Source organism: Chloroflexota bacterium (assembly GCA_020161265.1).
Lineage (GTDB): Bacteria > Chloroflexota > Chloroflexia > Chloroflexales > Herpetosiphonaceae > Herpetosiphon.
In genome coordinates this window covers 115,344-200,341 of record JAIUOC010000012.1, presented here as the reverse complement: position 1 = coordinate 200,341, position 84,998 = coordinate 115,344, and the positions used below count along the sequence as shown (strand labels likewise).

Sequence of the window (84,998 nt, the reverse complement as noted above, 5' to 3'; positions counted from 1 at the left end):
CCTCATCCCTCATCCCTCATCCCTCATCCCTCATCCCTCATCCCTCATCCCTCATCCCTCATCCCTCATCCCTCATCCCTCATCCCTCATCCCTCATCCTTTATACTGTTGGCTTATCTTGTATAATGCTGATTGGCTTAAACTACTAGATACGATGAGGTAAAACGGCATGCGAGTACCGCTTTCGTGGTTACGCGAATTTGTTGATATAACGATTAGCCCAGAAGAATTGGCCGAGCGTCTCACGCGGGCGGGCTTGGAAGTTGCCAGCATTGATTATGTCGGGCTGCAAGCTCCTGCCGGCTCAGCGTGGGCACCCGATCTGAGCAGCACCACCCCACCAGATTATATTCCTTGGGATCGTGAGACGATTTTCGTGGGCCAGATTGTTGATGTGCAACCACACCCCAATGCTGAACGCCTAAAATTGCCGCGAATTGCCTACGGCGAAGGCCGCGAATTAACGGTGGTGACTGGCGCACCGAATATTGAATTTGGCATGAGCGGCCAAAAAGTGGTGCTAGCCACTAAAGGCGCTCGCTTGCTCGATGGCCATAGCGAAACTCGCCAATGGTTGACGCTCAAGCCAACCAAATTGCGCGGCGTACCATCCGAAGGCATGGTGTGCTCTGAGATGGAGTTGGCGCTCTCCGACGAACATGATGGCATTATCTTCTTGCCCGATGATGCGCCAGTTGGCACGCCCTTGGCCGATTATTGGGGCGATGCCGTTTTAGAAATTGAAACGACTCCTAACTATGCCCATACCCTGAGCATTCTGGGGGTAGCGCGGGAAGTGGCAGCCTTAACTGGGGCCGAATTGCGCATGCCCAGCTTCGATTTGCCAACCAATGGCCCAGCCATCGCCGATAAAATTCAGGTTGAGATTGTTGATTCGAGTATTTGCCCACGCTTTGTCGCTGGTTTGATCGAAGGGGTGAAGATTGCACCTTCGCCATGGTGGATGCAACGGCGCTTACGTTTGGCGGGCCAGCGTCCAATCAACAACATTGCTGATATTACCAATTATGTGATGTTGGAACTAGGCGAGCCAAGCCATGCCTTCGATGCAGATCAGGTGGCCCAAGGGCGCTTGATTATTCGACCAGCAGCGGCGGGCGAAAAGCTCGAAACTCTTGATCATAGTGTGCGCGAATTGCGGCCAATCGATACAGTTGTGGCCGATCCCAATGGCCCATCAAGTTTGGCTGGGGTTATGGGTGGTGCAGCCTCGGAAATTAGCGATAACACGGTCAATGTGTTATATGAAGCTGCTTTGTGGAATCCAATTGCGATTCGCCGCACGGCCCAACATTTCAAGCTTTTCTCCGAAGCATCAAAACGCTTTGAAAAAGGCGTTGACCCAACGCTGCCACCACGCACAACGATTCGCGGGTTGAACTTAATTCAACAATTAGCTGGCGGGACGATTGCTAATGGCTTGGTTGATGTTTGCCCCATGCCCTTCGCCCGCCGCGAAATTGAATTAGCCTTGGGCGAAGTTAAGCGCATCTTGGGGATCGATCTTGAGCAAGTCGAAGTTGCCAATTTGCTTGGGCGTTTGGGTTTTGAATGCGCGGTAGTTGAATCAAGCCGTGGCCCAGCTTTGCATGTGCTAGTGCCAGCCCATCGCACCGATGTTGAAATTGAAGCCGATTTGCTCGAAGACGTGGCCCGTATGTATGGCTATGATCGCATCCCCGAAGCCTTGATGGCCGATACCTTGCCCACCCAACGCGCCAATCCGTTGTTCGAGGCCACCGAACGCTTGCGCGATATGTTGGTAGCCGCAGGTTTAGATGAAGCAATTAGCTACTCGCTCAGCAATGATACCCTGCAAAATTCGGTGTATGTAGGCGAAAATGGGGCGACCGCTGAACAATTTGTGCGCTTGGAAAACCCATTAACTCCTGAGCGATCGGTGATGCGCCGCTCGATCTTGCCTGAATTGTTGAGCATTGTGGTCGGCGATTTGCGCGAACGCGAACGGGTAGCCCTATTTGAAATTGGCGCAGTGTTCCACCCTGTGGCGGGCCAATTGCTACCCGACGAGCCACGCAACTTGGCACTTATTTTGGCTGGCACGCGCCAACCAAGCACTTGGAGCCAACCAACTCCCGAAAGCTTCGATTTCTTCGACCTCAAAGGCGTGATTGAGGAAGTATTACGTCGCCACGGTTTGCGCGATCGCGCCAGCTTCCAAGTTGCCAGCGACGAGCGTTTACACCCAGGCCGTAGCGCTAAAATCGTGGTCGATGAAGTGGTTGTTGGGGTGTTTGGTGAGTTGCATCCTTTGGTGCGCGATCGCTTTGGCTTCAGCGTGCCACGAGTTTGTATCGCTGAACTAAGCGTTGATCAATTGCTCAAGGTCAGCCAACCGACCAAATATACCAGCATCTCGCGCTTCCCCGCCACGGTGCAAGATTTGGCTTTGGTTGCCAACGATGAGCTAGCCGCCGATCTGATTGCTAAAACCATCAAGCAGTATGGTGGCGAATTCTTAGAAGATGTGCGTTTGTTTGATGTCTACACTGGCTCACCGATTCCGGCTGGTCAGCGCAGTTTAGCCTTCCGCCTACGCTTCCGCGCCCCTGATCGCACCTTGGCCGACAAAGATTTACTCAAAACCCGCGAACGTTTGCTCAAGCAGCTTGAACGCGAGTTGGGCGTGCAAATTCGTAGCTAAACTATTTCAAGTGATGCAGGCATGCTGTACATTCGGCATGCCTGCATTTGCTATTTAAGCAATTTGCTGTTTTGCCAATTCCAAGGCTGCGGCTAAATCGTTGGCCTCAGCAATACCACCTTGGGCTTGTTGAGCGCTACCACCACCCTTGCCGCCAAATGCTGCCACGACCTGCCGCAAAATCGCCCCGCAATCCAAACCTTGGCCGGCAAAGATTAATTGGGGTTTGCTGGAGGCCACACCAAACAAGGCTACCCCCCCTGCTTGAGCCACCAAATTAGCCAGTTGGCGCACGGTTTGCGCTTCGCGCTGCCAAACTTGGGCGACAACCTTTAATTGACCAATCCGCTGAGCTTGCTCAACCAACGCTTTGGCTTCAAACTCCAATAGTTGTTGCTCGGCCTGTTGAAACTGTTTGCGTACTTGTTGTTCTTGCTCACGTAATCGCTCGACTGCTTGCTCGGCTTGAGGTTGAGCCACGCTAAAACCTGCGGCGATTCGGCCAAGCGCAGCATTCTTCCAACGCAAATCCTGCAATGCTCGTCCACCACACACAAATTCAATCCGCACACTCTCGCCACGCTTTTCGCTACGCCGAATATGAATCTGACCAACTGCGCCAGTGGCATTGGGGTGGGTTCCGCCACAAGCTGAATGATCAAAATCGCCAGCCGAAACCACGCGAATTGCTCCGGTTACGCTGGGAGCTTTGCGTAAGGCCAGCGTGGCGAGTTCTTCGGCGCTGACAAATCGCGCCAAAATCGGCAAATTTTGCCAAATTACTTGATTAGCGAGGGTTTCGGCCTCAGCAAGTTGCGCAGGGCTGGCTTCGCTGGTGGCCAAATCAATCGTGACATACTCGCTGCTAAGGTGAAAACCAACCGTGCGCCAATTGAATAGCTGATCAAATGCTGCCGAAAGTAAGTGTTGACCATGATGTTGCTGCATATGATCAAAGCGCCGTTGCCAATCCAGGCGACATTCGACAGTCTCAGCATCAATTGGCTCAGCGAGCGTATGCCACACCAAATCCTGCTCATCAGCCTGAACATCGACCACGACCACCCCGTTGACCCAGCCATGATCAGTGGGCTGACCACCACCTTCGGGATAAAAAGCGCTGCGATCAAGCGCCACCCGTTGCTGGTCGCGGGCCACAATCTGGGCTGACCATTCACGCAAATAGGCATCCTGCCAATAAAGTCGTTCAGTGCTCATCAACTGCTCCTGCAAAACAGAATATGCTATGATAGATCAATCTGTGTCAAGGAGGAACCTCAATGACGAGTAAGGCCGCCGAGTATTACGCCAAAGAAACTGAACGGGTTTGGACGATTGTGGCTGAGCAAACCGAGGCTAATTTGTATCAGCCAATTCGTGACGATGGCTGGAACGCTTGGCAAATTGTGGCCCATATTGCCCTGACCTCACGCCAAATTTTGCGTTTAGTGCAAAAACAACAGCAACAAGCCCAAACAGGCGATACCAGCCCAATTTTTGCCCCCGATTTTGATGTTGATCGCATGAATATTGAGCAAGTTGCGGCGTGGGAAGGCAAGAGCTTTGGCGAAATTCGCCAACATTGGGATAAAACTGGCGTGCAATTGGCTGAATATATTGCAACGTTGCAACCAGCCGATTTAGCACTACCCGTCGAATTTGTTAAAAAGCAACAGATGACCCTTGAGCAATTATTAAATCTGATTTCATTGCATATTCGCCTACATCGCAATGAAATCGAAACGGGCCTACGCTCGCTAGAATGAGGCTTCATGATTCTCGTTGATGCACACCTCGATTTGGCTTATAACGCAATTAATCTTGGCCGCGATTTGACCCAAACGGTTGATCATGGTCGCCAACGCGCCGCCGAACAAACTAGCGAATGGATTGCTGAGGCTGGTACATTGACCACCACCTTGGCTGAAATTGGCTTGCACACCCCAAGTATTGTGTGTGGCACAATTTTTATTTTGCCAGCAGATGCCCAAACGACGCTTGATGGCGTGGCCTATGCCACCCCCGACGAAGCCCACGATCAAGCATGGGAGCAACTGAATTGGTATAAACAGCAATGTGCCGCTGGTCATTTGCACTTTATCGACAATCAACCAGCACTCCAAGCGATTCAAGCTCGCAACGAGTCTGTGCCAGGGTTGGTCTTGTTGATGGAAGGAGCCGATGGCTTGCGCACGCCCGATGAGTTGATCGAGTGGTATGCGGCGGGTTTACGTTGGCTTGGCCCAGCGTGGCAGGCAACCCGCTATGCTGGTGGTACGGGCGCACCAGGCCCATTCACTAGCTTGGGCTTGGAATTATTGGAATTGATGCAAACGTTAGGGGTGGCGCTCGATGCCAGTCATTTGGCAGAGGAAAGTTTCTGGCAAGCGCTTGAACATTTTCAAGGGCCAATTTCGGCCTCGCACTCCAATTGTCGCAGCTTATTGGCTGGAGCCAGCCACCAAGATCGCTATTTAAGTGATGCGATGATCAAAGCAATTATTGAACGTGATGGCGTGATTGGAATTGCGCTTTACAATCGTATGCTGCGGGCCGATTGGGATGGCAGCAAAAATCATGTCACGTTAGAGCATGTGGTGGCGCAAATTGAACATATCTGTCAGCTTGCAGGTAATACGCAGCATGTGGCGCTTGGCTCCGACCTCGATGGTGGCTTTGGAGTTGAGATGATTCCGGCTGAAATTGATCGCTGGAGCGATTTACCCAAAATTGGCCAAGCCTTGGCCGAACGAGGCTGGCGCGAAAACGATATTGCCAATGTGCTCGGCCAAAACTGGTTACGCTGGTTCCAACGAATTGTCTAAGTTGCGGAGTTTGTGATCCACGAAGGATATGAAGGTTGCGGCTATGCTTGAAGGCGTTTGGCTATCGGAACATGTATTTATATTTCCAACCAATCCCCGATAGCCAAACGCCTACTCACTTCGTGTCTTTCGCATCCTTCGTGGTTAAATACGCTCTATGTTCTATGTTCTATGTTCTATGCTCTGATTTTACTCTTCTTCATCGAATACGCCGCTGAGTTTGCCGACGGCTCCACCATGCTCGCGGCGGCTGGATTCACCAAACTGCTCGCGGCGATAGACGATCTGGCCTTCCATCATGGTCAGCATCACTTGTCCACGCATCTCTTGGCCCATCAAAGGGCTGTTTTTGCCTTTCGAAGCCAAGGCTTCTGGGGTCACCTTCCAAATTGCTGCTGGATCAAAAATCGTCAAGGTAGCGGGGTCGTTTGGCCCCAACGAAATTGGCAGCACATCGATAATTGCCGCAGGGCCAATCGTCATCCGTGAAATTAATTCGACAATATCGATCTGCATGGTCTGGACTAAGGTCAACACCATGGGCAAGGCTAGTTCCAAGCCAGTGAAACCTGGGGCGGCAAAGCCATATTCACATTCTTTATCGACATGGGTATGCGGGGCATGGTCGGTAGCTACTGCGTCGATTGTGCCATCGCGTAGGCCTGCAATCAGCGCTGCCACATCTTCGCTGGTGCGCAAGGGTGGGCTGACGCGAGTACGGGTATCGTAAGGTGCTAATTGCGAAGGATCGTATGGGCCTTTGCCATCCCATGGCTCCATACTGCCCAGCACCCAGCGATCGGTCATGGTCAAATGGTGCGGCGTAACTTCGCCGGTCACGCGCACGCCACGAGCCTTAGCCGCCCGAATCAATTCCACGCCGCCAGCGGTGCTGACATGGCAGATGTGTAAACGCCCGCCTGTTTCCTCGGCCAAAGCAATATCACGGGCGATCATCACCTCTTCGCCAGCAGCAGGCCAACCACTCAAGCCCAAACGAGTGGCAACAGCACCTTCGTTCATTGGAGCGCCGCGCACGATGCTCAAATCTTCGCAGTGGTTCATTACCGGGCGGCCAGTCATTTTGCTATATAACAGGGCTTGACGCATGATGTGGGCATCCCACACGGGCGAGCCATCATCGCTAAAGCCATGTGCGCCAGCTTCGGCCAATTCGACCAAGGGAGCCAGTACCTTGCCCTCGCGACCAAGCGTAACTGCGCCGATTGGTAGCACATGAATTGGCCCATGGCGGGCAGCAATATCAAATTGTTGGCGAATCAGCGGAGCCGAATCCAGCGAAGGATTGGTGTTGGGCATCGGGCAAATCGTGGTATAGCCACCACGCACTGCCGCATCCATGCCGGTGGCAATGGTTTCCTTGCCTTCAAAACCTGGTTCGCGCAAGTGGGTATGAATATCAATGAAGCCAGGGGTCACAAAACAGCCCGAAGCATCGATAAATTCAACATCATCGCCATAAGAATCGGGAGCCATGGCCAACTCGATAACCTCGCGTACCCGATTATTTTCTAGCACCAAATCCCCGACGGTCGCAGTTTTGCGGGCTGGATCGATGATACAGCCGTTTTTGATCACAATCCGTGACATGTAGAACTCCACTGATTGGGCGTTTATTCGTTGGGCGTACCGCTGCCCATTTTATCGCGGGCTTCGTTACGGCTCAGAATTTCGCCACTTGATTCTTGTGATTGCTCGCCTAGCCAACCTAGCCAGACTAAGCCACCATTGAAGGCCGCCCCAAACAAGAGCATAAACCAACTTGGCAACGGGCCTACCGCCGCCCGATCATACACCTCACCAAACGATTGGGCAATTGTAGGATGAATGCCCACTTTGGTGACCCAGCTCAAAGCCAGCAGGGCAAAAATCCATACATAATTACGCCGTAAACGTCGGCTCATGGCTTCGAGTAGGCTAATATTAAAATGTGGCTCCATTAAATCTTGGGCCAAAAGTTCGCGCCAATGTGGCCCGCCAGTATCGCTATCTGGCTCTGGTGCAAGCATATCGGCGAAAAATTCGGTTTCCATCACCCGCACCCGCGTCCGCCACAAATCGTAAAAGCGATAGCGCCGCGCCTCGATAAACAAGAAAAACATAATCAACAACGAATTGAGCAGAATCATCACGGGGGTATTGCTGGGGCTGCTGAAGGCAAACGAAAGCGTCGCCCCAGTTGTTAGCACGGCCCAATTGGTTGTGCCATCGAGTCGTACCCGCCATGTGTTGGCGCGAGTCAATTCGCCACGATACAAATGCACCAAGGCGGTGTTAAATTCATTGGGAGTTAGCGGTCGAGTAATTGGCAGCGGCGCACGGGGCATTGGTGCGGCTGTGGTAACCCGTGGGCCACGCATGGTTGGTGGCTCAGTCGGGCTCGGCGGAATAAAGGTTGGGCGTTGCATAGCCAGTACCTTTGTGCATAAGAACATAGAACAAAGAGCATAGAACAACATTCAGCTATGCTCTTTTCGCTCGTCGGATCAATTAAGTCCTCATGATCGCTCTGTTCTATGTTCTATGCTCTTTGTTCTTTAGTAGCGATCAAGAATTTTGGAAAGTTCGTAGAGCTTGGCATCAAGCACTTTGGGATTCGCCAGCACTTCATCATAGGGCGTGACGGTTAATTTGCGTGATTGCATGCCAACCAAACCACCATTCTTGCCTGATAGCAACAACTCGACCGCGCCCGAACCAAGCCGGGTTGCCAACGTGCGATCAAAGGCCGAGGGCGAGCCGCCGCGCTGAATATGACCCAAAATTGTGGCCCGCGTGCGGAAGCTAAAGCTAAAGCCGCTTTCCTCGGCATCGATTTGGTTAATTTGGTCTTGGATGGTTTGGGCGTTCAAATGCGCCCCTTCGGCTGCCACAATCACGCAGTTGGTTTTACCCTTGCGAAACGAACGCTTGATCACTTCAACCACATCTTCAATCGTAGTATCAGGAATTTCGGGAATTAAAATTGCCTCAGCGCCGCCAGCCAAACCACCCATCAAGGCCAAATAGCCTGAGTGACGACCCATGGTTTCGATGATAAAGGCGCGTTGGTGCGATGAAGCCGTATCTTTAATTTTATCAATCGCTTCCAACACCGTGTTGAGCGCCGTATCAGCACCAATGCTCATATCAGTGCCGTACATATCGTTATCGATTGTGCCTGGCAGACAGATTGTGGGCAGGCCATGTTCAGCGGTCAGGGCCGCTGCCCCGCGCAACGAACCATCGCCGCCAATCACCACCAAGCCTTCGATGCCATGCCAGCGCAAATTCTCCATGGCTTTTTCACGGCCAGCGGGAGTCATAAATTCGGGCGAGCGGGCGGTGAGCAGCATTGTGCCACCCCGTTGAATAATGCCGCCAACATCTTTATATTCAAGCCGACGCATATCATTTTGAATGAGGCCAGCATAGCCTCGATATACGCCAAACACTTCACAACCTGCATGGAGCGCAGTCCGTGTGACTGCACGAATTGCGGGATTCATCCCTGGGGAGTCGCCACCACTGGTTAAAACGGCAATGCGATGCATGATCAAACCTCATTGAAGTTATTAATGCTTGAAGCGGCGACAGTGCCGTCGATGGCTCCCTTGCCATTGAGTTCAAAACACTTTTCGTAAGAGCCACCAGACCAAGATCACACTCGCCACCAGAAACCCCAGAAAACCAAACCCACTTACTGGAACGACAATGACGATTGAAGTTCGCCGGATTACCACCCACAAAACGATTGCGATTGCTACCCACAGGAGTAGCCGATTGGTTGACGATTTTCGCATATGTGCCTCGGCCTTGGTGCGCCCCATTATACCAAGAAGCGACTATTGCGTTGCTAATTCATTTCTTGCTTATCATGGCATTGTTCAATCCAAATAGCAAGCGTTTGCGTAGGGATGAAGGATGAATTATGAAGGATGAAATTTTCAACCACGAAGAGCACGCCGAACGAAACCACAAAGGACGCGAAGAGCGCAAAGGTTGCTTAATCCAAAGCCTACAACTTAGTGCCGACTGCTCTATGTTCTCAGTTCTTTTTCATCCCTCATCCTTCATCCTTACTATCAAAGGGGTTTTGTATGCAATCGTCGCTTGATCAGTCGCCGCCGCGTTCAGCCCAAACGGCGCTTTGGCTGGGAATTGTATTCAGTTTTGGCTTTACTGCGTTGATTTGGTGGGCTGGTCAGCGCTTACACGCGATCGAAAAGCTGCCCGATCAAGGCGCAAGTTGGTATTATTGGCAATTGCCTAACCCAACGCTTTGGTCGCGCGTAACCGCTTGGGGCGGCTATTTATTGCATCAACTAACAATTTGGGGCGCAATTTACTACGCTCAAACGCGAGTCAAAAAATATACCAAGGGCTTGCAAACGATCAATTGGGTAGCGCTTGGGGCAAATGCGCTCTTTATCATTTTGCACTTCATTCAGACCCATTTTTGGTACGACGGATTAGCCCAAGATGTGTCGATCTTCAGCTCACAAGGCTCCGTAATTGTCATGCTGGTCTGGATTTTGTTGATGGAAAATAGCCGCCGTGGTTTGTTTATGGGCAAGCGTGCACCAATCGGCAAGGAAATTGGCCGCGCAGCCCGTCAATATCATGGCTATGTTTTCTCATGGGCAGCTATTTATACTTTTTGGTATCACCCGATGGAAACCAGCAGCGGCCATTTGGTTGGTTTCATCTATATGTTCTTTTTGCTGCTTCAAGGGAGCCTATTTCTCACCCGCATCCACGTTAATCGCTGGTGGATGCTGACCCAAGAGGTGATGGTGCTCTTTCACGGCGCGATGGTGGCTTTCGTTCAGGCTGGGCCAACTGGCTTCTGGCCAATGTTCTTCTTTGGCTTTTTCGGCATTTTCGTTATCACCCAGATGCATGGCTTGGGCTTGAGTAAGGCTTGGCGCTGGGTACTAGGCGGCGGCTATCTCGCGCTGGTGATTGGCATTTACACATGGCGCGGATGGGATAAAATCGATGAAATTGTGCGCATCCCAGTGATTGAATATGCGCTAATCGCTGTGCTAGCTTTGTTGATTTGGCTGGTGCTGCAACTTGCCAAGCTGTTTACCCGACGCAAAGCCGTTTTGGTCAGCGATGAACAAAGAGCATGAGTGATCCACAAAGGACACGAAGGACGCAAAGGACAACCATTTATACATTCTTCGTGCTCTTCGTGCTCTTCGTGGATCATCATAAATTCAGTTTGGTATATTCTTTGCGATCACAACAAACTAATCGGATCAACGTCGATCGTCCAGCCTGAGGGGATTTTTAAGTCATGCAATAAATCAGTCGGGTCGGGCAGGCGCACCAGAATATGCCAACGATAGAGGTCGCGCACTTTTTGCAAAAAGGCTGGCGACGGTCCAATAATCGCCCAATCGCGGATGCGCCGCCGTTCTAGCTCCTCGCGCAGTTGGGTATCGAATTGGCGCACAACCCGCTCGACAGTTTTGTTCGATGGCGATTGTGTCATAAAGCGAATCAAGCGGCTGAATGGTGGATAGTGGGCGGTGCGGCGAAAGGCAATTTCTTCGCGATAAAATTGACGATAATCGTGCTGGGCGGCAGCCTGAATTGCATAATGTTCAGGATTATAGCTTTGGATAATCACCTGACCGCCGCCCGCCCGCCGTCCTGCCCGCCCCGCCACTTGCGCCAACAATTGAAATGTGCGCTCGCCCGAACGAAAATCGGGCAAATTCAGCGCAGTATCGGCGGTAATCACTCCAACCAAGGTCACCAACGGCAAATCAAAGCCCTTGGCAACCATCTGAGTTCCCACCAAAATATCGGCTTCGTGCTGGGTAAATTGATTCAGTAACGCTTCGTGTGAGCCTTTGCGCCCAGTCACATCGCGATCCCAGCGCATCACCCGCGCTTGAGGATAGAGCAATTTGACCTCTTCAACCACCCGCTGCGTACCGACCCCAAAATCACGAATGCGGGTGCTGAAACAGCTTGGGCAGTTGCGCGGAACCCAATCGACATGGCCACAATAATGGCAACGCAGGGTCGCAGGTGCAGCCGCGTCGCCCTCGGTTGCGTGCACCGCCAAGGCTACGGCACAACGGGGGCATTGAATCGTCGTGCCACAATCGCGACACATCACAAACGAGGCAATCCCACGCCGATTCAAAAATAAAATCGTTTGTTCGCGCTTATCGAGGGTGCGTTGAATCGCACTTTGCAACGGGCGACTAAACATCGAACGCACACCCGCCTTGAGTTCGCTGCGCATATCCACAATTTGCACTGGCGGCATGGGGATAGGATCAGCTTTGGTGACCCCTGCCACCGTTTTGCGCCCAACCCGTTCGTGCAATTCCAACACTTCATATTTGTTGATCTGCACGGCGTAGGCTGTTTCTAGCGAGGGCGTGGCACTGCCCAAAATCAACACAGCTCCAGCCAATTCGGCCAATTTTACTGCCAAATCACGGGCGTGATAATAGGGCGTGGCCTCGTGCTTGAAGGAATGTTCATGTTCTTCATCAACAATAATCAGCTGCAATTTGCCCATCGGCGACCAAATTGCTGAACGTGAGCCAATTGCCACCTGAGCATCGCCACGCCGCAAACGCCGCCATTCATCGTAGCGCTCACCAACGCTCAACTCGGAGTGCAGCACCGCCAATTGTTGCGGAAAGCGGGCAGCAAAACGGCGCACCAGCTGGGTTGTCAGGGCGATTTCAGGCACGAGCACTAAAGCTTGGCCGCCATTGCGCAAAGCTCGGCCAATTGCCCGTAGATACAGCTCGGTTTTGCCACTACCCGTCACGCCATGCAGCAACATTGGTTTAGCCTTGCCAGTTCGACTTGCTGTATCTTGGGCCGCAACAATTTGCCGCCAACCACGTTCTTGCTCAAGCGTCAGCTCGGGCGGAAACTCCAAGGGTGGGATGCGCCCCAGCAGCGGGTCGCGGCGCACCTCAATTTGCTCAAGCTGAATCAAATTGCGCAAGGCCAAACTACGCAAATGGTTCAAGGTTGCGCCAACATCACGCAACTCAGGCAACAGCACTGGCTCGCCATCCACTGCTTGTTCTAAAATCGCCTGAAAAATTGCGGCCAAGCGTGGCGCTTTGCTCAACTCAGCCAAGGCTTCGGCTGGATTGGCGCTGGTTGGCTGGGCACTCCATTCACGTTTGGGTTTGGCCGCAGGTCGTGAAACCAAACTACCCAAGGCAATCAAGCCACGTTCATGCAATTCGGTATAACTACGCCGCAGATCAGCGTCTGAGCCACGTAAATCAACGCGCAGCTGACGCTCGCTTTGCTCGCCAACCCGTCGTAAATGAAACAAAATCGCCCGTTCGCGCTCGTCAAGCGTGCCAAGTTCGATCTTCTGGCCATGCTCAGTTGGCCGCCAAGTGCGCTCAATTTCTTGCTTTACACCTGGTGGCATGGTCAATTGCACAGCATCCCACAGCCGCACGGCCTGAGTTTGGCTAAACCACTGCGCCAAGGCCAATTGGGCTGGGGCAGCGATCGCTTCGGGGTCGGCATGTTCTAAAATATCGCGCACCACAAAACCTTGGGGTCGTTGAGTGCTAAATTCTAAAACCACGCCCTGCACGCGACGTGGCCCAAGTGGAACCCACACCAATGCACCTACGCTCAAAGGCCGAAGATGCGGCGGTACGGCATAGGTCAAAATCGCATCGGGGTTATCGGGCAAATAGGCATTGAGCGCAACGTGGGCATACATAACGGCGAATGCATTTCCTTCACACAAAACAGCGCAGCTTCATCATAGCACATGCTTGCTAGCTTATTTTTAATATGAAGGATGAGGGATGAGGGATGAAAGTATCGGGTCGGGTAGAAGTCAGGATTAAATTTAACGCAGAGGCACAGAGATTTTTGGCTATAGGCTGATGGCTCTGGACTATCGGAGATGTGGTTGGTAAACTGAATAATCCCCTAAACCGATAGCCGATAGCCAATAGCTACATACCTCGTGGAGCAATGCTCAAAGAAATATCTATTACAACGACGATTAAGCATAGATAAAGCCTATGTTAAGCCAAGGGTCTCTCTAGTTGCAGGAACGGCAGGCGGCGAGTACCATAAGAGCTAGAACTAGAAACAAGCAATTGTTCTAGACCCAGCATGTCCTGATGCTTGGGATGACCCATTAGTGCCTAGAGAGGTTGCGATGACGCACAAACGCCAAGATGATTTTGGGGCCAAAGCCACGTTGACCGTCGGTGATCGGTCGTTGGTTTACTATCGGCTCAACAAACTCGAAGAAGATGGAATTGCCGCCGTCTCCAAATTGCCGTTCTCAATTAAGGTGTTGTTGGAAGCTATGCTGCGCAACAACGATGGTTTTGCCGTAACCAAACAAGATGTTGAGAATATGGCGCGTTGGAATGCCGCTAACCCCGAAAAAATCGAAGTTCCGTTTAAGCCAGCCCGCGTAATTTTGCAAGACTTCACGGGTGTTCCGGCAGTAGTTGACTTGGCTGCAATGCGGGCTGCAATGGCTCAGCAAGGTGGCGATCCCCAACGAATTAACCCATTGGTTCCGGTCGATTTGGTGATCGACCACTCGGTGCAAATCGATCAATTCGGCTCAAAAATGGCTTTGTTCTTCAATGCCGAGCGCGAATTTGAACGCAACGCCGAACGCTATGAGTTTTTGAAATGGGGCCAGCAAGCCTTCGATAACTTCAGCGTCGTGCCACCCGAAACCGGGATTGTGCACCAAGTCAACCTTGAATATTTGGCAAAAGTTGTTCAAGTATTCACTGAAGAAGGCGAATTGGTAGCCCTGCCCGATTCGTTGGTTGGGACTGACTCGCACACCACCATGATCAACGGCCTTGGCGTGGTTGGCTGGGGTGTTGGCGGGATCGAAGCCGAAGCCGTGATGCTTGGTCAGCCAATCTACATGCTCTTGCCTGAAGTTATTGGCTTCAAAGTAACTGGCCAATTGCCTGAAGGCGCTACCGCCACCGACTTAGCCTTGACCGTCACCGAATTGCTGCGCAAAAAAGGCGTGGTCGGCAAGTTTGTCGAATTCTATGGCCCAGGCGTGGCTAATATGGCGCTCTCAGATCGCGCAACGATTGCCAACATGGCTCCCGAATATGGCGCAACCATGGGCTTCTTCCCTGTCGATCAAGAAACCATTCACTTCTTGCGCAGCACTGGCCGCTCGGATGAATTGGCCGATTTGGTCGAAGCTTACAGCAAAGCCCAAGGCCTGTTCCTCGATGCCAACTCGCCCGAAGCTGAATACACCGACACTGTGCATTTAGATCTTTCGACGATTGTGCCAAGCGTTGCTGGCCCCAAACGCCCGCAAGATCGGGTTGAATTGCCCAGCACCAAAGCATCGTTCCAAAAATCGTTGACCGCTCCAATTGCTGAGCGTGGTTTTGCCTTGTCAACTGAGAAAGCCGAAAACACCGCCACCGTGCAAAATAACGGTCACTCGGCCACGATTGGTCATGGTGCAGTCGTGATTGCTTCGATCACCAGCTGTACCAACACCTCAAACCCATCGGTCATGTTGGGTGCAGGCTTGTTGGCCAAAAAAGCTGTCGAAAAAGGCTTGACTGTGGCTCCTTACGTCAAAACCAGTTTGGCACCAGGCTCACGGGTCGTTTCCAGCTACCTCGAACAAGCCGAATTGATCGAGCCACTCGAAGCGTTGGGCTTCCACATCGTTGGCTATGGCTGTACCACCTGTATCGGCAATAGCGGGCCACTGCCTGAGCCAGTCGCCGCCGCCGTGCAAGAAGGCGAATTGGTTGCCGCCGCTGTGTTGAGCGGTAACCGCAACTTCGAAGGCCGAATCAATCCATTGGTTAAGGCTGCCTACTTGGCCTCACCACCATTGGTTGTCGCCTATGCCTTGGCTGGTACAATCAATCTCGATTTGGCTACCGAGCCATTGGGCAACGATAAAGAAGGCAATCCGGTTTACTTGCGCGATATTTGGCCAAGCCAAAGCGAAATTCAAGAAACCGTGCGCAAAGCGATCAAGCCGGAAATGTTTACCCAACAATATGGCAATGTGTTTGCTGGCAGTGATGCTTGGAAGCGCGTGCAAGCGCCAACTGGCAACATCTATGCTTGGAACAACGACTCGACCTATATCCAACACCCGCCATTCTTCCAAGATTTGCAACCTGAGCCAGCGCCAATCGGCGATATCAAGGGCGCACGGGTTTTGGCCTTGTTGGGCGATTCGGTAACCACCGATCACATCTCGCCAGCAGGTTCAATCGCCAAAAATAGCCCAGCCGCCAAGTATCTAATCGATAACGGCGTTAATCCCCAAGATTTCAACTCGTATGGTGCACGTCGTGGCAACCACGAAGTGATGATGCGTGGCACATTTGCCAACATCCGCCTGAAAAACTTGTTGTTGAATGGAGTTGAAGGCGGCTATACGCTCTACTTCCCAACCGGCGAACAACAATCGATCTACGATGCCTCGATGGCCTATCAAGCCAGTGGCACGCCGTTGGTGATTTTGGCTGGCAAGGAATATGGCACTGGTAGCTCACGCGACTGGGCAGCCAAAGGCACCTATCTCTTAGGCGTAAAAGTCGTTATCGCCGAAAGTTACGAACGGATTCACCGCTCGAACTTGGTCGGGATGGGCGTGTTGCCATTGCAATATCGCGCTGGCGAATCGGCGGCTAGCCTTGGCTTGAAGGGCGACGAAAGCTTCTCAGTCGAAGGTATCAACGACGATTTACAAGCTCGCTCAGAATTGACCGTGCGGGCAGTGCGCCCCGATGGCAGCGAACTCAGTTTCCAAGCTGTCGTGCGGATCGACACCCCAGTTGAAGTTGAATACTACAAGAACGGTGGGATTCTCCACACTGTACTGCGCCAATTGGCCAAAACTGCCTAATTGCTAAAACTAACAATCCCCATGCTGTTTCCGAGCAGCATGGGGATTTTGTTATGCTAAGCAACTAGAAATATTGAAACCGCGAAGAACACGAAAGCCGCTAATATTGGATTGCCTGAATGCCTGAATTGCGTCGAAATGCTTTAGAACGACAAATTAAACCTTTGTGCTCTTCGTGTCCTTTGTGGGTTCAATAAGCATTCTCTATCTGCACCGCTACTTTTTTACTTCATGCTCTTTTGATTTTTGACTTCTGCCTTTTGAGGTTAATTTGGATCGGTATAGCGCGTCCAGCCGCCATCATTAGTCATCACCCAAATGCGGTCGGGACGACCTTCGAGGGCTGGCGAGAACACCATCATGCCATTGGGAAAATATTGCACCACGCCAGTAATTGGGTATTCGGGGCTATTGGCCCAACTTAATGCTGAGCGAATGGCACTAATCGTATGCCAGAGCGTGCCAAAACCACGAATTGGCTCCAATTTGCCAGCAGGCGCGGTTTCGCGCGGTTCATCATATGAGGGATCGTTGGGGTTGGCAAAACTTTGCCACGAGCCGCTAGCCGCCGCGCCATAGTAAACATAAATTTGATCACTATTGCCAACCCAATACATCATCCCGCCATCAAAATATTGAATTGAGGCAGTACTGGCGGCCTCGCCATTACTTGGGCAGCCCAACGCTTCAGCAATGTTGGGATTTGTGCGCCAAAGCGTGCCAAAACCACCTTGCAATGGTCCAATACAGGCCGCCAAAACCGTTGGAGTTGCCACGGTTGGGGTTGGCGGATTATTGGTTGGGGCAATTGTAGGGCTTGATGCTACTGGAACTCCTTGGGTTGCAACGGGTCGAGCGGTTGTTTGAGCAGCTTGGCTTGGTTGTGCAGCCTCAGCTGTAGGGCTAGGGACGCTCGCTTCAAGCGTGGCGGTGCTGCGAACAGGCATGGTTGCTGTTGCTGTTTGGTCGATTTGAGCGGCTAAAGCGGTTTGCGTTACCCCAATTTGGGCAACTTGGGTTTGATACTGACCGCGTTCGGCAGCCTCAGTTGCAAGGGTCTGTTTGGCCTCTTGGCGATTATCCAAAACGGTATCAGTGACAAACATCAGCACGCCGGTAATAATCGAGCCAATTAACAAGAGAATTGGCCATGTTGAAGGGCGTTTACGGCGAGTGATAGCTGATGTTTGGGTCGCCCCTTGAGCTTTGGCCACAATTTGCTCAGCGGCCACACTCGGAATCACCACTGCTTGCTTGGCTCCAGGTGGCGGAGTTGCGGCGATCCCAGTTGGCGAACCAATTGCTTCATTCAAAGCGCGGGCAAATAAGCCTGCCGATTTAGTCCGATCAGCAGGATTTTTGGCTAGCGCCGCGCTGAGCACTGCATCAATCGATGGCGGCACATGCGGGTTGCGCAACGAGGCCGCTTCGGGCACACGCGAAAGATGCGCCAGCAGAATATCAGTTGTCGAGCCATCGAATGGTCGTGCCCCAGTCAACATGCGATAGGCCATCACTGCCAGCGCGTAGATATCAGCTCGCGCATCAACTGGGCCAATTTTGCTATCGATCTGCTCAGGAGCCATATAATCGGGCGTGCCAACCATCACGCCAGTGGTAGTAAGGCCGGGGGCATCAAGCGATTTGGCAATTCCAAAATCAGTCAAAACAACTTGATTATCAGCATCGAGCATCACGTTGCCTGGCTTGATATCGCGATGCACCACCCCGCGACCATGGGCATAATCTAAGGCACTAGCAACTTGCCGCACAATTTCGCCAACTCGTTCTGGCGACAACGTGCTATCAATTAATAAACTATCTTGCAACGACTGCCCAGTTAGCAGCTTCATGGCGATATAGACCACGCCATCGGATTCGCCAACATCATAAATTGGCACGATATGCGCATGCTCCAAGCGAGCCGCCAAAATTGCTTCACGCCGAAACCGCTCAACCAGGTTGGCATCGGCCACATATTGGGCATACAACACCTTGAGCGCCACCAATCGACGCAAAATTGTATCCTCGGCCTCGAATACTGCGGCCATACCGCCGCGCCCAAGAATGCGGTTAATCTTATAGCGCCCAAGTTGCTTGCCGATTAAATCTTCGATGCGCATGCTTCCTCCACCCACCGTTGTTTAGAATGAGCCATGATGCCCAACCGTTGTTAGAACTGCTAAAGTTTGTTCAGCACAGCGCTGCCATGTCCATTGTTTGGCCCATGCTAGGCCGCGTTGAGCGAAATCGTGGCGTTGCTGTGAGTTTTGCCAAAGCTCAACAATCGCTGCGGCAATTGCAGCGGTTTGGGTCGGCTCGACCAACAAGGCTGCATCGCCAGCAACCTCAGGCAGGCTGCTGACATTGCTGGTAATCACTGCAACGCCGCTGGCCATCGCTTCCAAAACGGTCATGCCAAAGCCTTCGTAGAGCGATGGCAACAGATAGATTGTCGCACCACTGAGCAGCGTTGGTAAATCTTCATCGGCTACATAGCCTAAAAAGGCCACATGATCGCTGATTCCTAACTGTTGAGCTTGTTGGGTAATTTGTTCGGTTAGCCAGCCAGTTTTGCCGCCCAAGGCCAAAATCGGCAAATCAGGGCAGCGTTGGCGGGCTTGGGCATAGGCTTCGATCAAGCGTACCAAATTTTTGCGTGGCTGAATTGTGCTGATAAATAATAAATACTCGCCGTGTAAGCCATATTTGGCAGCAGTTGCTTTGGTTTGCTCACTTGAATGAGGATAAAAACGCTCGTGCACGCCGTGGTAGATCACGCTAATTTTTTCGGCGGCAATGCCTGTGTAGTGCAAAAGATCGCGCTTGGTGGCTTCGGAGATCGCAATAATCTGGCTGGCCATACGAGCGCTCCATAAGGTTGAGTAGCGCAAATACAGCCGTTGGCGAGCGGGGTGCGATTCAGGATGGTGCTCGTAGCCCAAATCGTGAATCGTCACAACGCTGCGACGTGGCGGCAAACTTGGCAAGACATGGGCTGGCACAAACGCCACATCTGGCCGATCGAGCTGCCAGGTTGGGCCAAGCCGCAAGTGCGTCCATAAACGCGGCGCAGGAATCGGCTTGATCCGCCAATTGCGGCCTAGTGGGGGCAACGCTGCGGGGAGTTGATTCACATATAAACAATAGTGGTTGGTACGGTCAGTTTGAGCCAGCGCTCGCACTAATTCAGTTGTATATGATTCGGTGCCAGTGCGCTGCCCAACCGCCAAACGACTAGCATCAATTGCAATCTGCATACAGCCCTATTTCTCGCCAAAACTAGCTTAGGCATTGTAGCATATCGCATTTGGGGTTGATTTGTTAAATGCAACTCCCTGCCCAGATATGAGCAGGGAGCGTTGCTTCGGCCAATTTAGGGATTTTTGACTGGTTGCAATTTGCCGCGAATATCACCATAGAAGGTTTGGCCTTTGGTGTGCAAATTGAAGTAAAGCTCACTTTGTTCAGCAATGTGCTGCATGCCTGAAATGGTTTGAACTTCGTCGGGCAAGCCTGGCACAATTGGACAACCAGCCGTGAATAAGCCCAATAAGCCCGAACCAGCTTCGCTTTCCTTTTCGATATCGGTGTTGGTTAGCTCGACCGAGAACGTCCCATCAGCCAAATTTTCTTGAATATTGCCCGAGAAGGCGAAGTCGATCAAGATTGGGCCAAGGATATCGGGCTTGCCACAGTGAATATGAAACATCACCACATCTTCGGGTTTGACGTTTTCGAGTTTAACATCAACATAGGCCTTGCTGAGATCTTTGGTAATTCGCAAGAAACCGTGGCCACGTGAAGTGCGATTGGCGCGGGGCTGCGATGGAGCGCTTGAAAGTAGCTCATTAGGCGTAAGCGCTGGAGCATCTTCCTCTTCGCCTGGCTCTTGGTGTGGGCTTAAAAATGCTTCATACACATAGCCAATTTCTTGCCCACGGCTGGGATCAAGCGCCGTATCAAGGGCTGGATTGTTGGCTGGCTGACTGGCGGTGGTGTTGCTGGTATGGGCCATTTGGGTGTGAGCCGCTGCTGGAGCCGTCGTTGCACTTGGTTGGGTCGATTCCGCCGATTGACACGCTGCTAATAATCCAATCAAGGTCAATCCTGCAATTCCACGAACCATCGCTTGCTTGATCATAAACACACTCCTATATGTTTGTTTTTTTGATTCAATCCTGCGCCGCATGACTGCTATTATCGCAAATGACACACTGTGTGTCAATACCCAAAATTAATTGAGCGATCAGAGGTTAGGGGTCAGGGATCAGCATTTTGAAACTATTGGAATTAAGCTATCTGACCCCCAATCCCCAGTTGCCGATCCCCAACTAAAACAAACCAGCGATTAAAGCTGGAGCAGCCTTAATCGCTGGAAGCGGTTGGATAAACCATATTCATCTCAGTTCTATAAGTGGCTATTGGCTATGGGATTTTGGCAATAGGAATATATTTCTTTGGTAGTTTTTGCCTTTTGCCCTTTGACTTCTGCCTTTAACTTAGCCACTACAGCGCATATTGACGTATTCGAGCCATTCACTAAGGCTCATGGGCTTGGGCAAATCAGCAGTTGAGAGCGCTTGACCTTGGGCATACAACTCGCCATAGCGATCGGTGATAAACCAACCGCCCTTGCCTTCGCCCAAAAATTGGGTAATGACCTTGGCTTCTGGGTCACGCAGCACGATTAAGCCTTCGGTTGGCGGCAAGGCCTCGGCTGAAATAACCACAGCTTTTTGTTCATGCGACCAGCGCTGAACGGCAGTGCTGAGATTAGCCAAATAGGTTGGATTTAAGCCATCGTAGGCGGGCAAAAACACAATGACGAGGGCTGCTTTGCCACGGAGATCGCTGCGGCTAAATCGTTCGCCCATTGCGGTTTGAAGGGTGAAATTCGGTACGATAGTGCCTGCTTGCAGAGTTTGCATCGCTCATTCCTCAACTGATCGTGGTTCGCTTATCAATTCATTGCAGAAAGTGTACCGCGTTTGAGTTGATTGCTGCGTGTTGATTTAATTTCTCTTTGTGAAAGATTTAACAACCTTTTTAGCACACAATTGAGTTCTAGGCAACTGTACCCAGCAAATTGGCCAACATTTCTTGTTCATTGGGGGTGGCTTGGCGTTCGAGGGCTTGCTTGATCAGGCGGCTTTTATTGGGGGCAGCATCTTTGCCCCAAAACAAGCGAGCCACGCCAGCATAACTACGCAAACGTTTGTATTCAATGCCGCAAGCATTGCGAAAAAGCTCAGCATCAAGCAATTGTTCAGGGCGATTGAGGTATTGCAACAAAAGTTGGGCCAAATCATAGCGATTGTAGCTTTGGCTGGGGGTTTGGGCGAGCGCAATCAAGGGTTGGTCGGTGGCAATCGGCAAACTAGCTGCTTTGGTTGGTGCAGCTTCGAGGGTTGGCAAGGCTTGTTGGCGGTCGGGCAAGAGGCTCAGCAATTGTTGGCGCTGGGTTTTATCGATAAAGCTCGTGCGCACCGTGACGGCATTGCGGCCTTGAACACAGCTAAATACGCCAGCGCCTGCGGGTGGACTAGGCAAACGCGACGGTGGCAAGGCACTACTGGGGAAGGCCTTAGTTGGCAGGGTGGTATTTGGCTCATCGGCATCATCACGCGGCTGATAGCCAGCGACTGCTAAGCTAATTTGCGAACGAAAACGCGTGCTCAAATTGCTAAATGTTTGGGTCGCAATAATGTAGCGAATGCCTGCGGCACGACCACTGGTCAACTCGCTATTGAGCCATTGCTCAAGTTGTTTGGCTCCGATCGCTTGTTCGAGTAAGGTCAATTCACTGATAAACACGACCAACAACGGCAGATCGTGGCCTTGATATTCTTCCCAGCGCTCGCATTCGGCGGCTTTGAGCAATTTTTGGCGCTGCAATCGCTGTTCAGTCAACCATGTCAAGGCGGGAGCTAATTCATGCTCAGCTTCGGCAAATAAACCAACGTGGGCTTTTTCGCGCCAGCCCAGCCACGACAAACCTGCTTTGCCATCGACCAAAGCCAATTGCAAGCGCTCAGCAGGATTGGTGAGACATAGATAGAGCAATGCGGTACGCACCCAGCCATCTTTGCCCGAACCAGTTGCTCCGCTGACTTGCACATGGGTAAAATCGTCGATCAACGAGCCATGCACCAACGAAACCACGCCCTGAACACTACGCCAGCCTAAAGCCAGCACAAAGCGTTTATTGGTTTGGCGCAATTCGTGGGCCAACACTCGTAGATCGTGCGGCGGATTGAGCAGGGCCGTGCCAGCTTCGGGCAAGGTACGTGGATCGAGGCTGGTCGCCAAGGGCTTAAATGGGCTGATGCTGGTTGGCTCAGGTTGAATCGCCCGTTGTTGGGCTTGCCACAGCCGAAATTCGCGCCAATCGCGGCCAAAGCGCTGACGAAACATCAAGGCCACCAAAGCCATAGCCAAAATCAATGCCCCAATTTGTAGTGCTTCAGCGTCCAAACCCAACCACCTTTATCCAGATGCAACCTCAAACATTGGCTCCATGATTATGCATAAACTACTTGTCAAAATAGAACTTTTGTGCTATTATACTCATGTTGATTGCTGAACCGACACGCCAACAATCAACGCAGCCTCCGATAGTTTTCCTGGTCTGGTCTCGAACAAAATCGCAAATACCCAGCGCTTTCTAGCATGGGTATTTGTGGTTTTTAATCATAGGCTGATGACAATAGCTTTTGGGTGATCACCACCCTTCGTAGACGTTACTGGGTTGCCAGCCCTCCCCAATATGCTGAAGGCCACGATGGCAATAGGCTTTGGGTGATCACCACCCTTCCGTCCCGCCTCAAGGCGGGAAACGCAGGGGGCTTTAATCCCCCTGAACCCCCTCAAGCGCAATCAGAGGTCATCATGCATCCATCGATGAACCATAGGATAGTTGATTCGGAACGTGATAACGATCTACTCTTGAGCTAACCCACTCACCCATAATTTGAAAATTTCCGATAGCTACCAGCCTCAACTACCGCCACAAACGACTTAATTCGCCAACTGCTGCTCGTGCTAGCCGTTCGGGCCAGAAGGCACATAAAGCGGCAATTGCGAGGCTTAAAATCCAGAGCCAGGCGGTTGAGAGTGGCAATTGTTGGTTGCTAAGCCAGCGCATACAACCAATCACACTGGTAATTAAATCCAAGCCACCAACCAAGGCAAACACCGCCAATACATGTTGATTGATCGCGCGGCGCGGCCAACAGGCCACTTCGATTGCTGTAATGACGATTGGGATAAACCATTGAGCCGTGCCAAGCAACGCCAAATTCAAGCCTAGCCCAGCCAAAAATGCCAAGGTAAACTGTGCCCCAATCCACCAAATCAAAATTGCCAAGCCGATAATGCTCAGATAGGCCAAGGTGCTCAACCAACGTTCGTACATTCCCATTGGCGCTGTACGGCGGGGCAGGTTAACAATCGGGCTGCTGGGCACAGGCTCATTCACCAGTTCCTGTAAGAAACTAGCGGTTGATCGGGGTGTGCTTGCAGTCGGCATCAGTGGCATCGACTTGGAATCTTTCATGCATCGCCTCGCAGCCTGAACACAGTTTTTAACATCGAGCGTAGCACATTCAGCACATTAAAAAAAGCCCGTTTTGCTGGCCTGCAAACGAGCTAAAATCATGCCTTTTTCTAGCTCAGGGCTGGGCTTCCACCCAAAACACATGCAAGCTTTTGCCGCGCAACATGCCAACCAGCGTGATTTGGCCATAACGAATGTTGCCTTGTTGATTGGGCAGTTGTTGCACAAGCGGCGATTGGCTGGGAATTTGCTCGACCGTAATTTGGGCGGCATTAGCGGTCGGCACGCCACCGCTGCCAACTTCTTCAACCAACAAGGCTGCTTGATCTTTGAGCAACAACGTACCATTGAGCCGCAAGACTTGATTATTGTAAACTGCCAAGTTTTGGTTAAGCTCGCCAAGGCTCATGATGGTTGGTTCAACCACTTTGACGGTGATTGGCTCGAATTCGGTGCTACTTTTAAGCACACCATTTACCCGCAAAACGCCATAGCTATTGGTTATTGCGAGGGTTTGGGCGGGAATTGCCAAGGTTGGTTGGTAGGCAATTGGCTGATCGTCCAATTCAATCGCTGAGGCTAAAATAGGCTTGGCTTGGCTCAATAACGCCGGAGCAAGCACAGTGATTGTGCTATTAGCTCCTACGCCATCCAGCTCGTTGAGCAACAAAATTTGATTTGGTTGGTTAGCGGCGATCGGTGGCAACGCTGGCGCAGTAGCTCCACAACTAACCAAACCACTGATTATCAAGATAAGCCATAATGGCCAAAAGCGCATGTCATCCTCCAAGCAATGGCGCTAAACTACTGGCGATTGTACCATTTAGCAGTGATTGATCCACGAAGCATGAAACCACGAAGGACATAGATAAGGCTATAGATGCTAGGCTTTGGTTTATAGGATTGTTGAATTATCGTCCTTAAAGCTAAAATCTCTTTTTTAGCCACGAATTGCCCGAATTTCACGAAAAATGTTCCGCTAGCCCATAGCCTATAGCCTTATCCATATGTTCTATGTTCTTTGCTCTATGTTCTAAACCTAGCCAATACTCACACTCCGGCCTGCCGAATGTCATGGGGTTGGGTTAGGAATAACGCACTATAGTTAATAGTAAGAAATTTCAGCATAATAATTTTAATGTTTTTTTGATCACTCGCGGAGGTGAAGTGGTGTTTGTGAATATTCAATTACCTTTTACATCGAAACTCAACCCTCACCTAGCAGCAGTGTATGCTGAACATAGCCAATGGTTGAGCCAATTGCCTCATAGCTCCAAACATCAATGGGGCTTTTATCAGCGTTTGCATCTACCACAACTGTTGGCGCGGGTTTACCCACATGCCTGTAGTGAGCGTTTGCGTTTGATTCTCGATTGGGGTGGCTGGCTGTTTTTTCAAGATCAATGGTTTCGTTCGTTGGCTGGGCAGCCCGAGTTGGTCGCGAGCCTTGCCAATGATCTGATTAATGTTTTTAATGGAGCGACCCCGTTGTATCCCCAAAAACCGTTGGTGGTGATGTTTGCCGATTGGAGCCAACGCATGGCTGGCTTGACATCGAACCAATGGCGTGAGCGCTTTGGCCAAATGCTGAGCACCTATCTGCACGATTGGGTTTACGATGTGTATTGCAATGCCTACCAACCGACCATCAACAACCAACTAGCGGTTGAATTACACCAACGCATCGGTGCAGCGACGAGTTCGCTCGATTTTGTCGATTTTGCTCAGGCTGAATTATTGCCACCCTCGGTCAAGCAAGATCCAACCTTTCAAAGTTTGGGCGAAATCACCAACAATGTGGTGTGTTGGATGCATGATATTGCTTCATTAGAGCGTGATCTAACCATTGCAGAGCCACAAAATATTGCTGTGTTGGTCAAGCAGCGAGAGCATTGCACTTGGAGTCGGGCGATCGAGCGGGTTGAGCAAATGTGCTATGGCGAAGTGGCAGCCTTTGAGCGGATTGTGGCCGAACGCCCGCACTACGGCGAATTCGAACTGGTGGTCAGCGACTATATCGAAAATCTGCGGGCTTGGATGCAAGGCACAATCGATTGGCTGCGGCTTGATTTAACGGTAGCCAGCGAGCCTGCAAATCTCTTGTTGGCCGCTTAAATTGCTGCTTAAGCACGATGGTTTTGATGTTGGTTTGCGCTATCCTCACTCAGCATACAGCTAGCTTAGTGAGGGTGATGTATGCGTGTCGAACAATATTCTTCAGTTGATACGTTTATCCATGAGCATCGTGAATTTCTGTTGCAGCACGAAGCGGAGAATAATCTGCCGCTTGGTCTGAGTATGCGTATTCAAAATGGTTGGCTCCCTGCCAATCCGCCATTTTTCGCCGCAATTCGCGATGAGCAAGGCGTGGTTGGGGTATCAGTCATGACCTCGCCGAATGCACTGACGATTTCGGCCTTGCGTGATGCTAGTTTAGCCGACCAAGCCACTGAAGCCTTAGCCGATTACTTGCTTAGTCAGAACATTGCCCCTAATGGGGTATTTAGTGCGACTGCAACGACTACTGCTTTCTGCAAGGCTTGGCAAGCTAAAACTGGTAGACAACCTCTGTTGAGTATGCATGAACGTGTTTATACGTTGACCGAAGTTATTCCACCAACCCCGGTTGCTGGGTCGCTCAAACAGGCTACCAATGCCGATGTTGAATGGTTGGCTGAGTGGCTGGCGGCGTTTCATGCCGAAGCCGTACCCAACGAGCCTGCTTGGGATAGTCGGGCAGTGGCCGAGCGCCAAATTGCTACGGGCAGCGCTTGGTATTGGCAAGTTGATGGTAAGCCGGTTTCCTCGCTTGGCTCCAGTCGCCCAACGGTGAATGGCATCTGTATTGGCGCAGTTTCTACCCCACGCCAATTTCGGGGTAAGGGTTACGCTAGCAATGCAGTGGCCGCATTAAGCCAACAGCTGTTGAACCAAGGCTTTGGTTTTTGTATGCTCTTTACCGATTTAAGTAACCCAACCTCGAATAAGATCTATCAAGCGATTGGCTTTCGGCCATTATGCGATGTTGATCAATATCGTTTTGAGGAGTGATGATGTATCAGGTGCCGCCAAGCTCGCCATATGTGCCATGCCCACGTTGCCAAAACCCACTACCCAACAAAGTAACGATGAGTTGGTGGGGCGGCATCGTTGGCCCAAAAATGGTTAATTTGGTCAAATGCCCGCAGTGCAAATTGCAATACAACGGCAAAACTGGGGCCAGCGTCAGCCAATTTATACGGAACGCCGCAGAACACCCCGCCCCAAGACCCACGTGGTGGGTTCCCCGCGTGGGATGCATGCGTGCCAGTTCTGACGAAGAGTAGTTAAAGAGAGAAATAGCAATCAAACGTGGTTCGGTTGTTTTGACTGCGTGGAACATAGTATATCTCATGCAGTCAAAAACAACGGCCATTATCGGCTATACTAGCCGTCGCTATGCCTTCCTTGGTTCGGTGGAGCCACGCCCTCGACCGTAGCAGCGGTGCGAGGGCATATCATTCTTCCGTCTCCCCAGTATCCTCGCCATTCCCGATCAGGTCTCGTGGATGAACTTTCAGTGCTGCTGCCAGTGTTGACAGGGTTTCCAGATCGGCGCGTTTGCTCTTGCCAGTCCAGATACCCCAAACCGTGTTATAAGCCAACCCTGTCGCTATAGCGAGTTTTCGGGCAGTCCATCGTTCTGGCTCCGCGATTTCCCGTAGGCGCCATCGTGCCATTCTGTTAACTCCTATCTAAGTTGAGAGAATGATAGCGAATATACTATATTTTCGCAATAGCTAGTTGACATTGTACATTGGGATATGCTATAATTATTATATAGCTAATTGATGGTGTTGCTGCTGCGACACCACATACTGAAAGGAACCAAGGCCATGACTACGTACAGCAAAGCAATCCGCTACGACCGTATTACCAAAGACGTTGCCTTGTAGCTGAACGGCAAATTGATCAGCTATGCCAGTTCCTCTAGCGAAGGCGAAAGCTACTTAACTGAAAAGCATTCTTGCTGTAGATGGGTTTCGCACGTTCCCAACGCTCAAGCGTCGCCATTTTTGGGGTAGTGGGCTTTGGACAGATGGGTGTCGGGAACCCGCTAGGTGATGGTTCGGCGGGAACAGTTTCCGCCCAAACTATCGCTATGTACATCGCTCATCAAAAGGAAGCTTGATCATGCGAACGGTGACCCGTTGTTACAAATATCGCCTGTATCCTACCGCTGACCAACAAAACACCTTGGTGCAGTGGGCAGGCTGTCGGCGCTTTGTCTGGAATTGGGCGTTGCACTGCAAACAAACCCAGTACCAAGCAACGGGTCAACGACTGAACTATCAACGGCTTGCAGCGATGCTGGTTGACCTGAAACGTCAGCCCAAAACGGCCTTTTTGCGTAATTGCCATTCGCAACCGTTGCAACAAGCGCTGATGGATTTAGAAACGGCCTTTACCAATTTTTTCGCCAAACGCGCCAAGTATCCGCATTTCAAAGCACGCAAAATCACGCCGCACAGCCTCCGCTTTCCACAAGGCGTGGTTGTGGTTAATGAACGCACCATCAGCGTGCCAAAAATCGGGCTGATGCAGGCGATCATTCATCGTCCGCTCATGGGAACAGCGAAGGGCGCAACGATCAAACAGGATGCCACCGGCGCATGGTGGGTGGTATTTGTTTGCCACATTGACCGCCCTGATGTTCAACCAACGGCTGATCGACCTGTGGGCATTGATGGAGGGCTTGAATCCTTCACCACGCTGTCAACGGGTGAAAAAACTGCACCACCGAAGTTCTACCGCCGCAGCCAGAAAAAACTAGCGCATGCTCAGCGGAAACTCTCTCGTACCCAAAAGGGCAGTAAGAATCGCTTAAAAGCACGTAAGCGCGTTGCCAAAGTCCATCAAAAAATTAGTAACCAACGCACCGATTGGCTCCATAAGCATGCGTTGGGGATGGTTCAACGATTCGACGTGGTGTGCATCGAAGACCTGAATATTAAAGGCCTTGTGAAAACCAAGCTGGCTAAATCATTCAGCGATGCCGCCCTCAGTACCTTCATGCAGATGTTGATAGATAAGGCAGAATGGCACGGACGGCGGGTGATTAAGGTTGGGCGGTTCTACGCCTCATCGAAAACTTGCCACCGATGCCAGACCAAAACCGCGTTGATGTTGGCGGATCGCGTGTGCACATGCCCCACCTGTGGCACGACTCATGATCGCGATGTCAACGCCGCAATCAATATTTTGCATGAAGGGCTACGCCTGCTTGCCGTTGGGACAACGGAAAGCCAAAACGCTGCTGGAGATGGTGTAAATCCAGCGAAACGCTGGTAGCTGTCGTTGAAGGCAGAAGCCACGCCCCTCGTGGGCGTGGTAGTTCACTGCGATCTATGCTGGGGCTTGGGTGTTGTTGTTTTTGATTGTGGTCGCGGTATTGTTTTTCACGCAAGGGTAAATGTTTCCATAACCCTTCTGTATCGCCTTCTGAATGGATGGCGCACCTGCTGAATCTGTACAAGCAGAACAGGTGCGCCATCACCGCGCTTAAACTTTGAAAGGCGAAAGGGATTAGGGCATTAACGCCGTTCAACCAGCAGCACTTGGGGCACGCGTACCAGCGAATCAAGCTTAAATGCACGGCTTTCGCTCTCAACAACTAAACCTGTTGAGGAGCCACCATCGAGGTTCAAGGCTGCATCAATTGCCAAATCTTGCTTGACCAACCATTGACTTAGCTCAGTCAGGGTAAAACTGGGCCAACTGCACACAATGATCAACAAACGCCCAGTTTGATCAAGCGCAATCACGCTACGCCGTGCTCGATCACCATCGTCGTTGGGCTGCTCGATCGCTGCACCATGCACCACCAACATCGGAGCCGATTGCAGGGCTTGATTTAACACTTCGCTACTATCATATGGTTGTTCGCGCAACGAACGTAGCGACCATGTATCTGCACTATCGACTGCCAACATCCCGCCAAAGCCATCGTAGGATGTACCATTGACGACCCCATCAAAAATTGTCAGCGCGGTTGCTCGGCCTTGCGGATCAAAATAACCACCATTGATGACGGCCACTGGTTTGAGCGCGGCGGCCCATTCGCTCACTCGGCCTGGGCTGGCCACATCGTAGCCAACTCGCAAGCGAAAATGAGCTGGATCAACCCGTAAAATCTGCACATTGGTAATATCATAGCCAATTTCGCGAAACTCCAAGCCTGGCTCTAAATTTTGCCACTGATTCTCGCTTGTGGCTGGCGCGGCGGTGTCGGGCGCGATAATCGGGGTGCTGGTAGCACTTGGCTTGATTACTTCTTGAATATCAGATTGAGAACAACTGGTTATACTCCAAGCGATCAAGGCTACGAGGCCATATTTATACAACAATCGCATTGCTATTCCTCACGCTAGAGCGCTCATCCTACCATATCCATTTAGAGTAAAGGATTAATACTTGATTGATCGGGGGTTGATGTTTGATTTTCACCTTCTGGATCGCAATTTGTCACAATAGTTTAGTAATTGCGAGTTATGGCGTGATACCAACGTGATAGTTGCGTGATAGTTAATCAATATCCTGCTTAGCGTAGTATGTGTCGCTAAGGAGGGTTCCATGCCACGGTTGGTGCTTCAACTCACTTTGCTCGCCGCACTTATCGTTCGTTTTAATCTCCCCGCCGCGCAAGCGCAACCTCAGGTTTTTGTCGCTCCTGAAGAAGTACAGGCTGTTGCCGATGATCAATTTTGGAATAATACCGGCTTGATCGCTGGGGCAAATAACACGATTCGCGCCATCAGTTCGCAATCGGGCGATTTATTTGTTGGTGGTTTGTTCGATCGGATCGCTGGCATCAGTGCTAATCGGGTGGCTTTTTGGGATGGCGATCATTGGAATACAATGGGCAGTGGCGTTAACGGCCCAGTTGATGATCTCGATGCCTCAACTGGCGGTTCGGTCTATGTGGTTGGCTCATTCAGCAGTGCTGGTGGGATTGTCGCCGATGGCATTGCTCGTTGGAATTCTGGCACAGGTCAATGGTCGGCCTTGGCAACCAACGTCAATGGAGCTGTTACTGCGGTTTTGGTGCAACAGGTCGCTGGCAGCGATGTGGTGTACGTTGGTGGAACGTTTAGCTCAATTGATGGGGTGAGCGCCAATCGCATCGCTAAATTCAGCAATGGCACATGGTCGGCATTAAGCAGCGGGATCAGCGGTGGTACAACTCCCCAAGTGCTCGATTTAGCCATCAATCCGGCCAATGTCAACCAACTTGTGGCTGGTGGCACGTTTAGCTCGGCTGGTGGCAGCACTGCTAACAACGTAGCGATCTGGACAGGCTCGGCTTGGCAGAGCCTTGGCACTGGCAGCAGCAATGGAGTCAACGGTGCTGTGCGTTTTATTGATTTCCGTGGCACAAATATGGTGGTCGTTGGTGGGAGTTTTAGCAATGCTGGCACTGTTACCAACGTTGGTGGTGCAGCAGTTTGGACTGGCGCTAATACTTGGGCCGCCATGGCTGGGCGTGGGGTGACTGGCGATGTACGTGGGATTGTCGAGAACGCCAATTTTACCTATGTGATGGGCAATTTTGGCAGCGGCATCAACCCCAACGGCAATAGCGTTTTCTCGCCCAACATCGCCCGTTGGGATGGTAATATCTGGTCGCCTGTACCGAATGCCACCAACGCATTTGGCACAAACGGGGCAATTTTACGCGCTGAACGCTTGGGTAGCGGCAGCGATACCTTCTTTATTGCTGGGGCGTTTGGCACAGCCCATGGCATGGAATTGAATTTTGTGGGTATGGTTGTGCCACAACAGGGCTTCTTGCCTGGCGCGATTGATCGCTTTTTCCCCTTGGCTGGTGGCCTCGAAGGCTCCAACGCCAAAGTTTTTGCCATTCAACCACGTTCTGGCGAAATTATTGCTGCTGGGCGCTTTGATCTAGGCAGCAATCGCTTGCTCAATAATATCGCTCGCTTTGATCCTGTCGATCGAGTTTGGTCACCGTTGACTGGCTCCAGTGATAGTGGAGTCAACGATGATGTGCGAGATCTTGCGTTGCGCAACACTGATTTGATTGTCGTGGGTGAGTTTACCAAGGCTGGCGGGATTGATGCCGCAGGCGTAGCTAGTTGGAATGGCACAACCTGGACTGCCCTCGCAACCAGTATCAATGGTCGGGTCAATGCGGTTGCGGTCAGCGGCAGCGATATTTACATCGGCGGCGAATTTACGCTAGTTGATGGTGTACCCGCCAATCGGATTGCCCGTTTAAGTGGCGGTTCATGGCAAGCTGTCGGCGCTGGCACTGATGGCCCTGTCAATAGTTTGTTGTTCAAATCGAACCAACTCTATGCTGGCGGTTTGTTTGCCAACGCTGGTGTTGTGCCTGCCAGCAATATCGCCCGCTGGAACGGCACAACCTGGCAAGCAATTGGCACTGGTACTGATGATGAGGTACTAGCTTTAACCGATGTCAACAGCACGACCATCGCTGTAGGTGGGCGGTTTACTAGTGCTGGTGGGGTTGCCAACACCCGCGCGATTGCCCTGCTTAACCACAGTAGTTTGGCATGGACGGCGCTTGGCACTGGCACCGATGGCTACGTTACTAGTCTCGCTGTGCGCGGTGACGATTTGTATGCTGGTGGTTTGTTCAGCCGCATGGATGGCTTGACGGTCAATCATGTGGCGCGTTGGAATGGCACAACTTGGAATGCGCTAGGTAGTGGGGTTGCGGCTGGCAACCTGCAAAATAGCGAAGTTGGAGCCTTAGCTGTCAATGGCGATAATTTGTATGTTGGCGGGCGTTTTGATCGGGCTGGCGATAAAGTGTCGCATCGCTTTGCTGAATGGCGACAACCCGAGGTTGATCTGAGCCTCAAACTGGGCGAATCGCCTGATCCAGTGACGATTGGCAATCCTATGAGCTATAAAGCCACCGTCAGCAATTTGGGCACGATCAGCGCCAGCAGCGTCGTGTACGAACAAACTTTTGCTAATACATTGGTTTTTGGTCAGGTTACAACCTCACAAGGCTCATGTAGTTTCCCCAATTCCACGACCTTGCGTTGTAATTTGGGTACGCTGGCGGCCAATGCTAGCGCCAATATCACAATTAATGCTACGCCCAGCCAAGTTGGCACAATTAGTAGCACGGGCACAGCTTCGTCGCCTGCGAATGAGGCCTTTCCAAGCAACAATAGCCGTAGCGTTACAACGCAGGTGATTGTGCCTGGCAATCCAGTGCCAACAATTAGCAACATCACGCCAAATCGCTTTATTCGCCAGCCGATTGGTTTCCCACCACCGCCAGCAGTGCGGATTACGGTCAATGGCACGGGCTTTGTGGCCAATTCCAAGGTCGTGGTCGCTGGGGTTGAGCGTACGACAACCTTCATTAACAGCAATCGGCTAGAATTTAGTATGGCCGCAACCACCAGCCAAGGTACATACTCGGTTTTGGTGCGCAACCCCACGCCAGGCGGCGGCGATTCCAACAGCGTAACCTTGGGCGTTTCGGTCGGGATCGTTGGCTTGAGCAGCATCACGCCCAACATTGGCGGCACTGATGTCGATTTACAAACAACCTTCAATGTAAGCTGGACGCATACCACCGATCCATGGCGAATTATCGAGCACCTCGATTTGCGCTTGGTTGATAGCGATGGCGTGGCTTTGTGGGCACGCTTTACCGAAGGCGTTTCGGGCACATTTAGCCTGCTCGATGCTAATGGCGATGTGCTTGGTTATGCCACGGCTGGCAGCAGCGATCCGTTGGAGAGCGATAGCGCTATTCTCGATTTGGCGGATAGCAACTTTGCTGGCAGTGGGCCAACAGGCTTTAGCATGCAAGTGAATTTTACAGTGCGCTTCAAGGCTAGCGCCGCTGGTCGTCGCTATAACATCGAGTTGTATGCCACCGATGATCATGGCGGGGTACAAGGGCCAGATGTGATGGGCACATTCACCGTCGGCATTCACGATGTGTATCTGCCAATGACCATTAAATAGTTTTTGATCTACGAAGGACACGAAGAGCACGAATAGTTAACCGTGAAGGCCGCGAAGAGTACGAATAGTTAACCGCGAATGCCGCGAAGAAACACTAAGTTGTGGTTGATTGGTACGCTGAAATATCTGGGATATTCAGGATTCCAACCCAGCTAAGTATTTGTGTTCTTCGCGGCATTCGCGGTTTCGTTGCCCTCGTCCCTGTTATCTCGTTACTTCGTTACTGCTGGCAAATAATTGAGTATCAGCGTTGGCGAGATGCTGACGACGGGATCAACCTCGAATTGCTGCACGATCACTGGCACACGGCTCACCACATCGCCTGGATTGTTGGCAATATCGCTGGTTCCATAGGTATCGATGCCATAGGTCGAGACTCGCAAGGTTTGGTCGGGCTGGCTAATTTCAAATTCAGTCCAGCCAAAATAGTGACCAGCAAAATAGCGTCCTTGCAAGAGCGTGGTGCGTTCAGCAAACGGTGCATCCTGCAAGCCCACGGGCGTGTAGCCAAACACATTTAATACGGTGTTGAGCCAACCTTCCGCCGCTGCATCCTGTTGATTATTGGGTAGTTGTAAATAATTATTGTACGTGGTTGGGGTAATAATTCCGGTTGATAAGGCTCCTGATGCTACTCGCATGCCAAATGGCGAGGTCGTGGCGACCGAACCAACCGAAATTTCCCAGGCACTGGTGGGGATTTGCGGCTGGCCTGCGGCGGTTTGGTAGCTTAAATTATTGACAACCGTACCATGAATATCGGCGGCAATAAACACCACGTTTTCAATTGCATGATCATTGATAAAGCTCAAAATGCGGCTGCGTTCGGCGGCATAGCCCTCAAAGCGATCGTTGGCCGCTGCCGTGCCAAGGTTTTGAATTGGCTCAGGCACGATCACAAATTTCCAAGTTATATTGGCTTTATGGGCTGCCAGAAGGTCGGTTTCGAGTTGGCTGAGTTGGGCTTGACCAAGCAAGGTGCGGGTTGGGCTAAATACGGCGGTCAAGAAGGCCACAATTTCTGAGGGCGTGTTGTTGGGCGCGGCAAGTTTTTGGTCGCGAAATGAACGGCCATCGAGTACAAAAAAGGCCGCCGTATTACCATAAGGTTGGTAGCGGTAGAGTTTGCGCTCATTGGCAGTCCGTGGATCGCCAGTCGCGCCATAAAACAGCGCATTAACTGGGTTATATTCGACGAAAGCTTGATAGCCTGCCTCAAAATAATCAGTATCGTTGATGTAGCTGGCATTGGTGGGCAAAAAGCGTGGATCACTGCTCGGCGAAGCTCCACCAGCGTGATCATTTGCAACTTCATGATCATCAGTTGTCGCTAGCCATGCGGTGGTCGCGCGTAAATCGGCCAGCGTGTTCAAATTCAGCCGCGTGCTATAACTTTCGGTCTGTTTCAAGCGAAATTCGGCTAAAGTTTTGGCGGTTGTGCCCAACACAGGCGAACCAATATCAGCATAAATTGAATCGCCAAGATGAATAAACAGATCAAGTTCGCGCTGATCGGCGTTAGCTAAAGCTGGAAACGGCGCGAGTGCCCCTTGTTGATCGCCGCTTGCACCAAAGCGTAAATTGCTATAGGTTCCGTTGGCGGGGGCAGTGCGAAATTTACCAGCAAATGATGCATTACTGAGCGTTGTAGCACGATAAAAATAACTAGTAGCAGGTTGTAAATTGCTAATGCTGGTTTTGGCTGGTTGCATCGTGTCGGTGATGCTAACTGTGGCCGAGCCAGCCACTGGATTAAAATTGGCGTTGAGACTATATTCAAAGCTAACCGAGCCAAGGCTGGCGGAACGTGCCCAAAGCACCGCGCTGCTAGCAGTTACATCGCCCACAGCCACGCCTTGCGGTAACTCAGCGGGAGGAAAGAGTTGATTTGTCCGGCCAACGCTTGAGCGGCTTGACCAACTTCCAGCTAGCAAGCAACATAAACAACATAGCCCAAATAAGCGGCGCATAGTTAGCTCCTTGTTGATAGTGGAAAAATCCCCCCTAGTCTAGTGGTGTTGTCAATCCACAAATTGGCTAAATAATGGTAGGATGCAGCAACAACATCTTGCACCCGAGGCAATTTATGGCAGAAACCACCGCCCCGCCCCGTCAGATTGAAGATATGCTGCAAACCTCGAATGAGCAACGGATTAAGTTGTTTAGTTTGGTTGAAGGTTTAGCGTTGTTGGCCGTTATGCTGATTTTGCTGGTTGCTGGCAACGGCCAACAAGTACAAATTGGCTTGAGCATTTGTGCGATTGTTGGCACAATGTTGGCTGTTACGTTTGCCTTGCGGCGTTCGCGCTATGTCGAATGGCTGATTTATATTAATCTAGCCTCAATTACTTTGATGCTTTCGTTAACTGGGCCAATTATTGGCGAAGTTGATGGCTCGGTCTGGGTTTTGTTTCAAGTTCCGCCATTAATTGCCACAATTGTATTAAATACCTCACGAGCAACCACCGTTATTTGTGTTGCATCATCAATTATTCTTTCGATTATTATTGGCGGCGAGTTGACTGGGCTTATTCCAATTAGATTTTTAGTGCCTAAATCGGCCTTATTGATTAATTTTTTCTGCCAATTGCTTGTGCTAGGAATTATTGCCACAACCGTGCATTTATTGGTTGGGCGGGCCAAACGGGCGTTTGCCGTAGTAGCCAAAACTGAGGCCAAGTTGGCTCAGCAATTAGCCAACGAGCGTGAATTGGCGCTGCAACGTGAGCAACTGAATGCTCAATTAAGCCAAAGCCTGGCCGAAATTAGCCAGCGCGATAGCCAAATTCAAGCCGAACAAGCCGCTCAGGCGGCTTTGCGCGACCAATTGCGCCAACTAAGCTTGCCCGTTATTCCGGTGCTTAAACAAACTGTAGTAATGCCATTAATTGGCGAGCAATTAGCCAACTCCAGCGAGGGCATTGAAGAAACTTTGCTGAATGGAATTAGCCAGCATCGCGCCAAAATTGCCATTTTAGATGTAACAGGGGTTCCAACAATTGATACCGAGCTTGGGCGGCGCTTAATCCAAGCCACGGCAGCGGCGCGTTTGCTGGGGGTTCGAACAATTATCGCCGGAATTCGGCCTGATGTTGCCCAAACTTTGGTGAGTTTGGGGATTGATTTTAGCACTGTAACCACTGTTGCCAGCTTGCAAGATGGAGTGACGATTGCCCTAAAATCACTTTATTAGTACGTTGGGATATTCTCATTTGCCAAATTTCTAGGAACCATCATGAGTGTCAGCAGATTTCATGGTGGTTTTGTTTGCTGGGCACATGTTCTATGTCTAACCAATCAACAGCGATTGCTAGGTTCTTTGGTTTCATGGTTAATTCAGGCTTTACTTTAAGAGTGTCGTTCAGTGGCCACACGGTTTGAGAAACTGGCGCTGAACGAGCGCGGATTTGTCCATCTGGTCATGATTCAACGATTGGTTCGTACCCTTGCCCCATCCATGCAGGCATCCTGAATTATCAGACAGAGCCTAATGCAAACAAAATTAAAATATTAAATCTTGAATTTGTTCCCCAAAAATTACCTTAAATCCATTACCCCCAGTAACTTTTGATCTCTGGGGGTAATAGATGTTTAACCTTATTTAGCTGACGGTTACTTTGGTCATGCTATCGCCTTGGCGAATTGCATTGACCACATCTTGGCCCTCGGTGACTTTGCCAAATACGGTATGGCGGCCATCGAGGTGGGGTTGTGGGCTATGGGTGATGAAGAATTGTGAGCCGTTGGTATTGGCTCCGGCGTTAGCCATCGAAAGCACACAGGTTTCGTGCTTGAGTGGATTGCCCTTGAATTCATCTTCGAAGCGATAGCCTGGGCCACCGGTGCCCGTACCAGTTGGATCGCCACCTTGAATCATAAAGTTTGAGATCACGCGGTGGAAGACGATGCCATCATAAAACCCTTCGTTGATCAAGAACACAAAGTTATTGACCGTTTTGGGTGCATACTCAGGATACAACTCAATTTTGATGGTGCCTTTGGTTGTTTCCATGGTGACGACATAGTGCTTGGTGGTGTCAATCGACATCGCTGGCGCTGACTTCCATTGTTTTGCGGCCACGTGAGACCCCTTTCGACTAAAGAATCGTGAAAACATTATCACCCTAGGGTTATAACACAAGAAAGCGACCGCAAGCAATTGGCGGTCGCTCAAAGCAACATCTGCTACGACGCGTGCTACTCAGGCTTGCCTTGGCGAACCAGCAGTTTCAAGCTATTACTGGCCGAAAAGCCAGGGGTTTTGGTAGCTTCGATTGTCATACGTTCGCGGGTTTTGGGGTTGACCCCTTGGCGAGCTTGGCGCTCGCGGACTTCAAAGGTACCAAACCCAGTCAAGACCACTTTTTCGCCAGCTTGCAAGCGCTCGCTGACCACATCCAACATAGCATCGACAACGCGGCGTGCCTCTTTTTTAGAAATGCCGGTGCGTTCAGCGACCTCAGCAATGAACTCGATTTTTTGCATTGCACGCTCCTTAATCCTAGCGAAGCTACAATCATTACCGTCGATTATACCATAAGGATTAAGCGCTGTGGAACATTTTAGCCCATTAGATAGGCCAATTTACTCATTATGGTTGCTTGCCCTGAATACCGCAGCATGCTATACTTGCGTACATTCATCGAAGCTACGATGACCGATTAAGCACCCGGAGGAAACCGTATGCCACAGACACGCATTGTCATCGCCGATGACGAATCGCTGATTCGCATGAATCTGCGTGAAACGTTAGTTGGCCTCGGCTATCTTGTCGTTGGGGAAGCTGGTGATGGCGTGAGCGTTATCAACCTTGCCCGCGAACTACGCCCCGACGTAGTGGTGATGGACATCAAAATGCCCAAACTGGATGGTATCCAGGCAGCCAAAGTGCTGACTGAAGAGAAAATTGCCCCGGTCTTGCTCTTGACCGCCCACAGCGACAAAGAGTTGGTCGAGCGCGCCCGCGACGCTGGTGTTGTGGGGTATCTCAGCAAGCCCTTTCGCGATAGCGATTTGATGCCAGCACTCGAAATTGCCCGCGCCCGTTTTGAAGAGTTCCTGACCCTCGAACAACAAGTCGGCGACCTGAAGGAAACGCTCGAAACTCGCAAGATTATCGAACGCGCCAAGGGTATGTTAATGGATTCTCAAGGGCTGAAGGAATCGGAAGCCTTCCGCAAGATTCAGCAGTTGAGCATGAATACCCGCAAGTCGATGCGCGAAGTTGCCTCGGCCTTGCTGTTGGCCAACCAGATGGAGCAACAAAAGTAAGTGATGCTACGTCGCCCCTCTCAGCAACAACTGGTCGCTGTGCTGCGGGCGACGTTGCCTTTATTGCTGGCCGCCTTTTTGGGCGGCTTGTTGGCTTTGGCCCTCCAACCTGACCCACCCACCCAAACCATCATCCAAGTAGTTACTCCAACTGTGCTCAAGGCTGCTGCCACCGAAGTGCTGCCCGCACCTGCGCCGACCCCGCTACCAGCCACACCCACGGTTATCGTCTTCCCCGAAGATACGATTTCGTTGGAGTTGGTGACGCTGCGCCGCGATTTGGAGTTTACGGTTGGCAGTTTGCACTTGTTGCGGGCCACCATCCGCATTCAAAATGCGCGGATCGCCCACCACGATTTGCAAACCAGTAATGTTGAAGCGCAACTCGATTTGGCCCAAGCTGATTTAGATGCAGCCTTCCCCTTAGTGAGCGATGAAGTTCGCGCTGCCATCCAAGGCCTCAACGAGCAAATTAACTACTTGCGCGACGACCTAGCGATTCGCCCCGAAACCATCGACTCACGGCTTGCCGATTTGACTGAGCAAGTGCTGGTGCTGGCTAATCGTGATTTACCCTGAGTAAGAGCATAGAGCATAGAGCATAGAACATAGGGAAAGATGGCTATTGGCTGAAGGCTTTTCGCTATCGGAATATGATTCGTGTAATTCGTGCAATTCGTGGCTAAAAAATGGTTATTGGCTTTGGGGTATCGGCGATAACTTGGAAACATTAAAACCTGTAGCCTATAGCCTTCAGCCAATAGACTCTCATTCGCTCTGCGTTAAAGCCTCGTCTTTTTGACTTTTGACTTCTGACTTTTGATCTTCCCTCATACTTCATACTTTATACTTTCCCCAACGGTTGGCGTGACCTGAATAAAGCGCTGCTGCACGTTCTTGCGGGTCAGGCCGATGCCAGCGATTGAGCAAATTAGGCTGATTAACACTAAAACCAGTACTAAGCGCAAAGCCCAAGGGTTGGGCGGGGTTTTGGGTTCGGAAGGTTGGCTGCGGTGAGGGGGAAACAAGATTTTTGGCGGAGCCAGCAAACGCAGTAATTCAACTCGTGCTACATCACCAAGCTCGCCTTCGGGGTCGGCAAACGAAACTTGGTCAAAATGCGCTTGGGCCTGCTCACGATCATTCAATTCGGCATATACGCGGCCACGCTCAACCAGCGCTGCCAGATTGGATTGGTCGGCGGCGAGCAGTTGGTTCAATATCTGCATAGCGCTCGCATAATCGCCACGCAAACGCGCATTTTGGGCAGTTTCAAGTGTCATTGTTTAAAAAAGGGCGCTGTGGCAAAAAACCACAGCGCTGCTTGCAACCAAACGATCAATTAGAAATCGATCAAGGTGCGTAAGGTATCGACTGAGCTGCGAACCAAGTCGGCTGATTTGGACATCAAGGCCTTTTCGTCGTCGCTCAATGGCAATTCGAGAATTCTTTCAACACCACCAGCGCCCAAGACGACTGGCACGCCGAAGTAGAGATCGTTGATGCCATATTCGCCTTCGAGGTAGGCGGCGGCTGGCAGAACGCGCTTCTTATCCTTCAAGATCGCTTCAACCATTTGGATGGTAGCAGCGGCTGGAGCATAGTAGGCTGAGCCAGTTTTGAGCAATGAAACGATTTCGCCGCCGCCCTTTTTGGTGCGTTCGACGATTTGGTTCAAGCGTTCGGCGCTGATAAATTCGGTTACGGGAATCCCAGAAACCGTGGTGAAGCGTGGCAATGGAACCATTTCATCGCCGTGACCGCCCATCAACATGGCTTGAATATCTTCAACTGAAACATTCAATTCTTGCGCCAAGAAAGTGCGATAGCGAGCTGCATCCAACACGCCACCTTGTCCCATCACGCGCTCTTTGGGGAAGCCAGAAGCCACGCGGGCGAGGTAGGTCATCGTGTCCATTGGATTATTGACCACAATGATACAAGCGTTGGGCGAGGTTTTGGCAACTTTTTCGATATTTGATTTGGTAATTTCAGCGTTGATTTTGAGCAAATCTTCGCGGGTCATGCCTGGTTTGCGTGGCGCACCTGAGGTCAAAATCACCACATCTGAATCGGTGGTTTCTTCATAGCTGTTGGTGCCGATCACGCTGACATCAAAGCCTTCAACTGGCCCTGATTGCAGTAAATCCAAGCCTTTGCCTTGAGGAATGCCCTCAACAATATCGACTAAAACAACATCGGCGAGTTCTTTGCTTGCCAACCAGTGTGCACAGGTTGAACCAACAAATCCAGCCCCGATGATGGTTACTTTCTTACGATTAGCCACACATGCCTCCAAAATATCAAGCTGTGGTTACGATTCAAGTGTCGGAGATGCGTCTACGACCCATCTCTCACGCTTGCGCCTTAACATTTTCATTTAACCACGAAGGACACGAAGAGCACGAATGTTTTTGAGAACCCAGTTGATCACATTAGATTATCTGGGTTCAATCTCCCGATCCCTAACCCCCGACTCCTGATCCCTATTCGTGTCCTTCGCGCTCTTCGCGGTTATCGTTGCTATGCTTCGAGCGTTGCTAGCACGCTGCCAGCCTCGATGCTTTTGCCAACCTCGGCATTGATTGTAGCAATTGTACCAGCCCGTGGCGTTGCGATTTCGTTCTCCATCTTCATTGCTTCGACGACAAACACCACTTGGCCAGCCTCAACTGCCGCGCCAACACTGGTTTTAATCGCCACAATTGTACCTTGAATTGGGCAAATCACCGCATTGGGATCTGTCGCAACTTCGCGCTTTTTGTTGGCAGTGCGACGAGTTGGCGCAGCCGCTTTGTTGCCAGCAATTGGCGCATTCAAGCCTTCGCCAGCAACCCGCACGGCAAAGCGTCGCCCATTAACTTCGACCATTAATTCGCGGCTAGGTTGCTCGGCGGCTGGCTCGGCAGTGCTCGGTGTGGCGCTTGGTAATTGCTTAAGTTTTGCTTCCAAATAGCGTGGAATAAAGCTCACCGTCACATCACCATGCTCAAAGGCTGGCTCAGCCAAAGCCAATTTATGGAAAGGAATCACCGTGGTAATGCCTTCGATCGTGTAATCGTTGAGTGCGCGGCGCATGCGCTGCAAGGCTTCGCCCCGGGTTGCGCCCCAAGTCACCAATTTGGCTAGCATTGAATCGTAGTATGGTGGGATGGTTGTGCCTTGCTCAACCCCAGCATCGACCCGCACACCATAGCCTTTGGGTTCGTTGTAAGCGCTGATCGTGCCAAGCGCTGGGCGAAAACCTGCCGCTGCATCCTCAGCATTGATTCGGCATTGAATTGCATGGCCGCGGAGCTGAATTTCCTCTTGGGTGAACCAAAGCTTTTCGCCTTGGGCGATGCGTAGTTGGGCTTGCACCAAATCGATGCCCGTAACCATTTCGGTCACAGTATGCTCAACTTGAATCCGCGTGTTCATTTCGAGAAAATAGAATTGACCATCGGGAGCTAGCAAAAACTCTAAAGTGCCAGCGCCAACATAACTCGTTTCGCGGCATAACCGCAAAGCACATTCGCCCATGGTGCGGCGCAATTCAGGCGAAACTGCTGGCGATGGAGTTTCTTCAATCAATTTTTGGTGGCGACGCTGCACCGAACAATCACGCTCGCCCAAATACACCACATTGCCATATTGATCAGCGAGAATCTGAATTTCAATGTGGCGTGGATCGAGCACATATTTTTCAACAAACAATTCGCCGTTTTTGAAAGCCGCTTCGGCCTCGCGACGAGCGCTTTCGAAGGCAAATTCAACTTCTTCAGGCTGGTAGGCCACCTTCAAACCACGGCCACCGCCGCCGGCACTGGCCTTGATCGCAATGGGGTAGCCATATTGTTCGCCAAGTTCGAGGGCTTCGGCGACACTTTCAACCGCCTCGGTTGTGCCTGGAACCAGCGGAACATGAGCACGTAAAGCCACTTGACGAGCGTGAATTTTACCACCCATCAAATCCATGGCATCAGCGGTTGGCCCAATAAAGGCAATGCCCGCCGCATCACAAGTGCGCACAAAATCGGTATTTTCCGAGAGGAAGCCGTAGCCAGGGTGAATCGCGCCAGCGCCACTGCGCCGCGCAACATCGAGGATTGTTTCAGTTTGCAAATAACTTTGGACTGCTGGAGGGGGACCGATCAAAAAAGCATCGTCGGCATAACGGACGTGGAGCGAATCGCGATCCGCTTCTGAGTAGACGGCGACGGTGCGTAAACCTAATTCCTTGCATGCCCGCATCACGCGCAGGGCAATCTCGCCACGGTTGGCGATCAGCACTGTATCGAAACTCATATGCCGTTGCAACTCCGTTGTGCTATGGCAAGTCTTACGTTAATCATTGCCGTATGCGAAATTAGAGTCCCGTAATGCCGTAAAAGCCGCCAGCTGCTCGTCGGCGTAAACGTTCGATGGTGGCCCAGCGTGGCCGGACACCAGTGCGGGCTGGCCGCAGCCCTTGGCGTGAAAGCTTGGCTGAGGCTTGCCAGGTATTGGGCGCGACCGTGATCGCTGGCTCGGCTACAACCTCGGCCAACACACTGACAACTGCCGCACTGAGTGCCGCTAGTTCTGCATCGCTAGGCATTGTTGCGCTTGTCACAATCATATTCATAGCGCTATTATACTCCACTCGGCGGGGGATGCCAATATCCATCCATTGGCCCGATCTTTGCGTTAAACCAATCAGAGCAAGCAGAATTTCAGTCAAATAAGGAGTCTCTGATGAACAGCAAGGTTTTGCGCTTTGCCAATGTGGCGGCGATTATCGCGACGATTGTAGTCAATGCCTTAGCCAATATTTTGCCGATTAACGGGCTTGATACTGGCACGATCTCCGATTCGTTTCCAGTGCGTTTCGTGCCAGCGGGCTATGTTTTCAGTATTTGGGGCTTGATTTATTTGGGCCTTAGCGCCTTCGCGGTTTATCAAGCATTGCCTAAGCAGGCCAATAATCCAGCGGTTGCCAAAATTGGCTGGTGGTTTGTGGCCTCATGTGGCTTCAATAGCGCTTGGATTTTCGCTTGGCACTATTTGCAATTCCCACTCACAATCGTGTTAATCGTTGGTTTGTTGGTTTCGCTGATTATGATTTATCGCCAGTTGAGCAGCGTTCGTGCTGAAGCTAGCACCGCTGATCGTTGGCTAATTCATACGCCGTTTTCCATTTACTTGGGTTGGGCTACGGTGGCAACCATCGCCAACGCTACAATTGCGCTCTACGATGCTGGTTGGCGCGGCGGCCCGCTCAGCGATTCAGTTTGGACAGTGATTTTGTTGGTAATTGGGGTTTGTTTGGCGGCCTTTATTACCTTACGCCAACGCGATATTGCCTACAATGGCGTGCTGTTGTGGGCCTTCATCGGCATTGCAGTTAAACAAGCAGCTTTTCCATTAGTGATGAATGCGGCAATTGTTGCGGCAGTTGCGATTGCCCTGTTGATTGGGCTGGCGCTCATTCGTAGCTTGCCAACGCAACGCCGCAAAGCGATGGCGTAGCTGAAACCACGAAGAGCACGAAGAAATCTTTGACATTGATTCTTCGTGCTCTTGGTGTTCTTAGCGGTTGCTAACTTTTTGGTAGATCCAAATCGCTGAGCCGCACGGTTTTGCGTGTGCCAAATTTGATGGTTTTTTGGCCAGCAGAGGTCATCTGACCATTGGTTTGCAGATTTTCGATCTCTTGTTGCATGGTTTGGGCTAGCTCGGTTTCGCCTTGGTTGAGCAAGCGGGTCACAGCACCTTGAAGCTTTTGGGTTGCCGCACCAATATTGCCCTCGGCCAAATCTTCTAAGGCGCGAGTTTGCAGCTTGTGGGCACTGACCTTTTCAACAATATTCATCACTTGGGGCACAACTCCGGTTGCCTGAGCCGGATCAGCCACAAAATTCAACATTACATCGTAGCGAGCTTTTTCGCCAACCACCTGCAATTGAGGAATATCGTAGTTGACCTCGATTTGGCCCAGCCGATATTGACCAGCCTGCTTGGGATCGACCAGCATTTCGATCAGCACCATCCGATGTTCGTCTTTGGAAATATCGCCAAGGCTCACGCCAACCGCCCGATCACTAATTGGGCGATAGGGCAATTGCTGAATTAATGGAGTTACTTGCCACAGGGCGCGTGGTTCAACGCCCTGCACAAAGCGCAAGGTCAAGGCTGAGTTTTGCACCACCGCCGATTGGGCTTGCTGCACCGCACCTTGGAAGAACGAGGCAATATCGTTGGGATTGCTGAAATATTCGGCAACGCCACCTGAACGATTAGCCATTTCGATCAACAGATCTTCGTTCCAGTCGTCACCAACGCCCAGTGCCGTCAATGGCACGCTAGCTTTGCCAATTTCTTCGGCCAAGCGCAAACAATCACGTTCGCCCTCGGTTTGGCCGTCGGTCAGCAAAATAATTCGGCTAATCGTGTTGGCATTTTGGCTACGGCGAATTTCATTCAAGGCGGCTTCCAGCGCGGGGGCGATTTTTGTACCGCCTGCATCTTTAATTTTGCCAACCTCAGATTGCAGCGCAGCAACATTGCGCACAGGCTGAGCACTGATGATCGTTTCGCGGCGATGGTCGAAAATCACCACCGAGACAATATCTTGCGGCCCCATCAAGCCCAAAGCGCGTTGAGTTGCTTCGCGCACACAACGCATTTTGTCGCCCTTCATCGAGCCACTATGATCGAGCACGAAGCTCACATTAACTGGCATTTGAACGTGAGCAACCGCTGGTGTTGCCGTAATATCCAGCAGCAAATAAACCACCTGCTGGGTTTGCAAGGCTGGCAACGCCGGACGAGCCAACGTACCAGTTAATTGAACTTCACCTGCCATTGGTGATCTCCTTAATAGAGAACATAGAACATAGAGCATAGAACATAGATTAATAAGCATTATGTTCTATGTTCTATGCTCTATGTTTTACAATTACTCTTCGAGTTTTTGGGTAAGTTTGCGGGTGGCGTAGCGCAGGGCTTTTTGATCAGCGGCTGCAATTTGACCACCAGCCTCAAGTTGTTGGGCACTTTGTTCCATGGTTTGGGCCAACTCGGTTTCGCCTAAATCGAGCAAACGGGTGGCAGCAGCACGTAATTTTTGGGTTGCACTGCCAATATTGCCCGCCTCGGCCTCAGAAAGTGCGCGAGTTTGCAATTTGAAGGCGGTCACTTTTTCGACTGTGTTCATAATTGGTGGATTAACCACGCTGGCCTTGGGATCGATATTAAAGCTCAAAGGAATATCGATTTTAATTTTGCCTTCTTTGATGCCAAGCACTGGCGCATCGTATTGCAATTCGGCTTGGGCGATGCGGAATGTGCCTGCTTCACGCTCTGGCAGCATCACATCGACCAAAACACTTGCGCCATCGCCAGCAATTTCGCCAATGCTAACCGTGACTTCGCGCTCGCCAATCGGCTTGTAGCCAAGATTGGCAATTGTTGGCTGAACGCGATAAACTGCCCGTGGCGTAACTCCAGGCAACAAACGCAACAGCAAACGGGCATTAACCACGGTGGTAGTTTGGGCGCTTTGCAAAGTTTGTTGAAAATATTTGCTAATTTGGCTAGGGTCGGCAATATAATCCGATTCGCCGTTGGATGCTGTAGCCAAATCATCGAGCAAGGCTTCGTTCCATTCAGTGCCCAAGCCCAGTGCTGTGATCGAAACGCCTAAATCGCCAATTTGTTTGGCTAAATCGCGGCAGGTATCTTCATCGCCCCAGGTTTGGCCGTCGGTCAAGAGCAGCACGCGGCCAACTCGATCGGCGGCCTGGAATTTTTGCAATTCGGCAAGGCCTGCTTGCAAGCCCAACGACATGGCCGTGCCACCTTGCTCGCCGATTGATTCGATCGCATTTTGCAAGGCTGGGAGATCGTCGGCCAAACGGGCTGGCACTAAAACTTCCAAGGTATCATCGAACAACACAATGCTTACTGCATCGATTGGGCGTAAATTGGCCACAATTTCGCGCACAGCTTCGCGCAAATGTTGAATTTTATCGCCAGCCATCGAGCCAGAGCGATCAAGCACCAAACAAAAGTTGAGTGCTGGAGCCGCTTGAACAGTCGGCACATGATGTGGTTTGGCCTGAATCAAGACATAATTAACTTGGCTGGTGCCGCTTGGCAAGGGTTCGCGGCTCCAAACTGCTGAAAGTGCTACAGGTTCAGTCATTATTCCATCCTCTTAGTGTTCAACTGTTGGAAGGGCATCAAAACGCACCACCACCACGCTGATGTTATCTTCGCCGCCGCCAGCATTACCAGCCTCAATCAAGGCATCGCAGAGATCGGCGGGGTTGGCATGTTCAGCGAAAAGTGTCGCCATTTTGGGGTCGCGCACCATTTCCCACATGCCGTCAGAGCAGAGAAATAGCGCATCGTTAGGCTGCAATTGCACCTCGAACGTGTCGGTGCCAGGGTCGCCGCTATCGCCAAGCGATTTAAGAATCGCGTTGCGTTGGGGGTGGGTGTAAATATCATCAGGATCAAGTTGGCCAATATCGATTAGGCGCTGGACTAACGAATGATCTTTGCTGATGCGTTGCAATTTGCCATCGCGATAAAGATAAGTACGGCTATCACCAACATTGCCTACAATCGCCCGATCGCCGATAACCACTGCCATAGTCAACGTTGTACCCATATCGTTTTTGCGGCGCACACTTTCTTCGTAAACCGCTTGATTGGCCTGAAATGCTGCTTGCTTGACCAATTCGGCGAGGTGCTTGCTCGAAACTGGCCCAGCATGTAATTCTGGATCAAGCAACATTGGCACGAGGGTTTGGGCAGTAGTCGTGATCGCCAAACCACTGGCGACCTCGCCACCTTCGTGACCACCCATGCCGTCAGCTACCACGTATAGGCCAACGTTGACTGGCTTGGCATCCCAGTTCAAGCGTAAATCCCAGGTCAGCACGCTATCTTCGTTGTGATCGCGAATCATGCCAACATCGGTAGCATAGCCAGTCCGTACTCGCAAACTGATCGGCGTAGCCTGTTCGGCCAGCAGGGTTTCGAGGGTTTGCGCTAAAATGCTAGCATCGTTGATGCGCTTGGCGCGGAGATCGCTCAAAATTGTGGCAAATGCACTATCGAGCGGCGAAGGATTATTCGCATCATCAAGGCGGCGGGTTTGGCGCTGAATCCCAGCCATTTTTTCAAGCACTAAACCCAATTGTTCAACATCATCAAGCTGATCTTCTTTGCCCAACGAGCGGCGAATCGCCCCAGCATCGGCCAGTTTAATTTCGCGCTTGTTGGTCAAAGCCAAATCAGCCAAGGTCAATTGACCGAGGGCCAAGCCATTGCGATGCAAATAAGCCAAAGCGCGGGCAACTTGAATCCCAATATCGACAGCATCAGTTTGATCAACAAACGTATTTGGTTCGCTCAGCAAGGTGTCGAATCGCACCAAGCTCGTGCCATCGGGCAACACCGCAAAACGCGAATCTTCGCCCACAAAAACCTCACGCACGGTAGGCAAGGCCGCGCGGGCGGGGTCATCGGGTAAATCATCAAGCAACGCTGCGCCAACTGGCTGCGCCGCCGGAGTTTCTTGTAACAGAGCAGTTTGTTCTTCGACCTGCGCCCCGCACTCTTCGCAAAACTGATCGCTCGCTTGTAAGGCTGCGCCACAACGAGCACAATGATCCCATGGCTCCAACAGCGCCACGCGATAGACGCGCAAGGTTGGAGTATCGGTCAGCAAGGCGGTTACCCGATAAATATCCTTCAACACAGTGCCAATCGCAAAGGGTTCGTGTTCCTCTGGCTGGTTGACGGGGTTGAGAGGTTGGGTTCCACCAGTCATCGGTTGAGTCGGCTCAGACACAGGTCAACTCCTCTGAATAGGTCTAGAACAACAAAAAATTCCTTGTTCTTGGACGAATAACATGACTTGAATGTTTCTGATTATCGTTCTTCTGTCAATCTTCTGGTTGCATAGCGCAAAGTTTTGGTTTGCTCAGGGTTAATTTGGCCAGTTTCTTGCAATGTTTGGTTGGCAGCAGCAGTTTGTTTGGCCAATTCATGCTCGCCCAAATCGACCAAGCGCGTGACTGCGGCCTGCAATTGGCGAGTTGCCCCAGCTTGATCGCCCTGAGCAGCTTGCTCCAGCGCTTTGTTTTGCAAGCGCCATGCCGTCACCCGTTCCAAAATCGCTACAAGCTCTGGGTTGAGCGCCTGATCAGCGTTCGGATGATATTCGACCACCACATCGCGGTTAATTGGCTCCAAACTTTGGCCTTGGGGATCGTCAGCTTGCAACGAAAGCCGCAACAAACGATAAATATTTGGTACATGATCAGGGATACGCAGTTCGAGCAACCACGCGGCTTTGGCCCGTTGTTCGATTGAGCCTAAGCTTAAACTGCCCGAACCAGCCTCAAATTCAGGGGTTGGCACTTCGCCCAAGGCTGGCCTGATGCGTAAAATTCGTTTGATTTGCACATCATGAGCAAGCCGCAAATCGAGCCGCGCTTTTTGAGCGATAATCGCATGGGCCTTGCCAAACTCCACATCAAGCAAATTGGGCAAGTCGCTAGGGTCGGTGATAAAGCTGGATTGACCACCGCTCTGATCAGCAAAGCTCATCAGCAATTGCTCTTGAAACTCAACCCCCAAGCCAATCGTCGAGACCGGAATTGAACGGGCGGCCAGATGGCGAGCATAGGCAAAGGCTTGTTGTTCATCTTCAACAAAGCCATCGGTTAGCACAACGATCCGTTGCGAAAAACCAGTGCTAGGCATGCTATCAAGCAGATCGATCGTGCTGCGCAAGCCTGGAGCCAGCCGCGTGCTGCGGCCAAGATCGCCGCGTTCAAGGATGGCAACTGAGCCTTCCAAGCGCACCACATCGGTTGGCGATTTGGCTTTGAGCACCGCATGAGCTTTTTCAGCAAAACCAATGATCGAAAGTTGATCATCGGCATTTAGGCGCTCAGCTGCGCCGCGCACGGCCTGCCCCAGCCAACGACTTGGGCTTTGAGCACGTCGCCGCACCTCATCCATTAAATCATCGCGAATTTTCCAGACTGGCACGCCATCGAGCATGACCTCGTGGGCAGCACCACGGCGCATTAATTCGCGAAACAAGGCCGCATCAGCAATTGGCACACGCATCGAAGGCGAACAATCGACCAACAACACACAATGCACCGGCGCACGCTGGTTGGTTTTGCCTTGGCCAACAACCTCAGCTAAAACATACAAAACTTGTTCGCCAGTGTTTGCGGGCACGCTGCTGCGTGAAAGGGTGAGCCTGAGATCTAAGCTCGTCATAGGCTTACTCGATTTCTAAACATTGCCGAATTTTAGCAAAATGGGCAGGATCGCCACTGGTGAGCCATTCGATGCTGCCTTGCGATGTTTGTAGGTTGAGCAAATTGGCTGCTGCCAGCAAGCGTTGGGTTTGGCGAGCGACCGCCGCACCAGTATCGAGCAAGGCGACGTTTGGCCCAGCAACATCGGCAATCAACGGGCGCAAAAATGGATAATGGGTGCAGCCCAACACAATCGTATCAGCACCTGCCTTGAGCAATGGTGCAACATAACGGGCCACAGCATCGCGGGTTGTTTCACTTTGCAACTCGCCCGCCTCGATTAATTCGACCAAACCTGGGCATGCTTGCGGCACAACCTGGACATCGCCTGCATAACGGGCAATCAAGCGCTGAAATCGTTCACCTGCAACGGTGGCTTGGGTCGCCATCACACCAACCACATCAGTTTTGGTTTGGGCAATCGCAGGCTTGATGCCTGGCTCCATCCCCACAAAACTAAGGCTGAAATGTTCGCGCAAATAATCAACGGCATGCAGCGTCGCAGTGTTGCAGGCTACGACAATCAATTTAACCCCGCGTTCGAGCAAAAGATGGGTGATGCGTTCAGATAAAGCCACAATTTCTTCGTGCGAACGCCCACCATACGGACAATTACCAGTATCGGCGTAGTAGATAATATTTTCGTGCGGCAAGAGCGCCCGCAGATCACGTAAGGTCGATAAGCCACCAACCCCCGAATCGAACATGCCAATTGGTTGGTCTTTCATGCCTGAATCGCCTCGTTGCGACATACTTTGGCAGCTTCAACAAAGGCCTTGAAAATCGCCTGCCAGCGTAAATCCTCGCCGCGCACCATTTCTTCGGGGTGACACTGCACGCCCACAACCCATGGCCGCTGCGGATCTTCGACCGCTTCGATCAGGCCATCATCCGACCAACCGACTGCCTGTAGCTCATTCCCCAGATCTTTGACCCCTTGATGATGCATGGTGTTGACGGCAAAGGGTGTTGTGCCCAGCAATTCAGCCAATTTGGAATCATTGGCGAGACGTAATCCGTGGGCCGGTAAATCGCGTTGTTGGCGGGTAAACGATTCATCGTGGTTGAGATTTGGCTGATACTGCGAGGGTAAATCTTGATAGAGCGTGCCGCCATAGGCCACATTTAACAACTGAAACCCACGGCAGATGGCAAAAACTGGCTTATGAAATTGCTTGGCCCAAGCCAACAGCTGCATCTCAACCCGATCTTGTTCGCGGTTGACCGAGCCAAGCGCCGGATGCGGCTCCTCGCTATAATAAGCTGGGTCGAGATCAACCCCGCCAGCGAATAACAACCCATCGACAGCCTGAAATGCCGCTAACAGCGTGGACTCGTGCTGCACCAAAGGAATTAAGAGCGGCACGCCACCTGCAACTTCAACTGCCCGAATATAGGTTTCGTTATTGCCATGAGCGAGAGGATAGGGATGTGGTCGGGCATAGGTTGCGCACGGTATCCCAATAATCGGCAAAGTTGATGGCATAGTACACTCCTTGGTTGTGTTGCTCTTGCCATTCTAGCACGACCACAAAAAACCTGACGATTATGGGACGCTGATAACCAGATTACGCCCAGAATTTTTGGCGCGATACAGCGCTTGATCAGCTTGATCGTGTAATGTGTGGGCATCCCAATTGTTGTTGAGGGTGGCAACGCCGACGCTAACCGTAATATGGCCTTGGCCAAAAAGATGTTCGGCAGTGCGAATTCGCAGCCGTTCGGCTAACAACACTGCACCTGCTTGATCAGTTTTGGGCAAAATGATCGTAAATTCTTCGCCACCGTTGCGCGAAACAATATCAACATCGCGCACATTTTCGCAAATGAGCCGGGCAAAATCGCGCAGCAGCACATTGCCAACTAAGTGGCCATAGTTATCATTATATTGCTTGAAATAATCAATATCCAACGCTAATAATGATAATGGGTAATTGTAGCGATAGGCCAAAGCCACTTCACGATCAAGCATCGTCATAAAATGGCGTTGATTGAACAAGCCAGTTAAGCCATCGGTAATGGCTAATTGTTGGGTAATTGTATATAAATGGGCGTTTTCAATTGCGATTGCTGCTTGAGTGGCAAAAATTTCTAGTACCTGCACCGATTCAAACGATGGTTTCCGCCGATCGCGAGGATCATCGACCGACAGAATACTAATTAAATTATTATCAGAATCGTACAATGGCACGAATAAGGCATCATCTTGATGCCATTCATGTGGGTGACGCTCACCTAAATCAGGCCGATATGTATCACTATTATTGCCCCAAATGGCAGTATAGCTGGTATGGCTATGTGGAATATAATACGAGCGGCTAATCCGAAATTCTTCACGCATCACGCTGCGATACCATTCAATTGGCACTAATTGATCACGTAATTCAAACCAACGTTCATCAGGCACACCAACCACCGCACGGCGGCGCATAAAGGTTGGGCGTTCTTGATCAACTAAACTTAGCAAGGCAATATTGAAACCCAAACTTGCTTGAATCGCTCGAACAATTTCTGGCAGCAGATCATTTAAATTAAGGTTGGCGCTTAATGCTTGGCTGATCCGTAGCACTTCATTGAGTTGCTGTGAACGTTGAGCCAACAATGCTTGTTGTTCAACTGCTTGCTGATGAATATGCGCATTATGAATTGAAAGCGCTGCATGATCAGCAATTTGGCTTACAAAGCGCGTCGTATCATCATTAAATGTGCCAACTCGATCACTTTCGAGAATCATTACGCCGAGAACTTTGCCACTATGTACAATTGGCACAGTCATTTGGCTCAATGTGGTTGGTCGCGAATTAACATAGTAACTCGAATTACGAATATCAGCAGTCCAATCAGGTTGGCCGGTACGAGCAACTAAGCCCGCGATGCCACGATCAATTGGCCAGCCCTCAAATTGGAAACGCCGAACTTCAGCTGGATAGCCCTGAATTGCGCGGATAAACAAGCGTTGCTGTTCGGCATCAAGCAAACACACCATCCCAGCATCAGCATGCATAATCGGCTGGATACGGTCAAGTAAACGATTAAGAATCGTATCAACATCGAGGGTTTCATTTAAATCGCGGATGGTTGCTTCGAGGGTTTCAAGTTGGGCGACGCGGGCTTGCAACTGTTGATCAACGGCGGCAAAGCGCTTGGCATGGGCAATCGCGACAGCGGCCTGATCGGCGATCATGGTCAAAATTTGTTCATCGTGGGCAGAATAGGCCTCGGTTCGTTCGACCGATTGAACACTCATAACCCCAAGAACCTGCTCACCAAGCACAATTGGAACCCCTAAAAATGATTGGACAGGCTGCCCAACGATAATCGGTGCAACCGCAGGATCAAGGTTATGGGCATTGATCCGCAGGGGGCGGCGATGTTGCAAAATCCATTCGGTTAAGCCATTGGCATAGGGGCGAGCGGGCCAAGAGACGCGCTGGCCATTTTCAACCGCCAAGGCAAACTCGATCAATTCTTGTTCAGGCGAGTATAACGCCAAGTAAAATTGGCGGGTATCCATTAATCGCGATGTTTGACTATAAATCTCCTCAAGCACCGTATCCAATTCCAAGGCTTGGTTAATCGCGTGGCGAATCTCGTGTAGCGCATGCAACTCGGTGATCATGCGTCGAATTCGCCAAGGATTGGCTTGAAAGTGAGTTCGTTGCCGCGAGGAGATCCGTAGCACGGATCGTCGCTTGGTCATGTCGCGTCCAGGTCGTTTTGTGCGATTAGTAAACACCGTTATGGCCTATTATAACAGGTTGATTTTCGGCTTGTCTATGCTATTCCAGCAGCGGGCATGCCCCTTCTCATGGCTGTATTGTAGCCTACCACGCAAGCGCAGATTGTGCTTGGTTGGACCAACAGAACTCGCTAAAGCAGACTTCATGCCACTGGTTCGGGCTTGAACATCGGCTTTAATCCAGTTTTGACAGCAATCATGACAACTATTATTTAATTGTTTTAATTACTATGGCCTATTGTACACTATGTCACGTAGTACATCCGCGTGCTTAAGACAGTACCAAAGTCATAACCCATCTGGGGTGCATGCTGGCTAAGCCAAGCAAGACTTGGAAGGTAATCAACCCATGGTATACTGCCGAGGTATGAGTATAGATGGTTCTACAACCAAAGATGACACAGAGCAAGCGGAATTACCTCTGATTGGCTAGACCAGTGAGCGGGAATTCCCGCTCGTTGTGTGTTTGCCACATGGAGGTGTCCGATGACCAAAATCCTCGATATTCGGCCAGCCTTAGACGACGTGCGGGCTGCGCTCGATGCTGGTTCGATTGACCAAGCAACCCAATTAGTAGCCAGCCTGCATCCAGCTGACGCTGCTGCCATCCTCGATGAACTCGAATCTGATGAACTGTATGAGGTGTTTGCTCGCCTCAACCTCGAACATGGCGCAGATGTTTTAATCGAGCTTGATACCGATTCGCAAGTAGAGCTAGCCGAAACCCTCACCAGCGATCAACTCTCCGATTTGCTTGAGCAGATGGAGCCAGACGATGCGGCTGATGTGTTGGTCGAGCTTGAGCCAGCGCAAATTGCCGCCACGCTTGCTGCCATGGACCCCGAAGATTCCGACGATGTACGCCAATTGATGGAACACGACGAGGAGAGCGCTGGTGGCTTGATGACCTCGCATGTTGTGACCTTGCGTGATCGATTAAGCGCCCAGCAAGCGATCGATTTATTGCGCGGTTTGCAGCCAGAAGACGAATCGGTCTACTATTTATATGTGGTCGATGCCAATGATGGCTTGGTTGGGGTGGTCAGTTTACGCTCGTTGGTAATGGCTCCAGCCCAAACCTTGCTTAGCGAGATTATGGATCGCAACGTCATTACCGCCAGCGTTGAAACCGACCAAGAAGAATGTGCGCGTTTGTTGGCGCGTTACGACTTGTTGGCCTTGCCAGTGGTTGATGCGCAACGGCGGATTGTTGGGGCAGTCACTGCCGATGATATTATCGACGTAATCGAGGAAGAAGCCACCGAGGATATGTATCGTTTAGCCAACTTACCGCAAGATGAAGATGTTGAAGATTCATTATTTCGTTCATCGCGGCGGCGTTTATTTTGGCTATTTATCAATTTGCCCACAGCAATTTTGGCAGCCTGGGTTGTGAGCCAATTTGATGGCACAGTCGAAAAAGTAACGGCATTAGTGCCATTTATGCCAATTATTGCTGGAATGGGTGGCAACGCGGGCATTCAAACCTTGACCTTGATTGTGCGTTCGATTGCCTTGGGCGAGGTGGCGACTGGCCAAGGCTTTCGCGCCTTAGGTCGCGAAGTCGGCATTGGAGCAATCAACGGGGTAGCATTTGGCAGTGCCATTGGTTTGTTGGGCTGGTTATGGCAAGGTAAACCAATGTTGGGGGTGGTTGCAGGCTGTGCGATGTTGCTGAATTTAGTATCGGCGGCAATTGCCGGAACCGTCGTACCGCTGACGCTCAAGCTCTTTCGGGTTGATCCAGCTTTGGCTTCCGGTGTGATTGTAACTACCGTAACCGATGTAACTGGCTATAGCTGCCTACTTGGTTTAGCCACAATCTTGATTCGTTATTTAATCTAGGAGCATGTATGTCTAACGATAACGACCCGCCAGACCAGTAGAACGGCACGAGTTGCAAGAATCAATTGCCTCGTGCCGTTCGTGTTTTTAGCACCAAATTTATTGAGCTGGCACCAAAAATTGAGCTGAACACCACCCCTCAATCTGCGTCTCGACCTCGCGAACCTGATACCACAGAATTCCATTGATATCTTGCTCGCTCAGTTTGGTTAGCTGGGTTCCTTCGGGCATGGTTTTAACGATATTGCCGCCTGGCTGATCACGCAAGAACAAGCCATCGCTGCCAGTACCAGTTACCGCAAAAATTGGGCCTTCGCTGGGGATTTGGGTATTATCGGTGGGAATCAAGCCCTCTGGAGTGGGGGATGGCCCAACGATAATTTCAGCAGTTGGTTGGTTGGGTAGATTCAATCCTGTATTATTGCCATTGGGATCATCAGTTTGACCAGGGCGATTGGAATACAAGATGAAAATGATCAGTACAATCACCACAACTGTGGCAATTACAACATAGCGATAGCCACCTTTACTGAGCCAAGAGGCAACCCCTTGGGTATTAAAGGTATCGATTGGACTAGTACGGCTGGTATTGACGCGGCGGCGATCCGAGCGCCAATCATTGTTGACCATACCTTGCCACGACTGATCATCTTTGCGTAACTCGGCTTGGTCGATCCGACGGGTAGGGGCGGTTGGGCTGGTTTCGTCATCTGGACGGTCATAGGGACGAAAGCGGTTTTGGCTCATCGCCGTCATCCTTTCATCGCTGCAACTACTCTAGGTCGCGTTACTAGTCCGTATTATCAATGAATTTTGTGGTTTGGGCAAGAAGCGCGTAGTGCGAAGGATGAATTATGAAGGATGAGGGATGAGGTTAAGGTCAAAAATCAAACGGCAGAAGGCAGAAATCTTAAAATTGAACCACGAAGTGATTAGGCTATGGTCTATTGGCTGAAGGCGATGGGATCTTTTGCTGTTTCAAAAGATCTTCAGATAGCCAAAACCTGATAGCTGATAGCCAGTTCATCTTCGTGGTTAAACTTACCTATCAAATCATTCGGCTAAGGCCAATTTGCCTGATTGAATCACCTGTTTCAGGCCTTCGATATGCGGGTACATCACGGTATCTTCAGCCAAAAATGGCACAACTTGGCGAATTGCTTGGTGGGCGGGCGCAGTGCCTTGACCAAGTTGCAAATGCTCGTGTTTGCGCCAACGTAAATCGATCGCTTGGGCGGCGCATAAGGCTTCGCAGGCCAAAATACCCACCACATTATCGAGCATCTCGGCTGCCTGACGGGCGGCAGTTGGCCCCATACTGACATGATCTTCTTGATTGCCCGAGGTAGGAATCGTATCAGCAGCGGCGGGATGCACAAGCACCTTATTTTCGCTCGCCAAGGCCACCGCAGTATATTGAATTAGCATCATACCTGAGTGCAGGCCACCTTGCTCAGTTAAAAACGGGGCTAATAAATTGCCATTTAGGCCTGCGTCAACCAAACGGGCGGTGCGGCGTTCGCTAATATTGCCCAATTCGCTCAACGCCACTTTCAGAAAATCCATCGCTAAAGCCAATGGCTCGCCATGAAAATTACCACCCGAAATTGCCTCATACTCGCCATGGGGTTGCTCAGGATCAACAGGTACAATCAAGGGGTTATCGGTGGCGCTGTTGAGTTCAATCTCGGTAGCCCAACGCCCATAACAAGCAGCATCGCGAATTGCCCCATGGACTTGCGGCACACAGCGCAACGAGTAGGCATCTTGGACTTTATGTGGCCCATACATCGCTGGATCAGCGGCTTGGCTGGGGTAAACAAAGCTACTACCTTGCAACAATTGACGAATGCTCCGCGCACTATCCATTTGACGTGGATGCGGACGAATTGCATGCAACCGTTGATCGAAGGCTGCTGGCAAAGCCGCCAAAGCTTCCATCGACAAGGCGGCAATAGTTTCGGCACTACGGCAAAGTTGCTCGGCATCGTAGATTGCCAAGGCAGCTAAGCCACTCAACAACGCCGTGCCATTGGTTAATGCTAAGCCTTCTTTAGCCTCTAAAACCAAAGGTTCTTGCTGCAAGTAGGCTAAGACTTCGGCTCCGCTCATCCGTTGGCCATGGATTGGCGATTGACCTGGAGCAACCGCCTCACCCAAGCCAAGCAAAATCAAGCAGGCATGGGCCAAAGGTGCCAAATCGCCGCTGGCTCCAAGTGAGCCTTGACAAGGAATAATTGGCAAAATATCGGCGTTGAGCAGATCAAGCAAGGCTTGCGCAACCAGCGGGCGAATTCCCGAAAAGCCTTTAGCCAAGGTATTGACTCGCACGATTAACATAGCGCGTACTTGGTCGCGGCGCAGCGGCGTGCCTGTACCAGTTGCGTGGCTCATAATAATATTGCGTTGCAACTCGCGCACATGGTCGCGATCGATTGTGCGATTTTGAAAATGGCCAAAGCCCGTGGTAATGCCATAGACCACGCGACCCTCGGCCACAAACCGCTCGACGGCAGCGCGAGAATAGTGCATTCGTTCAATTGCTTCGGGTGCTAATTCGACCTTAATTGCCGGATTACGAGCGGCAGCCACCAAACCATCAACTGTTAACTGCTCGCCATTGAGCACTAAACATTCCACAATGCTACCTCGCTAGCTTAATTCGCTTTCGGCGCTAGTATACCAGCCGCCAGCAAATGGTGGGGCTTGCGATGGATTTAATTATGGTTGGGCTAGAACGATTGCAGCCCTTGCGCCACTCTCTCCTCTCGGGAGATTCTGAGTAGGCGCAGGTTTTAGATTGCCAAAACGGTGTGGAAGTGGGCGCGATACGGCGCGTAGCTAGCTAACTCGCGCACATAATCGCAGATTTCACTGCGCAAAATGGGGTCGTTGTAGGTTTGAACTAACAATTCCAACGCATTAACCACATACGAACGCGGTTGATAATCGTAACACGACGATTTGCCTTCACCGGCGATGGAAAGAATGCCTGCCTCACTGAGTTCTTTGAGTGCTCGCTCAATACTCCATATATCGCGCCCTAGCTGGCGAGCGATGTGAGTAGCAGTGCCTTGATTAACTGTTCGTTGTGCAAATAGCATGACACAATGCAGTTTTTCGGGAGTATCGATCGCTTGCTCAAGCAACATATACACGCTTGAAGAGATCATGCTCGCCTCCTTGCAATCCTCTTTGACTGCGCGGAAAAGAGACCCCGCTATCTTGGCGGTTTACAGGCACCACGGCCTGTTGGTGTATCTTCCGTTCCTTCGCTTTCTGGGTCAATAGATCAGCCGACAGCGGACGGTGGTAGTGGTAGTTGGATGGGATTTTGAGGTAGAAAATTGCTGTTGTTATGTTATGTCTCCCCGATTATATCACAGTTTCCATGAATAGCTAGATTAATTTTGCCTAAAAAAGAGCGGATATAGGTATATAGGTAAACTTAGTTTAACCGCTAAAAACCCGTTGCATATCGGGTATGCAACGGGTTTTTAGCATTAATTTGCTTAAAAAGCTTAAGCTGTCAGGGTTACCGTGCCGGGGCTATCATTGGCATCCGAATCGTCGCTCTTGTCATCGACTGGGGGTTCAGCCGAAACTGCTGCGACCAAATCTTTCTTATCAAGATTGATGACGGTTACGCCTTGAGTTGTTCGCCCATACTTAGAAATCTTGTCGGCACGAGTACGCATCACGACCCCATTGCGGGTAATTGTGGTCACAATGTCGCTATCAGTCAACACCAATGCAGCGGCAATTTCATCGCCTGGCTTGAGCCGCATGGTAATCACGCCTTGGGTTGCCCGACCCTTGACTGGATAGTCTTCGAGGTCGGTGCGCTTACCCATGCCGTGGGAGGTAATCACGAGCAGTTGTGAATCTGGCCGCACCAAATCCATGCCGACCACTTGATCTTTGGCTGACATTTTGATGCCAATTACACCACTAGCTGGCCGACCCATCGGACGCACTTCGGCTTGACTGAAGCGGATGGTTTGGCCATGTTGGGTGGTCATCAAAATATCTTCGTCGCCATTGCTGGTTTTGACCCAGCGCAGTTCGTCGCCAGTATCAAGCCCAATCGCGATCAAGCCATTCGAGCGCACTGAGCTATATTCGCTCAACTTGGTACGCTTGATTCGGCCTTTGACCGTGGTCATCACCAAATATTCGCCATCGTCGAAATCGGGCACGGCGATCAATGATGTGACCAATTCGCCTGGTTCGAGCGAGATCAGGTTGACCAGCGGCAGACCTTTGGCGGTACGGCTCGCATCGGGAACTTCATGAACTTTGAGTTGATAGACTTTGCCACGGTTGGTAAAGAACAAAAGATCGTTCAGGGTGTTACACATCAAGAGATGTGCCACCACATCATCTTCTTTGGTGGTCATGCCCTTAATCCCACGCCCACCGCGATTTTGCACGCGATAGGTATCGCCAGGCAATTTCTTGATGTAGCCACGATCAGTCACCGTCACCAACACATTCATGTCGGGAATCAGATCTTCGGTGCTGATATCGCCAGTGGCATCGGCAATAATCCGTGAGCGCCGAACATCACCATATTTTTCTTTGAGTTCAGCCACATCGTCCTTGATAATTTTGAAAACCCGTTCAGGCTTGGACAAAATATCTTCAAGGTCGGCAATTGTCCCCAAGACTTCTTTATATTCATCCTCGATTTTTTTGCGTTCGAGGCCGGCCAAGCGCCGCAATTGCATTTCCAAAATCGCTTGTGATTGCAATTCGCTGAGCTTGAAGTTTTTCATCAAGTTGCTGCGAGCAGTTTCAGCGGTGCGGCTAGCGCGAATCGTGGCAATCACTTCATCAAGCTGATCGAGGGCAATTTTCAAGCCTTCGAGAATATGCGCCCGGGCTTTGGCTTTGGCCAGATCATGCTCGGTACGCCGCCGAATGACAATTTGGCGATGCTCGATATATTCTTGCAAGGCTTTTTTGAGCGAAAGCGTGCGTGGTTGCTTGCCATCTTCAACCAAGGCCAACATATTTGCGCCAAAGGTGGTTTGCATACTGGTGTATTTGAACAGATGATTCAGCACTTTCTTGGGCTGAGCATCTTGCTTCAAAATAATCACCATGCGAATCCCCGAACGGTCAGATTCATCGCGCACATCGCGAATCCCTTCGATCCGTTTATCTTTGACTAACTCGGCAATCCGTTCGATCAAACGGGCTTTGTTAACTTGATAGGGCAATTCGGTCACGACGATATGGAACGCACCACGAGCAGCTTCTTCGATGTGGGCTTTAGCGCGAATCAAAATCCGGCCACGGCCACTCGAATACGCGCTAATAATCCCTTCAGTACCCAGAATCGAGCCGCCCGTTGGGAAGTCGGGGCCAGGGATAAACTTGATCAAATCTTCAACGGTCGCATCAGGATTATCAACCAAGTAGCCGATGCCATCGCACAGCTCACCAAGGTTATGCGGCGGAATGTTGGTGGCCATACCAACCGCAATCCCGGCTGAGCCGTTGAGCAGCAAGTTGGGCAAACGGGCTGGCAACACCAATGGCTCTTGATAGCCGCCATCGAAGTTGGGGCCGAAATTCACCGTATCGCGGTCGATATCGCGCAACAATTCCTCGGCAATTTCTTTGAGCCGCGCTTCAGTGTATCGATAGGCCGCCGCTGCGTCGCCGTCAACACTGCCAAAATTCCCTTGGCCATCGACGAGCGGATAGCGCATATTCCATGGTTGGGCGAGGCGAACGAGGGCATCATAAACCGAAGCATCGCCGTGAGGGTGATACTTCTTGAGCACTTCGCCGACAACACCAGCGCATTTGGAATAGCGCACGTTGTGCAATAGCCCTTCGCGGAACATTGCATATAAAATCCGCCGCTGCACAGGTTTGAGACCATCGCGAGCATCAGGTAAGGCCCGCGATACAATCACACTCATTGCATAATCGAGATAGGCGGTACGCATCTCGTCAACAATCGCAACAGGCTTGACAATCCCTATTTCCATGAATTTTATCCCTTGCGTAAGCGCTAAATCCCTAAAGTTAAGCTTCCTCTATTATACCGCGAAATAGCCATAATGTCGAATATTTTTAGCACAAATATGCTGAATTTAAGTAAATTGATCAGCAGTCGGCCTATCGTTGCTATACTACAGCTAGCAAACTATTCATCTTTTAGGCCAAGAAATTGAGCGTTATGCTGCGATTGTTTTTATTGGAACAACACGATAGCGTTTTGCGGCGGGTTGAGCTACAACATGTGCTTGAACAAGCCGACCAAATGCGCCAGGCGTTGCGTTTACAAGGCTACACGGCGCTTGGTCCAGCCTTGCAAACATGGGACTCCTATGCTCAGCGCGTGCTCTATCAGCCAATCGCCCATGTGTTTGATCCCAAGTTAGGGCCAGAATATCGGGTGCATCAAATCGAAGCTCGGTTGGTGGCTGAAGTCAGTTTAGCAATTGATGCTCAACAGCGCTACAACCTGGCAGGAATTTACGATCAACTGTATGAGCAAGGGCTAGAGCCACTAGCCGCGCCGTTGATTCCAGTTTTGCCATTGGTTGGGGTTGAGCCACGCGTGCAAGCCTATATTCCAGTTTTGCCGTTGGGAGCACGGGCTTTGTGGCCACGCCATACGTGGTGGGTGCGCAAACTTGGCTGGCAACGCCCAGTGCCAGAGCTTGGGCAACGATTAACCTGGCGTGATCAATGGCAGCATACCTGGCCGCCATTTTTGCGTTTACAACTGGCTGCGATGATCATTATTCTCTTGCTCAGCATGCCGTGGGCGATGCTTCAATGGTGGCTGGGAGCCGAACCTCAAATTCTGCTGTTCAAGAGCTTTGAGATCTTCACAGCCCTGCGCTGGTTTGGTATGATTGGCAGTATGCTATTGGGAGTGGTGATTTGGCGACAACGTGGCAGTGCAATTCAGGCATGGAACCGTTTTTGGGCAACGACCCCAACACCACCTCTTTTGATCATTGAGCTAGAGTCGGAGAAACAGCGTGAGCAATGATTTTCCTATCGAACAGTTAATAGCCCAACAATTGCCCGAGGCGATGGCCTTGCAGTTGCATGTATTGCCAGCCCACCAAGAATTAATTGCGCCCTTGCCAACTGGCTACGTTGGGCCAGTTATGGCGGCAGCGGAGCAATGGCTGAAAGTTCATGGCTATCGCACCTTAGGCCCATGGATGATCGCCTGGGGGCCAACAGGACAGCCGCAATTACGTCGCCCAGTCAGTGGCGCACTCAAAGCAATCCGCGAAAAAGATTTTCAAACCGTTGAAGTACCCGAACAATTACTATTGGCGGTGCCATTTGTCGGTTGGCCTGTGTTGCCTCACAATTTTACCCAACCTGTTAATAATGTTGGGCTGAATATTATGGGTTCGCCGTTGTTGCTAGCCTTGACCGACTCGCCGCCAACCATGGCTTGGGTTCCAGTTGTACCACGCGGCACGAATACGCTCTTTTCGATCGAGCGTAGCAAAATTGGCCTCTTGCCAACTCCACCGAAGCCGGGCAAACAAATTTCGATGCTTGATGCATGGTTTCGAGCTAGCTATACCCTTGGGCGTTTTGCCACAATTCTGATGGGCGGATTGGGCTTTATTCTCTCATTTATTGTGATTATGGCGGTTATGATTGGCGAATTGCCAATTGCTTCAATTCAAGGGCTTTCGTATGCCTTTGCCTTTGGATTAGGCTATATTTCGATTGTCTGGAGTCAATTTATTATCATTCCAGCCATAATTATATTTGCAGGCATTGGGGCATATAAAATGAATGCGATTGCCAATTGGAATCGCTTTTGGCAGCAGCGTCCGGTTCCACCCGAACTCTTGCTGGGCAGTCGTGGTGATGGCCAAGTTGGCACATGGTTGGGCTAAATTACCAGCCCCAATCGTCGTCACGGCGGCGCTTGCGGCGACGTTTGCGCCAAGGCATCAACAGCGATTTATGATATGGCTCGCGGCCTTCAATCAGCCAATCGGCAATTGAATGCACGGCTCCGCCAGTGACAAAACCCACTAATGCATAAACGATGAGTTGGCGATCGCTATACCATAAGGCCTTGAGATCGGCAATAAAGGCGGCGCTAATCGTGGCAGTATCAACCGGCGTGAAGCTATTGATTAAGGTCATACCCAAATAAAACGAGAGCCAGACCATCACCAAAAAGTAGCCAAGCCGAAATAATGGGCCAAATACAAGGCTATGCGAAATCCCAGCCCGATGCGGCACAAGCTCACGATACGGCCACCAAATAAAGCGCAACGGCCCCCAACGATTATAGGGTTCGGAAGCCAAATCCAAATCGGGCGAGAAGGCCATACCCGAAACAATATGGCTTCCGGCCCAAACAAACGCACCCAATAAATCGCTATTTGGCACAATCCGCCAAATAATCGGAATGCCCACAATGCCCGTAAAGACCGTCAACATATCATGAGTTTTACCATCAGGCATTGTTCAACGCTCCTACAATGTGCCAACCGCTAGTTCAGATGTGCTATTATCTTTGATTGCTGGTTGGAATGCAAGGGTTTAGGCTGGTTTTTTGGCTGGTGGTTTATTTAAGATCTGCTCATCAACCGAGTAAGGGCCACCACCGTTCAAACAAATGACCATACAAACGGTCAGCAAAACCAGATCGTATTCCATGCCATTGGCATAATAAAAGAAGCTGCCCCAATGAACTTTGATTGCGCCCAACATTACGCAGCCCAGTAAAAGCGCGGCCCAACGGCTATAAACTCCCACAGTTAATGCCAAACCACCCAAAAATTCGACAGTCGCGACCAACCACGCCAAGACCGCCGGAATTGGTAACTGATACTCATTGCCAAAGGTGGCAGCCACCCCGCCAATCATTGTAACTTTCGACCATCCATGGATCACGAAGACCATGCCGACAACGACTCGTAATAGCGTCCAGCCGATAGCACTCAGTTGTGCGCTTTTCATCGCGAACTCCTTGCGACAAATCGTAGTAAACGCCGCTATGATACACGCTAATAGGCTTTTTGTGTGCTACACTAGAGCCAGCGAGTTGAAAAATACCCCCAAAGAAGGCAGTTTGACAGGCCGTGTGTAATCAACTACAATGCGACAAAATGCTGACAGGAAACTCTCCACGCTAGGGCGTGCCAAGTTTCTGCCAGTTTTTTCTGTTGCGGTGAGGTGTATGATGTTTGAGAATCTATCCGACCGCTTAACCGATGTTTTCAACCGGTTGGGCAGCAAAGGCCGCCTAACTGAATCTGATGTTGATGCGGGCTTGCGCGAAGTGCGTTTGGCCTTGTTGGAAGCAGACGTTAACTTCAAAGTCGTCAAAGATTTTGTGGCGCGGGTGCGCGAACAAGCGATTGGCGAAGAAGTCACCAAGAGTTTGACTCCTGGTCAACAAGTGATCAAAATCGTTCATGACGAGTTGGTGCACTTGCTTGGTGATGCCAATGTGCCGATCAACGAATCGAAAAACCGCGAGCAACCGACGATTGTGATGTTGGTCGGGTTACAAGGTGCTGGTAAAACAACCATGGCTGCCAAGTTGGCGCTATATATGCGCAAAAAAGGCAAAACGCCATTGTTGGTTGCCGCCGACATCTACCGACCCGCCGCGATCAAGCAGTTGGAAACGCTCGGCAAGCAATTAAATATTCCGGTTTATAGCGAAGGCACTGAGGTTGCTCCGCCTGATATCGCTGAGCACGCTTTGCGGCAAGCGCGAATCAATGGCAACAACTTTGTGATCGTCGATACTGCCGGACGCTTGCAAATCGACGAACGCTTGATGACCGAATTACAACAAGTCGTCGAACGCATTGGCCCAACCGAAATTATGTTGGTCGTCGATGCCATGATCGGTCAAGAATCAGTCAAAGTGGCCGAGGCTTTCCATAGCAAAGTGCCATTAACTGGCTTGATTATGACCAAAATCGACGGCGATGCCCGTGGTGGGGCGGCGCTCTCGATGCGCGAAGTCACTGGAGTGCCAATTAAGTTCCTTGGAACGGGCGAAAAAACCGATGCCATCGAACCATTCCACCCCGATCGTCTAGCCCAACGGATTTTGGGCATGGGCGATGTGATGACCTTGATCGAGCGAGCCGAGCAAGTTTACGATAAAGATGAAGCCAAGAAAATGCAAAAGAAGATGCGCAAAGGCACCTTCGACTTTGAAGATTTCCTAGGCGCAATGAACTCAATGCGTAAACTTGGCCCATTACAACAAATCTTGGGCATGATTCCTGGGCTAGGCAAGCAAATTCGCCAAATGAAAGAGCTTGATGATGCCCTTGATGATCGCGAAATGAAACGGATCGAAGCAATTATTCAATCGATGACGATCAAAGAGCGCCGTAACCCCGACTTACTCAAAGATCCCAGCCGCAAGCGCCGGATCTCAGTCGGTAGTGGCACACGCATCGAAGATGTCAATGCATTGGTTAAGCAGTTCCGCGAAATGCAACGGATGATGAAGCGCTTCAGCAAGGGCGGCCAAAACCCGCGCGACCTGATGCGCATGTTCAAATAAACCGAGGCTATAGGCTACAGTGCGTAGGCTATAGCACCTAATTAATTATTGCTTAGTGGATAGCCTATAGCCTTGAGCCTATAGCCACTCGCCACTTTTGGAGGAAACACTCGAATGGTTCGTATTCGTCTGCGCCGGATGGGCATGAAGCACAAGCCCGCTTATCGTGTTGTTATTGCAGATTCACATGCACCACGCGATGGCAAGTTTATCGAAACGATTGGCCACTACAATCCTCAAGCACAACCAAAAGTTGTGTTTATCAAGGAAGATCGCGCTCGCTATTGGCTGAGCGTTGGTGCACAACCATCAGATACCGTAGTGCGCTTGTTGAAAAACTTGGGCGTGGTTGATGCTGAAGGCAAATTGATTGGCGAAGCTCCAGCCAAGGTTGAAGCTCCAGTCAAGAAGGCCAAGAAAGCTGTCAGCAAAGCAGCAGTTGCTCCAGTAGCCGTTGCAGCTCCAGTCAAGGCCGAAGCCGAAGCTGGCGAATTTGCTGGTAGCGTGCGCCCATTGGCCGATGGTAGCGCCCCCGAAGGCTACGCCATCAAAGGCAACCAAAACTCAATGTTGTACCACGTTCCTGGTAGCCGCTACTACAATTCAACTGTGGCTGAATTGTGGTTCGACACCGTGGAAAGTGCCGAAGCCGCTGGCTTCCGCGCTCCTGGTCAAAAAAGCGCCGAGTAAGCTCGCGAAGCGGGTGTGAGGCCACTTGCCTCGCACCCGCCGATTGCCCAAGGATGCAGCTATGGAAGATTTATTGAAGTATATCGTCGAAGGCCTGATCGACACCGACGAAATTAAAATTAGCAAACGCACTGGTCACCACAGCATTACCCTCGATCTGCGCATTCCCCAAAGCGAAGCTGGGAAGGTCATCGGGCGCAATGGGCGTGTGGTCAAAGCCATTCGCGATGTATTGGGCATCGTTGGCGCTCGCCAAAACAAACGGGTCCACCTAGAGGTTAATTCGTGACAGCTCCAAATCCAGATGATTTCTTGTTAGTTGGCCGCATTTCAGCGGCGTTTGGCGTGCGCGGCGAGTTGAAGATTTCAATGATCTCATCGCACCCTGAACATATTCAAAAACTTAAACAATTGTTTGTGGGCGATCTTTCCAAGCCTTACACGATTGGCCGCCTGCACCAACACAAAGGCAGCCTGTATTTGTTGCGGCTGAACGAAGTTGATACCCGCGATGCTGCCGAAGCGATGCAAGGCCTTGAAGCCTATATTCATCGCAGCGATGCAGCGCCCTTGGCCAATGATGAATATTTCTTGCACGATTTGGTTGGCTTACAAGTGCAAACTGAGGCTGGCGAAGACATTGGGCGAGCAGTTGAAATTATTGAAACTGGCGCAAATGATGTATTAGTCGTTCGCAAATTAGGCCAAGCCGATATTTTAGTGCCGATGGTGCGCACGGTCGTTCGCTCAATTGATATTGCTGGCGGCACGATCACCGTAACCTCGCTAGCCGATATTGTGCCTGAGTAAACACCTCAGCTTTCCCACCAATCTGAATTGACAGCGGCTCATTGCACTGCTACGATGAAGCCGCACCTTGCTTCTAACCTCAGGTATCAGTCGGAGAATACAGCTATGCGGCGGATCATCTGGTTGACTCTGGTTCTTGGTTTATGTTTTTGGGCTTTTCGCACCTCCCAAGCAGTGACCCCTGCGCTCACCGATACCTATGGGTTTGCTTCGTTTTGGCAAACTAATGGCGGCGAGTTGATTTTTGGTCAACCAATTACCGATCCCCTAGAGCAAGATACACTCGTTGTGCAATATTTTGAAAACGCTCGCTTCGAGTATGATCCGCAAACTGATAGCGTTGGCTTGGGCTTGGTTGGCCGCGAACGCACCGAATGGCGCGATTTTGGCCCACAACCACGTTTAGCCGCCGCAAGTTTACGCCCCGAAGGCGCTAACTACGATCTAACTGGCAGTTTCCGCACATTTTGGGAAACCAATGGTGGTGTAGCAATTTTTGGTTTGCCAATTAGCTCAGCTCAATTCGAAGCACGGCCAACTGGTCGTTTCAAAGTGCAATATTTCGAACGCGCCTTGATGATCGAGCATCCTTTGTTGGCGGGCACAGCTGAAGAGATTGAGCTAGCGCCGCTGGGACAAGAGGTTGCTGCCGCCCGTGGCTTAGTTGAAGGCATGAGCTACGAGCAGCCCTATTTATTTGAATTTGATCCAGTTGCCCCGGCTCCGGTGCAAACTGCTGCCCCGCAACCAGTTGCCGAGCCAACCCAAGTACCGCCAACCGCCGCACCTGCCCAACCAACCAGCCAACCTGTGCCAACTGCCACGCCCAAACCAGCCAATCCCAATGTAGGCAAACGCATCGAAGTTGATATTAGCAAGCAATGGCTGTATGCCTACGAAAATGGCACAGTCGTGTTTGATGCGCCGGTTGCTACTGGAAAAGATGGCTTCAATACCCCAACTGGCAGCTATGAAATTTATGCCAAAGTGCCCTTGCAAACCATGCGTGGCTCACTTGGTGGCGAGACCTGGGTTGTGCCAAATGTACCCCATGCCATGTATTTCAATGGCAGTGTTGCGCTGCATGGAACCTACTGGCACAACTTATTTGGTAGTGGCACGCGGATTAGCCATGGCTGCGTCAACTTACCACTTGATGCTGCCGCATGGCTCTACAATTGGGCTGGTGTCGGCACAACCGTCCAAGTCTATTACTAAAATTTATCCTGGCGGGCGGCCTGCTACACGTTGTTGAGGAGAATGCTATGACCCAACACGTTGGAATTATTGACCTTGGCTCAAACACCGCCCGCATGATTGTGGTGCAATACCAGCCCTATCACTCCTTCAAACTAGTCGAAGAAGTTAAAGAAAATGTGCGTTTGGCGCATAATGTCGGCGCTGATAATCAGTTGCAAGCTGAGCCGATGGCCATGGCAATTGAAACCTTGCGCATGTTTAGCAATTTTTGCCGTGCCTTAGGGGTCAACGAAGTTGTGGCTGTGGCCACCAGCGCCGTGCGCGATGCCGCCAATCAAGCCAGCTTTTTGGCCCAAGTCAAAGAAGAAACTGGCCTCGATTTACGCGTGCTCAGCGGCGATGAAGAAGCCTACTACAGCTACCTTGGGGTGATTAATACGCTTGGGGTTAGCAATGGTTTTATGTTTGATATTGGCGGTGGCAGCGTCGAATTAGCCTTAGTTCGAGGCCGTGGCTTGGCGCATACAACATCATTGCCACTTGGCACTGTGCGGCTCACCGAGCAAATTTTGCGCAGCGAAACCCCCAGCAAAGCCGAACTCAAAGCCCTCGATCGTCATTTAGATGAAGCGTTAGCCGAACTAGACTGGTTTCGACCGCAAGGCAGCAAATTGCCGTTAATTGGGGTTGGTGGCACGGTGCGCAACCTGGCCAAACTCGAACAACGTGCCCAGCGCTATCCACTTGATATTGTGCATGGCTACACGATGTCGTTGCAACGGGTCGATGAATGGGCTACTCGCCTCAGCAAACTCAATCGCAATGAGCGCGAGCAGCTTGATGGCCTTAACAATGATCGCGCTGATGTCATTACGGCTGGCGTACTGTTAATTCGAGCATTGATGCAACGTTGTGGAGCTGATAGTTTGTGGATTTGCGGCCATGGTTTGCGTGATGGCATCTTCTACGAGCAATTTCTGCGTGGCTCACAACCGCCCTTGCTCGGCGATGTCCGCCAGTTTTCGGTCGAGAATTTGGCACGAATCTATGGCTACAACGTGGTGCATGTTGCCAAAGTGCGCGAATTAAGCCTCGCCTTGTTTGATCAACTGCAAAGTTTGCATGGCTATGGGGCGTGGGAACGCGAATTACTCGAAGCTGCGACGGTGGTGCATGACATTGGGGTAGCAGTCAATTTCTACGATCATCATAAACATGGCTTATATTTGATTCTCAACTCAATGCTGAATGGCTATACCCACCGTGAAATGGCCATGGTCGCCTTGCTCACTCGCCATCATCGCAAAGGCGGCGTGACCGATGCCGGCTTAGGTGGAGTTTTGGCTGAAGGCGATCTTGAGCGGGTAGGCAAATTAAGTGCCTTGTTGCGTATCGCTGAATATCTAGAACGCTCCAAGAGCCAAGTTGTGCAAAGTGTCGTGTGCAAAATTGAGAAAAATCAGGTGCGGGTGAAGGTACAGGCGGTTGGCGACGCTTCGATTGAAATTTGGGATGCCAATCGCAAGACCAACCTATTTCGCAAAGTCTATGGGGTTGAAATGGTGATTGAATAGCCCTAGCAAGATTGGGGTTTTGCTAGGGCTACGCTTTAGAAAATAGCAGGAACAACTGCTAATTGATCGCCGAGTTGGGTTTGGGATTGTTGAATAACCCCAACTGGCAATTCGAGGGTGTAACGGGCTTTGGCTGCGCCAGCAAATGGCCGCCAGGGCTTAAAGTTCTCGCGCAGCCCCACTACCTGATGCTGCCGATCAACAAAGATCACATCGATCGCAAAGCGCATAAAGAACATATGAATATTATTATTGGGATAAAGAATTAAGCCCGTATTGGCAGGCAAATGCTTACGCCCCATCAGGCCCATGCCACGACTCAAAAAGCTATTAGCAAACTCAGCATATTCAACCAAGTTGCTATTGCGCGTTAGATTACGAATAGCGTGTTGCGACACTAGAGACCGCCACCAAGCAAGCGTGGCACGGCTGGCCCCAAGATAACCACAAACATCGAAGGGAAGATCAAGAACACCAATGGGAAAAGCATCTTGATTGGTGCTTTTTGGGCTTCTTCTTCAGCACGTTGGCGGCGGCGCAAACGCAATTGGTCGGATTGAATTTTGAGCATTTTACCCATACTCACCCCAAGTTGGTCGGCCTGAATCACAGCCGAAACAAACGAGGTTAAGTCTTCAACCCCAGTTCGCACGGTCATGGCACGAAAAGCCTCGTGGCGTTGCGTACCCAAGCGAATATCGGAGAGTGCCCGTCGGAACTCACGGCACAACTCGTTATCCCACTTTTCAGCCACCCGTTGTAAGGCAGCATCAAAGCCCAAACCTGCGGTAACACTGATCGAGAGCAAATCGAGCGCATCGGGCAAGGCTTTAAGAATCACTTTTTGGCGCTTCTTAATTTGGCGACCAAGCCACATAGCTGGCAATAAGAAACCTAATGCCCCGCCGATCCCCGACCATTGCAGCATGCTAGCGGTTTCAACCTTGGCCAACATACAGACCAAGAAGATCACACCAAATAGGGCAAGCGCGATAAAAATCCGCATCCCAGTAAACATGGTAGGGGTTAAATTACCAGGATTACCAGCAAGCATTAAATTGGTGCGCAGTTTATCGTTACCTTTAGCTGATTGACCAAGCTTCACAAACACATTGTTGAGAATTGGCGTGACAACCCGTTGCATAAACGGTAACTGCAACTCCAGATCCTCAAGGTTCATGGAGCGTTCGGTAAATTGGGCCAGCCGATTAGAGACCGTATCAGTTTGACGGCGCTGGTTAAGCACCATAAACCCAATTCCAAAGACAATAACCAGGATAACTAATCCTATCAGTAAGGGCATAGCAAGCTCCCTTTAGACTTCAATATTAACAATGCTCTTGATTGCGAAGAAGCCCGCAATCATCATCATTGCGCTACAGACTGGCATACAGCACCAATTCTCTGGGGGCAGCCCAAAGCTCATCAGCGGAGCCATATACTCAGGGTTGAGCATAGTAATAATTATCGCAATCGCAATTGGCAGGAGCGTAACCACATAACCCGAATAGCGAGCTTGTGAGGTAAGCACCCGAATTTGACCTTTGATCCGTACCCGTTCCCGAATGGTATGGGCAATCGTATCAAGAATCTCGGCCAAGTTACCACCAACTTCAGCCTGAATATTAATCGCCGAAACCATCAAATCGAGGTCATCGCTTGGTACGCGCCGCAACAGATTATTCATGCCATCTTCAAGCGAAAGCCCCAAACCAACCTCTTGAACCACGCGCCGAAACTCGACTGAAATCGGTGGTGGTGCTTCGCGTGATACCAAATCCATCGATTGTAATAAACTATAGCCAGAGCGTAGCGAGTTAGCCAACAAACCAACCGTATCGCCTAATTGGTTATTAAATGCCTTCAAGCGTGAACCTTGCTTAAAGCTCACAACTTTATCGGGCACGATAAAGCCGATAATTGCCCCAACCACCCCACAGGCCACAACGGCCAAGAAGTTGGCTCGGCCAAGGAACACCCCAAACAAGGCAAACAAAATCACCGAACCAAATTTCATCATAATAAATTCGGTTACGGTAAGTTTAAGGTCAGCTTGGGCAAGATCGCGGGCCAAATCTGAGCCTTTTTGGCCGCGGTTGACCATTGAATCAACCCGACTGGCCAAAGCACTCATGCCACGTTCGGCACTTTCGGTTTGGTTGCGGCTACGTTCGGCAAAGGTCGCGAGGCGGCCATCAACCGAATTGGACTTAGTTTCCCTCAATTTGCGAAAGATCACTGCTCCAGCGCCAAAGAGCGCTAAGGCAATGATCAAGGGAATTGTCCATGGTGGTAAATTTTCCATGGCACTAGTTCCTTTCTAGCGAGTAAAGCCGTTAGTAAAAGCGCTCTGAACTATTGCCAAAGACGTTCGGTGGCAGGTAAATATTCAAGGCTTCAAAACGATCAAGGAAGCGTGGTCGAACCCCAGTTGGGCGGAGTGACCCCACAATCTTACCACGTTCATCGAGGCCTGTTTGTTCAAAGACAAAAATATCCTGGAGAACCACAAGATCGCCTTCCATCCCAGTGACTTCTGAAATGGCCATAACCCGCCGTGAACCATCTTTGAGCCGTGCTTGTTGCACAATCAATTCGATGGCCGAGGCGACTTGTTCACGAATAGCCTTGAGCGGCAAATCCATCCCTGACATCAAACACATAGTTTCGATCCGCGCAATTGCGTCACGCGGTGTATTGGCGTGGAGTGTGGTCATCGAACCTTCGTGACCAGTATTCATTGCTTGCAACATAGCCAACGTTTCGCCACCACGACATTCACCAACGATGATTCGCTCAGGCCGCATCCGCAGACAGTTGATAATCAAATCGTTGATTGAAATTTCGCCCTTGCCTTCGATATTGGCAGTCCGCGATTCGAGCGAAATCACGTGATCCTGCTGAAGTTGCAGTTCGGCAGCGTTTTCAACCGTAATCAAACGCTCATCTTCAGGGATAAATGATGAAAGTACGTTCAACAAGGTCGTTTTGCCGGAACCAGTACCACCAGACACCACCACATTGATCCGAGCGCGAACACTTGCTGAAAGAAAATCCATCATTTCGCGGCTAATTGCGCCAAATCGAACCAAATCTTCGGGGCCAAGTGGCTTCTTGGAGAATTTACGAATTGTGATAACTGGGCCAATCAAGGAAATAGGCCGAATAACGGCGTTCACCCGCGAGCCATCTTTGAGACGGGCATCGACCATGGGCGAACTTTCATCGACCCGTCGGCCAAGTGGAGCCACAATCCGATACAACACCCGCATCGCGTGTTCATCGTCGATGAAGGTCGTGCCTGAAAGCGTCAGCTTGCCTCGTTGTTCAATGTAGATCTTGTTTGGCCCATTGACCATGATTTCCGAAATGCTATCGTCTTTGAGGAGCGAATCAAGCGGCCCAAGCCCAACGATATCCGACATCAACGATTCGACTAATTGTTGGCGTTCGACCCGACTTAACACGATATTTTCGCTGTCGAGCACGGCGCTCAAAAGATCTTCGACCGTTTGGCGGATTTTGGTTTCATTGGTGCTATTGACATCGCGAACTTCTTCGGTCAAACGACGCTGGACACGATGTCGCACATCAAGTAGGCGATCTTGGGAAGAAACTGCAGCAGAGCGCGGAATAGCTCCATCAGGGCGTGTGGCAGCAGCACTTGGTTGTGCTGCTGCTGTTGATTCGGAAGCCGAGGATGGGGACGTATTTCCTGCAATACGCTTTAGGAGCGACATAAGCCACCCTCCATGCGTCTAACGTTTGGTCAATCGAGCGAAGAGACCCTTCGGTTCTTCTTTTTTGGGTTGCTGTGGGCGTGCGCCTTCGCGGCTGGTGCGGGTAGTTCCTGAAATCAGATAGGCCAAGTTGGCCACATCGATTGAGATTTGATGGCGCGGCTGATCGATAATCAAAGGTACGCCACGATTAATCGCATTGACCATTTCAAATGGGGCATTGCCAATTTGGGCCGCAACCTTATGTTGAATATTGGCCTCGACTTGATCGACCCGAATGCCAAATTTAGCATCAGCTTTGTTCAAGACCAACACCAGTTTTTCATCGTTGTAGCCAAGCAACTCGGCCACTTCCAGAAACTGGCGAATATTCTTAATCGATGAGAGTTCCATCGTCATCAGCAAGACAATCCGATGGGCGGCATCAAGCACGGCCATGGTTTGATCTTGGAACGATGATTGGGTATCAACTACCACATAATCATACTCACGCCGCAGAGCATCAAGCACTGTTCGCACATGATCAGCCGTCACCAGTTCACCCATTTGCGGGTTGGCTGGGGCCAGCAACACCTTGATTTGTGAGGCGTGGGTGGTCATCACATCATTCAATAATTCCTTATCAAGATCATCAATTCGCGAGGTGAGATCATTGATCGTTTTGGAGCTATTGATGTTGAACATCACCGCGATATCGCCAAACAACAAGCTAGCATCGACCAAACAAACTTTACGATTACCAGGCAATAATTTTAAGGCAACTGCTAAATTCGAGGCAATTGCACTCTTGCCAGTACCGCCTTTGGGGCTATAGACAGCAATAATTTGGCCAGTTGATTGATCAGTTTCTTCAACCTGTTGAGCTGCTACCACAAAGCGTCGTTGGGTTTGCTGCAAACGATAGACTTCGCGGATGCTGCTGGCGAGTTCATCGCCACCAACGGGCTTGGTGAGAAACTGACGAGCACCAGCCAACATTGCACGGCGCAGGTAATCGGTTTCGCCTTGGACGCTCATCATAATGACTTGCGTATTCGGCACCTGCGCCATGATCGCCTCAGTTGCTGCAATGCCATCCATATCGGGCATGTTAATGTCCATCAACACAACATCGGGTTGAATTTGCTTGGCCTGCGTCACGGCCTCGCGCCCCGTTGCTGCTTTGCCGACAACTTGCATATCCTTCTCAAAAAACAAGAGTTTCTCGAGGTTATCACGAGTATCTGCAATATCGTCAACAATTAGTACGCGAATTTTATCGGACTCAGCCATGCAATTCTCCTTGGTTGTATTAAGGCGTTTGAGTTGGCACTGCTGTTGGCAATGGTTGTTGTTGTGGTGCGTTGGGTAATGGGAATGGAATTACAACCGCTGGTTGTTGTGGTGGCTGTGGTGGTGCAGGAGCATCCAACAGTTTCACAATCATGTTGGGTTGAGCATAGACTTGTGGTACGCCATACAAGCGCATCAACAGATCCATGGTAACCCCAGTTGTTGCAATTTGATCATCTTGATCATCAGCACGCCGCACGACTATATTTAGTTTACTACCAGTTTTAGCTTTTGTATATTCCAAAAGCTCAGCTTGTTGGGCAGTTAAGGCCACCACAATTTGCCATTGTGAGCCTTCAGTAAAGACAGGCTCTGGCGTAGGTTGAGCCGCAACTGGCGAACCATCAACCACAACTTCGATCGTTGGTTGGGCAGCGGCTGGAGCACTACCAGCTTGTTGACCATCAGGTGAAACTAATGGCGGAGCCACAACTTTCAAAACCGGGACGTTTTGGGCTAAGACATGGGTCGTAATATCAAGATACTTTTCATCGACAAGGGTCACCACGCCTTCACGATCAATCCCAGTAAAGCGCAAATAGGGCTGCTCAAGGCTGTAGCTGCCAAGAATATCAATGTTGTTGCCTTCGGCGACAATCCCACCAATATCGCTGACAAACATATTATAGGCTTTGAGCGATTCTTCACCTGCGACTGGAATTGGCAGCTTTTCGGCAATCCCAGCGTTACGGAAGGTCGATTTTTTAATTCGCTCGCCACCACGAATATCGGTGGTGGTTACTTTCCCTTGAACCACGCTGTAAAATTCCGTGTAGAGTACATCGTCGGGGGTAACATCACTGGGGGGCACTTCGAGGGCATTGAAATATTGCTCAAGATCGCCACCAGTAATCAATTTGTTGGCTTCGATGTCGGTCGCCGCTTCCAAAATTTGCACATTTGGAATCGGCATGGGGGTTGGCTCAAGTAATGAGGGGTCACCACCAGGTTGGTTTTTTTGCTGATTGGTTAGATACACATAACCGCCAGCAAGGGCTGCTATGAGAACAACGACGGCAATAATCATGCCCAGAGCTGAGTTTTGGCGCATAAAAATACGTCCTCCGAAACAATATTGGGAGCTCGTGAGGCAAGCGTGCCCCCGTTTTATGGTGAGGTTCGCGGCTATTATACACGATCGATCAACTGTCTATCACAGCTTTGCAAGCAGATCAAGCTTGCTAATGATTAAAGAGTGGTTAAATAATGAGCCAGCATCGTTGATGCTGGCTCATTATTCAATATTTTATTTGGCAATCTCGCGCGAAATCACCAAACGTTGAATTTCGCTCGTGCCTTCGTAAATTTCGGTAATCTTGGCATCACGGAAGTAGCGTTCAACCGGATATTCTTTGGAGTAGCCGTTCGAGCCGAAGATTTGTACGGCTTTGGTGGCTGTCCACATGGCGGTTTCCGAGGCATAAACTTTGGCCATCGCCGCCGCTGCAATATAATTTTCGCCCTGATCTTTGAGCCAAGCAGCATGATAGGTCAACATCCGAGCTGCTTTGATCCGCGTGGCCATATCAGCTAAGGTAAAGCCCACCGCTTGAAAGTTGATGATCGATTGGCCAAATTGTTCGCGAACTTTGGCATAATCCAAGGCCGCTTCATAGGCTCCTTGGGCAATCCCCAATGCCTGCGAGGCGATGCCAATCCGGCCACCATTCAAGATCGTCATAGCGATTTTGAAGCCTTCGCCAGGTTGGCCGAGCATGCGACTTTTGTGCACACGATAGCCATCATACGACATTTGAGCCGATTGAGCCGAACGAATGCCCAATTTATCTTCAACCTTGAGGATTGAAACACCTGGTTCATGGGTATCAATTAAAAATGCTGTGATCCCTTTGACTCCTTTTTCTGGAGCAGTCATGGTCATCAACAAAATCGTGTCGGCTTTTGAGCCATTGGTAACCCAGTTTTTGGTGCCCGTAATGATGTAGTAATCGCCATCTTCGACCGCACGGGTTTTCTGGGCCGCTGCATCCGAGCCAGCTCCAGGCTCGGAGAGCGAGAAAGCGCCGAGTTTTTGGCCGCTGGCCAAGGGGGCTAGGATATCGCGTTTTTGTTCTTCAGTGCCAAATTTTTCAATCCCAGCACACACCAATGAATTATTGACCGAGGCAATGACCCCAACCGAGGCATCAACCCGCGAAAGCTCTTCGATCATAATCGCATATGAAACGTAATCGAGGCCTGCCCCGCCATAGGCTTCATCGATCGCCACACCCATAAAGCCCAATTGGCCCATCTTCTGTACAATGTCAGTCGGCCAAATTTTATGCTCATCACGCTCAGCAACCGTTGCCCGAATTTCACCTTCGGCAAATTCGCGAGCCGCTTTACGCATAAATTCCTGATCGTCCGAGAGCTTGAAATCCACGTTGATTCCTCCAAATCTGTCGAATGCGCTTAATCGTGATTATACGCGAGGATCGGCTGATCGTTCTAAATCGACCCAGCGCACTAAATTGCGCAAGGGATCACGCCCATCGTGATGCCAAGCCGCTTGGGGAAAGGCTTGTTGCCCCGCTTGGCAGATGCGCAAAACGCCGATTGCCGCCAGCGCCTCAGCCAATTCATGACGCTGTGCAGCACTACATACCAGCGTAACACTTTGCAGATGTTGATGCAATGGCTTTAATCGCGTTGCAAGCTCAGCTAGATCGGCCACTGGCACGATTTTAATCAAGCGCCCAGCCGCTGAGGGCAAGGCTTCACGTTGATCAACTACCACGAGCCATGGCTGCTCCGGCTGACTCAACAATTGAATTGGCTGGCCGCTCAGGGCTTGCCACTCATAGTCATCAGCACTACGGCGAGTAGCAGCCAGAATTGAGCTACTCGCAGGATAGCGCTGGCTCAAATCGTCCAAGGCTTGGTTTAGGGCTAGCCCAAATTGGCTTAATTGCGCAGCCGTTGGCGCTTCAAGCATAATTGCTTGGGGTGAAACGCAGCCTTGTTGCTCAAGCATCACGCTGTCATAGGCCAATTTGCTGGCAATTTCAGCCAAGTCTGGGGCAGATAGCCTGCTTTGGCTAATATAGGCCAACGAGTAACGCGAGCCATAATCCAGCCAACGAATATGGGCAGGGCTACGCTGGCGTACCGCCGCAATCGCTGCATCGCTGGCATTGGCAATAATCGCCTCGGTTTTGGCCAAAATTGGCGCTTCGAGCGCGTGATCGCCGCCACTCCACCAGAGCACTGCCAGACTCTCGGCCAATGCAGGCAGTTGCTCAATTAAACTCGTGGCAAAGGCCGCTGCCCACAATGGCTCGCCACGAGCCACCTTAACCAAGCTTGGCGACTTGACCAGCAAGCCATCGATCAGGCTTTGAATCGCCACACCTGGCACATTGCCAGCGCAAATATGCCAGGTCAGGTGCGGGCCAAATAGGCGACTTTCGCCAACCACACTTGGCCGCCAGCCATCAAGCAACAATGGATCGCCAAATTGCTCGTTCAAGCGTTGCCAAAGTTGCGGAGCACGCCAATCGGCCAGCATGCGATCGAGCACTTCGTTCAGCATTGCCGGGCTATAGCCATTAATTTGGGGTAATTGATCAAGTAATTGCAAACGCGGCGGATAATCTGGCACAAGCCATTGTTGGGCCGCCCGATCGATCGCTGCCACAATTGTGGCGATTGGGATTTGTTGCAAGGTGCTGGCGCTGGAATGTAAATGCTCGACCAATTGCAACATCTGGCTGGGGCTTGGTTGGGGCACAAATACACTTAACCCGCCAAATTGCTGGCTAGTTTGAGGCCAAGCAAAATTTGGCGGCAAGCAGGCGCTCATTGGCTCAACGAAGCCATACAGGCCTCGCGAATCGCCCATGCTTTGGTCAGGCTTAGCCCTTGGCTGGTGGCCCATTTCAAGAGAAAATTACGATGAACAGTTCGTTTGAAATCGCCAATTTGCTCAGGTGTAATCTGTTGCTCTTCAAAAAATTGCAAAATTGGCTCAGCCTTTGGCGAGCGCGTTACATCGATATTCCAGCGGCCATAGCGTAAAAAACAATGGGCTTCGGGAATCGAGGGTAAATTATTCGAGGCAAGCGTTTCACCCACACCTGGCGTATTCTTGCCATCCATCAGATAAATCCCAAAATATAAATTAATTGGCAAAGCTAATTCGCGGGCCAACTCGGCCAAGAAGGCATGTTTGGTGCTGCTGGTACCACGTTTTTCGCTCAAGACCAAGCGCCAATCGAGTGGGTTAGTATTGCGCCCAAACGGCAGCGTCGCAATCCAGCGGGCTACTGCTTGATAATGTTCTAATCCTTGAGAGATCAGGCTCGCGCTTATTGGCAAATCGGCATCGAGTGGCACATCAGGCAAGCGTCCAACAATCATGACATCATCTCCATTGAATATGTGGCAATAACCGGACTTGCTTCACGATCACAGAGTTGTTGTTGCCGAACCCGCCCCCAGCGGTAGTAGCCAAGCCCTTGCGGCGAATTGGATAAACGATGACAGGGAATAATTAATGCTAAAGGATTATGGCGCAAGGCTTGATTGATCGCGTGAGCGGCTTGATATGGCGTCGGCAATATTTGGGCAAGCTGTTGATATGACCATTGCTGACCAAAGGGAATTTGGATTAATTGTTGCCAAATTGCTTGCTGCTGCGCCGAGCCATGCCAGGCAATTGGTAACTCAAATTGCTGGCGTTGGCCCGAAAAATAGGCCTGATATTGAGCAAACGCTTGGTCGAGCAACCCATTGGAGCGATAGAGCAACAACTGATCAGGGTAGGCTTCGGTTAATTCAGCCAACAACTCACTATCATCATCGGCAAAACTGGCCAACAACAACCCCTCGGACGCAGCCGCCAGCAGCAAACGCCCAAAGGGGCTGGTTTGAATACAATACTCTACGGGCATAATGCTATTTTCTAGTCAGCGGCAAATAGATGGGCTGAAGCTGATCAACCACCCGCAGGCTTACTTGAACGGTGCGTGAAGCAACACCATCGCCATTAACCGTAAACTGATAATTATAGGTTCCGGCATTTAGGCTACCAACTTGTGCCTTGATCGTCAAATTGGCGGTGCCAACCACGCTACCACTGCTCGGCGTAACGGTTAAACCTGCCGAAGCATTGCTAATATTCCAAACGAGGGCATTTTCGCTGCCACCATTGCTCAACGGAATATCGGCTCGTGCCTCAGCGCTACCAACTTCGGCCAATAAACTCAGCGAATTTTGTACATTCAAACTGACCGGAATTTTCTGCACAATAAAAATCGGGTCATTGGTCAGCACAATACTAGCGGTTGTACCATTAATCGTTGGGGTAAACGATTGATTATTGCGAGTGCGGAAAATCCATTGCTTGCCAGCAGTCAGCGGAAACTGAATTGTGGTGTTAGCCCCAGGAGTCCACAATGCATCGATTTCGGTGTTGCCACGGCTATAACGATAGGCATACACACCACCAGTGTTATTGCTATTGGCAACATAATTGTGGGTATGCACGCCAGCCCGAATGCCCAGCGGGGTGGCTTCATTCAATAAACCAGCCATGGTTTGAAAAGCGGTATAGGCCGATTTAGGAGTGTAGCTATTATTCGATAGATTGCCGACCATTTCCGAGCCACTAAATGGGTGTCCACCATTGAAAGCATCTTCAAGTTGCAACCAATTAATATGCTGCACGCCCAATTGTTGGGCAATCACAAAGCTGCGAATTAAGTAGCGGGCTTGATTTTCGGCGCTCACCACGGGGCAACTGGTCGAGCCAGGGCTAGTACACCAACCAATCTCAGTGATCCAAATTGGGGCGCTAGGGCGGCCAATATCGTTGGTCAGCCAATTACGGGTGTTGAGCAAACGCCCTTCGAGCGTGACGCTCGAAAACGTCCCGATCGCATCGGGGGCAATCGTTGGCATATAGGGGTGAATTCCTAGCACATCAAAGCTCGTTTTGGCCTCAGGTATTTGGCGAAACACGCCATTGGTGCCATTGAGAAAATCGAAGCCATCGCTAAAGCCATCGAACACATACACCCCGCCAGCCACCACAATCGCCGTCGGATCAGCTTGTTTGATAGCGTTATAGGCGGCGACCAAGATTTCGCCATAACGACGGCGGCGCAAGGCCTCGTTATTGTTGATTGAACTCCAAGTAGCAACAAAGTTTGGCTCGTTCCAAATTTGCCAAGCGGCGATGCGCGGCGAGCCTGGAGCATCACTGACTCCATCGCCATCGTAGCGCTCGACCATCCAAGCGGCAAACTCGGCGTATTGGGCCGGATCGCTCGGTGGACACCAGTAGTTGTTATTGCCAGCACACGAAGATTCACGTGCCCACGCTGGGGTCGTCAGCAGCATGCCAATAATCCCAAGGTTGGCATCGGCGACGGTTTTGATGCGGCTATCGTAGGTGGTGCGAAATGTGCCATTATTTGGCTCGATTTCGGCCCATGGCAACTCTTCGAGCGACCAATCGGCGTTGGCCGAGGCCATGGTTTGGGCCAGTTGTGCCACATTATCGCCACCAGCCACCCGCTCGTTTTTGGTGAGGTAGCCATTGATGCCCCAAGGCGTGATTGTGCTGGGCTGGGCTGACGGCGCATCGGGAGCAGCCGGAGCAGGGGTAACAAGCCCGAAGAGGATCACAAGCAATAAACCAAATTTGCGCAAAATAACAACCTCGTGAACAAAAAAAATCAACTGTGTACATTATACACAGTTGATCAATTTGGTGCCGAAGGTGGGAGTCGAACCCACATGAGGTTGCCCTCAATGGTTTTTGAGACCATCGCGTCTGCCATTCCGCCACTTCGGCTTATTGATGTTGTTAACTGGTCGGGGCGCCGCGATTCGAACGCGGGACCTCTTGAACCCCATTCAAGTGCGCTACCGGGCTGCGCCACGCCCCGTCAAGTTCATTGGCTCTCAGTCACGACAGCCGCATTAGATTACCACGAAAGCCCTGCCTTGTCAAATTTGATGATCGGGGATCGGTTGTTGGGGATCGAGGTCTGGAAGCATAATATTTTTGAAACTAAAAGAGTGTTTTTTAACCACGAAGAACACGAAGAACGCTAAGGAACATTGACTATAGGCTGGAAATTCATGGGAAATACCAATTCATTGTTACAAGAGCCAATAGCTAAACATCTCCTGCGCCTTTGTGTTACATCCGTCAATTAGCTTAGATAAACAGGATTCTTCTGCTATGCTACTGATATGATCGTTTTGGATTCACTCATTAGAGGTATCGATGAGCTATCAAGTGCCAAATAATCCACGAGGCAACACGCGAATCAGAAAGATCATACTGATTATTTTTGGCTGTTTATGTATTCTTTCGATTCCTATAGTTTTCTTTGCGTATCAAACATCCAAGGTAATTGATGATTTTTATTTTGGTGCAAGATCGAATGCAATTAATAGTAGTTGGCAAATTCTTAGCATAAGCATTTTGGGTAGCTTAGCATTGGCGGCATTTTTCTGGTCACACTCTATTAAAAAGCAGTGGCAAGAATCCAAACGTAAATACAATCTGATTCTATTCCTCCAACTAGTCAGCCTAAGCTGTATGACCTTGAGTATTTGGAATTTGCTCTATCTCTTTATTTATATTTTTTAACCACTGCGATACCAAAAATTGTTCCGCTAGCCGATAGCCAAACATTCTTTGCAGTAAATACCGATCCCCAGCCCCCGACAACTAATCCCCAACTTCTATGTTCTATGTTCTTTGCTCTATGTTCTACTTGCCCCGTCCCCATGGTACAATAGCCATGTGCGTCAACCGTTGGCGCTTTTTTTGACATTTAAACACCTAGTAGATGATATGTACGCGATTCTTACCAAACAATTTCGCTTCGAAGCAGCCCATCAACTCCCCAATCATCGCGGCAAATGTGCGCGGTTACATGGCCATTCCTATTTATTAGAGGTCAGCGTGCGTGGGCCGATTCAGCCTGCCCGTGGTCAAAGCGATGACGGCATGGTGATTGATTTAGAACACATTAAGCAGTTGGTCAACGAAATTATTATTACCCGCGTTGATCACTATAATCTTAACGATTTTTTGAGTGTGCCCAGCACCGCCGAAAATATCGCCCATTGGATGTGGGATCAGCTTGAACAACAAGCACCTGAATTTGCTGCCTTGCTGTGGCGCATCCGGCTGTGGGAGACTGCCAGTGGCTATGTTGAAATTAGCCGTGCCGAACGCGAGGCCCAGCCATGAATGTGATGGAAGTTTATCGTTCGGTGCAAGGCGAAGGCACCTTGATGGGTGTGCCAACCACGTTTGTACGCTTTTTTGCCTGCAATTTGCGCTGTAGCTGGTGTGATACCAAATATTCATGGAGCGTCAAAGAGGGTGGTAAATGGGAAGATTTGCCAATTGCGACCCTCGCGCAACGCATCGCCGACCAAGGGGCACGCCATGTCGTCTTAACTGGCGGCGAGCCAATGTTGCAGCGCGAATTGCCAGCCTTGGCCCAAACTCTTCGAGCTGCTGGTCATCATCTAACAGTTGAAACCAATAGTACCCTCTTTCGCCCTGAACTGGTTGAGTTGATCAATCTCTGGAGCTTATCGCCAAAATTGGCCGGAGCCAACACCGGCATGTTGCGGCTCGAACCACTGCGTCAATTTATGCAATTGCCAGCCGAACAGCAACAATGGAAATTTGTGATTACTGGCGAGAGCGATTTAGCTCAATTGCATCAATTTGTCAGCGAACATCAGGCTTTTGCCGCAGCCCAATTGCCAATTATTTGGCAGCCAGAAGGCCGCTGGGCCGAGCGCGATTATGCTCATGCCCTCGAATGGCTGGCCGAACGCGCTCAATTGCCTGAATGGCGACCGTTCAATGTGCGCGTGCTGCCGCAAATGCATGTGCTGATTTGGGGCCAAAAACGGCTTGTCTAATGCTTCCAAGGGAGTTCTGTGTGGCAATACAATT

70 protein-coding genes, 2 tRNA genes and 1 pseudogene (1 of these 73 only partly in view) are annotated in these 84,998 nt (G+C 50.8%); 25 read left to right on the top strand and 48 right to left on the bottom strand.

Features of this window, described 5'->3' with window-relative positions:
• The first annotated feature begins 169 nt into the window (after positions 1-169).
• Positions 170-2,686: a phenylalanine--tRNA ligase subunit beta gene (pheT, locus tag LCH85_24335; GenBank protein MCA0355135.1), complete on the top strand. Its 2,517-nt coding sequence runs from the start codon at positions 170-172 to the stop codon at positions 2,684-2,686.
• A gap of 54 nt (positions 2,687-2,740) precedes the next feature.
• Here the strand turns inward: pheT and LCH85_24330 are convergent, their stop codons facing one another.
• Positions 2,741-3,904: a DHHA1 domain-containing protein gene (locus tag LCH85_24330; protein MCA0355134.1), complete on the bottom strand. Its 1,164-nt coding sequence runs from the start codon at positions 3,902-3,904 to the stop codon at positions 2,741-2,743.
• Positions 3,905-3,966: 62 nt separating this feature from the next.
• Here LCH85_24330 and LCH85_24325 point away from each other — a divergent pair, with 62 nt between their 5' ends.
• Positions 3,967-4,452, top strand: coding sequence for a DinB family protein (locus LCH85_24325; protein MCA0355133.1), 486 nt, complete (start codon positions 3,967-3,969; stop codon positions 4,450-4,452).
• 6 nt (positions 4,453-4,458) lie between these two features.
• Positions 4,459-5,511: a membrane dipeptidase gene (locus LCH85_24320; GenBank protein ID MCA0355132.1), complete on the top strand. Its 1,053-nt coding sequence runs from the start codon at positions 4,459-4,461 to the stop codon at positions 5,509-5,511.
• A gap of 189 nt (positions 5,512-5,700) precedes the next feature.
• On the opposite strand, the gene LCH85_24315 is transcribed toward LCH85_24320, so the two are convergent.
• The 3 genes from LCH85_24315 to pfkA all read right to left on the bottom strand — a co-directional run bounded on the left by LCH85_24315 (position 5,701) and on the right by pfkA (position 9,065).
• The gene (locus LCH85_24315; GenBank protein ID MCA0355131.1) at positions 5,701-7,122 is read right to left on the bottom strand and encodes a dihydroorotase; all 1,422 of its coding nucleotides are present in this window, start codon (positions 7,120-7,122) and stop codon (positions 5,701-5,703) included.
• A 23-nt stretch (positions 7,123-7,145) separates the two neighbouring features.
• Positions 7,146-7,940, bottom strand: a complete 795-nt coding sequence (locus tag LCH85_24310) for a DUF2270 domain-containing protein (protein ID MCA0355130.1) — start codon at positions 7,938-7,940, stop codon at positions 7,146-7,148.
• Positions 7,941-8,069: 129 nt separating this feature from the next.
• A complete protein-coding gene (gene pfkA, locus LCH85_24305; GenBank protein MCA0355129.1) occupies positions 8,070-9,065 on the bottom strand; it encodes a 6-phosphofructokinase in 996 nt (331 codons plus the stop codon).
• A gap of 546 nt (positions 9,066-9,611) precedes the next feature.
• On the opposite strand from pfkA, the gene LCH85_24300 reads away from it, so the two are divergent.
• Entirely contained in the window at positions 9,612-10,649 is a 1,038-nt protein-coding gene (locus LCH85_24300) for a hypothetical protein (protein ID MCA0355128.1), read from the top strand.
• Positions 10,650-10,759: 110 nt separating this feature from the next.
• Here LCH85_24300 and priA read toward each other — a convergent pair whose 3' ends face one another.
• Positions 10,760-13,249 (bottom strand): primosomal protein N', encoded by a 2,490-nt coding sequence (gene priA / locus LCH85_24295; protein MCA0355127.1) that lies wholly within the window; start codon positions 13,247-13,249, stop codon positions 10,760-10,762.
• Positions 13,250-13,699: 450 nt separating this feature from the next.
• Between priA and acnA the strand changes: the two genes are divergently transcribed.
• Positions 13,700-16,417, top strand: a complete 2,718-nt coding sequence (acnA, locus tag LCH85_24290) for an aconitate hydratase AcnA (GenBank protein ID MCA0355126.1) — start codon at positions 13,700-13,702, stop codon at positions 16,415-16,417.
• Between the two features lie 266 nt (positions 16,418-16,683).
• Here the strand turns inward: acnA and LCH85_24285 are convergent, their stop codons facing one another.
• The 7 genes from LCH85_24285 to LCH85_24255 all read right to left on the bottom strand — a co-directional run bounded on the left by LCH85_24285 (position 16,684) and on the right by LCH85_24255 (position 24,753).
• Positions 16,684-18,540 (bottom strand): protein kinase, encoded by a 1,857-nt coding sequence (locus LCH85_24285; protein ID MCA0355125.1) that lies wholly within the window; start codon positions 18,538-18,540, stop codon positions 16,684-16,686.
• A 21-nt stretch (positions 18,541-18,561) separates the two neighbouring features.
• Complete coding sequence (locus tag LCH85_24280) at positions 18,562-19,677, bottom strand: glycosyltransferase family 4 protein (GenBank protein ID MCA0355124.1); 1,116 nt, start codon at positions 19,675-19,677, stop codon at positions 18,562-18,564.
• 116 nt (positions 19,678-19,793) lie between these two features.
• Entirely contained in the window at positions 19,794-20,561 is a 768-nt protein-coding gene (locus LCH85_24275) for a CHRD domain-containing protein (protein ID MCA0355123.1), read from the bottom strand.
• 358 nt (positions 20,562-20,919) lie between these two features.
• Entirely contained in the window at positions 20,920-21,348 is a 429-nt protein-coding gene (locus LCH85_24270) for a hypothetical protein (GenBank protein MCA0355122.1), read from the bottom strand.
• 136 nt (positions 21,349-21,484) lie between these two features.
• Positions 21,485-22,894, bottom strand: coding sequence for a cell division protein FtsK (locus LCH85_24265; protein MCA0355121.1), 1,410 nt, complete (start codon positions 22,892-22,894; stop codon positions 21,485-21,487).
• Positions 22,895-23,420: 526 nt separating this feature from the next.
• Entirely contained in the window at positions 23,421-23,975 is a 555-nt protein-coding gene (locus LCH85_24260) for a hypothetical protein (GenBank protein MCA0355120.1), read from the bottom strand.
• 115 nt (positions 23,976-24,090) lie between these two features.
• Positions 24,091-24,753 (bottom strand): hypothetical protein, encoded by a 663-nt coding sequence (locus LCH85_24255; GenBank protein MCA0355119.1) that lies wholly within the window; start codon positions 24,751-24,753, stop codon positions 24,091-24,093.
• 398 nt (positions 24,754-25,151) lie between these two features.
• Here LCH85_24255 and LCH85_24250 point away from each other — a divergent pair, with 398 nt between their 5' ends.
• Together LCH85_24250 and LCH85_24245 are read left to right on the top strand one after the other, a co-directional pair.
• Positions 25,152-26,090 carry a hypothetical protein gene (locus tag LCH85_24250; protein ID MCA0355118.1) on the top strand — a complete coding sequence of 313 codons (939 nt, stop codon included), beginning with the start codon at positions 25,152-25,154 and terminating at the stop codon, positions 26,088-26,090.
• Positions 26,091-26,171: 81 nt separating this feature from the next.
• The gene (locus LCH85_24245; protein MCA0355117.1) at positions 26,172-27,026 is read left to right on the top strand and encodes a GNAT family N-acetyltransferase; all 855 of its coding nucleotides are present in this window, start codon (positions 26,172-26,174) and stop codon (positions 27,024-27,026) included.
• A gap of 446 nt (positions 27,027-27,472) precedes the next feature.
• Here the strand turns inward: LCH85_24245 and LCH85_24240 are convergent, their stop codons facing one another.
• Complete coding sequence (locus LCH85_24240) at positions 27,473-27,694, bottom strand: helix-turn-helix transcriptional regulator (protein MCA0355116.1); 222 nt, start codon at positions 27,692-27,694, stop codon at positions 27,473-27,475.
• Positions 27,695-28,148: 454 nt separating this feature from the next.
• Between LCH85_24240 and LCH85_24235 the strand changes: the two genes are divergently transcribed.
• Positions 28,149-29,306, top strand: a complete 1,158-nt coding sequence (locus LCH85_24235; protein MCA0355115.1) for a transposase — start codon at positions 28,149-28,151, stop codon at positions 29,304-29,306.
• Between the two features lie 242 nt (positions 29,307-29,548).
• Here LCH85_24235 and LCH85_24230 read toward each other — a convergent pair whose 3' ends face one another.
• On the bottom strand, positions 29,549-30,367 hold the full coding sequence (locus LCH85_24230) for a phosphodiester glycosidase family protein (GenBank protein ID MCA0355114.1): 819 nt from the start codon (positions 30,365-30,367) through the stop codon (positions 29,549-29,551).
• 220 nt (positions 30,368-30,587) lie between these two features.
• On the opposite strand from LCH85_24230, the gene LCH85_24225 reads away from it, so the two are divergent.
• Positions 30,588-33,992, top strand: coding sequence for a DUF11 domain-containing protein (locus LCH85_24225; GenBank protein ID MCA0355113.1), 3,405 nt, complete (start codon positions 30,588-30,590; stop codon positions 33,990-33,992).
• Between the two features lie 212 nt (positions 33,993-34,204).
• Here LCH85_24225 and LCH85_24220 read toward each other — a convergent pair whose 3' ends face one another.
• Complete coding sequence (locus LCH85_24220; GenBank protein MCA0355112.1) at positions 34,205-35,962, bottom strand: alkaline phosphatase D family protein; 1,758 nt, start codon at positions 35,960-35,962, stop codon at positions 34,205-34,207.
• A 116-nt stretch (positions 35,963-36,078) separates the two neighbouring features.
• Here LCH85_24220 and LCH85_24215 point away from each other — a divergent pair, with 116 nt between their 5' ends.
• Entirely contained in the window at positions 36,079-37,185 is a 1,107-nt protein-coding gene (locus LCH85_24215) for an STAS domain-containing protein (protein ID MCA0355111.1), read from the top strand.
• Between the two features lie 408 nt (positions 37,186-37,593).
• Here the strand turns inward: LCH85_24215 and LCH85_24210 are convergent, their stop codons facing one another.
• A complete protein-coding gene (locus LCH85_24210; protein MCA0355110.1) occupies positions 37,594-38,040 on the bottom strand; it encodes a peptidyl-prolyl cis-trans isomerase in 447 nt (148 codons plus the stop codon).
• A gap of 149 nt (positions 38,041-38,189) precedes the next feature.
• A complete protein-coding gene (locus tag LCH85_24205; GenBank protein ID MCA0355109.1) occupies positions 38,190-38,477 on the bottom strand; it encodes an HU family DNA-binding protein in 288 nt (95 codons plus the stop codon).
• Between the two features lie 198 nt (positions 38,478-38,675).
• Here LCH85_24205 and LCH85_24200 point away from each other — a divergent pair, with 198 nt between their 5' ends.
• Positions 38,676-39,263: a response regulator gene (locus LCH85_24200; protein ID MCA0355108.1), complete on the top strand. Its 588-nt coding sequence runs from the start codon at positions 38,676-38,678 to the stop codon at positions 39,261-39,263.
• A complete protein-coding gene (locus tag LCH85_24195; GenBank protein ID MCA0355107.1) occupies positions 39,264-39,842 on the top strand; it encodes a hypothetical protein in 579 nt (192 codons plus the stop codon).
• 251 nt (positions 39,843-40,093) lie between these two features.
• On the opposite strand, the gene LCH85_24190 is transcribed toward LCH85_24195, so the two are convergent.
• From LCH85_24190 to LCH85_24175, 4 genes are all read right to left on the bottom strand, one after another.
• Entirely contained in the window at positions 40,094-40,546 is a 453-nt protein-coding gene (locus LCH85_24190) for a tetratricopeptide repeat protein (GenBank protein ID MCA0355106.1), read from the bottom strand.
• Between the two features lie 59 nt (positions 40,547-40,605).
• Entirely contained in the window at positions 40,606-41,550 is a 945-nt protein-coding gene (mdh, locus tag LCH85_24185) for a malate dehydrogenase (protein ID MCA0355105.1), read from the bottom strand.
• 236 nt (positions 41,551-41,786) lie between these two features.
• Positions 41,787-43,550 carry an acetyl-CoA carboxylase biotin carboxylase subunit gene (accC, locus tag LCH85_24180; protein MCA0355104.1) on the bottom strand — a complete coding sequence of 588 codons (1,764 nt, stop codon included), beginning with the start codon at positions 43,548-43,550 and terminating at the stop codon, positions 41,787-41,789.
• 61 nt (positions 43,551-43,611) lie between these two features.
• Positions 43,612-43,869, bottom strand: a complete 258-nt coding sequence (locus LCH85_24175) for a hypothetical protein (protein MCA0355103.1) — start codon at positions 43,867-43,869, stop codon at positions 43,612-43,614.
• A gap of 110 nt (positions 43,870-43,979) precedes the next feature.
• Here LCH85_24175 and LCH85_24170 point away from each other — a divergent pair, with 110 nt between their 5' ends.
• On the top strand, positions 43,980-44,753 hold the full coding sequence (locus tag LCH85_24170) for a tryptophan-rich sensory protein (protein ID MCA0355102.1): 774 nt from the start codon (positions 43,980-43,982) through the stop codon (positions 44,751-44,753).
• A gap of 70 nt (positions 44,754-44,823) precedes the next feature.
• Here the strand turns inward: LCH85_24170 and LCH85_24165 are convergent, their stop codons facing one another.
• The 7 genes from LCH85_24165 to LCH85_24135 form a co-directional block, all read right to left on the bottom strand.
• A complete protein-coding gene (locus tag LCH85_24165) occupies positions 44,824-46,089 on the bottom strand; it encodes a VWA domain-containing protein (GenBank protein MCA0355101.1) in 1,266 nt (421 codons plus the stop codon).
• A 93-nt stretch (positions 46,090-46,182) separates the two neighbouring features.
• A complete protein-coding gene (locus tag LCH85_24160; GenBank protein MCA0355100.1) occupies positions 46,183-47,430 on the bottom strand; it encodes a VWA domain-containing protein in 1,248 nt (415 codons plus the stop codon).
• Between the two features lie 12 nt (positions 47,431-47,442).
• Positions 47,443-49,089, bottom strand: coding sequence for a protein phosphatase 2C domain-containing protein (locus LCH85_24155; protein ID MCA0355099.1), 1,647 nt, complete (start codon positions 49,087-49,089; stop codon positions 47,443-47,445).
• 80 nt (positions 49,090-49,169) lie between these two features.
• On the bottom strand, positions 49,170-50,537 hold the full coding sequence (locus tag LCH85_24150) for a VWA domain-containing protein (protein MCA0355098.1): 1,368 nt from the start codon (positions 50,535-50,537) through the stop codon (positions 49,170-49,172).
• Positions 50,538-50,541: 4 nt separating this feature from the next.
• Positions 50,542-51,306, bottom strand: coding sequence for a glutamate racemase (gene murI / locus LCH85_24145; GenBank protein MCA0355097.1), 765 nt, complete (start codon positions 51,304-51,306; stop codon positions 50,542-50,544).
• Positions 51,303-52,064 (bottom strand): gamma-glutamyl-gamma-aminobutyrate hydrolase family protein, encoded by a 762-nt coding sequence (locus LCH85_24140; GenBank protein MCA0355096.1) that lies wholly within the window; start codon positions 52,062-52,064, stop codon positions 51,303-51,305. Before LCH85_24140 ends, murI begins: the two co-directional genes overlap by 4 nt.
• Before the next feature lie 60 nt (positions 52,065-52,124).
• Positions 52,125-54,278 carry a diguanylate cyclase gene (locus LCH85_24135; protein MCA0355095.1) on the bottom strand — a complete coding sequence of 718 codons (2,154 nt, stop codon included), beginning with the start codon at positions 54,276-54,278 and terminating at the stop codon, positions 52,125-52,127.
• Positions 54,279-54,803: 525 nt separating this feature from the next.
• Between LCH85_24135 and mgtE the strand changes: the two genes are divergently transcribed.
• Positions 54,804-56,162 carry a magnesium transporter gene (gene mgtE, locus LCH85_24130; GenBank protein ID MCA0355094.1) on the top strand — a complete coding sequence of 453 codons (1,359 nt, stop codon included), beginning with the start codon at positions 54,804-54,806 and terminating at the stop codon, positions 56,160-56,162.
• A gap of 99 nt (positions 56,163-56,261) precedes the next feature.
• Here the strand turns inward: mgtE and LCH85_24125 are convergent, their stop codons facing one another.
• The 4 genes from LCH85_24125 to gyrA all read right to left on the bottom strand — a co-directional run bounded on the left by LCH85_24125 (position 56,262) and on the right by gyrA (position 62,167).
• Positions 56,262-56,909: an SH3 domain-containing protein gene (locus LCH85_24125; protein MCA0355093.1), complete on the bottom strand. Its 648-nt coding sequence runs from the start codon at positions 56,907-56,909 to the stop codon at positions 56,262-56,264.
• Positions 56,910-57,215: 306 nt separating this feature from the next.
• Positions 57,216-58,802 carry a histidine ammonia-lyase gene (hutH, locus tag LCH85_24120; GenBank protein ID MCA0355092.1) on the bottom strand — a complete coding sequence of 529 codons (1,587 nt, stop codon included), beginning with the start codon at positions 58,800-58,802 and terminating at the stop codon, positions 57,216-57,218.
• 155 nt (positions 58,803-58,957) lie between these two features.
• Positions 58,958-59,335: a hypothetical protein gene (locus LCH85_24115; GenBank protein MCA0355091.1), complete on the bottom strand. Its 378-nt coding sequence runs from the start codon at positions 59,333-59,335 to the stop codon at positions 58,958-58,960.
• Positions 59,336-59,683: 348 nt separating this feature from the next.
• Positions 59,684-62,167, bottom strand: coding sequence for a DNA gyrase subunit A (gene gyrA, locus LCH85_24110; protein ID MCA0355090.1), 2,484 nt, complete (start codon positions 62,165-62,167; stop codon positions 59,684-59,686).
• Positions 62,168-62,358: 191 nt separating this feature from the next.
• Here gyrA and LCH85_24105 point away from each other — a divergent pair, with 191 nt between their 5' ends.
• A complete protein-coding gene (locus tag LCH85_24105) occupies positions 62,359-63,183 on the top strand; it encodes a hypothetical protein (protein MCA0355089.1) in 825 nt (274 codons plus the stop codon).
• Positions 63,173-64,060: a hypothetical protein gene (locus LCH85_24100; protein MCA0355088.1), complete on the top strand. Its 888-nt coding sequence runs from the start codon at positions 63,173-63,175 to the stop codon at positions 64,058-64,060. Before LCH85_24105 ends, LCH85_24100 begins: the two co-directional genes overlap by 11 nt.
• Position 64,061: 1 nt before the next feature.
• Here the strand turns inward: LCH85_24100 and LCH85_24095 are convergent, their stop codons facing one another.
• Both LCH85_24095 and LCH85_24090 read right to left on the bottom strand, forming a co-directional pair.
• Entirely contained in the window at positions 64,062-64,640 is a 579-nt protein-coding gene (locus LCH85_24095; GenBank protein MCA0355087.1) for a metal-binding protein, read from the bottom strand.
• A 78-nt stretch (positions 64,641-64,718) separates the two neighbouring features.
• Complete coding sequence (locus LCH85_24090) at positions 64,719-65,138, bottom strand: DoxX family protein (GenBank protein MCA0355086.1); 420 nt, start codon at positions 65,136-65,138, stop codon at positions 64,719-64,721.
• A 223-nt stretch (positions 65,139-65,361) separates the two neighbouring features.
• On the opposite strand from LCH85_24090, the gene ffh reads away from it, so the two are divergent.
• The 6 genes and pseudogenes from ffh to LCH85_24060 all read left to right on the top strand — a co-directional run bounded on the left by ffh (position 65,362) and on the right by LCH85_24060 (position 70,985).
• Positions 65,362-66,711 carry a signal recognition particle protein gene (ffh, locus tag LCH85_24085; GenBank protein ID MCA0355085.1) on the top strand — a complete coding sequence of 450 codons (1,350 nt, stop codon included), beginning with the start codon at positions 65,362-65,364 and terminating at the stop codon, positions 66,709-66,711.
• Positions 66,712-66,825: 114 nt separating this feature from the next.
• A pseudogene (rpsP, locus tag LCH85_24080) lies at positions 66,826-67,092 on the top strand (30S ribosomal protein S16).
• A gap of 370 nt (positions 67,093-67,462) precedes the next feature.
• Complete coding sequence (locus LCH85_24075; protein MCA0355084.1) at positions 67,463-67,690, top strand: KH domain-containing protein; 228 nt, start codon at positions 67,463-67,465, stop codon at positions 67,688-67,690.
• Complete coding sequence (gene rimM, locus LCH85_24070; protein ID MCA0355083.1) at positions 67,687-68,211, top strand: ribosome maturation factor RimM; 525 nt, start codon at positions 67,687-67,689, stop codon at positions 68,209-68,211. Before LCH85_24075 ends, rimM begins: the two co-directional genes overlap by 4 nt.
• 105 nt (positions 68,212-68,316) lie before the next feature.
• Positions 68,317-69,429 (top strand): L,D-transpeptidase family protein, encoded by a 1,113-nt coding sequence (locus tag LCH85_24065; protein MCA0355082.1) that lies wholly within the window; start codon positions 68,317-68,319, stop codon positions 69,427-69,429.
• Between the two features lie 47 nt (positions 69,430-69,476).
• Positions 69,477-70,985 carry a Ppx/GppA family phosphatase gene (locus LCH85_24060; GenBank protein ID MCA0355081.1) on the top strand — a complete coding sequence of 503 codons (1,509 nt, stop codon included), beginning with the start codon at positions 69,477-69,479 and terminating at the stop codon, positions 70,983-70,985.
• Between the two features lie 35 nt (positions 70,986-71,020).
• Here LCH85_24060 and LCH85_24055 read toward each other — a convergent pair whose 3' ends face one another.
• The 14 genes from LCH85_24055 to LCH85_23990 form a co-directional block, all read right to left on the bottom strand.
• Complete coding sequence (locus LCH85_24055) at positions 71,021-71,383, bottom strand: DUF192 domain-containing protein (protein ID MCA0355080.1); 363 nt, start codon at positions 71,381-71,383, stop codon at positions 71,021-71,023.
• Positions 71,383-72,288, bottom strand: coding sequence for a type II secretion system F family protein (locus tag LCH85_24050; protein MCA0355079.1), 906 nt, complete (start codon positions 72,286-72,288; stop codon positions 71,383-71,385). The genes LCH85_24055 and LCH85_24050 overlap by 1 nt, the downstream gene beginning before the upstream one ends.
• A gap of 12 nt (positions 72,289-72,300) precedes the next feature.
• A complete protein-coding gene (locus tag LCH85_24045; GenBank protein ID MCA0355078.1) occupies positions 72,301-73,290 on the bottom strand; it encodes a type II secretion system F family protein in 990 nt (329 codons plus the stop codon).
• Positions 73,291-73,321: 31 nt separating this feature from the next.
• Positions 73,322-74,725 (bottom strand): CpaF family protein, encoded by a 1,404-nt coding sequence (locus LCH85_24040; protein ID MCA0355077.1) that lies wholly within the window; start codon positions 74,723-74,725, stop codon positions 73,322-73,324.
• A gap of 18 nt (positions 74,726-74,743) precedes the next feature.
• Positions 74,744-75,997, bottom strand: coding sequence for a response regulator (locus LCH85_24035; GenBank protein ID MCA0355076.1), 1,254 nt, complete (start codon positions 75,995-75,997; stop codon positions 74,744-74,746).
• 19 nt (positions 75,998-76,016) lie between these two features.
• Positions 76,017-77,108, bottom strand: a complete 1,092-nt coding sequence (locus tag LCH85_24030) for a hypothetical protein (protein MCA0355075.1) — start codon at positions 77,106-77,108, stop codon at positions 76,017-76,019.
• Between the two features lie 195 nt (positions 77,109-77,303).
• Positions 77,304-78,443 carry an acyl-CoA dehydrogenase family protein gene (locus tag LCH85_24025; GenBank protein ID MCA0355074.1) on the bottom strand — a complete coding sequence of 380 codons (1,140 nt, stop codon included), beginning with the start codon at positions 78,441-78,443 and terminating at the stop codon, positions 77,304-77,306.
• 39 nt (positions 78,444-78,482) lie between these two features.
• Positions 78,483-79,901: a hypothetical protein gene (locus LCH85_24020; protein ID MCA0355073.1), complete on the bottom strand. Its 1,419-nt coding sequence runs from the start codon at positions 79,899-79,901 to the stop codon at positions 78,483-78,485.
• The gene (locus LCH85_24015) at positions 79,859-80,419 is read right to left on the bottom strand and encodes a hypothetical protein (GenBank protein MCA0355072.1); all 561 of its coding nucleotides are present in this window, start codon (positions 80,417-80,419) and stop codon (positions 79,859-79,861) included. The genes LCH85_24020 and LCH85_24015 overlap by 43 nt, the downstream gene beginning before the upstream one ends.
• Positions 80,416-80,952, bottom strand: a complete 537-nt coding sequence (locus LCH85_24010) for a methylated-DNA--[protein]-cysteine S-methyltransferase (protein ID MCA0355071.1) — start codon at positions 80,950-80,952, stop codon at positions 80,416-80,418. The genes LCH85_24015 and LCH85_24010 overlap by 4 nt, the downstream gene beginning before the upstream one ends.
• A gap of 4 nt (positions 80,953-80,956) precedes the next feature.
• Entirely contained in the window at positions 80,957-82,714 is a 1,758-nt protein-coding gene (locus LCH85_24005) for a hypothetical protein (GenBank protein ID MCA0355070.1), read from the bottom strand.
• Positions 82,715-82,773: 59 nt separating this feature from the next.
• A tRNA-Leu gene (locus tag LCH85_24000) sits at positions 82,774-82,859 on the bottom strand.
• 17 nt (positions 82,860-82,876) lie between these two features.
• Positions 82,877-82,953: transfer RNA gene (locus LCH85_23995), tRNA-Pro, on the bottom strand.
• A 696-nt stretch (positions 82,954-83,649) separates the two neighbouring features.
• Positions 83,650-83,853, bottom strand: a complete 204-nt coding sequence (locus LCH85_23990; protein MCA0355069.1) for a hypothetical protein — start codon at positions 83,851-83,853, stop codon at positions 83,650-83,652.
• Between the two features lie 20 nt (positions 83,854-83,873).
• Here LCH85_23990 and queD point away from each other — a divergent pair, with 20 nt between their 5' ends.
• The 3 genes in view from queD to LCH85_23975 are tightly spaced (at most 20 nt apart) and all read left to right on the top strand, a layout consistent with a single transcriptional unit that may run on beyond the window.
• Positions 83,874-84,275 carry a 6-carboxytetrahydropterin synthase QueD gene (queD, locus tag LCH85_23985; GenBank protein ID MCA0355068.1) on the top strand — a complete coding sequence of 134 codons (402 nt, stop codon included), beginning with the start codon at positions 83,874-83,876 and terminating at the stop codon, positions 84,273-84,275.
• Positions 84,272-84,964, top strand: coding sequence for a 7-carboxy-7-deazaguanine synthase QueE (locus LCH85_23980; protein MCA0355067.1), 693 nt, complete (start codon positions 84,272-84,274; stop codon positions 84,962-84,964). The genes queD and LCH85_23980 overlap by 4 nt, the downstream gene beginning before the upstream one ends.
• A 20-nt stretch (positions 84,965-84,984) precedes the next feature.
• Positions 84,985-84,998 carry the 5' end (the start) of a flippase gene (locus tag LCH85_23975; protein MCA0355066.1) on the top strand. 1,615 nt of this gene lie beyond the right edge of the window, so 14 of the gene's 1,629 nt are visible here — the first part of the coding sequence; the start codon lies at positions 84,985-84,987; its stop codon lies beyond the right edge, outside the window.

Coding starts and splice junctions, on each gene's coding strand:
- LCH85_24315 (MCA0355131.1), bottom strand. CDS start 7,122: ATGTCACGGATTGTGATCAAAAACGGCTGTATCATCGATCCAGCCCGC.
- LCH85_24050 (MCA0355079.1), bottom strand. CDS start 72,288: ATGCCCTTACTGATAGGATTAGTTATCCTGGTTATTGTCTTTGGAATT.
- LCH85_23990 (MCA0355069.1), bottom strand. CDS start 83,853: ATGTCAAAAAAAGCGCCAACGGTTGACGCACATGGCTATTGTACCATG.
- LCH85_24215 (MCA0355111.1), top strand. CDS start 36,079: ATGGCAGAAACCACCGCCCCGCCCCGTCAGATTGAAGATATGCTGCAA.
- LCH85_24310 (MCA0355130.1), bottom strand. CDS start 7,940: ATGCAACGCCCAACCTTTATTCCGCCGAGCCCGACTGAGCCACCAACC.
- LCH85_24140 (MCA0355096.1), bottom strand. CDS start 52,064: ATGCCATCAACTTTGCCGATTATTGGGATACCGTGCGCAACCTATGCC.
- ffh (MCA0355085.1), top strand. CDS start 65,362: ATGTTTGAGAATCTATCCGACCGCTTAACCGATGTTTTCAACCGGTTG.
- pheT (MCA0355135.1), top strand. CDS start 170: ATGCGAGTACCGCTTTCGTGGTTACGCGAATTTGTTGATATAACGATT.
- LCH85_24200 (MCA0355108.1), top strand. CDS start 38,676: ATGCCACAGACACGCATTGTCATCGCCGATGACGAATCGCTGATTCGC.
- LCH85_24225 (MCA0355113.1), top strand. CDS start 30,588: ATGCCACGGTTGGTGCTTCAACTCACTTTGCTCGCCGCACTTATCGTT.
- LCH85_24150 (MCA0355098.1), bottom strand. CDS start 50,537: ATGACGAGCTTAGATCTCAGGCTCACCCTTTCACGCAGCAGCGTGCCC.
- LCH85_24230 (MCA0355114.1), bottom strand. CDS start 30,367: ATGCGATTGTTGTATAAATATGGCCTCGTAGCCTTGATCGCTTGGAGT.
- LCH85_24270 (MCA0355122.1), bottom strand. CDS start 21,348: ATGCAAACTCTGCAAGCAGGCACTATCGTACCGAATTTCACCCTTCAA.
- LCH85_24280 (MCA0355124.1), bottom strand. CDS start 19,677: ATGCAGATTGCAATTGATGCTAGTCGTTTGGCGGTTGGGCAGCGCACT.
- LCH85_24035 (MCA0355076.1), bottom strand. CDS start 75,997: ATGGCTGAGTCCGATAAAATTCGCGTACTAATTGTTGACGATATTGCA.
- priA (MCA0355127.1), bottom strand. CDS start 13,249: ATGTATGCCCACGTTGCGCTCAATGCCTATTTGCCCGATAACCCCGAT.
- LCH85_24075 (MCA0355084.1), top strand. CDS start 67,463: ATGGAAGATTTATTGAAGTATATCGTCGAAGGCCTGATCGACACCGAC.
- queD (MCA0355068.1), top strand. CDS start 83,874: ATGTACGCGATTCTTACCAAACAATTTCGCTTCGAAGCAGCCCATCAA.
- mgtE (MCA0355094.1), top strand. CDS start 54,804: ATGACCAAAATCCTCGATATTCGGCCAGCCTTAGACGACGTGCGGGCT.
- LCH85_24240 (MCA0355116.1), bottom strand. CDS start 27,694: ATGGCACGATGGCGCCTACGGGAAATCGCGGAGCCAGAACGATGGACT.
- LCH85_24330 (MCA0355134.1), bottom strand. CDS start 3,904: ATGAGCACTGAACGACTTTATTGGCAGGATGCCTATTTGCGTGAATGG.
- LCH85_24175 (MCA0355103.1), bottom strand. CDS start 43,869: ATGAATATGATTGTGACAAGCGCAACAATGCCTAGCGATGCAGAACTA.
- LCH85_24190 (MCA0355106.1), bottom strand. CDS start 40,546: ATGACACTTGAAACTGCCCAAAATGCGCGTTTGCGTGGCGATTATGCG.
- pfkA (MCA0355129.1), bottom strand. CDS start 9,065: ATGCATCGCATTGCCGTTTTAACCAGTGGTGGCGACTCCCCAGGGATG.
- LCH85_24170 (MCA0355102.1), top strand. CDS start 43,980: ATGAACAGCAAGGTTTTGCGCTTTGCCAATGTGGCGGCGATTATCGCG.
- LCH85_24160 (MCA0355100.1), bottom strand. CDS start 47,430: ATGACTGAACCTGTAGCACTTTCAGCAGTTTGGAGCCGCGAACCCTTG.
- LCH85_24040 (MCA0355077.1), bottom strand. CDS start 74,725: ATGTCGCTCCTAAAGCGTATTGCAGGAAATACGTCCCCATCCTCGGCT.
- LCH85_24245 (MCA0355117.1), top strand. CDS start 26,172: ATGCGTGTCGAACAATATTCTTCAGTTGATACGTTTATCCATGAGCAT.
- LCH85_24300 (MCA0355128.1), top strand. CDS start 9,612: ATGCAATCGTCGCTTGATCAGTCGCCGCCGCGTTCAGCCCAAACGGCG.
- LCH85_24060 (MCA0355081.1), top strand. CDS start 69,477: ATGACCCAACACGTTGGAATTATTGACCTTGGCTCAAACACCGCCCGC.
- LCH85_24325 (MCA0355133.1), top strand. CDS start 3,967: ATGACGAGTAAGGCCGCCGAGTATTACGCCAAAGAAACTGAACGGGTT.
- LCH85_24255 (MCA0355119.1), bottom strand. CDS start 24,753: ATGCGCTTTTGGCCATTATGGCTTATCTTGATAATCAGTGGTTTGGTT.
- LCH85_24285 (MCA0355125.1), bottom strand. CDS start 18,540: ATGCGCATCGAAGATTTAATCGGCAAGCAACTTGGGCGCTATAAGATT.
- LCH85_24220 (MCA0355112.1), bottom strand. CDS start 35,962: ATGCGCCGCTTATTTGGGCTATGTTGTTTATGTTGCTTGCTAGCTGGA.
- LCH85_24235 (MCA0355115.1), top strand. CDS start 28,149: ATGCGAACGGTGACCCGTTGTTACAAATATCGCCTGTATCCTACCGCT.
- murI (MCA0355097.1), bottom strand. CDS start 51,306: ATGAAAGACCAACCAATTGGCATGTTCGATTCGGGGGTTGGTGGCTTA.
- LCH85_24165 (MCA0355101.1), bottom strand. CDS start 46,089: ATGGCAGGTGAAGTTCAATTAACTGGTACGTTGGCTCGTCCGGCGTTG.
- LCH85_24045 (MCA0355078.1), bottom strand. CDS start 73,290: ATGGAAAATTTACCACCATGGACAATTCCCTTGATCATTGCCTTAGCG.
- LCH85_24115 (MCA0355091.1), bottom strand. CDS start 59,335: ATGATCTCTTCAAGCGTGTATATGTTGCTTGAGCAAGCGATCGATACT.
- LCH85_24065 (MCA0355082.1), top strand. CDS start 68,317: ATGCGGCGGATCATCTGGTTGACTCTGGTTCTTGGTTTATGTTTTTGG.
- LCH85_23980 (MCA0355067.1), top strand. CDS start 84,272: ATGAATGTGATGGAAGTTTATCGTTCGGTGCAAGGCGAAGGCACCTTG.
- accC (MCA0355104.1), bottom strand. CDS start 43,550: ATGAGTTTCGATACAGTGCTGATCGCCAACCGTGGCGAGATTGCCCTG.
- LCH85_24020 (MCA0355073.1), bottom strand. CDS start 79,901: ATGGGCGATTCGCGAGGCCTGTATGGCTTCGTTGAGCCAATGAGCGCC.
- LCH85_24320 (MCA0355132.1), top strand. CDS start 4,459: ATGATTCTCGTTGATGCACACCTCGATTTGGCTTATAACGCAATTAAT.
- LCH85_24275 (MCA0355123.1), bottom strand. CDS start 20,561: ATGATCAAGCAAGCGATGGTTCGTGGAATTGCAGGATTGACCTTGATT.
- LCH85_24205 (MCA0355109.1), bottom strand. CDS start 38,477: ATGCAAAAAATCGAGTTCATTGCTGAGGTCGCTGAACGCACCGGCATT.
- gyrA (MCA0355090.1), bottom strand. CDS start 62,167: ATGGAAATAGGGATTGTCAAGCCTGTTGCGATTGTTGACGAGATGCGT.
- LCH85_24030 (MCA0355075.1), bottom strand. CDS start 77,108: ATGCGCCAAAACTCAGCTCTGGGCATGATTATTGCCGTCGTTGTTCTC.
- LCH85_24010 (MCA0355071.1), bottom strand. CDS start 80,952: ATGCCCGTAGAGTATTGTATTCAAACCAGCCCCTTTGGGCGTTTGCTG.
- LCH85_24125 (MCA0355093.1), bottom strand. CDS start 56,909: ATGAGCCAAAACCGCTTTCGTCCCTATGACCGTCCAGATGACGAAACC.
- LCH85_24210 (MCA0355110.1), bottom strand. CDS start 38,040: ATGTCGATTGACACCACCAAGCACTATGTCGTCACCATGGAAACAACC.
- LCH85_24135 (MCA0355095.1), bottom strand. CDS start 54,278: ATGACCAAGCGACGATCCGTGCTACGGATCTCCTCGCGGCAACGAACT.
- LCH85_24095 (MCA0355087.1), bottom strand. CDS start 64,640: ATGCCTGATGGTAAAACTCATGATATGTTGACGGTCTTTACGGGCATT.
- LCH85_24105 (MCA0355089.1), top strand. CDS start 62,359: ATGCTGCGATTGTTTTTATTGGAACAACACGATAGCGTTTTGCGGCGG.
- LCH85_24090 (MCA0355086.1), bottom strand. CDS start 65,138: ATGAAAAGCGCACAACTGAGTGCTATCGGCTGGACGCTATTACGAGTC.
- acnA (MCA0355126.1), top strand. CDS start 13,700: ATGACGCACAAACGCCAAGATGATTTTGGGGCCAAAGCCACGTTGACC.
- LCH85_24260 (MCA0355120.1), bottom strand. CDS start 23,975: ATGAAAGATTCCAAGTCGATGCCACTGATGCCGACTGCAAGCACACCC.
- LCH85_24015 (MCA0355072.1), bottom strand. CDS start 80,419: ATGATTGTTGGACGCTTGCCTGATGTGCCACTCGATGCCGATTTGCCA.